Origin of the sequence: Pseudodesulfovibrio indicus, assembly GCF_001563225.1 — a bacterium.
In the GTDB taxonomy this organism is placed as follows: Bacteria; Desulfobacterota; Desulfovibrionia; order Desulfovibrionales; family Desulfovibrionaceae; genus Pseudodesulfovibrio; species Pseudodesulfovibrio indicus.
This window is the reverse complement of the sequence record NZ_CP014206.1, coordinates 1,706,542-1,821,884: the sequence shown is the minus strand read 5'-3', so window position 1 is coordinate 1,821,884 and position 115,343 is coordinate 1,706,542. Positions and strand designations below refer to the sequence as shown.

General features: G+C 61.0%; 87 protein-coding genes (2 of these 87 only partly in view). 30 read left to right on the top strand and 57 right to left on the bottom strand.

The window, feature by feature from the left end:
* Together AWY79_RS18550 and AWY79_RS08140 are read right to left on the bottom strand one after the other, a co-directional pair.
* Positions 1-136, bottom strand: the beginning of a protein-coding gene (locus tag AWY79_RS18550; RefSeq protein WP_066802349.1) for a 4Fe-4S ferredoxin. The gene continues 329 nt to the left of window position 1, outside the view; 136 of the gene's 465 nt are visible here — the first part of the coding sequence; it begins with the start codon at positions 134-136; its stop codon lies off the left edge, out of view.
* On the bottom strand, positions 126-1,208 hold the full coding sequence (locus AWY79_RS08140) for a 4Fe-4S dicluster domain-containing protein (protein WP_066802347.1): 1,083 nt from the start codon (positions 1,206-1,208) through the stop codon (positions 126-128). The genes AWY79_RS18550 and AWY79_RS08140 overlap by 11 nt, the downstream gene beginning before the upstream one ends.
* Positions 1,209-1,596: 388 nt before the next feature.
* Between AWY79_RS08140 and AWY79_RS08135 the strand changes: the two genes are divergently transcribed.
* From AWY79_RS08135 to AWY79_RS08120, 4 genes are all read left to right on the top strand, one after another.
* Complete coding sequence (locus AWY79_RS08135; protein ID WP_078063706.1) at positions 1,597-2,925, top strand: citrate synthase; 1,329 nt, start codon at positions 1,597-1,599, stop codon at positions 2,923-2,925.
* 60 nt (positions 2,926-2,985) lie between these two features.
* Positions 2,986-3,765, top strand: a complete 780-nt coding sequence (locus tag AWY79_RS08130) for an NAD kinase (RefSeq protein ID WP_066802343.1) — start codon at positions 2,986-2,988, stop codon at positions 3,763-3,765.
* A gap of 133 nt (positions 3,766-3,898) precedes the next feature.
* Entirely contained in the window at positions 3,899-5,764 is a 1,866-nt protein-coding gene (locus AWY79_RS08125; protein ID WP_066802341.1) for a DEAD/DEAH box helicase, read from the top strand.
* A gap of 3 nt (positions 5,765-5,767) precedes the next feature.
* Entirely contained in the window at positions 5,768-6,553 is a 786-nt protein-coding gene (locus AWY79_RS08120) for a hypothetical protein (RefSeq protein ID WP_066802340.1), read from the top strand.
* On the opposite strand, the gene AWY79_RS08115 is transcribed toward AWY79_RS08120, so the two are convergent.
* Complete coding sequence (locus AWY79_RS08115; protein ID WP_066802338.1) at positions 6,537-7,613, bottom strand: HD-GYP domain-containing protein; 1,077 nt, start codon at positions 7,611-7,613, stop codon at positions 6,537-6,539. The genes AWY79_RS08120 and AWY79_RS08115 overlap by 17 nt on opposite strands.
* A 243-nt stretch (positions 7,614-7,856) precedes the next feature.
* On the opposite strand from AWY79_RS08115, the gene AWY79_RS08110 reads away from it, so the two are divergent.
* Positions 7,857-11,174 carry a hybrid sensor histidine kinase/response regulator gene (locus tag AWY79_RS08110; RefSeq protein ID WP_133987083.1) on the top strand — a complete coding sequence of 1,106 codons (3,318 nt, stop codon included), beginning with the start codon at positions 7,857-7,859 and terminating at the stop codon, positions 11,172-11,174.
* Here the strand turns inward: AWY79_RS08110 and AWY79_RS08105 are convergent.
* The 9 genes from AWY79_RS08105 to AWY79_RS08065 all read right to left on the bottom strand — a co-directional run bounded on the left by AWY79_RS08105 (position 11,171) and on the right by AWY79_RS08065 (position 19,869).
* A complete protein-coding gene (locus tag AWY79_RS08105) occupies positions 11,171-12,076 on the bottom strand; it encodes an Lcl C-terminal domain-containing protein (protein WP_066802334.1) in 906 nt (301 codons plus the stop codon). The genes AWY79_RS08110 and AWY79_RS08105 overlap by 4 nt on opposite strands.
* A complete protein-coding gene (locus tag AWY79_RS08100) occupies positions 12,073-13,434 on the bottom strand; it encodes a dihydrolipoyl dehydrogenase family protein (RefSeq protein ID WP_066802332.1) in 1,362 nt (453 codons plus the stop codon). Before AWY79_RS08100 ends, AWY79_RS08105 begins: the two co-directional genes overlap by 4 nt.
* A 148-nt stretch (positions 13,435-13,582) precedes the next feature.
* Entirely contained in the window at positions 13,583-14,194 is a 612-nt protein-coding gene (locus tag AWY79_RS08095) for an SET domain-containing protein (RefSeq protein WP_066802330.1), read from the bottom strand.
* Positions 14,195-14,207: 13 nt separating this feature from the next.
* Complete coding sequence (locus AWY79_RS08090) at positions 14,208-16,202, bottom strand: GNAT family N-acetyltransferase (protein ID WP_066802328.1); 1,995 nt, start codon at positions 16,200-16,202, stop codon at positions 14,208-14,210.
* A 163-nt stretch (positions 16,203-16,365) separates the two neighbouring features.
* Positions 16,366-17,163 carry an energy-coupling factor ABC transporter ATP-binding protein gene (locus AWY79_RS08085; RefSeq protein WP_066802326.1) on the bottom strand — a complete coding sequence of 266 codons (798 nt, stop codon included), beginning with the start codon at positions 17,161-17,163 and terminating at the stop codon, positions 16,366-16,368.
* A gap of 1 nt (position 17,164) precedes the next feature.
* Positions 17,165-18,037: an energy-coupling factor ABC transporter ATP-binding protein gene (locus AWY79_RS08080; protein WP_066802324.1), complete on the bottom strand. Its 873-nt coding sequence runs from the start codon at positions 18,035-18,037 to the stop codon at positions 17,165-17,167.
* Complete coding sequence (locus AWY79_RS08075; RefSeq protein WP_066802322.1) at positions 18,028-18,834, bottom strand: energy-coupling factor transporter transmembrane component T family protein; 807 nt, start codon at positions 18,832-18,834, stop codon at positions 18,028-18,030. Before AWY79_RS08075 ends, AWY79_RS08080 begins: the two co-directional genes overlap by 10 nt.
* A gap of 18 nt (positions 18,835-18,852) precedes the next feature.
* On the bottom strand, positions 18,853-19,449 hold the full coding sequence (locus AWY79_RS08070) for an ECF transporter S component (RefSeq protein ID WP_066802320.1): 597 nt from the start codon (positions 19,447-19,449) through the stop codon (positions 18,853-18,855).
* 3 nt (positions 19,450-19,452) lie between these two features.
* Positions 19,453-19,869, bottom strand: a complete 417-nt coding sequence (locus AWY79_RS08065) for a PPC domain-containing DNA-binding protein (RefSeq protein WP_066807104.1) — start codon at positions 19,867-19,869, stop codon at positions 19,453-19,455.
* Positions 19,870-20,499: 630 nt separating this feature from the next.
* On the opposite strand from AWY79_RS08065, the gene AWY79_RS08060 reads away from it, so the two are divergent.
* A complete protein-coding gene (locus AWY79_RS08060) occupies positions 20,500-26,811 on the top strand; it encodes a VCBS domain-containing protein (protein ID WP_066802318.1) in 6,312 nt (2,103 codons plus the stop codon).
* A 139-nt stretch (positions 26,812-26,950) separates the two neighbouring features.
* Here the strand turns inward: AWY79_RS08060 and AWY79_RS08055 are convergent, their stop codons facing one another.
* The 5 genes from AWY79_RS08055 to AWY79_RS08035 all read right to left on the bottom strand — a co-directional run bounded on the left by AWY79_RS08055 (position 26,951) and on the right by AWY79_RS08035 (position 32,666).
* Entirely contained in the window at positions 26,951-28,564 is a 1,614-nt protein-coding gene (locus AWY79_RS08055; protein ID WP_066802316.1) for an NADP-dependent glyceraldehyde-3-phosphate dehydrogenase, read from the bottom strand.
* A 141-nt stretch (positions 28,565-28,705) separates the two neighbouring features.
* On the bottom strand, positions 28,706-29,170 hold the full coding sequence (gene ybaK / locus AWY79_RS08050) for a Cys-tRNA(Pro) deacylase (RefSeq protein ID WP_066802314.1): 465 nt from the start codon (positions 29,168-29,170) through the stop codon (positions 28,706-28,708).
* Between the two features lie 44 nt (positions 29,171-29,214).
* Positions 29,215-30,789 (bottom strand): DHA2 family efflux MFS transporter permease subunit, encoded by a 1,575-nt coding sequence (locus tag AWY79_RS08045; protein WP_066802312.1) that lies wholly within the window; start codon positions 30,787-30,789, stop codon positions 29,215-29,217.
* A gap of 1 nt (position 30,790) precedes the next feature.
* Complete coding sequence (locus AWY79_RS08040) at positions 30,791-32,023, bottom strand: HlyD family secretion protein (protein ID WP_078063705.1); 1,233 nt, start codon at positions 32,021-32,023, stop codon at positions 30,791-30,793.
* Positions 32,016-32,666, bottom strand: coding sequence for a TetR/AcrR family transcriptional regulator (locus AWY79_RS08035; RefSeq protein ID WP_066802306.1), 651 nt, complete (start codon positions 32,664-32,666; stop codon positions 32,016-32,018). Before AWY79_RS08035 ends, AWY79_RS08040 begins: the two co-directional genes overlap by 8 nt.
* A 211-nt stretch (positions 32,667-32,877) precedes the next feature.
* Here AWY79_RS08035 and AWY79_RS08030 point away from each other — a divergent pair, with 211 nt between their 5' ends.
* Both AWY79_RS08030 and AWY79_RS08025 read left to right on the top strand, forming a co-directional pair.
* On the top strand, positions 32,878-34,290 hold the full coding sequence (locus tag AWY79_RS08030) for a sensor histidine kinase (protein ID WP_078063704.1): 1,413 nt from the start codon (positions 32,878-32,880) through the stop codon (positions 34,288-34,290).
* Positions 34,287-35,618 (top strand): sigma-54-dependent transcriptional regulator, encoded by a 1,332-nt coding sequence (locus AWY79_RS08025; RefSeq protein ID WP_078063703.1) that lies wholly within the window; start codon positions 34,287-34,289, stop codon positions 35,616-35,618. The genes AWY79_RS08030 and AWY79_RS08025 overlap by 4 nt, the downstream gene beginning before the upstream one ends.
* Here the strand turns inward: AWY79_RS08025 and AWY79_RS08020 are convergent.
* Entirely contained in the window at positions 35,596-37,671 is a 2,076-nt protein-coding gene (locus AWY79_RS08020; protein WP_066802303.1) for a S16 family serine protease, read from the bottom strand. The two genes, AWY79_RS08025 and AWY79_RS08020, sit on opposite strands and share 23 nt — an antisense overlap.
* A gap of 716 nt (positions 37,672-38,387) precedes the next feature.
* Between AWY79_RS08020 and AWY79_RS08015 the strand changes: the two genes are divergently transcribed.
* The 3 genes from AWY79_RS08015 (at position 38,388) to nhaB (ending at position 42,475) form a co-directional block, all read left to right on the top strand.
* Positions 38,388-38,843 carry a universal stress protein gene (locus tag AWY79_RS08015; protein WP_066802301.1) on the top strand — a complete coding sequence of 152 codons (456 nt, stop codon included), beginning with the start codon at positions 38,388-38,390 and terminating at the stop codon, positions 38,841-38,843.
* 44 nt (positions 38,844-38,887) lie between these two features.
* Positions 38,888-40,687 carry an SLC13 family permease gene (locus tag AWY79_RS08010; protein WP_066802293.1) on the top strand — a complete coding sequence of 600 codons (1,800 nt, stop codon included), beginning with the start codon at positions 38,888-38,890 and terminating at the stop codon, positions 40,685-40,687.
* A gap of 165 nt (positions 40,688-40,852) precedes the next feature.
* Positions 40,853-42,475, top strand: coding sequence for a sodium/proton antiporter NhaB (gene nhaB / locus AWY79_RS08005; protein ID WP_066802291.1), 1,623 nt, complete (start codon positions 40,853-40,855; stop codon positions 42,473-42,475).
* 134 nt (positions 42,476-42,609) lie between these two features.
* Here the strand turns inward: nhaB and AWY79_RS08000 are convergent, their stop codons facing one another.
* Positions 42,610-43,077: a methylglyoxal synthase gene (locus tag AWY79_RS08000; protein ID WP_066802289.1), complete on the bottom strand. Its 468-nt coding sequence runs from the start codon at positions 43,075-43,077 to the stop codon at positions 42,610-42,612.
* Positions 43,078-43,360: 283 nt separating this feature from the next.
* Between AWY79_RS08000 and AWY79_RS07995 the strand changes: the two genes are divergently transcribed.
* Positions 43,361-43,894, top strand: coding sequence for a ferritin-like domain-containing protein (locus tag AWY79_RS07995; RefSeq protein ID WP_066802287.1), 534 nt, complete (start codon positions 43,361-43,363; stop codon positions 43,892-43,894).
* A gap of 81 nt (positions 43,895-43,975) precedes the next feature.
* On the opposite strand, the gene AWY79_RS07990 is transcribed toward AWY79_RS07995, so the two are convergent.
* Positions 43,976-45,340 carry an NAD-dependent succinate-semialdehyde dehydrogenase gene (locus AWY79_RS07990; RefSeq protein ID WP_078063702.1) on the bottom strand — a complete coding sequence of 455 codons (1,365 nt, stop codon included), beginning with the start codon at positions 45,338-45,340 and terminating at the stop codon, positions 43,976-43,978.
* 396 nt (positions 45,341-45,736) lie between these two features.
* On the opposite strand from AWY79_RS07990, the gene AWY79_RS07985 reads away from it, so the two are divergent.
* The 5 genes from AWY79_RS07985 (at position 45,737) to rfbC (ending at position 49,582) form a co-directional block, all read left to right on the top strand.
* Positions 45,737-46,621: a PHP domain-containing protein gene (locus AWY79_RS07985; RefSeq protein WP_066802279.1), complete on the top strand. Its 885-nt coding sequence runs from the start codon at positions 45,737-45,739 to the stop codon at positions 46,619-46,621.
* 11 nt (positions 46,622-46,632) lie between these two features.
* Complete coding sequence (locus AWY79_RS07980; RefSeq protein ID WP_066802277.1) at positions 46,633-47,265, top strand: CDP-alcohol phosphatidyltransferase family protein; 633 nt, start codon at positions 46,633-46,635, stop codon at positions 47,263-47,265.
* Positions 47,266-47,351: 86 nt separating this feature from the next.
* Positions 47,352-47,870, top strand: coding sequence for a thiol peroxidase (gene tpx, locus AWY79_RS07975; protein ID WP_066802275.1), 519 nt, complete (start codon positions 47,352-47,354; stop codon positions 47,868-47,870).
* Positions 47,871-48,014: 144 nt separating this feature from the next.
* Positions 48,015-48,857 (top strand): UDP-3-O-acyl-N-acetylglucosamine deacetylase, encoded by an 843-nt coding sequence (lpxC, locus tag AWY79_RS07970; protein WP_066802273.1) that lies wholly within the window; start codon positions 48,015-48,017, stop codon positions 48,855-48,857.
* 182 nt (positions 48,858-49,039) lie between these two features.
* Positions 49,040-49,582 carry a dTDP-4-dehydrorhamnose 3,5-epimerase gene (gene rfbC / locus AWY79_RS07965; protein ID WP_066802271.1) on the top strand — a complete coding sequence of 181 codons (543 nt, stop codon included), beginning with the start codon at positions 49,040-49,042 and terminating at the stop codon, positions 49,580-49,582.
* On the opposite strand, the gene AWY79_RS07960 is transcribed toward rfbC, so the two are convergent.
* From AWY79_RS07960 to AWY79_RS07840, 25 genes are all read right to left on the bottom strand, one after another.
* The gene (locus tag AWY79_RS07960; RefSeq protein WP_078063701.1) at positions 49,579-51,666 is read right to left on the bottom strand and encodes a glycosyltransferase family 2 protein; all 2,088 of its coding nucleotides are present in this window, start codon (positions 51,664-51,666) and stop codon (positions 49,579-49,581) included. The genes rfbC and AWY79_RS07960 overlap by 4 nt on opposite strands.
* On the bottom strand, positions 51,645-52,349 hold the full coding sequence (locus AWY79_RS07955; protein ID WP_066802267.1) for a WbqC family protein: 705 nt from the start codon (positions 52,347-52,349) through the stop codon (positions 51,645-51,647). The genes AWY79_RS07960 and AWY79_RS07955 overlap by 22 nt, the downstream gene beginning before the upstream one ends.
* Complete coding sequence (locus AWY79_RS07950) at positions 52,346-53,575, bottom strand: aminotransferase class I/II-fold pyridoxal phosphate-dependent enzyme (RefSeq protein ID WP_066802265.1); 1,230 nt, start codon at positions 53,573-53,575, stop codon at positions 52,346-52,348. Before AWY79_RS07950 ends, AWY79_RS07955 begins: the two co-directional genes overlap by 4 nt.
* Positions 53,572-54,765 (bottom strand): DegT/DnrJ/EryC1/StrS family aminotransferase, encoded by a 1,194-nt coding sequence (locus AWY79_RS07945; protein ID WP_066802263.1) that lies wholly within the window; start codon positions 54,763-54,765, stop codon positions 53,572-53,574. Before AWY79_RS07945 ends, AWY79_RS07950 begins: the two co-directional genes overlap by 4 nt.
* A gap of 5 nt (positions 54,766-54,770) precedes the next feature.
* Positions 54,771-55,448: a class I SAM-dependent methyltransferase gene (locus AWY79_RS07940; RefSeq protein WP_066802260.1), complete on the bottom strand. Its 678-nt coding sequence runs from the start codon at positions 55,446-55,448 to the stop codon at positions 54,771-54,773.
* Positions 55,449-55,530: 82 nt separating this feature from the next.
* Positions 55,531-57,810, bottom strand: coding sequence for a hypothetical protein (locus tag AWY79_RS19010; RefSeq protein ID WP_066802258.1), 2,280 nt, complete (start codon positions 57,808-57,810; stop codon positions 55,531-55,533).
* A gap of 11 nt (positions 57,811-57,821) precedes the next feature.
* Positions 57,822-58,979, bottom strand: a complete 1,158-nt coding sequence (locus AWY79_RS07930) for a hypothetical protein (RefSeq protein WP_066802256.1) — start codon at positions 58,977-58,979, stop codon at positions 57,822-57,824.
* 145 nt (positions 58,980-59,124) lie between these two features.
* Positions 59,125-60,639, bottom strand: a complete 1,515-nt coding sequence (locus tag AWY79_RS07925; protein ID WP_066802254.1) for a tetratricopeptide repeat protein — start codon at positions 60,637-60,639, stop codon at positions 59,125-59,127.
* A gap of 359 nt (positions 60,640-60,998) precedes the next feature.
* On the bottom strand, positions 60,999-62,111 hold the full coding sequence (locus AWY79_RS07920) for a class I SAM-dependent methyltransferase (protein ID WP_066802252.1): 1,113 nt from the start codon (positions 62,109-62,111) through the stop codon (positions 60,999-61,001).
* A 112-nt stretch (positions 62,112-62,223) separates the two neighbouring features.
* Complete coding sequence (locus AWY79_RS07915; protein ID WP_066802251.1) at positions 62,224-64,704, bottom strand: glycosyltransferase family 61 protein; 2,481 nt, start codon at positions 64,702-64,704, stop codon at positions 62,224-62,226.
* A gap of 67 nt (positions 64,705-64,771) precedes the next feature.
* On the bottom strand, positions 64,772-65,896 hold the full coding sequence (locus AWY79_RS07910; RefSeq protein WP_133987077.1) for a hypothetical protein: 1,125 nt from the start codon (positions 65,894-65,896) through the stop codon (positions 64,772-64,774).
* Positions 65,889-68,393 carry a glycosyltransferase gene (locus AWY79_RS07905; RefSeq protein WP_066802247.1) on the bottom strand — a complete coding sequence of 835 codons (2,505 nt, stop codon included), beginning with the start codon at positions 68,391-68,393 and terminating at the stop codon, positions 65,889-65,891. Before AWY79_RS07905 ends, AWY79_RS07910 begins: the two co-directional genes overlap by 8 nt.
* 168 nt (positions 68,394-68,561) lie before the next feature.
* Positions 68,562-68,945, bottom strand: a complete 384-nt coding sequence (locus AWY79_RS07900) for a DVU3141 family protein (RefSeq protein WP_066802245.1) — start codon at positions 68,943-68,945, stop codon at positions 68,562-68,564.
* 4 nt (positions 68,946-68,949) lie between these two features.
* The gene (locus tag AWY79_RS07895; RefSeq protein ID WP_078063699.1) at positions 68,950-70,971 is read right to left on the bottom strand and encodes a capsular polysaccharide biosynthesis protein; all 2,022 of its coding nucleotides are present in this window, start codon (positions 70,969-70,971) and stop codon (positions 68,950-68,952) included.
* Positions 70,968-72,035: a glycosyltransferase family 1 protein gene (locus AWY79_RS07890; RefSeq protein ID WP_133987075.1), complete on the bottom strand. Its 1,068-nt coding sequence runs from the start codon at positions 72,033-72,035 to the stop codon at positions 70,968-70,970. Before AWY79_RS07890 ends, AWY79_RS07895 begins: the two co-directional genes overlap by 4 nt.
* Positions 72,036-72,061: 26 nt before the next feature.
* Positions 72,062-73,828, bottom strand: coding sequence for a polysaccharide biosynthesis/export family protein (locus tag AWY79_RS07885; RefSeq protein WP_158509875.1), 1,767 nt, complete (start codon positions 73,826-73,828; stop codon positions 72,062-72,064).
* Positions 73,829-73,918: 90 nt separating this feature from the next.
* Positions 73,919-74,989 carry a KpsE/RkpR family capsule polysaccharide export protein gene (locus AWY79_RS07880; RefSeq protein WP_066802235.1) on the bottom strand — a complete coding sequence of 357 codons (1,071 nt, stop codon included), beginning with the start codon at positions 74,987-74,989 and terminating at the stop codon, positions 73,919-73,921.
* Between the two features lie 36 nt (positions 74,990-75,025).
* On the bottom strand, positions 75,026-75,613 hold the full coding sequence (locus tag AWY79_RS07875; protein ID WP_269465352.1) for an ABC transporter ATP-binding protein: 588 nt from the start codon (positions 75,611-75,613) through the stop codon (positions 75,026-75,028).
* 56 nt (positions 75,614-75,669) lie between these two features.
* Positions 75,670-76,476 (bottom strand): ABC transporter permease, encoded by an 807-nt coding sequence (locus tag AWY79_RS07870; protein WP_078063697.1) that lies wholly within the window; start codon positions 76,474-76,476, stop codon positions 75,670-75,672.
* Between the two features lie 9 nt (positions 76,477-76,485).
* Positions 76,486-78,039, bottom strand: a complete 1,554-nt coding sequence (locus tag AWY79_RS07865) for an LTA synthase family protein (protein WP_066802229.1) — start codon at positions 78,037-78,039, stop codon at positions 76,486-76,488.
* A 2-nt stretch (positions 78,040-78,041) separates the two neighbouring features.
* Complete coding sequence (locus AWY79_RS07860) at positions 78,042-78,842, bottom strand: SDR family NAD(P)-dependent oxidoreductase (RefSeq protein WP_066802227.1); 801 nt, start codon at positions 78,840-78,842, stop codon at positions 78,042-78,044.
* Complete coding sequence (locus AWY79_RS07855) at positions 78,839-79,429, bottom strand: GNAT family N-acetyltransferase (protein WP_066802225.1); 591 nt, start codon at positions 79,427-79,429, stop codon at positions 78,839-78,841. Before AWY79_RS07855 ends, AWY79_RS07860 begins: the two co-directional genes overlap by 4 nt.
* Before the next feature lie 8 nt (positions 79,430-79,437).
* Entirely contained in the window at positions 79,438-80,664 is a 1,227-nt protein-coding gene (locus AWY79_RS07850) for a capsule biosynthesis protein (protein ID WP_066802223.1), read from the bottom strand.
* Positions 80,665-80,674: 10 nt separating this feature from the next.
* A complete protein-coding gene (locus AWY79_RS07845) occupies positions 80,675-81,913 on the bottom strand; it encodes an aminotransferase class I/II-fold pyridoxal phosphate-dependent enzyme (protein ID WP_078063881.1) in 1,239 nt (412 codons plus the stop codon).
* 147 nt (positions 81,914-82,060) lie between these two features.
* The gene (locus AWY79_RS07840) at positions 82,061-89,677 is read right to left on the bottom strand and encodes a type I polyketide synthase (RefSeq protein WP_078063694.1); all 7,617 of its coding nucleotides are present in this window, start codon (positions 89,675-89,677) and stop codon (positions 82,061-82,063) included.
* 702 nt (positions 89,678-90,379) lie between these two features.
* Here AWY79_RS07840 and AWY79_RS07835 point away from each other — a divergent pair.
* Positions 90,380-91,813 carry a mannose-1-phosphate guanylyltransferase/mannose-6-phosphate isomerase gene (locus AWY79_RS07835; RefSeq protein WP_066802216.1) on the top strand — a complete coding sequence of 478 codons (1,434 nt, stop codon included), beginning with the start codon at positions 90,380-90,382 and terminating at the stop codon, positions 91,811-91,813.
* A gap of 112 nt (positions 91,814-91,925) precedes the next feature.
* On the opposite strand, the gene AWY79_RS07830 is transcribed toward AWY79_RS07835, so the two are convergent.
* Positions 91,926-92,279 (bottom strand): DHCW motif cupin fold protein, encoded by a 354-nt coding sequence (locus AWY79_RS07830; protein ID WP_066802215.1) that lies wholly within the window; start codon positions 92,277-92,279, stop codon positions 91,926-91,928.
* A gap of 534 nt (positions 92,280-92,813) precedes the next feature.
* On the opposite strand from AWY79_RS07830, the gene AWY79_RS07825 reads away from it, so the two are divergent.
* Positions 92,814-94,343, top strand: coding sequence for a tetratricopeptide repeat protein (locus AWY79_RS07825; protein WP_066802214.1), 1,530 nt, complete (start codon positions 92,814-92,816; stop codon positions 94,341-94,343).
* A gap of 223 nt (positions 94,344-94,566) precedes the next feature.
* Here AWY79_RS07825 and purT read toward each other — a convergent pair whose 3' ends face one another.
* The 5 genes from purT to AWY79_RS18310 form a co-directional block, all read right to left on the bottom strand.
* A complete protein-coding gene (gene purT / locus AWY79_RS07820) occupies positions 94,567-95,748 on the bottom strand; it encodes a formate-dependent phosphoribosylglycinamide formyltransferase (protein WP_066802213.1) in 1,182 nt (393 codons plus the stop codon).
* A 543-nt stretch (positions 95,749-96,291) separates the two neighbouring features.
* Positions 96,292-96,984 (bottom strand): hypothetical protein, encoded by a 693-nt coding sequence (locus tag AWY79_RS07815; protein ID WP_133987070.1) that lies wholly within the window; start codon positions 96,982-96,984, stop codon positions 96,292-96,294.
* Between the two features lie 417 nt (positions 96,985-97,401).
* The gene (locus AWY79_RS07810) at positions 97,402-98,190 is read right to left on the bottom strand and encodes a methyltransferase domain-containing protein (RefSeq protein WP_066802207.1); all 789 of its coding nucleotides are present in this window, start codon (positions 98,188-98,190) and stop codon (positions 97,402-97,404) included.
* Between the two features lie 317 nt (positions 98,191-98,507).
* The gene (locus AWY79_RS19625) at positions 98,508-98,753 is read right to left on the bottom strand and encodes a DUF6933 domain-containing protein (RefSeq protein ID WP_418055041.1); all 246 of its coding nucleotides are present in this window, start codon (positions 98,751-98,753) and stop codon (positions 98,508-98,510) included.
* Positions 98,754-98,897: 144 nt separating this feature from the next.
* Complete coding sequence (locus AWY79_RS18310; protein ID WP_078063693.1) at positions 98,898-99,971, bottom strand: AbiV family abortive infection protein; 1,074 nt, start codon at positions 99,969-99,971, stop codon at positions 98,898-98,900.
* A gap of 852 nt (positions 99,972-100,823) precedes the next feature.
* On the opposite strand from AWY79_RS18310, the gene AWY79_RS19000 reads away from it, so the two are divergent.
* A complete protein-coding gene (locus tag AWY79_RS19000) occupies positions 100,824-101,069 on the top strand; it encodes a DUF6471 domain-containing protein (RefSeq protein ID WP_158509873.1) in 246 nt (81 codons plus the stop codon).
* Complete coding sequence (locus AWY79_RS18305; RefSeq protein ID WP_078063692.1) at positions 101,066-101,836, top strand: 8-oxoguanine DNA glycosylase; 771 nt, start codon at positions 101,066-101,068, stop codon at positions 101,834-101,836. Before AWY79_RS19000 ends, AWY79_RS18305 begins: the two co-directional genes overlap by 4 nt.
* Before the next feature lie 9 nt (positions 101,837-101,845).
* Here the strand turns inward: AWY79_RS18305 and AWY79_RS18300 are convergent, their stop codons facing one another.
* The 3 genes from AWY79_RS18300 to AWY79_RS18760 are packed head-to-tail and all read right to left on the bottom strand — an operon-like array spanning position 101,846 to position 103,997.
* The gene (locus AWY79_RS18300) at positions 101,846-102,442 is read right to left on the bottom strand and encodes a 7-cyano-7-deazaguanine synthase (protein WP_078063691.1); all 597 of its coding nucleotides are present in this window, start codon (positions 102,440-102,442) and stop codon (positions 101,846-101,848) included.
* Positions 102,439-103,656, bottom strand: a complete 1,218-nt coding sequence (locus AWY79_RS07790; protein ID WP_066802202.1) for a PfkB family carbohydrate kinase — start codon at positions 103,654-103,656, stop codon at positions 102,439-102,441. Before AWY79_RS07790 ends, AWY79_RS18300 begins: the two co-directional genes overlap by 4 nt.
* On the bottom strand, positions 103,653-103,997 hold the full coding sequence (locus tag AWY79_RS18760; protein WP_133987068.1) for a hypothetical protein: 345 nt from the start codon (positions 103,995-103,997) through the stop codon (positions 103,653-103,655). Before AWY79_RS18760 ends, AWY79_RS07790 begins: the two co-directional genes overlap by 4 nt.
* 152 nt (positions 103,998-104,149) lie before the next feature.
* On the opposite strand from AWY79_RS18760, the gene queE reads away from it, so the two are divergent.
* Positions 104,150-104,785: a 7-carboxy-7-deazaguanine synthase gene (gene queE / locus AWY79_RS18295; RefSeq protein WP_078063690.1), complete on the top strand. Its 636-nt coding sequence runs from the start codon at positions 104,150-104,152 to the stop codon at positions 104,783-104,785.
* Positions 104,786-104,792: 7 nt separating this feature from the next.
* Complete coding sequence (gene queD / locus AWY79_RS18290; protein WP_078063689.1) at positions 104,793-105,152, top strand: 6-carboxytetrahydropterin synthase QueD; 360 nt, start codon at positions 104,793-104,795, stop codon at positions 105,150-105,152.
* A gap of 3 nt (positions 105,153-105,155) precedes the next feature.
* Here the strand turns inward: queD and AWY79_RS19620 are convergent, their stop codons facing one another.
* Complete coding sequence (locus AWY79_RS19620) at positions 105,156-105,833, bottom strand: nitroreductase family protein (RefSeq protein WP_133987066.1); 678 nt, start codon at positions 105,831-105,833, stop codon at positions 105,156-105,158.
* The gene (locus AWY79_RS18750) at positions 105,833-106,168 is read right to left on the bottom strand and encodes a hypothetical protein (RefSeq protein WP_133987064.1); all 336 of its coding nucleotides are present in this window, start codon (positions 106,166-106,168) and stop codon (positions 105,833-105,835) included. Before AWY79_RS18750 ends, AWY79_RS19620 begins: the two co-directional genes overlap by 1 nt.
* Before the next feature lie 183 nt (positions 106,169-106,351).
* Between AWY79_RS18750 and AWY79_RS18285 the strand changes: the two genes are divergently transcribed.
* Together AWY79_RS18285 and AWY79_RS18280 are read left to right on the top strand one after the other, a co-directional pair.
* Complete coding sequence (locus AWY79_RS18285) at positions 106,352-107,704, top strand: AAA family ATPase (RefSeq protein WP_078063688.1); 1,353 nt, start codon at positions 106,352-106,354, stop codon at positions 107,702-107,704.
* A gap of 26 nt (positions 107,705-107,730) precedes the next feature.
* Entirely contained in the window at positions 107,731-108,645 is a 915-nt protein-coding gene (locus tag AWY79_RS18280; RefSeq protein WP_078063687.1) for a DUF4435 domain-containing protein, read from the top strand.
* A 298-nt stretch (positions 108,646-108,943) separates the two neighbouring features.
* On the opposite strand, the gene AWY79_RS07780 is transcribed toward AWY79_RS18280, so the two are convergent.
* A complete protein-coding gene (locus tag AWY79_RS07780; RefSeq protein ID WP_066802198.1) occupies positions 108,944-110,473 on the bottom strand; it encodes a sigma-54 interaction domain-containing protein in 1,530 nt (509 codons plus the stop codon).
* A gap of 355 nt (positions 110,474-110,828) precedes the next feature.
* Between AWY79_RS07780 and AWY79_RS07775 the strand changes: the two genes are divergently transcribed.
* The 5 genes from AWY79_RS07775 to cobT form a co-directional block, all read left to right on the top strand.
* The gene (locus AWY79_RS07775; RefSeq protein ID WP_066802196.1) at positions 110,829-112,283 is read left to right on the top strand and encodes a reductive dehalogenase; all 1,455 of its coding nucleotides are present in this window, start codon (positions 110,829-110,831) and stop codon (positions 112,281-112,283) included.
* A 17-nt stretch (positions 112,284-112,300) separates the two neighbouring features.
* Entirely contained in the window at positions 112,301-112,531 is a 231-nt protein-coding gene (locus AWY79_RS18745) for a hypothetical protein (RefSeq protein ID WP_133987062.1), read from the top strand.
* 227 nt (positions 112,532-112,758) lie between these two features.
* The gene (locus AWY79_RS19615) at positions 112,759-113,445 is read left to right on the top strand and encodes a 4Fe-4S dicluster domain-containing protein (RefSeq protein ID WP_418055043.1); all 687 of its coding nucleotides are present in this window, start codon (positions 112,759-112,761) and stop codon (positions 113,443-113,445) included.
* Between the two features lie 4 nt (positions 113,446-113,449).
* Positions 113,450-114,265 (top strand): 4Fe-4S binding protein, encoded by an 816-nt coding sequence (locus AWY79_RS18740; RefSeq protein ID WP_133987060.1) that lies wholly within the window; start codon positions 113,450-113,452, stop codon positions 114,263-114,265.
* Between the two features lie 87 nt (positions 114,266-114,352).
* Positions 114,353-115,343, top strand: partial view of a nicotinate-nucleotide--dimethylbenzimidazole phosphoribosyltransferase gene (cobT, locus tag AWY79_RS07770; protein WP_066802189.1) — the 5' portion only. Its footprint extends 74 nt past the window's final position; only the first 991 of its 1,065 coding nucleotides appear in the window; it begins with the start codon at positions 114,353-114,355; its stop codon lies off the right edge, out of view.

Sequence of the window (115,343 nt, the reverse complement as noted above, 5' to 3'; positions counted from 1 at the left end):
TCCAGGCCATGCCCGGCACCGCGGTCAGGGCGTACCGCTTGGCCAGGGGCATCTGCATGAACCCGGTGAAGGTCAGGGCGGCCACGGTGAGAATGAACAGCCGGGAGAGCCAGCGGGGATAAGGTCTATTCCTCATGGCCGCCCTCCCCGGATTTCAGGAGCCTGGAGCCGAGGCCGAGGACGCCCGCCGCAATGCCCGCAAAGGGCGCGATGAGCGTGGCCGTGGCCAGGTTGGTCTCGTCGGCCATGACGTCCTTGACCGGACCCATGTGCGGCTTGCCGGGGCCGAGCCCCTTGCCTGCGGGCTTGCCCTTGCCTTGGCCCTTGGTCTGCGGTCCCTGGCCGGCTCCCTTGCCGGAGTCTTTGTCGATGGCCTTGTCGATGAGCTCGAACGGCACCGGGGAGACGTACAGGGTGTTGGTCCCGCCGTTTTCCTCCAGCCCGTAGATGAATCCGCTCATCCCCTTGGCCAGCTTTTTGGCCTGGGCCACAATCTCGTCGCGCGGCCCGATGGTCTGGACGTTCTCGGGGCAGACGGAAATGCAGGCCGGCACTTCGCCCTTGTCGAGCAGCTGGTAACAGCGGTCGCACTTGTACATGACCCCGTTGCCCGCCAGGCGGGGCATGAGGTGGCGATAGAGGCCCACGCCGGACTGCCGCTGGGGGATGTGCCAGGGGCAGACCGTGCGACACTTGGCTCCGCCCATGCAGAGGTTGTCGCTGATCCGGGTCAGCCCGTTGAGCTGCTTGTTGGCCGCGCCGAAGGGACACATGTTGGCGCAGGGCGGATTCTGGCAATGCATGCACCGCCGGGGGATGTTGATATCCCAGGATTCGCCGTCGTAGTCCACCTGGGCGTTCTGGAGGAACAGCCAGTTGTAGGGGGTCAGCCGATCGTCCCGGTCGCGCATCTCCGACCAGTCCTCGGTCTTGGCGCGCCGCGCCGGAATGAGCTCGGGGAACGGCTTGACCGGTTCCGGAAACTTGTGCGCGTTGGACTCGCGGCAGGCGGACACGCACTCGCCGCAGCCGATGCACTTGGACAGGTCGAGCAGGGTGGCCAGTTCGCCGCCGGACGGGGCGGGTACGCGCTCGCTCGCGGCCAGGGCGGTCCCGGCGGGCGCGAGCGCGGCCGCGCCGCCCACGCCCAGGGCCTTGAGGAACCCCCGTCGGCTGACCTTCCCAGCCTGGTGTTTCTTCTCCGACATGTCGGTTCGTGACCTCGTCTTGATGATGTTTGCGGACCGGACATCCTTTCCGTTGCCGCGTGAATATACCCTATAGGGGTATAATCCCGAAAGTCAACCCCGAGGGATGAAATCCCGTTTAAATGGGGGGAAACGCACGGCAAGGCGGCGCTTGTACGGACTATTTTCGCATTCAACTAATTTAAATAACTCAATTTCAAGTATAGGCCCCCAACAGGTGGTTTGACACTCCCGGCCCTTTTGGTGTAATTATTTTTTTCGGATTGTGAGTCCTATCTTGATCGGATGCTCCCATAGCATGGTGCGGCCAGACCTCCCAAGGCCGACCGAAACCAGGCCATACAACCGAATTTTCTTCTCGCCCGGCACAGGCCGCGAGGCTTGACCTATGATCTCCAGAGGTAACCAGATGCAGAACGACGACAAATCCCTTTCCGGCAAGACCGCACAACTCATTCTCGACGGCAAGACCTACGATCTGCCCGTCATCGTCGGCACCGAAAACGAGCATGCCATCGACATCCGCTGCCTGCGAACGGACACCGGCTACATCACCTATGATCCAGGCTACGGCAACACGGGCTCGTGCCAGAGCGACGTGACCTTCGTGGACGGCGAAAACGGCATCCTCCGCTACCGGGGCTACCCCATCGAGGACATCGCCGCCCAGGGCACGTTCATCGAGACCGCCTACCTGCTCATCTTCGGCGAGCTGCCCACCCGCGCCCAGCGCCAGGAATTCCGCGACATCCTCAGCGAGCAGGAGCTGCTGCACGAGGGGCTGCGCCATCATTTCGAAGGGTTCCCGTCCAGCGGCCATCCCATGGCCATCCTGTCCGCCGTGATCAACGCGCTGGGCTGCTACCACCCCGACCTGCTGGAGCTCTCCTCCCAGGAGGACTTTCTGCGGGCCGCGGCCAAGATCATCTCCAAGGTGCGCACCATCGCGGCCTGGTCCTACCGCAAGGCCCAGGGGCTGCCGTTCATGTACCCGGACCCCAAGCTCTCCTACTGCCGCAACTTCCTGCACATGATGCACTCCATCCCGCACCGGCAGTTCGAGCCGACCGACGCCCAGGTCCGCGCCCTTTCCCTGTTCTTCCTGCTCCACGCCGACCACGAGCAGAACTGCTCCTGCTCCACCGTGCGCATGGTCCAGTCCACCGAGGCCAACCTGTTCGCCTCGGTCTCGGCGGGCATCTGCGCCCTGTGGGGCCGATTGCACGGCGGGGCCAACGCGGGCGTCATCAAGATGCTGGAGCAGATCAACCAGGGCGAGGCGACCATCCCCGAATACATCGAACGGGTGAAGCGCAAGGAGTTCCGGCTTATGGGCTTCGGCCACCGCATCTACAAATCCTTCGACCCGCGCGCCAAGATACTGCGCGAGGCGGCCCACGACATGCTGGAGTCCACAGGATACGACGACCCGCTGCTGGACATCGCCCTGGAGCTGGCCGAGGTGGCGCTGAACGACGAATACTTCACCGAGCGCAAACTCTATCCCAACGTGGACTTCTATTCCGGCATCATCCTGCGCGCCCTGAACATCCCGGTGAACATGTTCCCGGTGATGTTCGCCATCGGCCGCATGCCGGGCTGGATCGCCCATTGGCACGAGGCGGCCAGGGACGGAGTCAACAAGATCCACCGCCCGCGCCAGATCTACACCGGCCTCAAGCCCAGGACCTACATCCCCCTGGACTCCAGGCTCTAAGACAGAGGACCAAGGCCCCGCACGGGGCCTTTCCCGTTTTTCCGCCCAAAGACAACGACCATGCACAGCGCCGCGTCCATAGAGAAGATAGCCTGCGTCGCGTCCGACACGCCCAAGGCGCGCGAAGGGCTCGACCGGCTCGCCAGGAGCTACCCCCTGGTCCCTGCGGACCGGGCCGACGCCCTGGTGGTCCTCGGGGGCGACGGGTTCATGCTCCAAACCGTGCACGAATACATGGACGCGGGCATCCCCTTCTACGGCATGAACCGGGGAACCATCGGCTTCCTGCTCAACCGGTTCGACCCGGACGGCCTGATGGAGCGGATCAACCTGGCCCGGCCCCAGCCCCTGAATCCGCTGGTCATGACCGCCGAGACCGTGGACGGACAAACCTTTTCGGCGCTGGCCTTCAACGAGGTGTCCCTGCACCGCTATTCGCAGCAGTCGGCCAACATCCGGCTGAGCATCAACAGCCGGGAGAAGCTGGAGCGGCTCGTCTGCGACGGCATCATGGTCGCCACCCCGGCGGGCAGCACGGCGTACAACCTCTCGGCCCAGGGGCCGATCATCCCGCTGGGGTCCAACGTCCTGGCCCTGACTCCGGTCAGCCCGTTTCGCCCCCGGCGCTGGAACGGCGCACTGCTGCCCCACTCCGCCGTGGTGGAGTTCGACATCCTCGACCCGGCCCGCCGCCCCGTGGGCGCCGCAGCCGACTCCTTCGAGGTCCGCGACGTGGTCAGGGTCCGCGTGGTGGAGGACCACTCCCGGCCCGCGCGACTGCTTTTCGACCCCGGACACTCCCTGGAGGAGCGCATATTCAATGAACAGTTCGTCCACTGACGGGGAGGGGCGACCGGCCACCTTGTGCAACGTGGGCAATCCGGTATAGTGTTCCCCGCGACGAACAAATTTCCCATTCCGGCCCCATGCACAATACTCGATGGCCGGAATTCACATCACACAGTAGGTACCAATGGAAAACGACACCCAGCATCCCGACAACGGGAACGAAACGACCCCGGTCGTAAACGGCCCCGAGCCGATCACCTTCGACACCCTGCCGGAGCCGCTCCGCCAGGCGTGCGACAGGGCCGGATGGGACAAGCTCATGCCGGTCCAGGAACGGGCCATCCCCTTCCTCCTCGAAAATCAGGACGTCATGGTCCAGGCCCGCACCGGCTCCGGCAAGACCGGCGCCTTCGTGCTGCCGCTGATGGAAAAACTCGACCCCGCCAGCCCCAAGTGCCAGGCCATGGTCATGGTTCCCACCCGCGAGCTGGCCAAGCAGGTCGCCCAGGAGGCGCGCATGCTGGCCGGAGACGACGCCCTCAAGGTGGTCGCGGTCTACGGCGGCGTGGGCTACAAGGAGCAGCTCGACGCCTTCCGCGACGGCGCGCACCTGGTGGTCGGCACCCCCGGCCGCATCCTCGACCATCTCATGCGCCGCAACCTGGTCCTGGACGACCTGCGCGTGCTCATCTTCGACGAGGCCGACCGTATGCTCTCCGTGGGCTTCTACCCCGACATGGTCGAGGTGAAGCGCTATCTGCCGCGCAACATCGACGGTGCTTTCATGTTCTCGGCCACCTTCCCGCCCAGCGTGCTGCGGCTGGCCGAGGAGTTCATGGACAAGCCGGAATTCCTGAGCCTCTCTTCCGACGAAACCAACGTCTCGGCCATCGCGCACCAGTTCGTGGAGGTCCAGGCCATGGGCAAGGAGCGCAAGCTCATCAAGCTCATCGAGCTGGAGAACCCCACCTCGGCCATCATCTTCTGCAACACCAAGCGCAACGTGGAATTCACCGCTGCCCTGCTCTCCCAGTTCGGGTTCGACGCCGAGGGACTGACCTCGGACCTGACCCAGAACAAGCGCGAGGCGCTCATGGCCCGCATCAAGGAAGGCAAGCTGCGCTTCCTGGTGGCCACGGACGTGGCCGCGCGCGGCATCGACATCCCGGAGCTGTCCCACGTCTTCATGATGGAGCCGCCCGAGGACCCGGAATCCTACGTGCACCGCGCGGGCCGCACCGGCCGCGCCGGAGCCACGGGCACGGCCATCACCCTGGTGGACGTGATCCAGCGCATGGAGCTGGAGCGCATCGCCACGCGGTTCAAGATCTCCTTCGACGAACTCAAGGACCCCACCGAAGAGGACGTGACCGCCATCATCGAGGAACGGCTTACCGCCATCCTGGAAAAGGACTTCCGCAAGCTGACCAACCTCCAGAGGGAGCGCGTCTCCCGCTTCCTGCCCCTGGCCCGGAAGTACGCCGGGGACGAGGACTCCCTGGCGCTCATCGCCATGCTCCTGGACGAAATCTACCAGCCCACCCTGCACGGCAGGCCCGCCGCTCCCGAGGCGGACCGCCAGCAGCCCCGGCCCCAGCGCGAAAAGCCCGCCCGCAAACGCGGCGCCCGCAAGGATGAGGGCCGAGGCGGCGGTCAGGAACAGTCCGCACGGCCCGAGCGGCCCGAGCGGTCCGAGCCTTCCGAGCGGCCCGAACGGTCCGAGCGGCCGGAGAAGTCCGAGCGGTCCGAGCGGCCCGAGCGGTCCGAGCGGCCCGAACGGTCGGAGCGGTCCGAGCGGCCTGCACGTTCGGAACAACCCGAACGGCCCGCGCAAGCCGAAGCGCCCGAAAAACCCGCCAGGCAGGAAAAACCCGTCCGCGAGGACGAACCGCAGGAACGGCCCGCCAAGCCCAAGAAGGCCGAACGGCCGCCCAGGGCCGAGAGCGAACCCGCGCCCGCCAGGGACGAAGCACCGTCCGGCGACAACGAGGACAAGCCCAAGGCCAAGCGGCGCAGGCGCAGGAGAAGGCGCAAGCCCTCCTCCAGCTAGGCCGTGGCCGCGACCGATCTGATTCTCGGCCTGGCGGCAGGCTATCATTACGGTGACGTTCGCCCGTTTCTCGCTTCCCTGGAAAGGGCGGCGTTTGCGGGCGAAACCGTTCTTTTCGTCTCGGAGACCACCCGCGACCTGGACCGCATGCGGGAACACGGCGCCGCCCTTGCCCCGGCCGCGCGCCGTCCGGGCCTGGAGGAGGTGCCGTACAACGCGCTGCGCTATTTCCTCTATCTGGACTGGTTGCAATCCTGCGGCAGGGAATACCGCCGCATCCTGATAACCGACGTGCGCGACGTGATCTTCCAGCTCGACCCCTTCGCCCATCCCTGGCCCGAAGGGGTCAACTGCGTGCTGGAGGACGAATCCGCGACCGTGGGGTCATGCCCGTTCAACGCCCGCTGGGTGCGGGAGCACCTTGGCCCGGAGCGGCTGGCCGCCATAGCCGACCGGCCCGTGTCCTGCTCCGGGACCACCGTGGCCGACCACCGGTCCATGATCGAATATCTGAAGTCGATGACCGAGCTGCTGGTTCCACCGACCGGCGGCGAGTGCATGGCGGGTTACGACCAGGGGGTGCACAACCACCTGATCCATACGGGGGCGATCCCCGGAGTCCGGTTGACGGGCGACGAAGGGCCGGTCCTGACCCTGGCGCAGACCAGGGGCGAACCGCGGACCGACGCGGACGGCAACGTCCTCACCGCCACGGGGAGGATCGCCCACGTGGTCCATCAGTACGACCGCAAGCCGGGGTTGTTCGGAATCGTCAGGAACCGGTTCTGACCAGGCAGGCCGGGCCTTCCCAGTTGAGGCTCCCCTCGTCGGCGACGCTCTCCCTGATCTCGCGCACGGCGTCCATGCAGCCTACGAAGAGGTCGGCCAGAGCGGGATCGAAATGCACCCCCCGCTGTTCCTTGATGTACGCCACGGCCCTGTCCTCGGGCCACGGGTCCTTGTAGGGCCGCTTGGAGGTCAGGGCGTCGAACACGTCGGCCAGGGCCACGATGCGCCCTTCCAGCGGGATGTTCTCGCCGGACAGCCCCGCCGGGTAGCCGGAACCGTCCCATTTCTCGTGGTGGGTCAGAGCGATGGACCGGGCAAGGACCAGCAGCTCGTGATCGTGCCTGCCGATGATCTGCGCCCCGATGGTGGTGTGGGTCTTCATGATCTCCCACTCGTCCGGGTCGAGCCTGCCCGGCTTGTTCAGGATATGGTCCGGAATGCCGATCTTGCCCACGTCGTGCATGGGCGCGGCGCTGTGGAGGATGTCCGCCGCGCTCTCGTCCATACCGGCCGCCAAGGCCAGGATGCGGCAATACGCGCTCATTCGGATGATATGCATGCCGGTCTCGTTGTCCTTGTATTCGGCGGCCACGCCGAGACGGCGGATGATTTCCTGGCGCGTCAGGTAGAGATCGCGGGAACGCGCGGCCACCTTGCGCTCCAGCAGCACGTTCTGGTTGTGCAGGGCCAGGTGGGTGCGGACGCGGGCCAGGACGATGGCCGGACTGACCGGCTTGGTGATGTAGTCCACGCCGCCGACCTCGAAGCCGCGCGCCTGGTCCTCCTCCTGGTCCCTGGCGGTGACGAAGATCACCGGGATGTCCCGGCTGCGCAGGTCCTCCTTCATGATCCGGCAGACCGTGTACCCGTCCATCTCCGGCATCATCACGTCCAGCAGCACGATATCCGGCGGGCTGGAGGAATTGACCAGGGCCAGGGCCTCCTTGCCGCTGAGCGCCGCCTGCACGCGGAACTCGTCCTTGAGCGTCTCCACGAGCAGGTCAAGGTTGGTCGTCACGTCGTCGACCACCAGCACCGTCTGTTTTTCGTTCTCGTTCATGAACCCTCCGCTTTGCGCATTAACGAAACAAAAGTTTACGCTGGCCGTGCGGGCCGACAATTATAATCCACTTTGGCCGGGAAATCGCTTATTCGATATATGTCATAAGGTCGATAAAACCTTGCCCGCCGCATGCCGCGGGCGCTTTTCCAGAATATTTATAATGCTCAGGCCTGAAGGACCGCGCTATCGTATGACCAAATCGGCAGTCCCCGACTCCCGGCGGAAGACCAAGGATTGGATGTGAGACGATTGAAACTTACCTCGATATGGGTACGCAGCTTTATCGGGACCATTTTGTTCCTGGGCGGAATCTCGGCCTTCGGACTGTACATGCTCTACAGCCAGGCGCGGTCTTCCATCGAGAAGACCATCCGGATGAACGAGCAGGTTCACAACAGGATGGTCACCCAGGAAATCGACCTCGACCTCAAGAACCTGTTCATGGACCTCTCCCTCGTGGCCAACCACGTGGAGACGAAGCGATTCCTTCTCGATCCCACGCCCGAGAACCGGGCCGACCTGGAATCGGAATTCCTGGCTCTGTGCACCATCAGCGAGGCCTACGACCAGGTCCGGCTTCTGAGCAACGAGGGCATGGAGCTGACCAGGGTCAACTATAACGGCGGCTCCCCGGCCGCTGTTCCGCCGGACAATCTCCAGGACAAGTCCGACCGCTACTATTTCACCGATTCCCTGCCGCTGAAGAACGGCGAGGTCTACGTCTCCAAGTTCGACCTGAACATCGAGAACAAGCAGATAGAACTGCCCCTGAAGCCCATGATCCGCGTCTCCACCCCGGTCTACGACGACGGCAAGCGGCTGGGCATCGCCATTCTCAACTACCTGGGCCAGCGGATCATCGACAAGTGCATGGATAGCCGGGACCTGCAGGGGAGCACCACCCTGCTTCTGAACAAGGACGGATACTGGCTCGCCTCGCCCGTTCCGGACCAGAACTGGGCGTTCATGTACCGGGGGCGCGAGAACATCCGGTTCAGCGCCCGGCATCCCGAGGCCTGGGAGCGGATACAGCAAACCGACTTCGGCCAGTTCACCACTCGGGAGGGCGTCTACACGGTGTCCACGGTGAGCGTCTCCCCCCAGACCGGAATCCGGACCAATGCCCGCCAGACCCACAGCTGGAAGGTGGTCTGCTTCACGCCCAACTCGGTGGTGGCAGCAACCATCAGACCCGCCCGGAACAACTACCTGGTCATCTTCGGGCTGCTCATGCTGATCATCATTTTCGGCGGGCTGACCCGGGCGCGGTTCATGGCCGCCGGGGAGAAGAACAGGCAGGCCCTGGAATCAGCCCGCAAGGAGGCCGAGGAGGCCAACCGGGCCAAGAGCGACTTCCTGGCCCGCATGAGCCACGAAATCCGCACCCCCATGAACGCCATCATCGGTTTGACCCACCTGGCCCTCAAGACCGGGCTGACCGCCAAGCAGGCCGACTACCTGTCCAAGGTTTCGCTTTCGGCCAATTCGCTGTTGGGGATCATCAACGATATCCTCGACTTCTCCAAGATCGAGGCGGGCAAGCTGACGGTCGAGGAGTCCGACTTCCTGCTCGACGACGTGCTCAACAACGTCATCAACATCCTCGGCCTGACCGCCGAGCAAAAGGGCATCGAATTCCTGCTCATGGTCAAGAGTTCGGTCCCCAACCGGCTGCGCGGCGATCCCCTGCGGCTCGGCCAGGTGCTGCTCAACCTGACCAACAACGCCATCAAGTTCACCAAAGAGGGCGAGGTCATGATCATGGCCGACCTGATCCGGGAGAACGACACCGATGCCGTCATCCGCTTCTCGGTGCGGGACACCGGCATCGGCATAGACCGCGAGCACATGGCCCGGCTGTTCCAACCCTTCAGCCAGGCGGACGGCTCCATCACCCGCCAGTTCGGCGGCACCGGACTGGGGCTGGTCATCTGCAAGCGGCTGGTGGAGCTGATGGGCGGCGAAATCACCGTGACCAGCGACCCCGGATTCGGCAGCGAATTCACCTTTGCCCTGCCCTTCAAACTCCAGCCGGAACACGCCAAGGACACCTTCGAGTACCCTTCCGAGATACGGGGCATGGCCGTGCTCGTCGTGGACGACTCCAAGATGTCCCGCAAGGTCATGTGCAAGGTGCTCGAATCCTTCACCTTCAGGGTGGAGATGGCGACCCGCGCCCGTGAGGCCCTGGACATCCTGGTCCGGCGCGACGGGAGCGACCCCATCATGCTGGTGGTCACCGACTGGAACATGCCCGACATGGACGGCATCCAGCTGACCAAGGCCATCCGCAAGAACCGGGACATCACCCAAAAGCCCAAGGTGATCATGCTCACGGCATACGGCCAGGACGCCATCCGCCACCAGGCCAGGGAAGCGGGGCTGGACGGGTTCATGCTCAAGCCGTTCAACCGCTCCATACTCTTCGACACCATCATGGACGCCTTAAGCGGCAACAGCGAGCGACGCACCGGCACGGTGGTGCAGGCCGCACAGGGCGGCGTGCCGGACAACCTGCGCGGCGCACACGTCCTGCTGGCCGAGGACAACGAGATCAACCAGCAGGTAGCACAGGAGATACTGGAGGGCGCGAACATCAGCGTGACCATCGCGACCAACGGCCGGGAGGCCGTGGAGCTGGCACTTTCCGAGGATTTCGACGCGGTGCTCATGGACATCCAGATGCCGATCATGGACGGATTCAAGGCGGTCAAGGCCATTCGGGAGGCGGGCAAGACCGACCTGCCGATCATCGCCATGACCGCACACGCCTTGGTGGGCGACAGGGAGAAAAGCCTGGGGTCCGGCATGAACGACCACGTGACCAAGCCCATCGACCCGGAAGTACTCATGGAAACCCTGTCCAAATGGCTACCCGGGAGCCGAGACCACGGGGAAGCGCAAAAGGCCGAACCGGCCACCGGTCCCGCGCCCGCCCCCAAGAACGGCGGGTTCCCGACCATCCCCGGCCTCGACGTGGACAACTCCCTGGTCAGGCTGCGCGGCAACGAAGCCCTCTACCGAAAGCTGCTCCTGGACTTCGCCAAGGACAGCGGCCCCATGCTGGACAAGTTGGCCGCCGGGGCCGAGGATGATGTAGAAGAGAGCCGTGCACTGGCCCACAACATCAAGGGCGTGGCGGGCAACATCGGCGCCGCCCGGCTACACGCCCTGTTCTCCGAGCTGGAGAACCGGCTGGGTCATGTGGACAGCCGCCCCCTCCTGAAACGGGCTGTGGAGGAATTGCGAGAGGTAAGCAAGAACATCCAGGCCGCCTTCCCCTCGGAGGAACGTGAAGAGGACGACCTGGGCGAGCTGGACGTGGAAGGAGTCATGGCCCTGCTGCCGAAGCTTGAACGGTTGCTGGCCCTGCTCCGGAAGCACGACGTGGACGCGCGGACCGTGTTCCGGGACGTGGAGAAGGACCTGCGGCACTCGGCCCCGGTGCAGACCACGCACATCTGCGACCAGATAGACCACTTCAACTTCGGCGAAGCGGGCAAGGAACTCACGAATCTCATCGAGCTGTGCCGCGAGGATGAAGACTCCCGCGCCTAGGCGTCGCGCACGGGCCAGACGTGAAACTCGGCGTGGTCCTTGAAGCCCACGCCCACCGCGCCCTTGTGCAGGTAGAGGCAATAGGCCCACCCCTGCTCGTAGCCGCTGTCCGTGGCCGACCAGTACTCCTCGCGCACGTCGCGAAAGGGGTGTCCGCCGGGCAGGGCCGGGTCCGCACGGGAGCAGTCCGTCAGCGACTCCAGCTCCATGATCTCCGGCAGCCGCCACGGCAGGCCGGTCTCGGCGGCCAGTCCGGCCACTGCTTCGCGGGCCGCCGCATGGTCCACCATCCCACCGGCCAGGTCGGTGCTCTCCATCCAGATCAGGCCGGTCATGCGGTCCAGCATGCCGCCCCCCTCGGCGGGAGCGAACCTCGGCTCGGGCCAGGGAAGCCCCATGCGCAGCGCCCCGTCCTGGCCGGTCCCGGCGCACTCCACGGGCTCGCCTCGGGCATCGAAGCAGGCCCGTTGCCCGGTGACGAAGAGGAAATCAGACTCCCCGCGCACGGGCCAGACCACGGCGTCGTCGGTCTTGCGTCCGAAGAACATGCGCCCGCCGCTGAACTGCACCCACCAGGCATAGGCGCGGTCCCGGGCCGAGCTGGTGGAGGTCCAGCACTTGCCGGACCAGACGTTCACGAAGGGGTGGTTCTCGGGCAGGGCCGGCTCGCGCCGGGCGTGGTCGATGAGCGAATACAGCTCGCGCCGGTTGGGCAGCCGCCAGTCGGCAAAGCCGTGCCGCGACTCGCGGTTCATGGCCGCCACCAGCTCCAGGGCCTCGGGCCAGGACAGCCCGGTCTCGGCGGCCTGGGCCGACCGGGGCCAGACCAGGCCGGTCAGGGTGTCGACAACGATCTCGCCCTCCACGGCGAACCGTTTCTCAGGCTGTTCGATCCGGGTCATCCGAGCATGTACCTCACCGTGTAGCCGAAGGACGGGTACGCCCAGGGATGGGCCAGGAGGTCCGCGCGAGTGAGGTTGTGGCGGATGGCCAAGCCGAAGATGTTGGCGATCTCCTCGGCGTGCTGGCCGAGATAATGGGCGCCCAGGATGCGGTCGGTTCCCCGCTCCACCAACACCCGATAGCCCGCGTGGGACAGCCCCAGCCTTTCATGCTCGGCCCAGCCCGCCGCGTCGCCCTCGAAGATGTCGAACTCGAATCCCTGCTCCCGGGCCTGTTCCTCAAGCCTGCCCACCGCCGACAGGGGCGGATGGGTAAAGACCACGGCCCCGGTCCCGGTCAGGTCGGCGGTTGCCGGTCCCTTGCCGGTCAGGGTGCGGACCACCGCGTCCGCCTGGAGCGCGGCCACCGGGGTCAGGGGCAGCCCCGTGGCGGCGCAGTCGCCCGCCGCGAACACGCGGGGGTTGGAGATCGAGCGCAGGTTGGCGTCCACCTCGATGCCGTGCGGTCCGGCCTGCACCCCGGCCCGGTCCAGGGCCAGCCCGTCCAGGTCGGGGACCCGGCCCGCGCCCTCCACGACCGCCGAGGCCACAAAGGTCCGCTCGCCGCCGTCCGCGTCCGCACAGCGCACCAGCACGCCGTCGCCGTGCCGCTCCACCGCCCGCACGGGCAGGTCGGTGTGCACGGCCACGCCCTGGGCCTCCATGGCCAGCACCAGCTTGCGGGACAGGGATTCGTCGAACCCCTTGAGGACCCGGCCGCTGCGGTGGAGGATGGTCGCCCTGGCCCCGGCCGCGGCCGCGACCCCGGCGAACTCGAAGGAGATGAACCCGCCGCCGATGAAGATCAGGGATTCGGGCAGGGGATCGAGGTCGAGGAAGTCGTCGCTGGTCAGCAGCAGCTCCTCGCCCGGAACGTCCAGCCGCCGGGGAACCGCCCCGGCCGCGACCACGATGCGGTCCGCGCCGATCGAACCATGCCCCTCCACCTCCAAGGTGTCCGGGCCGGTGAAACGCGCCGCGCCGTGGAAGGTCGCCGCGCCCCGGCGCTCGAAGGAGCGGAACACCGCGTCCGAGATGGGATCGATGGACGAATGCTTGAAGCGCATGAGCGCGGGCCAGTCCAGCCCCACGTCGCCGGTCACGCCGTGGGCGGCCATGTCCCTCGCCCGGACCACGGCATGGGCCGTGTCCGCCAGGATTTTCTTGGGTTCGCAGCCGCGCAGGGGGCAGACCCCGCCCCATCCGTTGCGTTCCACCACCGCCACGGACAGCCCCGCTTCGGCGCACTTCCGGGCCACGATGCCGCCTGCGGGGCCGGACCCGATCACGATCACGTCGAATTTCCTTTTTTCAGCCAACGTTAACTCCGATTGCGTTTCCGATCGGGCCGACGAAGCGGCCGGGGATCGTTTCCTCCATCCTCGCACAATCGTGGTGAAAGTAAAGGGCGGCCCGTTTCCGAAAGAAACGGGCCGCCCTGTCGCGCCGTGAAAATCCCGGCGGTCCCTATTCCGAGAACCGGCAGTCGGGGTCGGCCAGCCACTTCAGGTTGCGCACCGAGGAGTAGTCCGTCTGCCCGGAAACGAGGGCCTGGATGCGGTCGAGCTGGTCGCCCTGAAGCAGGTCGTAGAGCGGCTGCTCCACCCTGGGGATGCGCAGCAGGCTCTCGCGGATGAGCCGGTCCCAGGCCTCGGCGTGGACGTCGATGTCGTCCAGCCGCAGGTGCTCGCGGCAGCTCTCGCACCCGCAGCAGATGGCGTAGGGCTCCTGGATGTTGAGCAGCCCGTACTCGGTGGTGATCTCATCCCCGGCGCCGATGTCGCGGACCGCGATCTCCAACCCGTAGTCGGTCATCATGGTGTTGGGGTGGCAGTTGTGGTTCATGTACCGGGCGTGGTCCCAGCTCAGGACCAGGTTGCCGCACTTGTCGTGATAGAGATAGGTCTCCATGGTCTCCCGCTGGGGCGCGGGCAGCCGGGCGAACTCCTCCCGGCTGAGGCAGAGGTCGAACCGGTCGCGGACGACCACGATGGTCCCGCGCGGGATGGGATGGGTGGCGAACACGCCGACCCCGATGGCGGGATCGCCGGAGAGCACCCTGGTGTACGGATGGATCACGATTTGTCCCTCGCTAGTAGATGTAGCGTATCTGATGCCGTTCGGCTTCGATGCGGTTGTAGATGGAGCGCATGATGCGCTCGTAGAGTTCGTCGCCCAGGACCAGGTCCTCGATGCCCACGTCCACGTTGGGGTTGTCGTTGACCTCGATGACGTAGGCCTTGCCGCCGATGTCCTTGAGGTCCACCCCGTAAAAGCCGTTGCCGATGAGCGACGACGCCTGGATGGCGGCCTTGAGGATGTGCGCGGGCACCTGGTTGGCGGACACCGTCTCGGACGGGCCGCTGAACCCCTCGTCGCACTCCGGCTCCTGCCAGTTGTAGATCTGCCAGTGGTTGTTGGCCATGTAGTACTTGCAGGCGAACAGCGGGGTGTTGTCCATCAGCCCGATGCGCCAGTCGTACTGGGAGACCAGGAACTCCTGGGCGATGACCAGGTCCGTGCGCTCGAACATCTCGGCGAGCTTGGCCTTGAGCTCCTCCACGGAGGAGACGCGGAACACGCCCAGCGAGAACGAGCTTTCGGGCAGCTTCAGGACCAGGGGCAGGGGCAGGGAGCCAAGAAACCGGTCCGTGCAATCCTTGCGCGTCAGGTGCCAGCCGCGCGGCTGGTTCACGCCCGCGTTGGCCAGCCGCTCCTGGAGGTAGACCTTGTTGGAGCAGAGCATGATGGACCACGGGTCGTCCACCACCACCAGCCCTTCGGTGTAGGCGTGGCGCGACATGGCGTAGGTGTGGTTCTCGATGGCCGTGGTCTCGCGGATGAACAGGGCGTCGAACTCGCAGATGCGCCGGTGATCCGCCTTGGTGATGAACTCCACGAAGAAGCCGACGCGCTCGGCGGCCTTGCGGAACTTCTCCAGGGCCTGGGGACAGGACGGCGGCGTGGGCTCCTTGCCGTTGACCAGGATGGCCAGGTCGTACTGGTAGCTTTTGAGCCGGGGGCGGCTGTACCGCTTCTTGAGGCAGTATCCGGCCAGCGCCTCGCGCAGCAGCTCCGGGTACCGCTTGGCCACCTGCTTGAGGTGCAGGACCTTGACCTTGCGGAACTTCCACCCGTCCTGGCGCTCCATGGTGATGGTGAAGAACGGGATGGTGAACAGGGAAAAGAGTTTGCGGCCCAGCTCGGCGCGGCACGGGTCCTCGGTGCGGCCCAGGATGATGGTCAGCTCCAGGACCTCGCCCCGGGCTGGCAGCGGCTTGGGATGGATGGCGTCCTTGATCTCGTCGAGCAGGCTTTGGGCCACCGGGGGCGTGGTCACGTCCTTGACGGTCATCACCGACGGGGTCACGCGGTGGTTGCGGGCCGTGGCCAGCAGCGAGACGTAGTACCCCATGGAGTGGGTCCTGTAGGAGTTGCACAGGTTCAGGACGTGGAACCGGTTGGAGTTGGCGTAGTTGGTGTCGGACAGGTAGTCCGTGGCCGACACGAACTGCACGCCGGGGCAGCAACCCTTGACCCTGCCCGGCTCGTCCACCACGATGACCACGCTCTCGGGCGACCCCTCGCGGCTGGACGGCATGAGCACCATGCGCACGGCGGGCTCCCCCGGCCCGTAATAGTCGGAGAGGGTGCGGATGGGCTCGAACCCGAACTTGCGGTACCAGTTGACCAGCTTGGGGTTGTTCATGTCCGCTTCCAGCGACACGCGCTCGTAGCCGTGGCTGGCCGCGAACTCCACGATGTGGCGCAGCAGCGCTTCGCCCAGACCGAGCAGGCGGTGCTCCGTGAGGATGGCCAGGGAGTAGATGCGCAGGGACCGCTTGTACTGGAAGACCACGGCGGTGCCGGCCGGAGTCGGCTTCCTGCGCTTCTCCTTGCGCTCGATGACCAGGGCCAGCTGGCTGGGGCTGGTGATGCTGCGCTTCAGGCTGGCGCGCGAGCTCTGCCGGTTTTCACTGAACCCGGTCCGTTCGCAGGCCTCGAACACGGGCAGGTCGCCAAGGGTCGCCTGGCGGACGGAATGTGAAGGATATGAGACGTTGGGCGTCTCGCACGCAAGGCTCATGCAACAGCCTCCCGCAGATGGGCGAAAAAAGGGCCTCAGGTCATAATCCGCACGCCTGAGAATGAGCCTCCCATATACCTCGTTTCACCACAGGTAAACAGAAAAAGGAGGGGACCCCCGCCCTTTTTTGAAACAGGGCCGGGACGCCCGTGGTCCGGGAGTTTCAGCGCTGCAACGAAGCCAGGAAATCGGACGGTGCGAAGCGCTCGGGACGGACCCCGAAACGGGCGCACAACCGGGCCACCTGGCAGGGAAGCAGGCCGCAGGATTCGAGCAGGTCCCCGCGCTCGAACAGCCCGCCCACGGAGCCGTCGTAGCGCAGCCGCCCGGACTCCAGGCAGACGGCCCGCTCGCAGTTCTCGGCCACGAAGTCCATGTCGTGGCTGATCAGGATCACGCCCTTGCCCATTTCCCGCAGCTCGGCCAGGGCCGAGGCGAGCAGCCCGGTCTCGAAGGAGTCGAGCCCGGCAGTGGGTTCGTCCAGGACCAACAGGGGGGTGTTCATGGCCGCCACCGAGGCCAGGGCCAGCCGCTTGCGCTCGCCGAACCCCAGGTCGTAGGGGTTCTCGCCGCCGCGCCCGGCAAGGCCGAACAGGGAAAGCGCCCAGCCGGTCAGTTCCGCCACCCGCTCCGAGCCGAAGCCGAGGTTGCGCGGTCCGAAGGCCACTTCTTCCTCCACCCGGCTCTTGCAGATCTGGTCGTCCGGGTTCTGGAACATCAGGGCCGCCTTCCAGGCCAGGGACGCCACCGTGCACCCGGCCGTGGACCGCCCGTCGAGCAGCACCTCGCCGGATTCCGGGCGCAGCAGCCCGTTCAGGTGCCGGGCCAGGGTGGACTTGCCCGACCCGTTGTGCCCGGCCAGGGCGACGCACTCGCCCGGGGCCACGGATAGGGACACGCCCCGCAGGGCCGTGACCCCGCCGGGATAGGAAAAGGTGACGTTGCGCAGTTCGGCCAGCATGCTACCCCTCCCCGCCGGGCCGGATTCCCGCACCGGCCTCGAGCCCGGCCACGGCCTGCTCCAGGGTGACCGCGGGCGGCCGTCCGGCCTCCCACATCCCCTGCCCCGCCGCCAGCCGCGCCACCTCGGTGTAGCGATTGGGGCAGAGCCCGGCCTCGGCCAACGCGGGAGAAGCCAGGACCTCTCCCGGAGGACCGTCCAGGACCACCCGCCCGCCGTCCAGAACCAGCACCCGGTCCGCGAACCGGGCCACCCATTCCAGCCGGTGCTCGGCCATGACGATGGTCCGCCCTTCGCGCCGCAGGGAATCGAGGGTCTCGAAGAGCGCCAGCGCCGCGCGGGGATCGAGGAAGGTGGTCGGCTCGTCCAGAACCAGGACCCGAGGGTCGCAGGCCAGGACCGAGGCCAGGGCGACCTTCTGCTGCTGGCCGCCCGACAGGCTCGCGGGGGACCGGTCCGCGAGGTCCTCGACCCCGGCCAGGGCCAGGGCGAGCCCCACCCGGTCCGCCATCTCCTCTCTCGCCACGCCCCGGTTCTCCAGGCCGAAGGCGACCTCCTCGAACACGGTGAAGCGCGCGCCGGAGAACTGGGCCGTCGGGTTCTGCATGACCAGCCCAACGTTGAGGGCGATGTCCGCCACGTCCGAATCCCGCGTGTCCAGCCCGTCGACGGTCACCCGCCCGTCCATGGTCCCGCCGTAGAGATGGGGGATGACCCCGGCCAGGGCGTAGCACAGCGTGGTCTTGCCCGCGTTGTTGCGCCCGACCAGCGCCGTGAACGTGCCCGGCTCGATGGCCAGGTTCAGGCCGTTCAGGGCCGGGACGTCGGTCGCCGGATAGGCGTAGGAGAGCCCGTCAAGGGAGATCAGAGCCATGGCCGCCCCGCCGCCTTGTAGAGGATCAGGCCCAGGGAGCCGAGGAGCATCAGCCGCCTGGCCCAGCGCTGGGCGCCGCTGTCCCGGACCTCGCGCCAGGCCGAGCGGGCCGTGCGGGAGTTGAAGCCCCGCACCTCCAGGGCCACGGCGCGTTGCTCGATGTCCATGAGCGCGCCGAGCAGGAACGGCTTGACCAGGGGGAAGAGCCCCCGGACACGCCTGGTCAGCCCTCCCTCGGAGTCCAGCCCGCGCGCCCGCTGGGCCGCCTGGACCGAGGCCGCCCGCGCGCGCATGGCCGGAAGCATGAGCAGCGGGCTGCCCACCAGGTAGGCGATCTTGGGCGACAGCCCGGCCCGGGTCACGGAGGTGACGATGTCCGCCGGGTGGGTGCACAGGACAAAGAGCAGGGAGGCGGTGAGCACCACCGCCACCTGCAGCAGTACGGTCCCGGCAAAGAGGAGTCCCTCGCGGTACACCGCGACCCCGTGCCAGGCCGCGAGCGCGGTCCGGTTGTCCGGGTGGAGCAAGCCGTGGATGGGGACCATGAACAGGGCCAGCGGCAGCATGACCTTCCACAGCAGGGACCATGCCCTGGCCCCCGTCCCGGAGGAGGCCAGCAGCCCGCCGTTCACGGCCAGCAGTACGGCGCAGACGAGCCACGTCCCGGCCGTGGTCCGGACGGGAGGGGCATAGGCCAGCGCCGCCGCGAGCAGGATGTAGGCCAGCTTGGTCAGCGGGTTGAGCCCGTGAACGAGGGAGCGCCCCTCGACGAAGAGGGTCGCGGAGGTATCGGCCATGGCGGAACCGCCCGAGGACTAGGAAGTCACGGACTGCGCGCCGGGGAAGCGGGCCGTGGTCCGTCCGGGCAGCGCCTTGACCACGCCCCAGGCGAGGAGCGCAGTGACAACCTTGTCGAGCAGGTTGGCGGTGAACACCGTGACCACCACGGAGCCGAACAGGTCGCGGCCCAGAGCGAGCATGTAGGCGGTGACGAAGTCAGCGCCGCTGCCGGTGATGCCGCCGAACATGTAGAGGCGGATGGGTACGGCCACCACGGCGTTGAACACGGTGATGATCACGCCGCTGAGCAGGGCCAGCCACCAGGTGCGGAACAGGCCGTAGCGGGCGCACAGTCCCGCCGTGATGCCGATGACCATGGCCACGGGCGCAAAGGCGGCGGCCACGGGAGAGGTGATCACGCCCCAGATGAGGTTGGTCAGCAGGCCGGTCAGGCCGCCCGCCCAGGGACCGGCCAGGACGCCGACCAGCACCGTGCCGATGGAGTCGAGAAAGATCGGCAGCTTGAGCAGCGAAACCAGCTGCCCCACCGCGATGTTCAGGACGATGGCCACGGCGATCAGGACGAACGTGAACGTGGTGAACTCTTTCTTCAGTTGCTCGGAAATGCCCATACCCTACTCCTCATCCGGTTTGATGGTTTCCACTTTCAGCTCGGGGTAGCCGGTCTCGGTGTCCAGGGGCCGCGTGAAACGCATCCCCGGCAACAGGCCGACCACGATCTCGGCGGTGGTGTAGACCCGGCACCCTTCCATCAGGTGGCCCCCCAGGGTCCGCCCCTCGCCATCGGAAATCGACAGGTGGCAGTGCGCCCCGTCCGGCGAGAACACGCCGGTCAGGGAGACTATCTCGAAATGCCCCGTAAGGGTGGCGGATTCCGGACGGTTGGCGAAACGGATCACCGCCGTGGTCAGGCTGCCCACGCAGGTCAGGATGCAACCGGCCCCGGCCTTGGATTGCGCAAACAGCCGCTCCAACTCCACGAGCAGGTCCTGTCCCGGGTGCAGCCGCACCGCCACCGGCCTCGTCTCCATGCCTCCGTCCACTGCCGAACTCCCTGTCCCGAAAATTCATTTTTCCGCTTCGTCCCGCCGGAACGATCCTGCGGTTAACGGACACCTCCCTTCATATTTTATTTATGAATAGTGTCAATATGTTTGATCTATTTACGTGCCGACACTACCCGGCCCTCCATTGGGATGGCAGTAAAACCATCAATTTCGGGATGATACCACGCCAAGGCCCAAAAAATGCCGAAAATCGGCGAATTCGTGGGCACCTGTGATGGGGAAAATTACAGGTCACATGGATTGCAAAAAAAACCGAGAAATATACCTGATTGGGAAATAGTCAGAATTTTCAATATGATAATTATTACTATTCTCACGAGCCCACAGTTGATAACTCTTTTCAGGACAATTTCTTTTTCACAAGGAACAGTGCAAACCCCTGTTTAATCCATACCACCACACTCTGGAATGCCGCATGGCGTCCCTTTTGACAGGCCATCGAAACAGACCGAAAAATCCGACTTTTCCACATTTTAACATCCCGGTTTTACATAGTTTAATACTGTGCCTTCGGGGTGACCGCATCCGTATATCTAAGTGACAAGGAAATAAACCCGATTTTCCACATATTTCATACTTGCAAGGGAGGATATTATGACCGATACCACCATCACCCAAGCCCCGATCGTCCGGGTATTGCTGCCCGGTGCGGGACGGTCCACGTCGTATCGATTGACGTCGGACTCGCTGGTACGATTTGATTTCGATCTCTCGGAAGCGGAGTTCAAGGGCGTAGGCAACGACCTTGAAATCACGGTGGAAGGCGGCGGGAAGGTCGTCCTGTTGGACTATCTGCTCCTGGCCGACGCAAACACCCTGCCCCTCTTCGAGATGATGGACGGACAGCAGGTAGCCGGTGACGTCTACCTGTTCGCGTTCGACACCGACCAACCCCAGACCCAGGACGACCTGGAAACCGCAGCCGGGGCGGGAGCCACCGGTTCGGGCGCCGGAGAATACACCGACGACGCGGGCATGCTGTTCGATGGCCTGACGGCCCTCGGCGGCCAGGGCGATGCCTATGACCCGCACCTTTTCCCCGCCGTTGACCCCATCGTCGAGGAAATCATCGACGCCGAACCCCAGCCTGTACCGCCGGTCGCAGTGGATGATTTCAACGCGCTCGTCGAGAGCGGCTGGAATCGAGGCGAAGGCGATAACGGCCAGTACGAAGGCGGCGAATTCGTCAACTCCGTGACCGGCAACCTGCTGCTCAACGATTTTGACGACGACAACATCGACTACCCCGAAACGAACGGCGTGGAGACCGAACTCTCGATCCGCACCATCGACTTCGCGGGCAACGACTTCACCGGCACGAACCCCGGCGCGGTCGAGGTCTCGGATACCGGCACCCAGGTCAACGGGCTTTACGGCACGCTGACCATCTTCGCCGACGGCTCCTATGAATATGTATTGGACGAGAACCTGGCCGACCCGCTGCGCCAAGGCGAGGAGGCGGTCGAGCGTTTCGACTACACGGCCATCGACCCGGACGGCAACGTGAGCAACACGGCCACCCTGTCCATCACCATCACCGGCTCCAACGACGGCCCGGACGCCTTTGACGACCTGTCCGCCGAAGTCATCGAGCAGGGAACCGTCGTGGCCGGCGTCGCCGCCGTTTCCGGCAACGTCCTGCACAACGACTCGGACATCGACAACGTCGGCTACGAGGATCTGGACCCCGGCTACCGCAACCTGGCCCCCACCGATCCCGACGGGCTCATCGAACTCGGCGTGACCAGCATCTACAGCTCCGGCACCTACCAGTACGACTCCGCGCCCGACGGTTCCGGCAACCTGACGGTGGACGGCGTCTACGGCACGCTGACCATCAACGCGGACGGCTCCTACGAATACGTGCTCGACCAGAACGCGGCGGACCCGCTGAACATCGGCGACAACCCGGTGGAGACCTTCTACTACTCCATGTGGGACGGGGACAAGTTCGGTTACGCGGCCCTGCGTATCCCGGTCATCGGCTCCAATGACGCCCCTGTGGCGGATGCGGACGGGAACGCCTTCACCGAGGCCGTTGACGAAGGAACGCCCGCCGACGTGTCCGGCAACATCCTGACCAACGACACCGACATCGACAACGCGCATGTCGAGCTGTCCGTAGACTCCATCGTCTACTCCGGCTCGGCCACCCCGCCCGTGCGGGTCAGCGACGCCTACACCGCCGACCACGTCATCGAAGGCGAGTTCGGCACCCTGTACCTGAACGACGACGGCTCGTACCACTACGTCGAGGACAAGAGCGCGACCGATCCGCTGAACACGGACGACGCGCCGGTCACCGACGTCTTCACCTACGCGGTGAGCGACAACCAGACCGGCGGCCCGCTGACCGATTCGGCCACTCTGACCATCACCATCACCCCGGCCAACGACTCGCCGGTGGCCACCGTGGACGTCAACTCCTTCACCGAAGCGGTCGACGACGGCATGCCCGCCGACGTGTCCGGCAACATCCTGACCAACGACACCGACATCGACAACGCGCACGTGGAGCTGTCCGTAGACTCCATCGTCTACTCCGGCTCGGCCACCCCGCCCGTGCGGGTCAGCGACGCCTACACCGCCGACCACGTCATCGAGGGCGAATTCGGCACCCTGTACCTGAACGACGACGGCTCGTACCATTACGTTGAGGACAAGAGCGCGACCGATCCGCTGAACACGGACGACGCGCCGGTAACGGACGTCTTCACCTACTCGGTGAGCGACAACCAAACCGGCGGCTCCCTGAGCGACTCCGCGACCCTGACCATCACCATCACCCCGGCCAACGACTCCCCGGTGGCGACGGTTGACGTCAACAGCTTCACCGAAGCCATCGACGAAGGAACGCCCGCCGACGTGTCCGGCAACATCCTGACCAACGACACCGACATCGACAACGCGCATGTCGAGCTGTCCGTAGACTCCATCGTCTACTCCGGCTCGGCCACCCCGCCCGTGCGGGTCAGCGACGCCTACACCGCCGACCACATCATCGAGGGCGAGTTCGGCACCCTGTACCTGAACGACGACGGCTCGTACCACTACGTCGAGGACAAGAGCGCGACCGATCCGCTGAACACGGACGACGCGCCGGTCACCGACGTCTTCACCTACGCGGTGAGCGACAACCAGACCGGCGGCTCCCTGAGCGACTCGGCCACCCTGACCATCACCATCACCGGGGCCAACGACTCCCCGGTGGCCACCGTGGACGTCAACAGCTTCACCGAAGCCATCGACGACGGGCTGGCCGGTGATGTGTCCGGCAACATCCTGACCAACGACACCGACATCGACAACGCGCACGTCGAGCTCTCCGTAGACTCCATCGTCTACTCCGGCTCGGCCACCCCGCCCGTGCGGGTCAGCGACGCCTACACCGCCGACCACGTCATCGAGGGCGAGTTCGGCACCCTGTACCTGAACGACGACGGCTCGTACCACTACGTCGAGGACAAGAGCGCGACCGATCCGCTGAACACGGACGACGCGCCGGTCACGGACGTCTTCACCTACGCGGTGAGCGACAACCAGACCGGCGGCCCGCTGACCGATTCGGCCACTTTGACCATCACCATCACCGGCGCGAACGACTCCCCGGTGGCGACGGTTGACGTCAACAGCTTCACCGAAGCCATCGACGAAGGAACGCCCGCCGACGTGTCCGGCAACATCCTGACCAACGACACCGACATCGACAACGCGCATGTCGAGCTGTCCGTAGACTCCATCGTCTACTCCGGCTCGGCCACCCCGCCCGTGCGGGTCAGCGACGCCTACACCGCCGACCACGTCATCGAGGGCGAATTCGGCACACTGTACCTGAACGACGACGGCTCGTACCACTACGTCGAGGATAAGAGCGCGACCGATCCGCTGAACACGGACGACGCGCCGGTCACCGACGTCTTCACCTACGCGGTGAGCGACAACCAGACCGGCGGCCCGCTGACCGATTCGGCCACTCTGACCATCACCATCACCCCGGCCAACGACTCGCCGGTGGCCACCGTGGACGTCAACAGCTTCACCGAAGCGGTCGACGACGGCATGCCCGCCGACGTGTCCGGGAACATCCTGAGCAACGACACCGACATCGACAATCCCGGCCTGGAACTGTCCGTGTCCTCCATCGTCTACTCCGGCTCCGCCCCCCCCCCCGCGCGGGTGAGCGACGCCTACACCGCCGACCACGTCATCGAGGGCGAGTTCGGCACCCTGTACCTGAACGACGACGGCTCGTACCACTACGTTGAGGACAAGAGCGCGACCGATCCGCTGAACAGCGACGACGCGCCGGTCACCGACGTCTTCACCTACGAGGTGAGCGACAACCAGGGCGGCGGCTCCCTGAGCGACTCGGCCACCCTGACCATCACCATCACCGGGGCCAACGACTCCCCGGTGGCCACCGTGGACGTCAACAGCTTCACCGAAGCGGTGGACGACGCCCCGTTCCATGCCGTGTCCGGCAACGTGCTGGATAACGACACCGACATCGACAACGTGGACCTCGGCGACGGCGGGACCCCGGAACTGACCGTCAGCTCCATCCTGTACTCCGGCGACGCCACTCCGCCCGTGCGGGTCAGCGACCTCTACCTCGCCGACCACATCATCGAAGGCGAGTTCGGCACCCTGTACCTGAACGACGACGGTTCTTACGTCTACGTCGAGGACAAGAACGCCACCGATCCGCTGAACACGGACGACGCGCCGGTCACCGACGAGTTCACCTATGTGGTCAGCGACAACCAGACCGGCGGCGCGCTGGCCGATACGGCCACCCTGACCATCACCATCACCGGCGCGAACGATTCCCCGGTGGCGACCGTGGACGTCAACAGCTTCACCGAAGCGATCGACGACGGGCTGGCCGCCGACGTGTCCGGCAACATCCTGACCAACGACACCGACATCGACAACGACCACGGTGAACTGTCCGTCAGCTCCATCCTGTACTCTGGCTCGGCCACCCCGCCCGTGCGGGTGAGCGACGCCTACACCGCCGACCACGTCATCGAGGGCGAGTTCGGCACCCTGTACCTGAACGACGACGGCTCGTACCATTACGTCGAGGACAAGAGCGCGACCGATCCGCTGAACAGCGACGACGCGCCGGTCACCGACGTCTTCACCTACGAGGTGAGCGACGGCGGGCTGACCGATTCCGCGACTCTGACCATCACCATCACCGGAGCCAACGACTCCCCGGTGGCAACCGTGGACGTCAACTCCTTCACCGAAGCGATCGACGACGCGGCTGCCGGTGACGTGTCCGGCAACATCCTGACCAACGACACCGACATCGACAACGCGCACGTCGAGCTGTCCGTCAGCTCCATCCTGTACTCCGGCGATGCCACCCCGCCCGTGCGGGTCAGTGACGCCTACACCGCCGACCACGTCATCGAAGGCGAGTTCGGCACCCTGTACCTGAACGACGACGGCTCGTACCACTACGTGGAAGACAAGTCCGCAACCGACCCGCTGAACATCGGCGACGACCCGGTGACCGACGAGTTCACCTATGTGGTCAGCGACAACCAGACCGGCGGCGAACTGACCGACACGGCCACCCTGACCGTGACCATCAACCCGGCCAACGATTCGCCCATCGCGGTCCACGACGGCTCGCACGAGATCTTCATCACGCACACCGTCGAAACCGTGATCGACGACTGGAGCGGCGTGTCCGGCTCGGTCATCTACGGCCCGGGCTACACCGTGACCGCCGAATCCTTCGACGCGAACAACCAGCCCATCCAGAACGTGGCCTTCACCACCTGGGGCAACGACCAGCACCTGGGCATCTACACCAACGGCTCCGGCGACGACCAGAAGGTCGATGACCAGGGCGGCCAGGAGCAGATCACCTTCGAGTTCGACGAACCGCAGAGCTCCTTCAGCATCGAGTTCATCGCCCAGGGCAACAACCACGTGAACGCCTACGTCTACCCGATCGGCGGCGGCTCGCCGACGCTGTACACCAACGTGGGCAACTCCGTGTTCATCACTCCGGGCTTCGAGTTCGACACCATCGTGTTCATCCCGGACGGCGCCTTCGGCATGGAGAGCCTGACCACGGTCACCGGCGGCGATGACCTCATCACCGGCCTGGCCGCAGGCAACGTGCTGGCCAACGACTTCGACATCGACAACATCGACTACGACGACGCGGCCACGGCCGGCGACCCGAGCCTGATGCAGCTCTCGGTGTCCGACATCGATTCCGCCAACCTGCCCGCCAGCAACCCGACCTCAGGGTCCGACATCGGCGGCGACTACCACATGATCGACGGCGAGTTCGGCGCGCTGAAGATCTACGAGACCGGCGAGTGGTCCTACACCCCGTTCGAGGAAGTCGACGGCGAAGGCGGCTGGCAGAACCTCGACCACAGCTCCACCGAGGTCTTCGAGTACACCGTGTCCGACGGCCTCGGCGGGACCGACACCGCGTTCATCGAGATCTCGCTGAACGTCAACACCAACAGCGTGGCGAGCGGGGCCGATCCCCTGCTGGGCACCGCCGGCAACGATGTCCTCTTCCCCGCGGACGGCGACACCGTGACCTCCGGCGCGGGCCACGACACCATCGTTATCGATCCTCTGTACCTCGGTGGCGACTCCGGCACCGTCAACATAACGGACTTCAGCGACAGTGATCGGCTGGTGCTGGGGAACATGGAGGGAGCGACCGTTGAAATCACTTCCGACAGCAGCGATGTCAGCCTGGTGTTCTCCGACATCGACGGGACCGACGACATCACCGTGAACCTGCTTGGGGTCAACCCGGTGAACGACGCGGTGCACCAGACCGTGGAAATCACCACGAGCGACGATCTCAATGCGCTCATCCAGTCCATCATCGACTCCGGCAACAACGGCACGCTCTAGAGCAAGGCGCGCCGTGGCCGGGAAGACGTCCTCCCTGATCGAGGATGGCGGATGACCCGCCGATGAACGAAGAACCCTCAAAAAGGAGGCCCGGAAGGAACACCTTCCGGGCCTCCCCTTATTTGCGGGCTGCCCCGGCCTACATGATGAAGTCGGTGCTCAGGAAGTTGGACGCATGGTCGCGGGTGATCTCGGCCAGCAGGGTCTTGTTGCGCGGGGTCCCCTTGGCCGCCACCAGGGTGCGGATGGAGAAGCAGCGCAGGGCGTCGTCCACCGACAGAGTGCCCTCGGCGGAGTCCTTGCGCCCGGTGAACGGGAAGCTGTCCGGACCGCGCTGGCACAGGCAGTTGACGTTCACCCGGCAGACCTGGTTGACCATGGGGTCGATCAGGGAGGCGACCTCGCCCGCGTCGTCGCTGAAGATGGACATCTGCTGCCCGTAGCGGGACTCGATGAGGTAGCGGATGGGGGTTTCGATATCCCGGAACGGGACAATGGGCACCACCGGGCCGAACTGCTCCTCGTGGTAGACGCGCATGGCGCCGTTCACCGGGTAGAGCACGGCAGGATGGAACAGGCTGCGATCCACGGCCCCGCCCCCGGGGTTGACGACCTTGGCCCCGTGGGCTTCGGCGTCCTCAAGCAGCTCGGTCAGATAGCGGATCTTGCCCGGCTCCGGCATGGGGGTGATGCGCACGCCCTCGTCCCACGGCATGCCGATGGGCATGGACTTGATGCCCTCGTTGAACCGGCGGATGAATTCCTCCGCCAGGCTCTCGTGGACGAACAGGATCTTGAGCGCCGTGCAGCGCTGGCCGCTGAAGGAAAGGCTGCCGGACACGGCCTCGGACGCGGCCAGGTCCAGATCGGCGGATTCCATGATCACGGCGGCGTTCTTTGCCCCCAGGCCGAGGATGCACCGCAGCCGGTTGGGGCTGGGATGGGAGAGGCGCATGGCATTGGCCGCCTCGCTGGAGCCGATGAAGGCCAGGACGCTGATCGCCCCGGATTCCAGGATCGGCTTGATCAGTTGCCGGTTGCCGAAGACGAGGTTGACCACGCCCTCCGGGAAGCAGTCCCGGAACGGCTCCATGAGCGGGACAAAGAGCAGCTTGCCGTGGCGCGGCGGCTTGATGATCACCGGGTTGCCCATGAGCAGGGCCGGGATCAGGGTGGCGAAGGTCTCGTTCAGCGGATAGTTGTAGGGCCCCATGCACAGGGTCGGGCCGAGCGGCGCGCGCCGTATCTGGGCATAGATGCCGGACTGGATGACGAAGCGCGAGGAGGCGCGGTCCAGCCCCTTGAGGGCGTCGATGGTGTCGCGGATGTATTCCACGGTGCGGTCGAACTCGACGCAGGATTCCTTGTACGGCTTGCCGATCTCCCAGAGCATCAACCGGACGATCTCCTCGCGGCGCTCGATCATGCGGTGGGTGAATTCCTCCACGTGCGCGATGCGGTCGGCCACGCTCATGGTCGGCCAGACGCCCATGCCGTGGTCCCACGCCTTTTGGACCGAAGCCACGGCCTCGGCTCCGGCGGCTCCGTCCATGAGCGGGCAGGAGCCGATGCGCTTGGGAGCGTAGACCCCGTCCACGCCGGTTTCGATGGCCGAGTCCACGATCTGCATCTCGCCCTTCCAGTCGAGCAGACGACCGTCAACCAGGTATCGGGTTTCGTCGAGGGGGGCGTCGAGGCGGAATTGTTCGGGGATGGAGGAATCTTCGGGGAACAGGGTGCCGAGTGCTTTCATGTCGTGCGTCCGCGTGTTTGGCGGGTCATTTGATTATGCCCAAGCTGGCATAATATTGGACGGCCAAACGGAAGACAACCGCTTTTTCGGGCAAAAAAAAGGCCCGCGTCAGGGCGGGCCGGGTCGGGATGCCGGAAGAAATCAGCGGGCGACGGGCGCGAAACCGGCGCGGGTCAGGGCAGCGAGATCGGCGGGCGCAAGCTCGATGTCCAGCCCCCTTCTGCCGCCGCTGACGAACACGGTCGGGCAGTGGCGGGCGGATTCGTCGAGGATCGTGGGCAGCCGCTTCTTCTGGCCCAGAGGGGAGACCCCGCCGAGCACGTAGCCGGTGGTCCGCTCGACCGCCTTGGCCTCGGCCATGGCCGCCTTCTTGGCACCCAGCGCCTTGGCCGCCGCCTTCAGGTCCAGCTTGAGCAGGACCGGGACCACGGCCACGGCCAGAGTCCCGCCCGCGTCCACCACCAGGGTCTTGAAGACCCTTTCCGGCGGCACGCCGAGCTTCTCGGCAGCCTCGATCCCGAAGGACGGGGCCGCCGGGTCGTGTTCGTATTCGTGGACCGTAAACGTGATCTTGGCCTTTTTGGCCGCATTGATTGCCGGTGTCATGGACGCAACCTAGCCCAAGGCCTTGCGGGCCGCAAGAGCGCGGATCACTTCGTCTTCCGGCCCATCAGCGCGCGGATCGCCGTCCTGCCGGGCAGGAAGAAGACCATGGGCACCAGCACGAAGAAGAGGCAGCCGAAGACGAAGGAGATGTCGTTGTAGGCCAGCATGGTGGCCTGGCGCATGACGTTCTTCTCCAGCAGCCCCAGGGCCACGTTCATGGCCTGGGCGGCGCCCACGCCCTTGGCCAGCAGGGCCTGGACCATGCCCGCCAGCCAGTCCCGGGTGGCCGGGCTCATCTCGCTGACGTGGTCCGTGAGATAGGCGCGGTGGATGGCCTCGCCCCGGTCGAGCAGCACGGCGGCCAGGCTGTAGCCGATGTTGCCGCCCACCCGCCGGGTCAGGGTGTAGAAACTCGACGCGTCCGTGATCAGGGAGCGGTCCACGGAGATGAGGGAGACCGTGGACAGCGGCACGAACATGAACGGCATGCCGATGCCCATGACCACCAGGGGCGGGATGAGGTCCGGGAAACCGGCCGTGGTGCTGAGCTGCATCAGCAGGTAGTAGGAATAGACGATGACCCCGATGCCCGCCAGCAGGAGCGGCTTGGCCCCGGCCCGCTGGAAGGCCCAGCCCGCCACGGGCATCATGACCATCAGCACCAGTGCGCGGGGGGCGAGCACCAGCCCGGACTCGAAGGCCGGGTAGCCGAGGATCTTCTGGGTGAACTGAGGCAGGACAAAGGTGGTCCCGAACAGGGACACGCCGAAGACCAGCCCCATGACCGAGCCGAAGACCAGGTTGCGATCCTTGAGCACCCGCAGGTTGACCACCGGGTCCTTGCAGCGCAGCTCCCAGAAGATGAGCGCGCCGAGCGAAATCAGCGTGGCCCCGGTCCACCAGACGATCATCGGGGAGTCGAACCACTGCTCGTCGTTGCCGCGCTCCAGGACCACCTGCATGCCGGTCAGGCAGACGGTCAGGAGCCCGATGCCGAGCCAGTCCACGGCCTGGATGCCGCGCCGCAGGTACGGCGGGTCGTGCACGAAGCGCATGGTCAGGAGCATGCCCAGGGCGCAGACCGGGACGTTGATGTAGAAAATCCACGGCCAGCCCCAGGCGTCGGTCAGCCAGCCGCCGCAGATGGGCCCCAGCGCCGGGGCCAGGACCACGCCCATGCCGTAGAGCGCCATGGCCATGCCCTGCTGGGCCGGGGGAAAGGTCTCGCGCAGGATGGCCTGGGAGATGGGGATGAGCGCCCCGCCGCCGATGCCCTGGATGATCCGGTAAACGATCATCTGCGGGAAGGTGGTGGCCGTGCCGCAGAGGATGGAGCCCACGGTGAACAGGGCGAAGGACGCCAGGTAGAAGTTCTTGCGGCCCATGAGCGCGCTCCACCAGCCGGACATGGTGACCATGATGATCTCGGCGATGGAGTAGCTGGTGGCCACCCAGGTGATGGCCGAGAGGTCCGTGCCGAAGCCGCCCATCATGTGCGGCATGGACACGTTGACCACGCTGGTGTCCATGACGGCCATGAACGCGCCGAAGACCACCGTGAACGCGATGGTCCAGCGCTCGGCCGGAGACATCTCCTCCGGATCCTTGAACAGAGACATGCTAGTTCGCGGCCTCTCCGTCGGTCCCGGCAAGCCTTTCGGGAGGACTCGCGGCCAGGGCGCTGCCCGAAGCCCGGCCCACGTTCACCGTGGGCACCGCGGACATGCCGGGCGCGAGCAGGTGGCCGTCGCCCCTGCGCTCGTCGAGGACGATCTTCACCGGCACCCGCTGGACCACCTTGATGAAGTTGCCGGTGGCGTTCTCCGGCGGAAGCAGGGTAAAGCGCGAGCCCGTGCCGCGCTGGATGGAGTCCACATGCCCCGTGAACACGGTTCCGGGGTAGGCGTCCACCTCGATCTCCACGGGCTGCCCGGCCCGCATGGAGGCAATCTGCGTTTCCTTGAAGTTGGCCACCACCCAGACGTCGGCCCCGACCACGGACAGCAGCTTCTGGCCCACCTGGACGTACGAGCCCGGCTCCACGGACTTTTTGGTCACGTACCCGGCGCACGGCGCGGTGATGCGACAGTAGGAGAGATCGAGCCGGGCCTGGGCCACCTCGGCCTCGGCCTGGCGGGCCTCGGCGCGCCGTTTCTCGGCCACGGCCTGCGCCTGGAGCAGACCGTCCGCAGCGGCCTGGGCCGAGGCGCGGGCCTGGCGGATCTGGGCCGAATGGGTGTCCACCCGCCTGCGGGCGGAGTCGAGCTTGGCGCGGCTCATGGCCGCCTGGGCCACGGCATGGTCGTACTCCTGGCGGCTCACCGCCCCGGCCTCGACCATCTCGTCCATGCGCTTGAAATCGTTCTGGTCACGGCTGTGCTCGGCGTCGTATTCGGCCACCCCCGCCTTGACCTCGGCCAGCCCGGCCACCACCGAGGACAGGGCCGCGCCCTGCTGGTCCACCACGCTGCGGGCCGCGCCGACCTCCGCCTCGGCCTCTTCCAGGGCCGCGTTGGCGGATTCCAGGCTCGCCTGGGCGATGTCCAGGGCCACCTCGAAGGGGCGCGGGTCTACCTCGACCATCAGCTCGCCCTGCTCCACCCACTGGTTGTCGGTCACCAACACCCGGGCCACGTGTCCGGCCACGCGCGGGCTCATGGAGACCACGTGGGCCTCCACAAAGGCATCGTCCGTGGATTCGTGGGACATGATCCGCAGGTACGCGGGGTAGCCGACCAGCACCGCCGCCAGAAACGCGGCAGCGCCCGCGAGCAGCAAGGTCTTGCGCTTGCCCATGCCCTTCAACCCCTGCATCTTGGAACCCAATCCGCCTTTACCCTTCTCTTCAATCATCTGTTTCCCTCTGAATGATATCTCTATCGCGGCCGCGCAAGTCCCGGTCCCGCCGGTGCGCCGACCGCATCGCAAACGCTCTAGGCCTCAAGTCCCGCAGGATGAATCTCTGGGCGTGGAGGCACAGGGTCTCCTCGTCCATGCCTTCCGGGGCGAACAGGCAGGCCGACCGGACCAGGCCGGTGACGAACCGGGCCGTCAGCTTGGGGTCCTCGTCCCGGAACACGCCCTGGTCCAGGCCGCGCCGGATGATGCCTTCCATCAGGTCCCACAGTTCCCTGCGCTTGGCCCGCCATTCCTCGGTGATCGGACAACCGACCACGAAGCTCAGGAGCTCGGCCTTGTACGCCTTGGCGAAGAGGTGGTCGGCCAGGATGCGGACCACGCCATTCATCTGTTCCGCCGGGGGATGCCCACCCGTGTCCAGATAGCCGCGCATGCGGTCCACCAGGATGGAGAACTCGCGGAACAGGACCGCGAAGTAGAGGGCCTCCTTGCTCTTGAAATAGAGATAGAGGGTCCCCTTGCCCACCGCGGCCACGCGCGCCACGTCGCTCAGGAGCACCTTGTGGAACGGCTGGCGGGCGAACAGGTCCGCGGCCGTGTCCAGTATGCGCTGTTCCTTGTCGCCATATTCCTTCATCTTGGTCGCCTCCCATTCGGACGGATCGAGCCGGACGTAAAACTGACCGGTCAGTTCTGGAAGGAGGTGAAGTACTCCTCGATTAGTTGCACTGTCAACTACTGACCCCGGGTACTGGCCCAGGCCCCGGCTCCGCCCTGCCCTTGCCTTTTCCCTTGGCCGGGCATAGTGTCGAAAACACATGCAAATCATGCGCATGAGGACAGCGGACATGTTCAGACCCAATCTCAGACAAACCATCGTCATCGGCATCGCGATCTTCACCCTGGCCTTCGGGTGCATCGCGCTGTTGTCCCTGTCCAACATCAACCGGCTGCAACAGGCGGTCCTCCTGGTGGAGCGCGCCGACGACCTGCGCAACCTGATCCTGGAGATCCGGCGCGAGGAAAAGAACTTCTTCCTCTACCGCGACCATGCCCTGTTCTCGGTGGGCCGCGAAAACCTGGTCCGGGCCGAAGAGGCCGTGGCCGAGCTGTCCGGCGAGATCGCCAAGCTCCACGGCGAGCCGCACGGCTCGGAGCTGGTCCAGGGCATCGCCCGGTACGGCGAGCTGCTCCAGGAGATCAGCGGCCAGCCCGGCGAGGCGGGCGAAAGTTCCCCGGCGGCCCACGCCCTGCGCGAGACGGGCCAGAGCCTGGTGGAGCACTCGCGGGCCATCGCCGAACTGGAGCGCGACAACATCCTGAACATCAACCAGCGGCTGCGCATGACTCTGATCATCTCCATGGCGGTGGTGGCCTCGGTGGTCCTGGCCCTGGTCTTCTTCGTGTCCAAGTCCATCCTCGGCCCGCTCCGGCAGGTGCAGGAGGCCACCCGGCGCATCGCCCAGGGGACCTTCGTTCCCCTGGCCGTGAAGAACGACGGCGACGAGATCCAGCAGGTCTTCGTGGCCCTGAACTCCATGGTCGAGGAGCTCAAGAAGCGCCAGACCCAGCTGGTCCAGGCCCAGAAGCTCTCGTCCATCGGCACGCTGGCCTCGGGCATCGCCCACCAGCTCAACAACCCGCTGAACAACATCTCCACCTCGGCCCAGATCCTGGAGGAGGAGACCGCCGGACAGAACGAGTTCGCGGACAAGATGATGCACAACATCACCCAGGAGACCCTGCGCGCCCGCGACATCGTCAAGGGGCTGCTGGAGTTCTCCCGGCACAAGGATTTCTCGCCCGCGCCGTGCAACCTCAAGGAAGTGCTGAGCAGCGCGGTGCGCCTGGTTTCCGGCCAGCTCGGGCCGCGCATCAAGGTCGAGATCGAGGTCCCGGACGAGGTCACCCTGTACCTGGACCGCCAGCGGTTCCAGGAGGCGCTCCTCAACCTGGTCATCAACTCCATCCAGGCCATCGGCGACAAGGAGGGGATCATCCGCATCGCCACCTCGCGCGAGACGGACCACAAGGTCCTGACCATCTCCGACAACGGGCCGGGCATGACCCCGGACACCCTGCAGCGCATCTTCGACCCGTTCTTCTCCACCAAGGAGGTGGGCCAGGGAACCGGGCTCGGGCTGTACATCGTCTACGGCATCATCGAGGAGCACCAGGGCACCATCCGGGCCGACTCCGCGCCGGGCGAAGGGACCACCTTCACCATCAAGCTCCCGCTGGAGCCGGAGGAAGCCGCATGATCACCGCCGCCATCCTGGTCATCGAGGACGAGCGCATCGCCCGCGAGAACCTGACCCACGTGCTGACCAACACCGGCTATGAAGTCACTGCCCTGGCCTCGGCCGAGGAAGGGGTGCGCGAACTGGAAAAGCGGGAGTTCGACCTGGTCATCACCGACCTGATGCTTCCCGGCATGGACGGCATCGAGCTGCTGGAGCACGTCCGCGCCCACCACCCCCTGACCATCGTCATCGTGGTCACGGGCCACGCCACCGTGGCCAACGCGGTCAAGGCCATGCAAAAGGGCGCGCACTCCTACATCGCCAAGCCGCTCAAGCTCGACGAACTGCGCCTCCAGGTGGAGCGGGCCCTGGAACAGCACGCCCTGTCCGTGGAGGTCCTGCGGCTGCGGGAGATCATCGCCCAGGGCAAGAGCGACCTGCCCCTGGTGGGCCAGAGCGACGTCATGGTCCAGCTCAAGAAGGACGTCCGCCAGCTGGGCCAGATGAACTGCAACGTGCTCATCCAGGGCGAGACCGGCACCGGCAAGGAGCTGGTGGCCCAGGGCATCCACATGGTTTCGCCGCGCGCGGGCGAGCGGTTCATGGCCATCAACTGCGGCACGTTCACCGCCGAGCTCATGGACAAGGAGCTGTTCGGCCACGAGAAGGAGGCGTTCACCGGCGCCAACCGGGGCCAGAAGGGTATCCTGGAGGCCGCGGACGGCGGCACGGTATTTTTCGACGAGATCGGCGAGCTGCCTCTGAACATGCAGGTCAAGCTGCTTCGGGTGCTTCAGGAGCGCAACTTCCTGCGCGTGGGCGGAACCAAGGAGATTCCGGTGGACATCCGGGTCATCGCGGCCACCAACTGCGATCTCCAGGAGCTGGTCCAGAAAGGCGAGTTCCGCCAGGACCTCTACTACCGGCTGAACGTGGTCACCCTGCACGCCCCGCCCTTGCGCGAGCACCGCGAGGACATCCCGATCCTCATCGGCCATTTCCTGGAAAAGCACCGCCAGCCGGGACAGTCCATCAACTCCATCGACCAGGACACCCTGGACATTTTGATGAGCTATCCCTTCCCCGGCAACGTGCGCGAGCTGGAGAACATCGTGCAGCGCGCCCTGGCCATGGGCCAGGGAACGTCCTTCACTCCGGACCTGCTGCCCGCCGAGATCGCGCGCACCGAGACCAAGGCCGCCCTGCCCACCCTGGAGGACCTGGAGCGGTCGCACATAAAGCGGGTCCTGGCCGCATCGGCGGGGAACAAGACCCAGGCCGCGCGCATCCTCGGCATCGATCGGGTGTCGCTGTGGCGGAAGATCAAGCGCTACGATCTGGAGTAGCCGCGTCGCAGAGCGCGACTCCGGCGGCCTCCTCCATGGTGGAAACGAACCGGATGTCCAGCCCCTCCAGCACCTCGTCCTCCACGGACCGGACCATTCCCTCGCACCCTTTGGGGAGCACCACCACCGTTATGCCCGCCGCCCGCGCGGCCATGAGCTTCTCGCGCACCCCGCCCACGGACAGGACCTCGCCCAGCAGGGAGAGCTCGCCCGTGGAGGCCACGTCCTGGCGCACGGGCCGCCCGGTGAGCAGCGAGAGCAGCGCGATGGTGATGGCCACGCCCGCGGACGGCCCCTCCTTGGGGACCGCGCCCGCCGGAATGTGCACGTGGATGTCGGACACCGCGTAGAAGTCCGGGTCGATACCGAACAGGTCGGCGTGGCTGCGGCAGTAGCTGAGCGCGGTCTGGGCGGACTCCCGCAGGACCTCGCCCAGGGAGCCGGTCAGGATGAGCTGCTTGCTGCCCTGCATGCGGGCGGCCTCCACAAAGATGATCTCGCCGCCGTTGTCCGTCCAGACCAGGCTGGTGGCCAGCCCGACCTTGGGCCGGGTCTGGGCCGGTGTGGAGGCGAAGGGCGGCGCGCCGAGCAGTTCGTGGAGCATGGGGACGTCCACGGTCACCGCGCCCAGGTCCTCGGCCAGCACGAGCTTGGCCAGCTTGCGGCACAATGAGGCCACCTGCTGGCGCAGGCCGCGCAGCCCGGCCTCGCGGGTATAGCCCGCGATGAGCGCACCGGCGGTCTCCTCGGGCACGGACACCAGCCGGTCGTCCAGCCCGTGCTGCCGGAGCAGGTCGGGGATGAGGTACTGCGTGGCGATGCTGCGCTTCTCCGCCGGGGTGTAGCTGGGGAACTCGATGACCTCCAGCCGGTCGCGCAACGGCGCGGGCAGACGCTCCACCCCGTTGGCCGTGCAGATGAACAGGACGTTGGAAAGATCGAAGGGCAGCCCCAGGTAGTGGTCCACGAAGGCGTGGTTCTGCTCGGCGTCGAGCATCTCCAGAAGGACCGCCGTGGCGTCGCCCTGGAAGTCCTGGACCGCCTTGTCCACCTCGTCGAGCATGATCACGGGGTTGCGGGTGCCCGCCTTGCGGATGCCCTGGATGATCCGGCCCGGCATGGCCCCCACGTAGGTCCGCCGGTGGCCGCGCAGCTCGGCCTCGTCGCGCAGCCCGGCCAGGGACAGGCGCATGAACTTGCGGCCCAGGGCCTCGGCGATGGCCCGGCCGATGGACGTCTTGCCCATGCCCGGAGGGCCGGTGAAGCAGAGCACGAACCCGCGCAGGTGCTGCGCCCGCAGGCTCTGCTCCCACAGCTCGGCCACCAGGGAGCGCAGCTTGGTCAGGTTGACCGGCTTGCCCAGATACTGGTCCGCGCCCTGGCGCATGGCGTCCACGGCGGTCTTCACCGTGGCGTAGCCGGTGATCATGATGACCTTGGTGTCCGGCCACCGCTTGCGCAGGACCTGGAGCAGCTCCATGCCGTCCATGCCCTCCATCTTGAGGTCCGAGACGACGATGTTGGCCGGTTCGCGCTCCATGGCCGCCACGGCCTCCAGCCCGTTGCCCACGGCCTCCACCTCGAAGCCGTCGGCCTCGAACACGATGGTCAGGTTCTCGCGGGCGATGAGCTCGTCGTCCACCAGCAGGATGCGCGGATTGCGCCGGGCGCACAGGCTCTTGACCGCCAGAAACTCCAGGACCCGGTCCTTGACCTTGCGCAGCCCGTGGTGCCGCGCGCCGAGAACCTGCTCGGCGCGGTTGATGTCCAGGTTGTCCCTGGTCACGTTGTTCCACGGCAGGGAGAGGATGACTTCGAGGAAATTCAGGCTGATGGCGTATTCCGGCGAGGCCGGGTCAACGGACTCCAGCCGGTCGCACTCGCCCCTGGCCGCGTCCAGGATCTCCGGCGGCAGCCCGGCGGACTCCACCTGCTCGCGCAGGGGATCGTGCGGTTTGGGCGCGGGTTTCGCGGGAGCGGAAACGGGAACCGCGTCCCTGGAAGGGGGTTCCTCAACCGGGCGGGATGAACCGCGTTTGCCGAACCAACCCATATCCGTCGCCTCCTGGATGCGTCGTTGTCCGCCGTGTCGGTGCGGGAAGGGCGGCCGCCATCTGGAACGGCGGCCGCAGTGCCTTATAATCCTTATCTAACATGGGCAAAACAAGTTGTTAAGGTTGCAATGTGCAACAAGGCCGCTCCCTTGGCCGGAAGAGGCCGAATCAGGGCGGAAAACCGTTGGCGCCGAAGCCCGCGCCGATGGCAACACCCCGCCGTTCAAGGATTTCGAGGTACCATTCATTTTCATCCATCGAAAATAATCTGCACATTTATTCAACCTTGAACGCCAAACCTGTTCACGCTCCGAAAATCGGTCCGACCAGCGTTGCGTTCTGCATCACCCGGAAAAAACACCACCCCCCGTCGTTTGCGGACAATCGCCCTTTATCCGACTCCCCGCTGTTGCAGATCGCAGCGTTTTTTCGGTTCCTGAGTGGTCACTCATAATGATAATTCCATTATTCCAACCGGTTGCAGTGAGGAGAAATGTTGGCATGTGTTTTGATTCACAAGCTCGGATACAGCGACGAACAAGGCAATCTCCAACCCGAACCAAAGGAGTGAGACATGGCCCTCTTCAGCTCTTTCAAGCAAGTGGTGGACAAACATTATGCGGCACAGGCCGCGGCGAACTGCAATACCTGCAGCGTCGGCACCTGGGTCGTCTGTCATGAGAATCATTTACTGGAGAAATCTGGAGGCTCTTCGATGAAGGCATTCTTCAAGCGCATCGCCGGCACCCGCCGCGAAACCGTGACCCCCGCCCCTTCCACCGTGGAACCGACCTGTCGCGACCGGCAGGAATGCAAGATCCTCTGCGTCTGCAAGGGGCAGGAATTTTCCCGCTCAATCGCCGACTACGCCGTGGACATGGCCAAGCGCACCCGCAGCTCGCTGGTCGCCCTGAACATCGACGAGTCCGGAAGGGACTTCGAAGGGTTCACCACCATGGCCCGGCAGAACATCGAATACTTCAACTGCAAGGCCGCCGACGCGGGCCTCTCCTTCTGCCACGAGATTCGGCAGGGTGACGAGAGCTCCGTGGTCAAGCACATGCACGAGAAGGACCCCAGCTTCCGGTACGTCATGGACGATTCCGCGTCCGTGAGCAGGGGCAGGAGCAGCATTCCGGTTTACACCCGAGCCACGTTGCGGGCGAAATAGCCCTTTCCGCAGCGCGGCACTCATACATCCCCTAAGGACTACACATGACCCCTGAGATCATAACGGTAATGGCCGTTCTCGTATTCGCCGTCCTCCTCTTCATCTTCGAATGGGTCCGGGTGGACGTTGTCGGCATCATCATGATGGTGCTGCTTCCCCTGCTGGGACTGGTCACGCCGAAACAGGCCATCAGCGGCCTGAGCAGCAACGCCGTGGTTTCCATCATCGCCGTGATCATCATCGGCGCCGGCCTGGACAAGACCGGCGTCATGAATTCCATGGCCCGAGTCATCCTGCGCTTCGCCGGAAAGAGCGAATCGCGCATCATGACCCTGATCGCCGGAACCGTGGCCATCATCTCCGGCTTCATGCAGAACATCGGGGCCGCGGCCCTGTTCCTGCCCGCGGCCAAGCGCATCGGCAACCAGACCGGCGTGCCCGTGGGCCGGCTGCTCATGCCCATGGGCTTCTGCGCCATCATCGGCGGCTGCCTGACCCTGGTCGGCTCCAGCCCGCTCATCCTGCTCAACGACCTGATGGTCGTGGGCGGCAAGAAATACGACGCCTTCGGCCTGTTCAGCGTGACCCCGGTCGGTCTGCTGCTGGTGGCCGCCGCGCTGGTCTACTTCATCCTGCTCGGGCGGTTCATCCTGCCCAACCGGTCCGAGGACGAAAGCTCCGGCCCCATGTCCTCCGTGCTGACCGGGACCTACAACAACATCGGCTCCCTGTTCGAGCTTTCGGTCCCCTCGGACTGGCTCAACACCGAGCAGCTCAAGTCCCTGGACCTCCGGCCCACGTACTTCTGCACCCTGGTGGCCATCGCCCGCGACGGCGGCAAGACCCACATCTTCGCCCCCCTGCCGGAGGAGACCATCCGCCCCGGCGACCAGATCGTGGTCGTGGCCCCGCAGGAGTTCGTCCAGCACCTGGCGGACGACATGGGCTGGGAGCTGAAGACCGAACTGTCCACCTTTGCCGAGGAGCTCTCGCCCAACAACGCGGGCATCATGGAGGGCATCGTCACCCCCAGGTCCGAGTTCATGGGCAAGACCATCGCCGAGCTGCGCATCCGCGAGCGGTTCCAGGTCTCTCCCCTGGCCATCTTCCGGGGCGACAAGATCTTCGTCAGCGGCCTGTCCGACTTCATCATCGAGTCCGGCGACGCCCTGCTCCTGCACGGCCGCTGGGAGATGTTCCACATGCTCAAGGGGCTGCCCGACCTGGTCTTCACCGAGAGCGTCAAGGGCGAGCTGCTGCGCACGGAAAAGGCCAAGGTCGCGCTCATGTGGCTGGCCGTCTCCCTGGTCATGATCCTCGGCTTCCACGTCCAGCTGTCCATCGCCCTGCTGACCGGCGCGCTGGGCATGATCCTGACCAAGGTCCTGACCATCGACGAGGCCTACCAGTCCGTGGACTGGATGACCGTGTTCCTGCTCGGCGGCCTGATCCCCCTGGGCATGGCCTTCGAAAACACCGGCGCGGCCAAGTACATCGCGGACACCATCATGGCCGCGCTCGGCACGCCCACGCCGCTGGTCCTGCTCACGGTCATCGGCATCCTGACCTCGTTCTTCACCCTGGTGGCCTCCAACGTGGGCGCCACGGTCCTCCTGGTCCCGCTGTCCATGAACATGGCGCTGAACGCGGGCGTGGACCCCAGGGTGGCGGCCCTTACCGTGGCCGTGGCCGCGTCCAACACCTTTGTCCTGCCCACCCATCAGGTCAACGCATTGATCATGCGCCCGGGCGGGTACAGGACCATCGACTACGTCCGAAGCGGGGCGGGCATGACCGTGCTCTATATGGTTGTGATGATCTCCGCTCTCATGCTATTCTACTAGCCGCGTTGAGGGTGCCGTCGATTGTCGACGGCACCCCTTTTACCTGAAAAGGAATCACCCCTAACCCGATCCCGTTACCGGACAGTCAGCGACGCAACGCCTCGGCTCGGACATCGCCCGCCCGCAGCCACTTGGGGCGTTTTCGCCGTGTTGAAGGAGAAACTGATGAAAACACCGCTGTCAAAAACCTTTGTCCAGACCTTCCTGGGAAACGCGCCAGGCTGGTACAAACTGGTCATCATGGGCTTTCTCGTTCTCAATCCCGTGCTCATGCTCACCGTCGGCCCCTTTGTGGCCGGGTGGGCGCTGATCGCGGAATTCATCTTCACCCTGGCCATGGCGCTCAAGTGCTACCCGCTGCCCGCCGGCGGCCTGCTGGCGCTGGAAGCCGTGATCATGGGCATGACCTCCCCGGAGACCGTGTACCATGAGGCGCTGAAGAACTTCGAAGTGATCCTGCTCCTGATCTTCATGGTCGCAGGCATCTACTTCATGAAGGATTTCCTGCAGTTCACCTTCACCCGCATCCTGGTGCGCGTCCGCTCCAAAAAGGTCATCTCCCTGCTCTTCTGCCTGGCGGGTGCGTTCCTCTCCGCCTTCCTGGACGCCCTGACCGTCACCGCCGTGATCATGGCCGTGGCCTACGGGTTCTACAACGTCTACCACCGCTTCGCCTCGGGCACGAACGCGAGCGACAGCCACGACCTGATCTCCGACGACAGCGTCAAGGAGGCCAACCGCGCGGAGCTGCTCCAGTTCCGGGGCTTTCTGCGCAACCTGATGATGCACGGCGCGGTCGGCACGGCGCTGGGCGGCGTGTGCACCCTGGTGGGCGAGCCGCAGAACCTGCTCGTGGGCGGCGAAATGGGCTGGCACTTCATCCCGTTCTTCCTGCACGCCATGCCCGTGACCATGCCCGTCCTGGTGGTCGGCCTGATCACCTGCCTGGCCGTGGAGCAGTTCCAGGTCTTCGGCTACGGCTACCAGCTTCCGGGCAACATCCGCTCCTTCCTGCTCGAAACCGCCATCCAGATGGAGGAGAAGCAGGGCGACAAGGGCAAGCTGAAGCTGATCATCCAGGCCCTCGTCGGCCTGTGGCTCATCGCCGCCCTGGCCTTCCATCTGGGAGCCGTCGGCCTCATCGGCCTGTCGGTCATCATCCTGCTGACCGCCTTCACCGGGATCACCGAGGAGCACCAGCTGGGCCACGCCTTCGAGGAGGCCCTGCCGTTCACCGCGCTGCTGGTGGTCTTCTTCTCCGTGGTCGCGGTCATCCACTCCCAGGAGCTGTTCGCCCCGATCATCAACTTCGTCCTGAGCCTGAAGGGGCAGAACCAGCTGATGGCCTACTATGCCGCCAACGGCCTGCTCTCCTCCATCTCGGACAACGTCTTCGTGGCCACGGTCTACATCTCCGAGACCAAGCTGCACTTCATTCACGTACTGGACACCATCCCGAACATCGGCATGACCGGCCAGGAGCTCATGGCCAAGATGACGGACGCCCACCTGGAGCGGGCCGACGTGCTCGCGACTCTCCCGCAGGCAACGGCAGTCCTCGTCAAGGAAACCATGGAGCACTTCGACAAGCTGGCCGTGGCCATCAACACCGGGACCAACATCCCCTCGGTGGCCACCCCCAACGGCCAGGCCGCGTTCCTGTTCCTGCTGACCAGCGCGCTCGCGCCGGTCATCCGGCTGTCCTACGGCAGGATGGTCCTGCTGGCGCTGCCCTACACCATCACCATGTCCCTGACCGGGCTGGCGGCGGTGTACATGTTCCTCTAGGAACCGCGCCTTCGTCCAACGCGCAAGGGCTCCCGGAACCTGGTTCCGGGAGCCCTTTACGTTCGCCCTCCGCCGACCCGTCGGGGCCGGAAGTCCCGGATGCGCTCGCGCAGCCGGGCGGTGCGCCGCTGCGGTCAGTCGAGCTTGCGGTCCGCGTACTCGAAGAACCGGTTCGGCTTGATGCTGAACTCGTGGTCGAAAAAGGCCGAGGAGATGAGGAACTCGGCGGACGAGCGGTTGCTGGCCGTGGGGATGTTGTAGAGCACGGCCAGGCGGAGCAGGGCCTTGACGTCCACGTCGTGGGGCTGCGGCTCCATGGGGTCCCAGAAGAAAAACAGGACGTCCACCTTGCCCTCGCTGATCATGGCCCCCAGCTGCTGATCGCCGCCCAGGGGGCCGGACATCAGCCGCCGGACCCGCTTGGGTTCGCCGCCCTCGGACGGTCCGGTCTCGGCCAGCAGGGACTCCACCAGCCTGCCCGTGGTGCCCGTGGCGATCAGGTTGTGGGCCAGGATGGCCTCCCTGTTGCACGCCACGAAGTCCAGCAGCTCTTCCTTGCAATTGTCGTGGGCCACCACCGCGATATTCTTGATCCTGTCCATTTCGGCTCCCGTCTTTCACTGGTCCGCGCCCTTGCGGCGCCTAGGACCGGGTAGCACGACCGCCCTCTTTTGTATATCCCGCCGGCACTTTCCCCTGACGGACAATTCAGTTGTTCATACAACCGTCTTGACGACACATTTCTCGGAAGCTACCATTCCCGTCGTCGATACCAATGATGCTCGTTACCAATGTTCACAACAACGACGGCCGGGGAGACCCGACGCCGCATACCCCGGGCGAGGCATCGTCTCCCCGGGAGGAATCGACTCAAAGGAGAGACTCATGGCTACCAAGGAAGAACGTCGCGCAAAGGTGATCGAGGTCCTGAACAAGGCCCGGTCCATGGAGCTGCAGGCCATTCACCAGTACATGAACCAGCACTACAATCTGGACGACATGGACTACGGCGAGCTGGCCGCCAAGATGAAACTCATCGCCATCGACGAGATGCGCCACGCCGAGGCTTTTGCCGAACGGGTCAAGGAACTGGGCGGCGAGCCCACCGACCAGCTGTCCAAGCCGGTGGTCAAGGGCCAGGAGATCGGCGTGATCTACGGCTATGACGCGGGCGAAGAGGACGACACCCTGGACATCTACAACCAGTTCCTGCTGACCTGCCGCGACAACGGCGACTCCATCAGCGTCAAGATCTTCGAGCAGATCATCGACGACGAGCAGGCGCACTTCAACTACTTCGACAACGTCAAGGAACACATCGCCTCCATGGGCGACGCCTACCTGTCGCGCATTGCGGGCACTCCCGCCTCCACCGGCCTGGCCCCCCAGGGGTTCGTCATCACCGGCCAGGGAGAATAGGCGAACCGCCGCACTCCGGCACAAACACAAAGGCCCGGCCAGTCTGACTGGCCGGGCCTTTTCTTGTTCTCGATCGAAAGCCTAGTCCACGATCACGGACTTGATGTTCACGAACTCGCGGATGCCGAAGGAGGAGAGCTCGCGACCGAAGCCGGAGTTCTTGATCCCGCCGAACGGCATGTTCGGGTCGCTGCGGACCAACCCGTTGACCACGGCCACGCCGGTCTCGATGCGCCGGGCCAGGGCCAGGCCCCGGTCCTTGTCGCCGGTCCAGACCGAGCCGCCCAGCCCGAACGGGGTGTCGTTGGCCATGCGGATCGCCTCGTCGTCGTCCTTGGCCCGGAAGACCAGTGCCGCCGGGCCGAACAGCTCCTCGCGGCAGACCTCGGCCTCGAAGGGCGCGTCGGCGATGATGGTCGGGGGGTAGAACGCGCCCGGTCCCTCGGGCAGCTCGCCGCCCCGGAGGATGCGCCCGCCCGCCGCCACGCAGCGGCCCACCTGGTCGTGCAGCTCGGCGCGCAGCGCGGTGGAGGCCATGGGGCCGACGATGGTGCCGTCCGCCGTGGGATCGCCCACCTTGAGCTCGCCCATCTCCCGGTCCAGGGCCGCCAGGAAATCGTCGTACACTTCGTCGCGGACGATGAACCGCTTGGCCGCGATGCAGGTCTGGCCCGCGTTCACGCAGCGCGAAGAGGCCCCGACCTTTGCGGCATGGGCGATGTCCGCGTCCTCCAGTACCACGAACGGGTCGCTGCCGCCCAGTTCCATGACGCTCTTCTTGAGGCGCGCGCCCGCGGCGGCGGCCACCTTGCGCCCGGCGCCCTCGCTGCCGGTCAGGCTGACGCCGATGACCGAGGGGTGGTCCAGGACCGACTCCACCTGGCGCGCCCCGATGAGCAGGGTGCGGAAAACGTCGTCCGGGAAGGCGCTCTCGCGGAAGGCGTCCTCGATGGCCAGAGCGCACTGGGGCACGTTGGAGGCGTGCTTGAGGACCATGGTGTTGCCCGCCATGAGGGTCGGCGCGGCCACGCGCAGGGCCTGCCAGAACGGAAAGTTCCACGGCATGACCGCCAGGACCACGCCCAGGGGCGCGAAGTCCACGTAGGCGCGCTCGCCGCAGCCGGACACCGGCTCGGACGCGAGCATGGCCTCGCCCTTTTCCGCGTAGAATTCACAGGCCGCAGCGCACTTGAGGACCTCGGCCCGGCCAAAGGCGAGGGGCTTGCCCATCTCCCCGGCCATGAGGCCCGCGAACTCGTCCGCGCGCGCCTTGAGCACCCCGGCCAGGCTGACCAGGCACTCCGCCCGGCGGGCAAAGGAGGTCTCCTTCCAGGACGCGTACGCCCCGGCCGCCGCGTCCACGGCCTCCAGGGTCTGCTCCGGGGTCCATTCGTCAAATATCTTCCACGCCTCGCCGGTGGCGGGGTTCACGCTCTTGAGGGTCATGATTCTCTCCAGGGGAAACGGTTGGGTGACGCTCCGACGGACGGAACGGCTTGAATATCGGCATCCTGCTGTAGATTGCGAAACGGGGTCCTTGCTGCATTATGTCCAGCGAGGCCACAATATGCACTCCGTCCGGCGGGCTTGTCCAGCCTGAATAGGGCCTTTCCCGGCCCGTATCCCCTTGACCCCGGCCGCCGGGGATTTATATTTTTCAGGCTTGTCCCGCGCCATGCCGCGACGCGCCCGCCGGGAACACGGAAAAGGCAATATCCACGGATGATTATATTCACCCTGCCGATATTTGCACACCGATGGACAGGATGGATTGAAAGGGGTATGGATGGTTTCGCCGATTGGGGCCTCATTGTTAATGAAGGACGGGTTCACCCGGTTTCAATGCTGACTTTCGACCTCCACTTTCACGCCAACATCCACCGCATGCCCGAGCGGAGCAAGGCCCTGCGCCTGCAAAAGCTCCGCTGGCACATGGAGCGTTCCGGCATCGACTACATCGCTTCCACCGAGCACGCCTACAAGCGGCCCCTGGAAGCGTACCAACGGCTTTCGGAAGCCGCCGATGGCCTCAAGACCGAAATTCTCCCCGGCGTGGAGGCCGTGTCCGCCGAGGGCATCGACGTCATCTACCTGTACCCGACCGAGGACGACCTGAAGCGCGGTCTCGAAGACCTCCAGACCTTCCGCTGGTCCGTGCTCGACCTGGGCCGCATCGCCGCCGACACCGGGGCGCTGACCATCGTCCCCCACCCCTTCCACATCGGCAAATCCTCGGCCGGAAACATCCTCTCCCGCCGGGCCTACAAGCAGCTCCTCCGGATGACCGACTACATCGAGATCCACAACGGCTCCGCGCTGAACGTGGAACGCCGCCTCTCCCGGAGCAGGGCCAAATTTTTCTTCAAGAAAGCCAGGGTCAAGCTGGACAAGACCCTCAACCTGCCCCTGAATGACAGAGGGGAAGGGTTGGGCTGGGCCGTGAGCAGCGACGCCCACTATCCGGGCGAGCAGTACCTCGTCGGGCGCACCGACCGCGAGATCGCGCCGGGCGACGACGTCTTCGACTTCCTGAAGCAGCGCATCCGCTTCGACTACCAGGAAGTCTCGACCCTGGCCGAAAACCCCCTGATGAGCAACACGCACCTGCTGCGGAGCTTCCAGGGCGTCATGAAGGAAGCATTGGTCAAGGAATACGTCAAGACCAAGGGCAGGGCCGGAACCCTGGCGACCCTGGGCCTGTACTACGGATTGTTCCAGGTATCCTAGCGGATGGGCGCATGGACTATTTCAACACCGACGAGCGGGACAAGCAACGATCCTTCTCCAAGGTGCGCGACACTGTTTTCTCCCCCCTCGTCTCCCTGCTGATCAAAGTCGGGGCGACGCCCAACCAGGTTTCCCTGGCCGGGGTTCTCTTTCTCATCCTGACCAGCCTGCTCCCCGCCTCCTGGCCGGTGGCAGCCACGGTGGGCATGGCCTTCTACGTGCTCTGCGACGGCATCGACGGCCCGCTGGCGCGGCGCGCGGGCAAGGTCCACGCGGGCGGCGCGCTCATCGACATCGTGGCCGACCAGGCGGGCGTGGTCTTCCTGTCCGCGGCGGCCATCTACCACTTCGGCGCGTGGGGACCGGCCATGGTCCTGTTCGCCAGCTCCTACATGATCTTCATCGGCCTGGCGCTGTACGCCAACGGCCTGGGCGTCAAGCTGCGCCGGTTCCTGCGCTGCAAGTACGTCTTCTTCCTGCTCTACCTCGGCTCCCTGTACCTGGCCCTGGACCTGGTCACCTGGTTCTGCGGCGCATTCGCGGCCTATTACGTGGCCGAGACCATCGAGGCCCTGCGCCGCATTCACCGGTTCCACACCCGGGAACACCGCGAGAGGACGACCGGCGGGACTCCCGCTCCCTGACCGTCTTTTTCGATTTCCGGTTGCACCTTCGCCCCTGTTCATGGATACTATGCATGTTCATCCCTCATCCGTGAAAGGAGATACCCATGATTGAAAGAACCGGAATCATCACCTTCAAGGGCGGTCCGCTGACCCTCATAGGCCCCGAAGTCAAAGTCGGCGAGGTCGCTCCCGACTTCACCGTCACCGCCAACGACCTCTCGCCCGTGACCATGGGCGACGTCATCGGCAAGGTCCTGATCATCGCGGCCGTGCCTTCCCTGGACACCCCTGTCTGCGACATGGAGACCCGCCGCTTCAACAACAAGGCCGCCGCCCTGGGCGACGACGTCAAGGTCCTGACCATCAGCATGGACCTGCCCTTTGCCCAGGCCCGCTGGTGCGGCGCTGCGGGCATCGAGGCCGTGCAGACCCTGTCCGACCACGCCCACGCCTCCTTCGGCGAGAACTGGGGCGTGCTCATCAAGGAGCTGCGCCTCCTGAGCCGCGCCGTGTTCGTGGTCGGCAAGAACGGCAAGGTCGAATACGTCCAGTACCTCAAGGAGATCACCGAGGAACCGGACTACGACGCCGCCCTGGCAGTGGCCAAGAAACTCGCCGGCTAGAACGGACGCAACAAAGACAAAAGGCCCGGAGGGATATCCCTCCGGGCCTTTGCGTTGCCCCCGGGCGGCTTCTCCTCGACATCATCCCCCATACCCCGTACCATCCGATCCCGAAACGCGTCCCCGAACCACACAACAGCGCCCATGAACGACGACCGCCAACACACCTTCGCCCGCACCACCGGCTTTTCGGGCCGGGGGCTGCACACGGGCCGCCGCTGCGCCGTGACCCTGCGCCCGGCCGAGCCGGGCACCGGGATCGTCTTCCGGCGCCTGGACAGGGACGGAGCGCTGGTCCCGGCCCACATCCGCCATGCCCAAAAGCTCATCCGCTGCTCCGGGCTGGAGAAGGACGGGGTGACCATCCGCACCTGCGAGCACCTCCTGGCCGCCCTCTATGCCTGCGGCATCGACAACGCCCTGGTGGAAATGGATGCGGAGGAAGTCCCGATCTTCGACGGCAGCGCGGCCCCGCTGATGATCGAGACGGCCAAGGGCGGACGGATCGCCCAGGATGCCCCGCGCAAGGTCATTCGGATCACCGAACCGCTGGAGAGCCGCGACGGGGACCGGTTCGTCAGGATCGATCCCGCCGACGAACTCTCCATCGAGCTTTCCCTGACCCTCCGCCGCTTCGGCACCATGGGCTGGTCCGGCCCCCTCGACCGCGAGACCTTCGGACGCGAGATCGCCCCGGCCAGGACCTTCTCGCCCCTGCGCCACGCCCTGCCCATGAAGCTCATCAGCCTGATCACCTTCCAGCCCATCGCCAGGGGGCTGCGCCTGGACAACGTGCTTCTCTTCGCCAGGGGGAGGGTCTGGAACCCAGGCGGGTTGCGCTTCCCGGACGAACTGCCCCGCCACCGCGTGCTGGACGTCATGGGCGACCTGCGCCTTGCCGGAGTCGACGTGATCGGAAAGATCACCGCCTTCCGCTCCAGCCACGCCCTGAACCAGGATTTGGTCAGGATGATCGCCCGGGCGTAATGCCGCGCGCAACTAGGGTCCGGCCTTGACACGCCGTTATTCGATATGCGATTCACTCCGGACCGACTTTTCAAATGGCTTCAAGGGGATACCCACAACCGGAATTCCGCCGCGCCTTGCCGTGAACCGTCCGCCCGAAGGGGCGGAGGCAGTTCGACGGGCCGACGGATAAAAGAGAGATCATGATCTTCAAAGAGACGCCCATAGCAGGACTGCTCGTCCTGGAGCCCAAGGTCTTCGGGGACGAGCGCGGCTTTTTCCTGGAATCCTTCCGCCAGGACCTGATCGAGGAACAGGGATTGGACCTTCCTTTTGTCCAGGCCAACACCTCGCGCTCCTCGCGTGGGGTCCTGCGCGGACTCCACTACCAGACGCGCAGGCCGCAGGGGAAACTCGTCCGTGTCTCCAGGGGCAGCGTCTACGACGTGGCCGTTGACCTGCGCGAGGACTCGCCCACCTACGGGCGCCATTTCGGGATAATCCTGGACGACAAGGACCACCGGCAGCTCTGGGTGCCGCCGGGATTCGCCCATGGATTCTGCGTGCTTTCGGAGATCGCCGATTTCCACTACCGGTGCACGGACTACTACGATCCCACCGGCGAGGGCGGTATCATCTGGAACGACCCCCGCCTGGGCATCGAGTGGCCCATCGCCGAGCCGGTCGTTTCCGGCAAGGACGCGCTGCTGCCGCCCTTCGGCGAACACGCGCCCATGCTAGGCTAAGCTTTCCGCCCGCGCGGAGGAAACAACGCCAGCCCGCCGTCCTCGGTCTCGTGGGACAGGTTGGGGTTGTAGAAGGGGTCTCGGCCCAGCGCCGCACCCCAGCGGTCGAGCATGAACCGCTTCTCCGCCCGAAACCCGCGCTTCTTGGCCTGGGTGTCCAGCCTGCCCCTGGTCACGGATTCATGGTGCACGAGCACCGCCTCCGGGGTCCACACGTTGGCAAGCCCCGCCTTCCCGGCGCGCAGGCAGAGATCCACGTCGTTGAAGGACACGGCCAGGCTCTCGTCGAACCCGTCCAGGGAATCGAACACTTCCTTGCGCATCACCAGGCAGGCTGCGGTATTCGCCGTGACGGTCTTACGGTGTCCCAAATAAATGTCCAGCCGGGAATCGGCGGGGTCGGCCCCCTTCCAGGGATGCCCGGCCAGCCCGATGCCCACGGCCACGCCCGCGTGCTGGATGCGCCCGTTGGGATACAGGAGCTTTGCGCCCACCGTGCCCACGGTGCCTTGCAGGGCCAGGGAGACCATGGCCGCCATCCACCCCGCTTCCACCACCTCGATGTCGTTGTTCAGGAAGGCCAGGACGGAGCCCTTGGCCTCGGCTGCGGCCAGGTTGTTGAGCCGCGAATAGTTGAACGGCATGTCCGCCCGCAGGACGCGGGCCGCGCCGTCGCGCTCCAGTCCGGAAAGATAGTCCAGGGTATCCGGCTCGCGGCTGCCGTTGTCCACGATCAGGATCTCGTAGTCCGCGTAGTCGGTCTTCGCGCGCAGGGAATCGATGCAGGTCTGCACCAGCTCCCGCCGGTCGCGGGTGGGGATGATGACCGAAACCTTGGGGGGCGGGGACGGCAGCGAGACGGGCTTGCGGCCCGAGAAGGAGGAAAGGGCCGCCCGCCGGACCGTTGTCCGGGGAACGTGGACCACCGCCCCGCTATCCGCGTCGCCGTCAAGGACCGCCCGGTGCAGCGCGGACGGAGACGCGCCCGCAAGCAGCGCCGCCCGAGCCGGCCCGGTGCGCACCAGACACCCCGCTCCGACGTAGTCCGCGTCCGCCTGGAGCACAGGGTCGAAATCGGGTTTGAACACGGGATAGACGGCTCCGTCGCCGTCCAGCCGTTCCTCGTCGCCGTAGACGCAAACCGCGCCGGGTGAACCTTCGGCGCCTTCCGCCAGGCGAGCCAACGCACCGGACAGCAGCTCGTCCCCGGCCTCAAGGGCGCAGACGAAATCACCGCCCAGGTCCTCGGCCAGCAGCATCAGTTCCTCCGGGGAATCGGGCAGCGAGCGCACCACCGGACAACGGCCCAGCCGGACCGCCGGATCGCCGTGCGCTTCCCCGCCGATGACCAGACACTGCACGGGGAGCAATTTCTGGCTCCCGACCGAAGCCAGGGTACGTTCCAACGCGGACTTATCGCCCCCTGCAATCAGCAGGGTCACGCCCCTGGTGCCGTCGGCATGCCCGGAGGCGAGACGATCGATCTCGGCCTCAAGGAACGGCTCCCGGCACCGCTGCCAGAGAGGGTAGTCCTCCAGGGGCAGGCTGCGCCGGACCATGCGTTGTTTGACCAGACCGTAGGTCTTCTCCAGCCATCCGCGCGGCTCGCGAAGCCCGGTCTCGGAAGCACCGAAACCGCGCTCCAGGGCACGCAGCTCGGCCATAGACCCTTCGCGGCGCAGGTAGTGGACCACCCGCCCGGCCATGAACAGGAACGCCATCGGCGTTGACGCGCGCACGGCGCGAAGGGTCACCTCGCCGACCGGGACACCGTCCTCGGCGGCGATCAGGCAGGGGGTGGTCGGAGCAAAGGGAAAATACGTGAAGTGGTCTATCTCGCCGTTGAGCCCCACGGGCAGGAAAAGCGAGTCCGTTCCCCGGCCGGTGCCGAAGCGCAGCTCCAGAAGGGCGGATTGGTCGTGCCGGTCGAGCCGCGCCAGGATGCGGTACCAGCCCGGCCCCCCTTCCGGCCCCGTGCGCTCCAGTCCCCAGGCGTATCGGCCCTGGCCCGCTTTCGGCGGCACCGGGCGGCGCGTGGCGTCCGGCAACGTCCAGACGATGGTCATGCCCTGCTCTCCAGCCATTGCCTGACGGTAGCGGGCTCGCACCACATCAGGACGTCGAGGATGGACAGCCCCGGCTCGAAATCCCACCCCCGGCAGGAATACACCAGGTCCGCGGGCTCGGTGATGGTCAGGCGGATGTTCTTCGCGCCAAAGGCTTCGGGATCGAACAATTCGCGGCCGCCCGGCGGGTTTACGTACTCCTCGGCGCCCATTGCCGCGCTGATCTCCAGCGCCCATTGGCCGGGGTGGGTGATCTCCGGGAGATCAAGGTCCATCTCCGAGAACAGGCTGCAATGAAAAGGGATGTCCAGCAGGGCGCAGACCTCGGTCAGCCCCCGGACGTTCAGTTCGGTGAGGGTGTCGTTTTCGCACCCCTCAAAGACCCGGCGCACCAGGTCGGCCACCGTCCCGTAATGGGGGGCGCGCCTGCGGTAGTGCTCCAGCTGGCCGAGGATGCGGCGCAACGTTTCGTCCGGGTCGCGGAGGCGGATGGCGCTGATAGGCGCGAACCGCTCGAACGAGGCCACCGGGGCGGTCACATACTGCCACCCCTTGTCCGGATGCAGGATGCGGTTGCGGTTCATCCACGACCTGGCCCGGTACTGGGCCGTGTCGAAGACGACCCATTGGTCCGTGCGTTGGATGAGCTCGAAATACCCCACGTAGGGAAAGAAATAGGGCTGCATGATGCCGAGCTTCATGCCTTCGCCTCCCGGTGCCCCCCTTCCAGGCGCGGACGGATGGCCGCCGCGTTCTCGACAAAGAAACGGATCAGGGCGCAAATGCCCTCCACGTCGGCGGCGGTGATCCCCTCGCCCAGGGGAAGCTGGAGCAGCCGCTCGGACAGCCGGTCGGTGACCGGAAGCGCGTCCAGGTATTGCGGGAAATCGTCTCTGTAGGGCGGGCAGCGGTGCGCGCCGGGGGTGAAGTAGCGGCGCGCCAAAACGCGCTCTCCCTCCAGCAGCAGAACGATGTCGTTACGCGAAAGCCCGGCCCCGTCGGCATCCACGTCCACGATGAGATACTGGTGGTTGTTGGCCTCACGCTCGTCAAAGGCGACCACGTCGAAGCCCGGCAGGCAGCAGAGCCGCTCGCGGTACAGTGCGTGCAACTCGGCATTGCGGCGGCAGTTGCGCGGCAGGTCCTCCAGGCTCAGCAGCCCCATGACCGCCTGGGCCTCGGACATCTTGGCGTTGATCCTGAGCGGAGCCGTGATGAAGGTCTCGGTGGAGTGGAAGTTGCGCACGGTCCGCAGGGCGTCGGCCAGCCCGTCGTCGTCGGTGGTGGCGAACCCGCCCTCGGCGCTGTTCAGCACCTTGGTGGCGTGCATGGAAAAGACCTCGACGTCGCCGAACCCGCCGATCATCCGCCCGTTCAGGGAGCAGCCCACGGCGTGGGCCGCGTCGAAAAACAGGCGCAGGCCGCGCTCGGAGGCCAGGGCCGACAGTTCGTCCACAGGGCACGGCCTGCCCCACAGATGCACCCCCAAAATAGCCGAGACGTCGTCGGTCATGGCCTCACGCACGGTGCGCGCTGAGATGTTGTGCGTGTCCGGGTCCACGTCGCAGAAGACAGGGTCCAGCCCGGCCCATGACAGGGCCTGGGCCGTGGCGATGAAGGTGAAGGCCGGAACCGCCACCGCCCCGGTGAGTTCAAGAGCCCGCGCCGCGACCATCAGGGCGAGGGTCCCGTTGGCCATGCACACGGCATGGCGCACGCCGAGATGGTCCGCCAGGCGCTCCTCCAGCTCCCTGACCTTGGGGCCGTGGTTGGTGAAGAACCTGCGGTCGAAGATGCCCTGCATGCCCGCCCGGAAGCGGTCCCACTCCGGGAAATTCAGCTGCCCCACATGCCGGGGCGAGTCAAAGAACGGTTCGCCGTCGAACCGGCCGAGATCGTCGATGCGTCGCTTCGCCCGTGCCGTCATGACGCCAACCTCCCTGCGATCTCTTCCTGATTGTCGTGCACGAAGGCCACCAGCCCGGCCAGCCGCCTGATGGTATCCTCGTCCACCAGTTCGCCCACGGGCATCTGTATGAATTTTACCGCCTCCTGCTCCGTCACTGGCAGAGACGGCACCGGTTGCCCTTCCGGCATGTGTGGAGAAAGGTGCAACGGCGGCGAATAGTACGGTCTCGCCAGGGCATTCTCTCTCCGCATCACGTCCACCACATCATCCCTCGACATTTTCCAATCAGGAAACAGCTCCAGCAGCACAAACTCGTAATTCCATTCCGAATCTTCCGCATACCGAAGGAAGGAACAATTCGGGACCGACCGGAAATGTCGCAAGTATTGCTCGTAGCGTATCCTGTTTCCCCGCATCACGTCCCCGACGCTCTCCAGCGACGCGAGCGCTAGCGCCGCATGCAGCTCATTGAGTTTCCCGTTGAACCCGCACTGGCTGACGGCATCCTGGCCGGCAAAACCGAAATTCCGGGCAAGACGCAATTTCTCGGCCAACTTGGCGTCGTTAGTGGTGACGTACCCGCCCTCGAAACCATTCACGATCTTGGTCGCATGGAGGCTGAACACTTCAGCGACGCCATGCCCGCCGACGCGTTTCCCGTCATGAACGCAACCGACGCCATGAACCGAGTCATAAAGGACTGGAATATCATATTCTCCAGCCACTTCTTTCAACCCGGCTACGTCGCAGAGGCTGTTGACCTGATGCACGGCGAGAACCACCGCCGTGTCCCGGGACGCCACTTCGGCAACGCTTGCCGGGTCGAGCGTATGCCGCATGGGGAGAATATCCGCAAACCGCGGCGTTAGCCCCGCCCAACGGGCCAAATGGGGAAGGCCCGGATACGTGAACGCGGGCATGATGACTTCGGTTCGCCCCTTCTCCGCCAGCAACCTCAACAAAGCCATGATGGCCAGCGAAGCGCTGCAGAAGGAGACGCATTCTGAGACCTGGTGCAGATCGGACAGGCGGGCTTCCAAATCCCGAACCAAGGGCCCGTTGTTCGTCAAACGACGCCCTTCGAATATCCGTTTGGCCTGTTGAAAGAAGATTTCCTCGGGTCCGATGGCAAGCTGTCCGATGGGACGGACGGATGCGAATTCCGCCTGACCGCCGAACAGCGCAAGATCATCAACGCGCTTCTTCATGGGACTTATTGGCCTCTGCTCAGAACGGCGTCATAGCGGTAATGGGAAGCGTAATACCCCTCCGGCAGGGTCCTGAATTCCGCTCTCCAGCCTGCGGCTGCGGCGAGCTCGGAAAATTCCTTCCGCGTGCGCCAGATACCGATGGCGGAGTCATGTTGGTCTTCGATGCCCTCTACGTACGCACCTTCACGAAAAAAGACATTCATCCGCTCCTTGTCCGGCACATTCCCTATGCAGACGCGACTCACCGATACAAACCGCCGGTTGAGTTCAACCAGGAATTCTTCGGCCATGGCCTGGGGAAGGTATTGAAAGGAGCCGTAGCAAAACGCCTTCGTGAATCGACCGCTTTCGGAACTGGTCTTCAGGAACTCCACCACGTCGGCCAATTCGTAGGTCTCGCGCGGTGCATCCTCGAAATGCTCCCGTGCGACCTTGATGAGCTGCTCGGAAAAATCCACGCCGTGTCCTTGGGCGCAATGGGCAAAGACCCGGGTGGAGAGCGCGCCGTTGCCGCAGCACAGGTCGAGCATGCGGTCCTCCGGCTTCAGATCCGTGGCCTCCACCACCGCCGACACGATCATCTCGATCTGTTCCTCGGAGACCGGTTTGCCGCCCACGGTGCGCTTGACCTGGCCCCAGAAGTCGTCCGGCGCACAGTTGCGCACCAGTTCGTCGTACATTTGATTCAAGGGCTTTGCCATCATTCTACCTCTGCGGTTGGTTTCGTGAAACAATAACGGATGCGGCAGTCGTTCACAGGACTCATTCCCCTTCGTACTCGGTCGTCCATTCAAGCCAGTGGTCATAGTGCGGCCCGCAGGCCTCCCTGTAAAGGGATTCCAAGCCAAGATTGACGACCATGCACTTACGGAAAAGGCGCGTCCATGGATACATGGACGAAAACGCTTCATCAAGGCACCAGGCGTCCAGGGCCTGGCCCATGTCCAGATAGATGCAGTCCGGGAACTCCCGTTCCAGCCGGGTCATGAGCCAGGCGGCGATGGTTCCGCCGCACTGGAACAGGAAGACCGGCAGCGGACCGCCCCCCGGCAACTCGCGCAGGGCGGACCGGCAACGCTCCAGCAGCGAGTGCCGCAGGGCCGCCGCGCCGCTCCAGGGAATGGACAGGTGCCGGAATCGCGGCAGCTCCCACCGCTGCCCGATGCAGGCGCACCAGGGCGGGCCAAGCAGCAGGACGGGATGATCCCGGCACGCCTCCGGCAGTTGCGCAAAACCGCCGCTGACCACGCCCCGCTTCATGTAGGTGGCGTCGAGCAGGGGCTCGGAGGCATCGGGGAAAAAGTCGGCGAAATTGTCGAGCACGGCGGGGATGTTCGGGTCCGTCGCGGGATCGGCGCCTGGGAACACGAAAAGCCGCTCTTCCAGGGTGGGATATCCCTTGAACGCCACGGCGGTAGCCAGGTTGGTGCCGGGATTCCCGGCCCGCATGTCCGCCATGGACTCCATCCAGAAATTTTCGACGAACACCTGGTTCCAATGGCGGAACAGCTCGCCCCACCGCCCGCCGCAAAGGGTGGCCCGCTGCGCGGCCCTGACGGCGCAGCGCAGCCGCTCGGTCCCGGAGAGGACATCGCCGCTGCGGGCGCGGATGTCCTCGGCCATCCTGGCGATGGTCGCCAGGAAATCCCAGCTTCCCTCGGGTCGCCGGAGAAACCCGAAGGGCCGGTTCTCCCGGATGATGTCCAGCAGGAACTCGGACGGCGGGCTCTCCAGGGTGTACCGTTTCCCGCCCGCTTCGAAGGAGACCGAGGACGGCCCGGCAAAGACCTCGGCCTGTTCCGGCGTCACCCGGTTGCACTCCAGCAGGTCGATGCCCGCCGGGTCGTTCGGACGGATGAGCGAAAAACCGACCCCGTCCAGGCAGGGGGAATGGTTCCCGGCGGACAGAAACTCCGACCCGGCGCGGGCGGCGTGGGCCAGGGGATTGTCCGCCTCCCGCGCCGACGGAACGTTGAGCTTGTAGATGCAGGGGTCGAACCGGGGCGAGGCCAGACACCCCTCCCGTCCGCCGATACGCAGGAAATGGTCGAGCGGGTCCTGCCCGTCGCGCAGGTAGTCGGCGTAGGCGTCCCGATAGAACTCGGCATCGAACAGGCCGGACCCCTCCACGGCCTCGCGGTCCGTGCGTCCGTCGCCCGCTGCGGCTTCCCCGAAAAGCGGCCTGCCGCCGAAGAAGCGGTCCGCGACTACGAGGTTCCCGGCTGCGTAGCGTTCCATGACTTCCGCTTTCCAGGCCGGGGTTCCGCCGCCGGCGCTCCTTCCGCCCAGAAACCGGGCCGAGCCCTTGATGAACCGCTTGTGGAAACGGCGCTTGGCCGTGACCGGGATGGGCAGCCAGTTGATGGCCCGCTGCACGGCCAGGAATCCGGGGCTGAGGCGGCTGTTTACGCGGGGGGCGTCCAGGTCGAATCCTTCGGCGGCAATGCCCAGCATATCCAGGAAATGGCTCCGGATGTCCCACCCCGTCCCGCTGCTGTAGATTGCGGGCAGGATGTTGGACGCGCAGAAGACGTCGGCCCACTCGGACAGGCGGAGACCGTAATCCCACAGGTCCAGGTTGCGCTCAATGCACCGGCGCAGGGAATGGGTCGCCCCCTGCGCCTTGATGGTCTGGTTGTACCAGGCCTCGTGAGCCTCGTCCTGCCGTCGCAGGAAGACCACGATCACGGCCCGGCGCGCCTTCAAGGATGGGACGGAATCCAGCAGCCGCCGCACTTGGTCCGGGGTGTTGAGGAGGTAGAAATTCTCGCTGCTCAGGACGACGTCGCCGTCGAATCCCGCGCACTCGGCTTCCAGGCGGCCGGTCAGTTCGTCCAGGGTCGCGTCCTGCCCGATGGCCCAGTCGGGATAGGCGTCGTTGAGCAGGAAGGAAAGATCGTGGTGGCCGCCCGCCCGCGCAGCGGCCGCCGGGTAGAGGTACCCCTCGCCCCGCAGCCGGTCCCTGTTCCGGTCAAGGAAGCATTGCAGGGCGGTGCTTCCGGTCTTGGGAGCGCCGATGTGGACGTAGACGGTACCTTCCATGCCGTTCCCCGTCACTTGCCCATGAACGGGGCCAGCAATGCCTTCAGCGCAGCCCCGGGATCGGACAGGAGATTGTTGAGCCCCTTGCCCACTCGCGCCATCCAGCCTGCAAAACCGTTTCCGGTTTGTCCGCTTTCCCCCTGGGGCTTGTCGGGATACGGTTCCAGCTCCATCGTTTCGAGGCCCGGGGTCAGCTGTTTCACGACATCGAGGGTCTGCAACAGCACGGTCCGCTGCGCGCCCTCGCGCTCCTCCGCCCGTTGCACGAGATAGCGATGGATGCAGACCTGAATGTTGCGCGGCACCCTGGGGAAGCAATAAACAATGTCCTTGCAAAAATCCCCATCATACACAATGGGATGGATGTCCGGGTTCCATTCGGATTGGGTGTAATCGATGCCGAAGGCGGATTTCAGCCACTCGATGTCCTGCCGGATGGCCTCGTCGTCCTCGGGGGTCCGGGGGAGGCGCGTCACGAACTTCTTCCCGCGTATGCCTTGCAGCACGCCGGTGTCGTTGAACGTCCGGAACGGGCTTTTGCGCCAACCGTCTCTGGAGGGAATCTGGTCGTTGATGTATGCGAGCAGATCCACGGCCTTGTCCGACGCGGCTTCATTCACCCGCAAGAGGGGAATGCCCGAGGTTTCCAACCCCAGGGTCTCCAGGAAAAACCCGACCGGACCGTCCCTGTGCGCGCACGCCTCCTCGAAGGAGTAAACCAGAATGTTCTTCTTCCCGAAGTTCTTGATGAATTTCTCCAGCCCCCAGCGGTAGATATCGGTCCGCAGCCTGATGGAGGCCTTTTCCCCGCCCTTGATCCTCTGCTGGATGAGGGACGACCTGAACGAATCGTACTCCCGTGTGCAGAAAAGAATCTTGATGTCGAAATCGGGAAAACTCTTGACGAGGAAATGTCGCAATCCCGGCACCTGGTCCTCGGCCATGGTGGACATGGACTCCCCGGATATGAGCAGGTTGGTAAAGGAGCTGCCGGCGACCTCGTCGACCAGGGCCTGCTTCAGCTTCCGCCCCTGCTCGGCATGTCCCTTGTGGGACAGGGGAACGTCGATGTCCACGCGGTAGACCTTGGTCATCGGCTTGAACGCGATATCGATGAACCGGGAATGATCCTGCCCCAGGCAGGCCGGATACAGCACCCCCTGCCGCAACAGCTCTTCCCGAGAGTTATGGCAGGTAGCCTGTATGCTTGAAGTCGCGGTCTTGTGAAGACCGGCGTGAAGATAAATTGTTCCTTTCGACATAAAACTCACATTCCATTTCACAGTGGCTCAATCCATCTGCTTTCGCTCAATGCTACCCTAGCTTCATCAACCTGGCGAGATGCGCCCGATACACCGAATCATCTCCCTTTATGGCCAAGGCCGTCCGAATCTCGCTCAACGCTCTCTCAAGATCGCCACGTTTCTCATGTATCCGGCTCAACTGAAAATGCGCGTCCGCAGCTTCGGGATCAAGCTCCAAGGAGCGATTCTGTGCTCTTTCGGCTTCATCCAGGTTACCCATTTGGAACAGAAGATTCCCACGGCGATGGTGATAGCCTGAATGGTCTTCCTTGATGGCGATCGCCGCTTCGACCGCACTCAGCCCGGCCGCGACGTTGCCGAGGCCTCCATGGATGTGGCTGAGAAACATATGATGCGCCGATACGCCGGGGGCGAGACGCACGGCATCGGCCAAAGCGGATGCGGCCTTTTTCAACATCTTCGCCTTGGAAAGCCGCGCACCGTATTGGGCGTGGTAATAGGTGTTGTCACCGGCCAGCTTCAAGGCCTTTTCAATGGCCGCTATGGCCAGCGAGGAATCGGCGGCCAGCGTCGCGGCTATGTAAAGCGATTCAGGGGCATCCACTTTATCAAGCTGGTTGTTGAGCACCAACTTCACGTTGCGCAAGGACTCCCGGTAGCGCTTCACCCACTGTTTGTCGGGCGACGCTCCGCGCTCGTACTCGATGTCGTCGGGCACGGGGTCGCGCACGAGAAGGCCGACCAGGTCGAACGTGCCGGGAGCGTCCTCGGGCGGCTCGACCTGATGGATATCGTTTTCGCACAGAGGCGCTCCCGGAATGTTTCTCGCGCAAAGCTTCACCTCGCCTTCGACCTCGAAGACCGGGCGGACGGAACGGCAAAAGAAGCCCCGCTGCTCCTGATAGGCGACAACCTTCGAGAGCGCCTTCCCGTTGCTTTCGAAGCTCAAGTAGCCATTCAGCCTGGAAGCCCGGAAGAAAACGCTGTCGATCACAACACGCCCGAGCGGCAGCGAGGCCGCGTTGTCGCCCTCCAGATGGAGGCTCTCGTGGGTAATGTAGGACGTTCCCCGCCGCACCTTGGGCAGACCGGGAAATTCCGCAGCCAGGCTGACGCCCCTGAACACCCGCGGCGAGGGGGCATTCGGCCTGCGCTCCCGTTCATCCATCGTCAACGATTTCAAGTAATCCCTGACGAGCACGGCGACATGCTTCGAAAAATGCGGGCCAAGGTGGGCAGGATCCTGGAAAAAGGTGTTCGGATTGTGGTCGGTTTTCAGATGGTTGACAATGCTGAAGAGGTCGATCACTTCAACGCCGAAATGACGGCAGATGTCGATGTGCATGTCCCGGACGGGGAAGGAGTCCTTGTCGATGTACTTCTGGTTGAAAAAAAGAACGCTTACCGGCTTGACCCCGGATTCGCAAATCCGCTTGACCAGATTGTAGTAATACGACTCGACCTCGCCGTATTCGAGAATCCCCGCGTCGCAGAATCCCTGATCGTTCAGCGTGAAATCAATGACCAGCGAATCAACTGAATCAAGTATCTTGAAATGATCCAAGGCATAGAGTCCGTACGCAGAACAATTCGCGCCGCACGAATAATTGAGAACGGAATCTTCTGGAGCCGAAATCGCCTCCAGGGCGGGAACCCATCCCTCTTTCAATATTGAGTTGGACGTCCCGAGCACACCTATATTCAAAATCCAATCCCCTTTTTGTAACAACGAAATGGCCGCCGGACCGGTTGCCCATGGGCTGGCGTCGCAAAGTCCTCCACTCCCCCTGAACAAAACACCTCAAGGGAAAAGGACAACTCCCACCTCATAAAGAAAATGATACGACAATAACGGAGTAGCCGACATTGTCGGCTACTCCGACCATCACACCCTCATCAGACGTTTTCGATATTCTCGCCAATTCAACGTTTCTTGCGGGCCACGACGACATCTTGGCCGGTGGTACCGGTTTCCCCTCGCCAGGTACCCTTGTGGATCGACTCGATCTCGAAACCGATTTCTTCGTACGTCGCTTTAAGCCACTCGGCGTCATAGGCGATAGCGATCTCGATGATCTCCTCGGTGTCCGACCAAAAATGATCATGCTTGAAGGAGAACGACCTGTTCGTCTTCTTTTCCGAGATCATGCGCTTAGAGTGCTCGTCAATCAGGAAATAGGTGATCATGCACAAGCCACCAGGCCTCAGCACCCGATGCATCTGCCGCAGGTAATTCGTTACGTCCTGGGTCACCATATGGGTGAACACAGACTGCAGGAACACCATGTCGAAGGAATCGTTTTCGAACGGAAAAACGTATTCAGAGGCCTTTACATTGCAGTCCGGGTTATAGAGGTCATTGAACACCTCCACCCTCTTGACCGTGAAATTGGGGAAACGCGTGACAAAGTTGTCCTCAAGATACTTCACCGATGGCGGCATCAACTCAAGCCCGGCGTAGCTCCCTTCCTCCCCCACATACCGGATGAAAGGAAGGGAAAACCGCCCCATTCCGCACCCGACATCCAAAATATCCGACTTCTTCGGGAGGTCGCACATATCCATGAATGCGTTGAACATCCGCGCACCCGACCGCTTTGCGGAATCGGCGACATGACCGATGGGGAGCATGGCGTTTTCCAAATACTTGAATTGATATTCCCCCGCAGGCTTACGCTTAAGGGTGTACCATGCAGGCTGGACAATTTTGGTCTTGCCCACTGAAACCTCGGCGCCATTGCATAGGACCCTTACCTCAACTTCATGGGTCCCTTTATCAAGGTTCCCAACCTTGATATTCCCAAAAAAACCAGACTCGTATGCCGACTCCGATCCGAACTCCTTGAAGACGTCGTAGCGTGCAGCACCCCATTTGCAGGAACCGGAAGGCTTGCCGTCAATATAGACATTCACCTTCAATTCTTCGCCGTCCGGCATAAATGCCCAACCGCCGACAAGCATGGTCTTCCCTTCGATCCGTGTTCCCTCAAACGGGTATTCCAACCTGGACTTCAAACCGGAAACAGCATTCTGCATAACGACATCTCCCTCATTAAATCAAAATCAATGCAATTTCATATCAGCTTACACAATGCAAAAACTACCTGACACACCAACTCAAAGCTGAACCTCTACAAGGACACTCATCTCACCAATTTCGGACACGGTTCCTCAGCATTCCATATCCTCGCAGGGCAAAGACAAGCGCCGACCTGCACCATCTGCCCAATACCGACTCCCCGCGCAGTTTCACTTGCCGTATTGTTCCCGGCGCCGTCAGGGCGTACCGGCAGGCGCCGCGAACATCCCCCTTTGCCAGGCGGCCGTAAAATTCGCCGTTCACGGGATCTTCCGTTTCGTTGAAGAACGAAGCCACCATGGGCATGAGCCGGGCCTTGTCGTAGACATTGTCTTCGGGGTCGCGCAAATCGCCCGGCCGCCCGCTGCTCAACGTCTGGCGGACCGCCTCCAAATCCGTGACCACAGGCACTTTCCGGATCAGGCAACCCTCGATCTCGAAGGCTGGGTGCGTCCGTACGACGGTCGTGCCCAGGTGCATCCCGAGGCAAATGCTCAGTTGCTGGCGGTGCCAGATCATGGGATCGGGGTGATGCACGTTCAGAATTGTCAGATGGCGGCACCGTCCGGCCAGCAGTGAATTATGAATCGCCGAGCCTTCCACCCCGGCCATGGCCCGGACCCGGCCGTAAAGGCCGATCTGCTCCGCGAATCCCAATTCCTGGGGATGGATGATCTCGTAGCCGTGATCGGCGAAAATCTTCTCCACCTCGGCTTCGTTGATCAGGTAACGCTGCGTCTTCCCAAGCTTTCTCCGCGAGAGGTAAATCTTGTCCGCCTTGACCGTGTGCTCGGCGAGGGGGGCAAGCAGCCGCTGGAGCACCCCGGCGTATGCGGGGTGGCAGTAGCCGCAAACCTCGACAAACATGGGGGTCGGCACCACAAGCCGGGAAAAATGAAAGCAGGTGCAGCCGATGGGCAGCATGTGCACGGGGGCGATCCCCTCCATCAGCTTCAGCACCGCATCCACGGCGGCCCGGCGTTTGGCCGAGGTGAGAAACACCAGCTCCACCCGCGTCCCCCGCACTTTTCGGACATAATCCAGAATCCATGTCCGTGCGCAACTTTCCAGGAGCATATGCCCATAATGCATGAGCATTTCTCCCAAAAAAACATAGGTGACGCCCGGCTCTTCAAGCCTGTGGCAGGGCTGTAGATTCCCGTCGTAGTCGTCGGCGACGGTAATCAGGCTGTTCTCGACCAATCGCCTGTCCCCGCCGAAGATGCAAAACCTCTTCCGGACGTGCTCGGCAAGCGGCCTCGACCGGAACTGAATGCGCGCGTTTTCGAGCAGCTCGGCCTTGATGGGAGGGATGTCGTTGGGCGGGTATTCAAGCCGCTGCGTCTTCCCGCCGATGGTCACATCCTCTACGCGCAAAGGACGCGTTCGCTGCGCCTCGAAGGCCACGGCCGAATCCCCGTCCCGGCCCCGAAGCAACGACTGGAATTCGTCGAAAAAGGTCTTGCTCCGCCTGTATCCGCAGGCGCTTTCAAGGTCGAAGCCATCGAATTGCCTGGGCTTCCCGGCTGATATCCACTCGTTGACCTGCCTTCTGACAGCCGCCTTGTCCATCACCTCGAAATCCATGTGTTCCACTTCCGCCGGCGGGGAAAACAGGTCGTCGGCCCTGCCGAAGTACCGCTCGGCCAGCAACCTGTTCGGCTCCTGAAAGTCGGCATGAATTCGAGACAATAGCGAATACGGGAAAAGACCGCGCTTACCCTCCACCGTCAGGGACTTGTCCCAGCCCATGAGCGCCACGGTCATGTTGAAATAGTCCGGTCGGGAGACCTTGTGGGCCTTCAGCACCTCGTTGGCCACCCTCTGGTAGCGCAGGACTTCCCAGTTGAAACTCTCATTGGCGGACTCGAGCGGGGTGAATTTCATGCCGCCGCGGCCGATGGTTTCCAGGAAATCGGCGAACAAGGGGTCCTTGAGCTTATTCCGCTCAAACACCCTGGGCCTGACGTTCTCCCGGCCGAAGGCTTCCGCGAGCAGGGTCAGCAAGCGCTCATAGTCCAGCCAATTGGGGTCCAGATCCCGGTACCACTCGTCAAAGGGCGCGCAATTGCCGCCCCGCATGTTCCATTTGTACCAGGACTCCGCCCAACTGTGCTGCGGGCGGAGATAGACCACCGGGACGATGGTGAACCCGTCGAACAACCGCTTCAATTCCCCAAGCGCCTCGGGGAACGTCACCTGGCCGCAGAACGGCTCGCAGATCACCTCTGACGACAGGATCATCTCATGCAGGCCGCGCGACTCCATCTCGGCGACGGCCTCTCTCGCGGCTTCCTCAAGCAGGGTTTTGCGGCCCTTTTCGCGGATGAGTCGGTCAAGCTCCTCGGGCATGCGCACAGGATCGAAGCCTATCAGCGCAAACCCGAAATTGTGGTGGTTAAAGCGATGGGACTCGCTTATGTCCTGCAAAATGGAAGGATACAGGACTCCCGCCTTGGCGAGATTATCCGCATTGGCGTGCAAATGCTTCTGAATGGTGGTGGACCCGGTTTTGTGCGTCCCCAAATGCAAATAGAGCGTCCTGCTCATGCCCTGTCTCCCGTCCCCGGCCAAATACGGCGCTTTCCCCCGGCCATCCGTCTGCACATCCGCCGCATCATTTGCCTTTCAGGAGCCGCCGATACAGCAGCACGAACAGGTACCGGATCTGCTGACCGGTGTATCCCAGGTGTTCGATGATGGACTCCTTGCGCTTTCCCCCCAGGAACCCCATGGCCGCGCAGTGTTCCCTGTATTTTCCGGAATAGGGGTCGGGGAAGTCCTTCCGCGCCTTCTCGTTGTCGCGGTAGTGACGGCGGCATTCGGGCGTGATCTTGTGCCCGTCCGCGAACCAGTCGTACTTCCAATGCTTGAGCTTCTCGTCGTTCTGGCCGTTCTCCTCAAGGGCGCTGGCGTACTCGTCCCACAGCTCCTTGGCCGCCGGGAACTGCTCGGCGTGCTTGAGCAGGAGGTGCTGGTAGTTCCACTGGGCGTCGTAGCCGGTGAAGTGATAAAAGCGCAGCGGTACGTCGCCCGCCCGGTACCGGCCGTCCTCGCCGCGCGTGATCGGACGCTTGTCGATGTTCCAGGTGGCCACGTTGTAGCCCGGATCGCGAACGATCTTGTATCCCGGGAAGAAGGACGGCACCAGGTCGCACCACCGCTGGTCGGTGAACAGCCCGCGCGGGACGTCGTCGTAGCAGAACTCCAGGAGCCTGCGGTTCCACCAGCGGGCGAACGCCTTGCCCTCATCGCAGGCGCGCACGCCCGCGAACCCGAGGTTGAAGGTACCGTGCGCCAGCGTGGCCCGGACCTCGTTGCCCTCGATCAGCCAGCTCTCCTCCTCCGGTTCGAGCATGTGCGGGGTGAGCAGGATCGACGCGTCCTCAAGCATGTCCACCAAGGGGGCCATGGAATTCAGGATCATGATGTCGGGGTCGATGTAGAACACGCAGTCGGTGTCCGGCAGGGACAGGAGGTGCTGCAACGCCGCGCCCTTGACCGCTGTGCACAGCTCCACCACCGTGTGCCGGAAGGCCCAGCGCTCCGAGTCCTCGATGCCGATGTCGGCCATGCCGAGCATCTCGTCGAAGGGCTCCGCGTCCAGATCGAAATCTTCGGGCAGGGAGTCGGAGAACACCGCGTGGAAGACCCAGTCTGGGTGCAGCGCCTTGAGGGATTTCGCCAAGGTCCGCGCCTTGGGGAGATATGCCTTGGTAAACGAGGAATAGACTCTAATCATCAGTATCCACCGAGGAGATAACCTTCTCCATAAGTTCTTTCGCCGTATCTTCCGAAAAATACCGCTTCATGTATTGCCGGATGCCCGCCTGCACAGCGCGGTATCCGGCGTCATCCATACCCAGGTAATGGGAGACGCGGTCGGCGAACTGCTCGGGCGAATCCACCGGGACGATCATCTCGCCCGCGGGGATGCCCTCGAAGGCGATGGTCGTGCCTACCACGGGGCAGTTCATGGCCATGCTTTCGATGACCTTGCCCTTGACGCCCGCGCCGAAAAGCAGGGGGGCGATGGCCACCTTGCTCTTCCTGTACGCCTGTTCGAGTTCTTCCTCGGACACGCGGCCCAACAGGCGCACATGCTCTCCGAGGTCCCAATTCTCCGGGGGTTTGCTGCCGATGATGCTCAGGACCGCGTCGCCATGCCGCTCGACGATCAGCGGGAGCACCTTTTCCACGAACCAGACCAGCGCCGCCCTGTTGGGCGCATGCTCGAAGGAGCCCACGAACAGCAGGCTGCCTGGTTCCTTCTCTCCTTCATGCCCGGCGAGCATCTCGTCGTCGTAGAAGAAGACCGGGATGGCCGTGGCCTCCTGCTTGCCGAAGTGCTCGGCCACGTACTGCACTTCAAAGGTGCTGGGGGTGAGCATGTGGCTGCACCTGCGGATGAGCTTGTCCTCGGCGATCCGGCACCGGGAAATCTCCCCCTCGCAGACGTCGCCGGCCTGCTCCTGCTGGCGGCCCAGACGCAGGAAATGCAGGTCGTGGGCGAAATAGATGAGCGGGACCCGCATCAGGTCCCGTATCAGGCTAAGGTACTTGACCGAGGGGAACGGGCGGCTCGCGACCACGAAATCGATCTCCTCGCGGCACATGTACAGCCAGTTGCCCCAGGACGCGCCCCTGAAGAAGGCGCGGTCCGGGACGTGGACCCCGATGCCTTCCAGGTGCTTGATGTAGGGCTTGCCCTCATTGCCCTGAGCCAGGAAGGTCACGGCGAACCCGAGGTCCGCCAGGAGCTTGACGTACAGCCAGGAGTGCCTTCCCCCGGCATGGGCGTCGAACTCCGGAAAATCGTAGTCCATGAAGACCACATGGCGCCCGCGCCGCGATTGTTCGCGCAGCGTGGCCACGGTCCGGATCTCCTCGCGGCCCGCCGCGTCCACGGTGCTGCTCAGGGCATGGGAGACCTTGGCCCGCTTGTAGGCCCGCTGCCGCTCCACCCGTTCCACGCCCTTGCGCAGATTCTTTCCGGCCTTGCCCACGATTCCAGCGCCAACGCCGAACCTGGCCAGGAACTGGAGGAAGCGCCACGCCTTGGACCGCTTGATCTCCAACAGCCTCTGCTGCTCCAAACGGATGGTCTCTTCGCGCTCGGCAATGACCAGGTGGGCGTCCTGCAGGGCGTCCTGGCTGTCGAGCAGCGCCTGCCGAAGCTCGTCCATGGCCCGCCGGTTCTCATCCAGGGCCTGCTGCCGCTGTTCCAGGGCCATGGCGGCGTCCTCGTAGAGCCCCTGGAACTTCTCGTAGCCTTCTTTATAAAATTCATGGGCCTTGACGTTTTCCGCCAGGGCGGCGGAGCAGTCTTCGAAGGCGCTGACGTACTTCTTGAGCGTCAGGCTGTTCTCGTGCATCTCCGCACGCAGGTAATCCGGCGCGCCGCCCGCAATTGAGGCGGCCAGGGTCGTGAAGGATTCGCGGTGGAGGTCGAGGAGTTCGCGGATGGTTTCCGGCGCAACGGTCCCCTCGGCACAGAACCCCATCAGCGCGGCGTAGAAATCCGGGATGGACTCCATCCCCCGGCAGTGGGCCGCGAGCTGCGCTGCATCGTCGCGGTTGCGGTAGAGACCGGCGTCGAGGAATTCGCCCTCGAAGGCGTCGAGGGATTCGGTGTGCGCCGAGCAGTCCTCGCCGAGGAACCGGCCCACGCGCTCCATGACCCCGCGCACGTCGTCGAAGAGATCCTTGAACGCGACGAAGCAGGACGGGGCTTCGGCCGCGTATTCCAGGGCGGAAAACATGTACAGGAACCAGGCGGCCAGCCCGAACTCGATGGGCCGACCTTCCCGTTTCTGCAGGGATTGGGCAACCTCCAGCGGGTTGCGCACCGGAACGAGGAAGGAGTGGGATACACCGAGTTCCCGCAGGACGCCCTTCCAGCTGCGGAAGGTCAGGCAGAGCCGGGGGTCCTTGAATCCCCACAGGAGGCTCTCCCCGTAGGCGGATTCCAGATAGGCCCTGAGCTCCGTGCGGAAGGTCTCTTCGTCATAGAACTCGGCCCCGAGGGACAAAAGCCCGTAGCGGCCGTTCTCCGCCACCGAGCCCAGCAGCCCGGAATTCAGCTCCATCAGCGCGCGGTCTTCGAAGAACCCCTTGGGGTTGTCCTCCTGAGGCTCGATGAGATTGTCCCCCAGGTACACGCCAAAAGCGGCCAGCAAACGCATGAAGGCGCTCGTGCCGGACCGATGCATCCCGAGGACGAAAACCGCCCTCGACATCTTATTGTCTTCCTTTGAAATCGGCAAAATGAAACACTACAGAGGCAATCGGCTCTCGTCCGGTTTCGGGTGTGCGCGTACGGAATGACCGGACGCAGGGAATACTGTTCTCGACACAACGACTCCCCCTCCGGAGACCGAAGGGGGCGCGGCGCGTCGTGATGCAGGTCACGGAAGTGTTTGCTCTTGGGAGCCGGGGATGACCAGTGAATCGTCGCAACCGTGAAGCAGGGGCACTTCTTCCCAGGCGTCCCCGCCCAGCCGGCGGAAAACGAGCTCGAAGGTGCACGAATTCTGGGTAACCAGGAGCATCCTGCACCATTCACCGGCTGCCGAATAATAATAATTTCCAGCAATGACGGTAATTTCGCCGTACTTTTCGTCCTTGATCACATCACTCGCGTTGACCTTCGCGGTGGCCGCGAACTGAGCCAGAGGGCGCACCGGTTTCGATGCCTGCACCTGCTCCTCGGGCAACGCGGGGTCGCTGGAATGCGAAGAACACGCGGGCAGTACGAAGAATAAAAGTAACAAGAGAAGACCGCGATACACTAATTTACTCCAATGCGCTGGATAAGTTAATCATTTTTTGAATAAAAACGCAACATTTTCTACGCAGTTTCCCCTGGCGGGGCTCCCCGCCCGCAGCAAGCCGCATGAGCACCGTTTCCGGGCCGCAAAACAACTCCGTTCCCCAATCGTAATACGATGGATACAGGATCAACGCGCCCGCCACAAGTTCTTCCATGGTCAATGACCGACCCCGCCTCGGGAAGCGGTGCCTGTCCGTGGTCAAACCCCACCCGGCATAGAACGGGCCGCCGTAGGTGTGAACCGGAACGTCCCGCATCAGGGCCTCGAAACCGGACAGCGAGGTCAGGGTGTGCAGCTCGTCGATCACGCCAAACAGGGCCGACAGCGACACGGCCGACTCCATGCGGTCGTACAGCCCGGCGTCCTGTTCCGAGAACGCGCCGCCCCGCCTGTTGCCGCTGACCACGTCCGGGTGCGGCTTGTAGACGATGAACGCATCCGGACGGTTGCGCCGGACCTCGGCCAGGAGCTCCCTGTCGGAATGGATGCCCATGCCCCCGGCCAGGACGGACTTGTCGTCCTCCACCTGGCCCACGACGAGGACCACGGTCCGCCCTCCGGCGTCCATGGCGGGCAGGGTTTCCCTGCGCCCGACGTTGTACTTGGTGACCCCCTTGGCGACAATGGCCTCGCGCAGGGCGCGGGCACGCGCCAGCAACCGCTCGTCGAACTCCGTGCGGGCCAGCAGGGTCTCCAGGTCATTGGGGGTGTTGGGATCGAAGTACGGTCCGCCGCTGTCCAGACACAGTGAATACGGGTAGTGGAAATCGGACCCCAGGCCGGAGGAACGGAGAAAGCCGTCCTCCACAAAGGTCACGGGCACGCCCAAATTCCGCGCCGCCTCATGGGTGCCTTGAGGCGTCTTGGCAGCCCAGGCCACGACCCGGCCGCCCACGTCCCTGGCCCGCGCGGCCGCCCCCGGACCGGTGCGCCTGTATTCTATGCGCCCGTCCAAGGACCGGAAAAGATGTCGCGCGATCCCCTTGCGCCACCAGGAAAAGCCCGCGCAGACCAGGTTCCCCCGGTTGCGTTCCTCGTGCCGGATCTGGTCCGTCAGGGTATCCAACGTGTCGAGGATGGAGCAGCGCTCGCCGGTGTAGGGGCTGACGTAGCGCGCATAACGAACGTACGCGGCCGCGAACACCTCTTCCAGGGTCCGGGTCGCCGTTCGCCGTGTGAGCTCCACGCCGTCCTCGGTCAGCCCCCAGCCCGAATAGAAGGGAGCGCCGTAGCAGTGGACCCGCTTGCCCAGGAGCAGCGCCTCGAAACCAAGCTGCGAACTGACCGTGTACACGTGGTCCATCCGTTCCAGCACGCACAGCGGGTTCAGGTCGCGCCCCAGGACCTCGGCACCCGGCACGTCCTCACTGGACAGGTACCCCTGCTTCTTGCCCGCCACCACGTCGGGGTGGGTCTTGATGTAGAACCGCGCACCGGGATGGGCCTCGACCGCCTCCCGGCACATTCTCGAAAAGGCTTCGGGGCCCGCCAGCCCCAATTCGACCGAGGCATCGCCCCTGGTCTGGTCCACCAGCAGGATGCGCAACCCGCCCTCCCCGCCGAACAACCCGGGTTCCGGTTTGGGCGCGTGGTTGTACTTGCTCAGCCGTTCCCTGCGAATGATCTCCATGGCCTGACGCGCCAGGTCGAGGTCCTCTTCCGGGCACCCTTCGGCGATGAGCTGCTCCAGGCGCGACGGCCCGGTGGCGTCGTAATAAATGCCCAGGTCGTCCACGACCACGGACAGCGGGGCGCAGCCGGACACGCCGAGCCCCAGGGAGCGCAGGAACCCGTCCTCCACCGCGAGGTAAGGCTTGCCCCACTCCCTAGCCATGTTGCGGGCCTTGGCCGCAGTGGGCTTGTGGCCCCAACCGGCCACGGCGTCGATGCCCTTGCCCGACGCGGGCCGGGCGAGGACGCCGTCCCCGAGGAACGCTTCGAGGTGCGGGATGGCGAGCATCCCAGAGGAAAAAACGCCGATCATGCGCGGCCCCCAGCCAACTCGGCCATGGTAGAGGACACGCCGCGGCGCAGACGATCGCGCAGGGCCGGATCCTCGGCAAGGGCGCACACCGCATCCACCCAGCCGTCCTCGCCACCGGACTCCAGGACGCCGTTCTCGCCGTCCCGCACGATGCGCCGGAAAACCGGGGTGTCGGAATACACCCCCACCCCTCCGGCCCTGGCGATGTCGAAGAACTTCACGTGGCTGCGACAGCTGTTGAACGGCGTATCCGCCAGGGGCGCAAGCCCGATGTCCAGGCAGGATTCCAGGGCGTGGCGGCGGTACGCTTCCCACCCCAGTGGGCGGCGCACCGTGGTCCTCGGCAGGTCGGCGTAGAGCCGCCTCACCTTCTCCGGGCCGAAAATCTCGAAATGGACGTTCGGGTTCCTGCCCAGCACCCGCCGCATAACGTTCCTGAGCCAGGCGATTTCCCGGATGTGGGACGTGGTCCCGTGATAGAAGACCCGCACCTGGCCGTCATCAGCGCACGGGCGCGTCCCGTCGCGGAAGTCGGAAGGGAGCGGAGGAAGCACGGCGGCGTCGTCCAGACCATACTTGGCCGCCAGCCCCGGCGTGGAGACCAGCAGGACCGCGCCGAGCCGGTTGAGCCGTCCGGAGGTCGCGGCGAACCTGCGGGAGGTCCGCAAGGCATACCCCAGGGGCAGGGAGGGGTCGTCGAGGATGGACGGCAAGTCGTCGTCCATGAACAGGATCACGGGGCGGGCATCACCCCGCAGCCCGGCAAGCAGATCCAGCCAGTCCTTGCGGGCATGACGGACCACGACCACGGCACTCGCCCCGTCGAAAACCGCAGGATCGGGGGCCGTTGTCGAGGTGTCCACGCAGCGCGCGGCCGGAAACCGGCTTTGCAGGTAGTAGTGCACCGTCGGGAAAGCCCGGAAGTGCAACACGGCCGGGTTCTCGCCCAAGGATCCGGCGTCCCCGCCCGGAGGCACGGTTCGCCTGCCGGTGGGCCAGCAACGGGCTGCGGCCAGGCGCACCCCTTGAGCCAGCCTGCCGCCGGGTTTTGTGTCGCACCCCATCACCATATCAAGAACGGCCCTAGCAGCTAGAATGCCGTCTGGAGAATCGCCCTCGTGCCGACGGCGATCTGGTAGAAGATCTGGGTGAGCGCCTTGGCGAACTCGAGGTTCTTGCTGCGGTAGACCGGGAGCGCCATGATGGTGTCGCCCGGCTCGATGGAGGCATCAGCCACCTGCTCGACAAAACCGTTGGACTTGAAGATGAGGATATGATTTTCGTCGCTGCTCAGTTCCAGTCCACCGGCCAGCTTCAGGTAGTCCTCCAGCTGGTAGTCCTTGTTGTAGACGACCGTGTTGGGCGCAAGGACCTGGCCGGTGATGAGCACCACGTCGGTCACGCGCGGGATGACCACGATGTCGCCATCCTGGAGGAATACGTCCTCCACCTTGCCCTTGTTGGCGATGGCGACGACGCCCTTCTGCTCGGCGTTCGCCGCGCGCTTGACGAAGTCGTCGATCAACGCCGCTTCCTTGATGCGGATCTCGGCCTCGCCCGCGGTCTGCGAATTGGCGATCAGCGAATTCTGCTGCAACCGGAACAGGGAGTCGGCAAGGGCCGCCGCCTGCTGTTCCGCAACGCTTATCCGCTTGAGGTAAATGGAATCGAGCTTGGCGTAGGTCTTGTCTACCGCAATGTAGTTCAACAGGGCGTGCAGACGGGTGCCCCGCTTGACGAAGAACTGGGACCGGCCCGCGATGGCGCCCTCCACATAGACCACGATCATTTCCGCGGGGCTGTCGGAGAGAAATTCGACGGTGTCTTCATCCATGACCTTGGCGTACTTGAACTCGTCCAGGGTCAGATACTTCTTGAACGGCTCGCGGTTCCGATAACCCTGAAGGCTCACGTGGGTGACCCCGGCCATTGGCAGCGAGCAGTCCATGATGTCCGAGCCCATTGCATATCTGTCGTTGAACTCGAACCAGGCCTGGAAGCGCACCTGGCCATTGACGCCAACCTTGATGCCCCGCTCCTTGACCACGATGACGTCGCCCTCCTCGAGCTTGACCGGCGAAAGCTTTCCGTCCCGGATGAAGTCGTAGAGGTCGATGTTGGCCACTTCCTTGCCCTTGCGCATGATGGAAATGTCCCGGTAGGATCCGCGGAACGAGTCGATGCCGCCCGCCAAGTCCAGAAAATACAGAATCGAGTCGGTAGAACCGCCCGCGTACCGTCCGGGCCTCAACACCTGGCCGGACACGAATACCGACAGCGGATTGGGAGTCAGGAGGTCGATGTAGCTCTTGATGTACTCCCTTTGATAGACGTTCTCCACGGCCTTCATGACCACCTTGGCAAGGCTGCCGTTGGGGACGCCCATGACCTTGATGGGGCCGACAGTCGGGATGAAGATGTTGCCGAGCAGATCGACGGTCAGCTCCTGCTCAAAGTTGAACGCGCCCCAGATGCGCACGCCGATCCGGTCCCCGTACCGGATGAGGTAGCTCGGGTTCCGCTCGTCATAATAGGTGCTGGAAAAATGGCCGGAAAAAAGGGACTGGCCGTAAACCGGGAGTTCGGGGAACGGCACGGTCTCGAACGGGTGCCTGGCATCCGTGTTCCCATAGGCCGGGTCCTGTCCGGTGGGCATCATCACATTGAACCGCTGATGCAGGGTGCGGTGGCTTTTCTCCGCTTCTATTCCGCCCATGGTCGTCTTGGTTTCGACCCCGGAAAAGGGTTTGGGCGGGGTATACGTCGGATAGTTTGGTTCGGCATCGCCCCCTTCCGCATTCCCATCCTGCTGTCCCATGGTCATGTTGTTGATCTGGAGGGAATCGGAATTGGGCAAAAACAGCCCCTGATGCGTATCCTGCGCCAACCCGTTTACGGGAAGAAGCAGAACAAGAAGTAGGGCCAGGAGGGAAAAACAACGCATCAATTATACTCCTATGTGCTCTTTGACGGCCGCTACGATGAACAGAATCAATGCATACCCCAGAGCCACGACGACAACGCTCAAAATGGCAAAGGAAATACGTTCAGGATACAACGCCTCATCGGGCAACTGCGGTTTCTGGATCGCCTCCAGGTAGATGGTCTTGCTCTCGCTCATGATTCGGGCGGATTCCAACGCATTCAAGGCAGTCGTATAATAATTCCTGGCGAATTCATTTTCAAGGAGCAACGCCTCGTACTCCTCCAGCTGCGACAGCATGATGGGGTTCGAGGACCCGGTCAGCCGCTCCCTCTCCTTGGCGAGCTGGGACGTCAGCTTGGCGATGTTTTCCTTCAGGGAAGACACTTCGAAGCTCTTCGAGCTCATGAACTGTTCTTTGGTTTCCAAATCAACGCTCAACATCGAGATCTGGGACTCCAGGCTGGCGATGATGCCGATGCGTGAATTGGCGGTGGCCGACGGATCAAGCTCGAGGTTCTTGGACCGAAACGCCGAAAGCGCCGTCTTGGAATTGGAATAGCGCTGCTCTGCCAACTTCACTTCATTCAAGGCCAGCTTCAAACTGTCCTCACGAACACGATCGTTCAGATGGTTCATGAGGTTTTCACTTTTGTCGAGGACCTCTTCCGTAATGGCTTTAGCCATTTCGGGGGTGAACGCTCTCACGTCGACGGTCAGGATACTGGTCTGCGAATCGAAGACGGCCTGCGCCACCGACAACCAGTAGGCGAGCTGATTTTCACTGGAGGCGTTGGGCGCCATTCTGGAAATGAAATCAGCCGAATCCGAAGAATAATGGCCCTTGAGGTCGAGTTTGGCGTCAATGGCCTTATACATGTCATAGGACTGTATATACTCCTGCACGAGATAGCAATCCGGGGTGTTCGACCCTCCCGCGCCCAGAATGGAGGCAAGGCCGCCCAAAGCCATGTCCTTTTGACCTCTTACCGCAAACTTGACCGTGGACACGTACATGTCGGATGCAATGAAGAGAAAGTACACGACAGGCAGCAGAGACAATGAGAGGAGCAGGATCTGTACTTTTTTCTTCACGACGTCTCTCTTTTATTTTCCAAAAAATAAAACATATCAAAGAGATTCATATAACTCTAGCCCTTTATCCACGTCATCGAACTTAATGATCTTCCCTTTGTCGAAAACAAACACCCGATCGCAGTAGCTGCTTATGGTTTGCGGGTTGTGTGAGACTATGATCAGTGTCGCGTATTTTTTCATTTTAGCGAATTCGTACTTGCACTTGTACTTGAACTTGGCATCGCCGACAGCCGTGATCTCGTCGATCAGGTAGAAATTGAATTTGATGGCCATGCTCAGCCCGAACGCCAGCTTGGCACGCATACCCGAGGAGTAGGAGGACACCGGCATGTACAAGTAGTCGCCAAGCTCGCTGAACTCAAGGACAAAATCCATGACTTCCCGGTAGTCCACGGCATAGACCCGGCAGACGAAACGCAAGTTCTCAAACCCGGTCATACTTCCCTGGAAGCTGCCGGCAAAACCGATGGGCCAGGAAACCGTGCCGACGCGGGTCACAGTCCCGCTGGTCGGCAGTTCCGCCCCACCGAGAATACGCAACAAAGTCGATTTCCCGGCGCCGTTTCGACCAAGAAAACCGACGTTCACACCCGGTTCCAAGACAAAGGAAACATCATCCAAGACGGTATTGTAACCTTTTCGAGTCTTGTACCGTTTGACGACATTCTTTCCAATAATCACAGCTTATCCGTCTTTGTTCGAGTTACGACTTCCAATGCCATACCTCCCAGCAGCGTGACGATAACGACGAGCGACACGAAACCGGGACGAAGGGACTCGCCGCCTGTGTAAGAATAGGAGAAACTGGTTCTGGAGTACTCCACCAATTGAAGTATTGGATTCCAATCAATCAGGAATTTCATGCTGGAAGGCAAGTGCGACAGGGAGAACATCACGCCTGAAATGAACACGCCGATGCGCATGATCATCGAAATCAAAACGCCTACGCTTTCCGTGTACCGCCTGACGGCACAGCAAATCAATCCAATCCCAAGGCCGAGCAGCAGGAGCAGCGTGATCGAATACAAAAGGGGCCACAGGGATGGGATCGGATACGAATACCCCAGCAGGTAGGCTATGGTCATCAGGATGACGAACACCACCAGATTGGTCGCGGTGATGAGCAACCCCCTTGCCAAGGCCAGGTCGAAATATCGGACCTTGGAAAAATACAGCAGCGCATTGTTGGCCTCAACGGCCATCATGACCTTGGTGACGGTATCCGAGAAGATGCGCCATGCGGTAAAACCGCAGATCAAAAAGACCGGCAACGGCAGGCCCGGAATAGTGCCGGAGTGCACAACCGCCCGGATAACCCAGATTACCACCACGTTGAAGGCGGTCTGAATGACGACCCAAAGATAGCCGAACTTGCTGCGCCCGAAGACGGACTTGGTCTCGCGCAGCATGAGGGCGTAGATGACCCGTATCTGGACCATCAACGCCTCTTTGAAATTTTGAGCTACCTTGACGTGACTAAACATATTTCAAGATTACCTTTTATTCTTCGCGTAGACTTCAAGCACCACCCGACCGATCTCCTCCGCCTTGATCTCTCGGCGCGAGGTTCCCGCCTCGGAGTCGGACCAGACGAGGTAGTCCGTGTCGGGCTCGGGGCAGCGGTTCTCCGGGACGCAGCCCACATGGTCGCCGTACATGGCCACAACCCGAGGGCGGCTGTCTCCCGTCCTATCGGCCGCAAGGCGACCCAGCATGAGGTCCGTATTCCTCAAATGCGCCAAATAGGCGGCAAAACCGTCATCCGCCCAGTGAGGGACGCCCAGCGATTGGCGGTCGACCCCGGTGCTCTCGAAACGCTCCTTGTCCCAGGGACCGTGCGCCTCGATGGTCACGGCGAACACGAACACCGGGACTTCGGACTTGTCAAGCAGGTCGAGGATGTGCCCGGCCAACGCGTCGTCGCTTATGTAAGGACCAAACCGCCTGGTCGAATCAAATACCCCTTCACCATGCAATTCGTCAAATCCGAGATTCGGGATCACCTTGTCCCGCCGGAAAAAGCGCAGATCGTAGGGATGCACGCAAATGCAGCGGTATCCTTGACTTTTGAAATGGGAGGCCAGGCTCCAGACGCGCCGGCGGGAGGCCGTAAGATACGGGTTCATGCCGTCGCTGCCAAGGGCGTTGTTGGGGATGCCGGTGAGCACCGAAAATTCCGTGCGCATGGTGTACGCCCCGTGGGCCGAGACGTGCATACGGCCGGAGACGCCCTCCCCTGCCAGCCGGTCGTAGTTGGCGAACAGGTTCCGGTCAATGGCCGGGTCCACCCTGCGGATATCGAAGAACGACTCGGCCTGGACCAGGACAACGTGGGGCTTGGGGGCCGGGATGTCGCCAAGGACTTTTTCGGGCCACACGCAGTGCGCCGACCGCTCGTCCGCCGGGATGGGACCGGCGTCGCCGTCGCGCCCTTCGCGGTGCACGTAGGCCAGGAAATGGAGCAGCAGGGAGCCGGTCAGGCCGAAGCGCGCGAAGTCCTTGTTCGGGTCAAAGGACGGCTTGCGGCGCGCGACCCACGCCCGAACCCGTCGCCGTCCCTCGCCGGTAAAGCAGAAGCCCACGAATCCGGCGACGGCCAGGGACAGGACAAGGAGGGTCTTGGGGAACCACTCCCCCTCCGCACCGAGCGGCGGCTGCGCCCAGTAGAGCAGCGCCATGAGCGCGGCCAGGCCGGACACGGCCAGGACCACGGGGAGCGGGAAAATATACGGAAAATAGAACCGGGGATGGCGGAGCATCTGGGCGAACAGGCCGAAGTCCACGAAGACCAGCGGCTCCTTGAACTGGGAGAGCTTGAGACGGTTCACGGCAAAGAGCAGCAGCTCGCCGCCGATGACCAGCAGCCCGGAGAACAGGGACCGGCCGGTCATGAGCAGGAAGGTCGAATAAAGCAGGGTCACGAGCAGCAGGGGCGTGCCGTCCACCAGGACGTCGAAGGATTTGCCCCGGCAGCCGGAGGCGTCCAGTCGGTTCAGCCACAGGGCCAGCCCGGCCACCGCGAGATAGGAGAGAATCGCCGCGGCCACGCCTACTCCTTGCCCAGGGGGGAATCCCCGTCGGGCCGCACGCTGCATTTGAAGAAGGTTCGCAACACCCAGTTCGCCACCGGCTCGACGAGCAGGTTCAGGCTCCACACCCCCACGGCGAGGAGGCGCGGGAAAATGATCTCCGCCTTGTTGCGTTCCAGACCGCTGCGGATTCGTCGGGCCGCCTCGGCCGAGCTGCAGCTGAACGGCTTGCCGCCCACGTACCGGCGGCTCATGGGCGAATCCACGAACCCCATGGTGACCACGCTGACCTTCACCCCCGAGCCGGAGAGCCAGGCGCGGAGGGCCTTGCCGTAGATTCGGACGGCTCCCTTGGACGCGCTGTAGGCCGGGGTGTCCGGGAAACCGCGCAGCCCGCTGATGGAGCCGATGATGGCAAGCTGGCCAGCGCCGCGCTCGCGCATGCGCTCGGCCAGGGGATGCACCGTGGCCACCACCCCGAGGGTGTTGACCTGAAACAACCGCTCCACGTCGGCGTAGGGTTCGCCCGACCCGTCGGGCTTGATGGCCGAGGAGACCCCCGCGTTGGCGAAGGCCAGGTCCACGGCACGGGCGCGGTCCACGGCCAGGACCCAGTCCCGCAGGGCGTGCGCCTCGCGGACATCAAGGACCTGCGTGTCGACTTCGGCGCCCTTCTCGCGGCACTGGGCCGCGATCGTATCGAGCCGCTCGCCGGACCTGCCGGTCAGGGACAGCAGCACGCCCGGCGCGGCATACTCCAGCGCCAGGGCCTGCCCCACCCCGCCGGTGGCGCCGGTGATGAGCACGTGGGTCGGGGTCACGCCAGCTCCTTGCACATCTGCAGCTTGCCGGTCTTGTAGGGCAGCAGCTTGTGGTCGGGAAAGGAAAAGGTCCGGGTCTGGACGAATCCGTGGCGGGTGTAGAAGCGCACGGCCCGCTCGTTGCCCTTCCAGACGTGCAGGCTGAGCCTGGTCAGCCCCTCCTTGCGCGCCCACTCGGCGGCCACGTCCATGAGCACGTCGGCCAGCCCATCGCCCCGGTATTTTTCGGACACCCAGAAGGTGTTGATGAACAAGGAGTTCTCTTCGGCCGAGTTGAGCAGCTCCTCGACCACCTGGTATTTCTCTTTGGAGAGATAGCGCCGGGTCATGTCCGAAGCCACCTGCTGGTTCCAGGGATAGGCCAGGATCAGGCCGATGATCTCGCCCTCCTCCTCGCACACGACCATGTTCCGGTAGCTGTACAGGGAATCCTCGGTGACCACCTGGGAATGGAGGATGAGATGGGGCTTGGTGAAGGGGATCACCCCGGTCAGGATGTAGTCCACCAGACCGCCGGAGGTCTCCTGGACAATGGAGGTCAGGCGGTTTGATTCCTCTGCCTCGGCCGGTCGAAATTCAATAGTCATGGTTCCTCTTACGTCGCCGCAGGGCGCAAGGCAAGGCGCTCGAAAACGCCCGCGATCGCCGCGTCGATCCCTTCGTCTGTGTAATAGTTGCCGCGCACCAGCGCGCGGTGGGACAGGACCCTGACGAACCGTTCGAGCAGTTCGCGGTCCGCATGGACCGGGTCTTTCCAAAAATCTTCCAGGGGCAGCTCCTCCGGGGTCGCCGCCAGGCCGGGGAAGCCGTAAATCGACCGCCCCAGGCAATACACGGGACGATCGGCCAGCAGCCCTTCCAGCCCCATGGTGGAGTTGACCACGACCATGCCCCGGCAGCGGGCCATGAGCAGCTTGCCGTCCCCGCCGTCCAGATAGACCACGCGGTCGCCCAGCCCCAGGCGGTCGGCGGCCTCGGCCACCACCTCGCCGTACGGGATCAGCCCGTTGTCCAGGGGGTGGTTCTTGACCACCAGCCGGGTTCCCTCCGGCGCTCCGTGGGCAAAGGAGGCGAGCACGTTGCGGATGGCGTCCGGCACATCCGCGAAATCGGAGTTGAGCCGGATCTGGAAATCCGAGTTCAACTGCAACGGATAGAGAAAGAACGGCCCGGGATCGGCCAGCAGCCGGTCCTGCGTCCGCGCCGCCCTCTCGGCCCGCCCTTTGCGATCCAGGTAGCGCGGCAGCCAGCCCACCAGCTCGCGCCCGATGACGTAGGGCCGGTGGGTGCGGTAGAAGGGAAACACGCTCCACAAAAGCACGTTGCCCACGTGGTGCCGGACGGTGTCCATGACCCTGATGCGCAGGGAATTGGGGATCACCGGCAGGTCCTGGACCGGGTCCAGGCCCTCGGCGGCCCGCCCGACCTCCTCCGCGCTCCGGGGGAGCGTGGACCGGGCGTTCACCCCCTCCGGCTCGAAGGTGATGTAGCTGGGCTGGAGGTACCCCTCCTCAAAGACCCAGACGCGCACGTTGCGCTCGCGGGCCGTACCGATGGCCGCGCGGTGGATCTCCCGGCGGTCGCCGAACAGCAGCAGGTCCGTGACGGAAAGCTCGTCCATGAGGCGGCCTGCCCGCCCGGGCCAGCGGGACCTCGGGCCGTTGAAGATGCGCGTGTTCTCCCCCCGCCAGAACAGGACGTCCCCGCCGCAGAAGTTGACCTTGGCCACCCCGTGTCCCTGCGCCGCCAGGGCCTCGCCGAGCCGCTTGAAAAAACGGCTCTGCGGCCCTTGCAGCAGAAGGAAGGAGCGTTGCCGCGTCATCCTGCCTCCGTTAGTTGGATGCGGATTCGTCCGAGAAGGAGGTGGCCAGCTTGCGGACCTTGGGCAGTTCCTCGGCCACGATGGCCAGCGCCTGGGCGATCTGCTCCTTGGAGTGGGAATAGGAAAGGAAGAACCGCAGCCGCGCCGCGCTGTCCTCCACCGCCGGGTAGATGATCGGCAGGACGTTGACCTTGCGCTTGTGCATGGCCGTGGACAGCAGCCCGGCGACCAGCGAGTTGCCCACGATCAGCGGGGCCACGGCAAAGCCCTGTCCGTGCCCGGTATCCAGGCCGAGCCGCTTGGCCTCCTGAATGAAGAAACCGCCCAGCTCCTGGATGCGCTTGGCCCGTTCCGGCTCCTCCACCAGGATGCGCAGGGCCTCGGCCGAGGTGGCGGCCATGGCCGGGGGCATGCCCACGCTGTAGACGAACCCCGGGGCGGAATACTTGAGATATTCGGTCAGCGGTTTACGCCCGGCGATGTAGCCGCCGCAGCCGCACATGGACTTGCTCAGGGTCCCCATCCAGATGTCCACGTCGCCAGAGTCCACGCCGAAATGCTCGGCCACGCCGTGTCCGGTCTCGCCGACGACGCCCAGGGCGTGGGCCTCGTCCACCATGAGGAAGCACTTGAAGCGCTTCTTCAGCTCGATGAGGCGCGGCAGGTCGGGCAGGTCGCCGTCCATGCTGAACAGCCCCTCGGTGGCGATGAGGCACCGCTTGTGCGAGGCACGGCTGTCGGAAAGCAGCCGCTCCAGGGCGTCGTAGTCATTGTGGGGGTAGGAGAACCGGGCGGCCCCGGACATCTTGGCCCCGTGGATGATGGAGTTGTGGCTCAGGGCGTCGTAGACGATCATGTCGTTGCGGTTGAGCAACTGGGAGATGGTCCAGATGTTGGTGGCATGCCCGCTGACGAAGGCCAGGCAATCCTCGGTCCCGTAGAAGTCGGCCAGTCCGCGCTCCAGCTCCCGGTGCGGCGGACGTTCGCCGGACACCAGCCTGCTGGCCGATGCCGAGGTGCCGTACTTCCTCACGGCCTCGCACGCGGCGTTGTTCAACCGCTCCGTGCCGTTGAGGCCGAGGTAGTCGTAGGTGGAGAAGTTCAGGTACTCCTCGCCGTTGATCCGGGTCGTGTCCTTGGCCAGTCCGTCGTGGCACAGAAAGTACGGCTCCATGATGCCCGTCTGGACGGCGATGGTCTGATGGATCTTCAGCTCCTTGTACCCGGGCAGCTGACTGAAGTCGCACATGGAATCGGGGATGCCCGCCACCACGGACCGTCTGGCCGGCGCGCGCGCGGGAAACGCCGGCTCCCGAACCGGACTTGGACATCTGGGCTATCAGGCTGTCCTTGGCGTTTGCCGTCAGTCTGGAGAATTTCTTGGAATCGCTCACTGTTACTCCGTTTTTTCCAATTCGCTGTTCACGGAGTCCAAGGTCTTGGACACCGTCTCGGACGAGACGGCGATGCCGTGCTTCTCGCGCATGATGGCGGCGACCTCTTCGGCTTCGTCCCGGTTCTCGGCGCCGCCGGAGAGCAGCGCCTCGTAAATCCGCTCGGAAAGGGCGGTCAGGTCGGAAGAGACGTTCATGGAGAAGGAGGAGACCTTTACTCCGTAGCGCTCCTCGATGAGCAGGCCCAGCTCCACGGCCATCAGCGAATCAAGCCCCAGTTCGGCGATGGACAGGGTGGTGTCCATGGACTCGAACGGTATCTTGAGCATGGCCGCCACCTCGATGCCGATGGATTCGACCAGGGCCGCGATGGCCTCGTCGCGCTCCAGGGCGAGGATGGACTTGGCCGAGTCGCCGCACAGGGTGCGCTGGGTCGCGCCGCCCTTGAGCTCCTCGATCCAGTTGAACATGGTCGAGCCGATGAACTTGAGGTCGCGGACCCGGTTCCAGTCAAGGTTGAAGTAGAAGAGGTTGGCGTAGCTGTCGTCCGGGGAAAGCTCCATGTAGTCGAGGGCCTGCTTGGACGGCAGCTCGGACACGCCCATGACCCGCTTGAGGGACTCCATGACCTCGGGCGCGGCGGTCAGCATGCCGGTGTCCGAGATGGGTCCCCAGCCGTAGGTCACGGCGGGGAGCCCGATGGCGCGGCGATGCTGGGCCAGGGCCTCCAGGACCATGTTGGCGGCCACGTAGTTCACCTGGCCCGGATTGCCGAGCACCGTGGTGGCCGAGGAATACATGATGAAATGGTCGAGATCCATGTCCCGCGTGTATTCGTGGAGGCACCAGCCGCCGACCGCCTTGGCGTGCAGCGAGATCTCCACCTGTTCGCGGGTGATGTTGGCCACCATGCTGTCGCGCAACACGGCCGCGGAGTGAATCACGCCCTTGAGGGGCGGCATCTCCTTGAGCACCTCGTCCATGGCGGCCTTGAGGGAACCCATGTCCGCCACGTCCGCCTTGGGCGTGGCCACCACGGCTCCCGCCGCCTCCAGCTCCCTGACGCCCGCCCGGGCCGCCTCGGAGACGGCCCCGCTGCGGCTGAGCAGGATGATGTTGCGCGCCCCGTTGGCCACCAGCCGCTTGGCCGTGGCCAGCCCCAGGCCGCCCAGGCCGCCGGAGACCAGGTAGCTGCCGGAGCTGTCCAGGCTGTCCTTGTAGCGGTGCTTGGGCAGGGTCCGGACCCCGTGGTTGAGCTCGTCGAAGGACACGACCATCTTGCCGATGTGCTTGCCGCGCTGCATGGCCTTGAAGGCGTCAACGGCCCCGGCCCTGCTGAACACGCTGTACACCAGCGGCTTGAATTCGCCCGATTTGAACAAGGCGATCAGCTCGGAGAAGATGGCCCTCGCCTCCTTGGGCTTGCAGGCCATGTATTCGTCCAGGTCGATGCCGAAGAAGGAGATGTTCTTGCGGAGCATGCGCATGCGCAGCGGCGTGTTGCCGTAGAAGTCGCGCTTGCCGAGCTCCAGGAACCGGCCGAAGGGCTTGAGCAGCTTGAGGCTCTTGAAGAGCGCCTCGCCCGCCAGGGAGTTCAGGACCACGTCCACTCCCTCGCCGCCGGTCAGCTCCCGGCATTTGTCGTAAAAGTCCAGCGATCGCGAATCCATGACGTGCTTGACGCCGAGCAGCTTCAGAAACTCGCGCTTCTCCTCGGAACCGGAGGTGGCGAAGACCTCGGCCCCCAGCCAGTTGGCCACCTGGAGGGCGGCCAGCCCCACGCCGCCCGCGGCGCTGTGGATCAGCACCCGGTCCCCCTCCTTCACGTTGCCGAGAAGCTTGAGGGAGTAGTAGGCGGTGGAGAAGGCCACCGGGATGGTCGCCGCCTCCTCGAAGGACAAGTTGTCGGGCTTGGCGAAGACGTAGTTGGCGTCCACGCAGGTATGGGAGTCGAAGCAGGGACCGGCCATGCACATGACCTCGTCGCCCACCTGGAATTCGGTCACGCCCGCGCCGACGCCCATGACCTCGCCGGAGCACTCGAGCCCCAGCACCGGTCCGGACAGGCCGTCCTCCAGCGCCTCCACCGGGAGCATGCCCATGGAGAACATGACGTCGCGGAAGTTGAGACCGGTGGCCCTGACCTTGATCAGCACCTGCCCGGCCTCGGGCGCCAGGTCCATCTCCTGTTTCCAGTAGAGGTTGTCCAGCTTGCCCGGCTGGTCGAACATCAGCGAGATACGCGAAATGTCGTGGGCGTGGGGGTCGTTCTCGAAGAGCAGGCGGTCGAGCGGCACCAGCCGGGGGATCAACCGCTCCTTGCCGGTGAGCACGATCTCCATGGCCACGGCGGGCTCCATGAGCTCGAAGGCCAGGTCGTTGAGGATGCCGTCGTCGGGCAGGTCGCAATGCAGGTCGATGAGCTTGAGGCCCATGTCCGGCATTTCGTTGACCAGCACGCGGGCCGCGCCCCAGGCCGCGGCCTGGGCGGGGACGGCGTTCAGGCCGCGCGACTCGCAGCCCATCGCCCCGCCGCACACGACCCACAGCTCGGGGACGTTCTTGATGTCGCGGCACGCCTGGCCGAACATGATCACGCTCATGGCGCGGGTGGTCATGCGGGTCTTGAATTCGCCGCTCCGGCAGATGCGGGTGTCCATGCCCGCCAGGTTGACGACCTTCAGGGACCGGCGGCCCTTGCGCAGGGGCCTGAGCTGCATCCGCCAGGCCTCGGAGTCGCCGAGGTCGAAGACCTCGCCTCCGGCCTCGCCCAAGTCGCCGCGGAGGACGACAACTTCCTGATCGGCGGCCTCGAACCGCGTCAGCAGTCCGTCGCGCACGGCGCGGGCCGCCTCGGAGGGGACGGCGTCCTCGACCACGACCCACAGGCACTTGTCGTCGCAGACGGGCTGGGACTCACCGGCCTCGCGCTCATCGGGAGCGTTCTTGGCCAGCAGGATGTAGCTCTCGGGATAATCGGTGTTCTTCTCGCTGACCACGCGGAAATCCGCGTATCCGGCGCGCTCGAACAGCTCGCGCCAGGAGTCCATGGGCAGGAGCCTCGAAACCGGCTCGTTCTGGCTCGGCGAATGCTTCCACCAGTTCGGGTCCGCACCGAGGAAAATGTCGATGAGCGGATCGGGGTTGCGCTCGACCACGATGATCATGCCGTTCGGAGCAAGCAGTTTCCGGCAGTTGTCCAGCGCGGTTCCCAAATCATCCAGCTCGTGCAGCACATGGCTGACCAGGACAACGTCATAATCACCCGGGGAGAGGCTCTCCGGCAGCTCGATCTCGATGTCCGCCTCCACGAAGCTGACATGCTGGTTGTCGCTGTTGGCGGCCTTGAGCCGCTGGAGCACGTCGTCGCTCTTGTCCAGGCAGGTGTATTTGAGCTGCTCGCTGGGCATGGACGACAGGATGTCCTGGAGCGGACCGCCGAAACCGGCGCCCACGTCCAGGATGCGCAGCGGCCTGCCCGCGGGCAGTCTCCGGCGCAGCCGCTCGACGAGTCTGGCCACCTGGGTGTTCTGGAACCGCGCCGAGGGGCTGCGGGTGTAGAACGCCTCCAGCAGGCCGCCCGGCTCGTAGGACAGGATCTCTTCCACGTTCCGCCTGCCGCGCAGCAGATTGACCAGGTGCATGCCCAGCCGTCCCAGGACCACTGTCTCCGGCAGGTAGCCCGGATAGTCGTCGACGATGGACCGCCAGACGGTCTCGGCGTCCGGAAGCTCGAAATCGGGAGACAGGGCCCAGGTGCCGTCCTTGCAGCAGGCCGCACCCATGTTCTCCAGGAAGCGGAGCAGGTAGACCACGAAGTGGAACAGGCTCTCGTCCAGCACGCCGAAGCGGCGCAGGTCGTCGATGGAGAAGGAGAAGCCGGGCGGGAGAACGCCCTTGAGCAGGGCGTACAGATGGGAGAGCACCGCCGCCTTGCACAGCGGGCGCAGCTCCTCGTAGTACTGCAGCCGCCGGTACTGTTCGGCGAGCTCGTCCAGATCCTTCTCCACCTCGCCGAACAGCTCTTCGGTGGACGGGAAATTCAAACCGGACAGACGGCCGGGGTGCTCGATGGGGACCAGGTCCACGGAGAACGCCCGCTGGCCGCGCAGCCCTTCGCCGCGCCCGCGCAGCCGGATGAACCGGCACTCCTGAAGGTGACCGAGTACCTCGCCCTGCTCGTCGAGCAGCTTGAACTCCGCCATGGCCGAATGGTCGGTCAGCCGGGTCAAGGTGGCCAGGGCGTAGCAAATGGCGCCCGGCCGATACATGGACACCCGCCCGAACCAGGCGGGCAGAAATGCGTCGTGCAGCTCGCCCCCGGCCACGGACGGAATCAGGGCCAGCAGGGTGTGAAAGCAGCCGTCCAGCAGACAGGGGTCGAAGACCACACCGCCGTGATCGATGCGCGGCTTGCCGTCGAGCATGGCCAGCGCCCGGTCGTCGTCGATCCAGGCATTCTTCAGGGGCTTGAAGAGCGGGCCGAACTCCAGCCCGGCCTCGCGGGCCTCGGCATAGAGCCGCCCCACGTCCACCTTGTCGCCGAAGGAGTCGGGATTGGTCACGTCCACCGGTGGCAGCACCTGGGGCACGTCCACCTTGAGGGCGAGGCGTCCCGCGGCGTTCAGGGTCCACTGCTCCTCGCTGAGCAGCGGCTTGCTCTCCAGCCGGAAGGTGCCGTCCTCGGGCGAAACCGTGCAGCGCACGTCCATGGCCGGGGATACCGGCACCGGCAGCGGGCGCATCAGGGCCAGGTCGATGACCTCCTGCCCCACCTGGTCAAAGACCTCCGTGGCGGCGGCCAGGGCCATCTCGATGATCGCCGCGCCGGGCAGGATCACGTCCCCGTAGATGACGTGGTCGCCCAGGATGGGCACGAGCACGGAATCAAGGGTGTTTTCCCAGGCGTAGAGGTCGCCGTCCTTGCGGAAGCCGATCAGCGGATGAGCCATGGCCCGTTTGAGCAGTCCCGTGGACTTGATCGTGGGCGGCAGGGAAACGTCCACCTTGTCCCAATTGTAGAGCGGCAGCTTGACGGACGTCCGCCCCTCGGACACGTGCCGGGTGAAGTCCACGGGCGCGCCTTGGACGAACGCCTGTTTCCAGACGGTGTTGAAATGCTTGTCGCCGTCCTTGTTGGCCCGCATGGTCGGGAGCACCTTGGCCGGGCGGCCAGCGCCCTTGACGGTCCCGGTCAGGAAACGGCCGAGCACGGCGTTGGGGCCGACTTCCAGAAACAGCCCCGCCCCCATGTCCAGGGCGCGGAGGGTGGCCTCGTGGAAATGCACCCGGTCGCGGATGTTCATCCACCAGTAATGCGCATCGAGCCCGTCGCCGTCGACGACATCACCGTTGTGCGCGGAGATGAACGGGATGGTCCCCTTGGAGGGAGCCAGCCCGTCGAGACGGGAAAGCAGGTCGTCCTTGAACGGCTCCATGTGGCGGCTGTGGAACGGATAGTCGAGCTTGAGCATGCGGAACACGCCGCCCTCGCGCTTGATCCGCTCCTGGACGGCCAGCAGCCCCTTCTCGGAACCGGACAGGGTCACGAACTCAGGCGCGTTGGACGCGGCCACCTCGATCTCCCCTCCTTCCACCTCCGGCAGGGCCAGGGCGTCCTCCAGGGAGTACTTGACCACGGCCATGCGGCCGGTGCCCAGGCTCTTCGCCTGGACGATGCTGCGGTGGTAGATGACCTCGCACGCCTGGCGCAGGTCGAGCGCTCCCGCCGCATAGGCGGCGGTGACCTCGCCCACGGAATGGCCGTACACCATGTCCGGGACGATGCCCTTGGATTCCAATGCCTTGAGCATGCCTATCTGATAGGCCAGCAGCATGGGCTGGGAGACCTCGGTGAGGTTGACCTCCTGCCCTTCCTCGCGCTGCATCCGCTCGGCCAGGGACCAGCCCAGCAGGGGCGAGATGATGGCGTCCATCTCGTCCACGGTCTGGCGGAAAATTTCGTTGGTGGCGTAGAAAGCGCCGCCCATGCCGTCCCATTGCGCGCCGTTGCCGGAGAAGGCGAAGGCCAGCTTCGGGCTGCCCGAACCGGCCGCCCCGGACACGATCTCCGCGTCGCTTTCGCCCTCGGCGAATTTCCGGAGCGACTCGGCCACGGCGTCGCCGTCCGCGCCCTCGGCAACCAGCCGGTGAGCCATGAGCTCGCGCGCCAGGACCGCGCCCCCGGCCAGAGCGGCGTAGTCCCCGCCCTCCTCGATGGCGTCCGCATAGGCGCCCGCCAGCCCGCGAAGGCTGCCCTCGCTCTTGGCCGACAGGAACAGGGGCGGGCACGCCTCCCCTTCCAGGACCGACTGCGTCTCGCCGGGACCGAACTCCCTGAGCAGGGCGTGGGCGTTGGTGCCGCCGAAACCGAAGGAGTTGACGCCCACCAGGACCGGGCCGCCCGTATCGGGCAGCGGGGTTGCGCCGACAACGGGCTCGATGTTCAGCCCCTTGAAATCGATGGTGTCCAGCGGCTTCTTTAAATGGATATTGGGCGGGACGACCTTGTTCTTGATGATCAGGATGCTGCGCAGCATGCCGGTCACGCCGGAGGCGGGCTCCAGGTGGCCCACCGAGCTCTTGGCCGAGCCGATGAGCAGCGGCTTGGCGCGCTTCTGGCCGACCACCGCCCCGATGGAGCCGACCTCGGTGGGGTCGCCCGCCGCGGTGCCGGTGCCGTGGGCCTCCATGTAGGCCACGGAATCCGGATCGACCTTGCCCTCGCCGTAGATCTCGGACAGAAGCTTCTTCTGCCCCTCGATGTTGGGGAAGGACATGCCGGGAACGGTCATGCCGTCGGAGTTGCTGCCCGAGGCATTGATGACCGCGTGGATGACGTTGCCGTCGCGCACCGCGTCGTCAAGACGCTTGAGCAGGTACAGCACACCGCCCTCGGAGCGCACGTAGCCGTTGCCGTCCTGATCGAAAACCTTGCACCGGCCGTGCTCGGCGAGCATCTGCGCCTTGGAGAAACCGATGTACGGGAACGGGCTGTACAGGCTGTTCACGCCGCCCGCGATGGCGGTGTCGCCGCCGTCCTGCTCCAAAAACTTGCACGCCTCGTACACCGCCACCAGCGAGGACGAACAGGCCGTGTCCAGGGTCAGGCTGGGGCCGTGCAGGTCGTAGACGAAGGAGAGACGGTTCGAGACGATGGACAGGGAGTTGCCGGTCATGGAGAACGGGCCGAGGTTCCACGGGTCGTCCGAGGCGGACAACGCCGCATCCATGGAGCTTGCGCCCATGAAAACGCCGGTGTTGGAACCGGCGATGGACGAAGGCTTTATGTTTCCGTTTTCGAACATCTCCCAGGCGATTTCCAGGGCGAGCCGCTGCTGCGGGTCCATGGACTGGGCCTCCCGCTCGGAGATGCCGAAAAATTTGCAGTCGAAGAAGTCGATGTCGTCCACGACACCGGCGGAGAAGGTGATGCTCCTGCCGGGAGCGGACCTCAAGCCGTGAAGAAACCGGTCCCTGCACCAGCGGTTGGCCGGGATCTCGGTCACCCCGTCCACGCCGTTGATCAGAAGATTCCAGAAATCCTCACAATTCCGAACTCCACCCGGAAGACGGACGCCAATCCCGACAATGGCAACGTTGCATGAAATGGAAGACATAAACCTGCGTTCTGGATGTTATTTATTTGGAAAACGAAGATATATCATTGCCGCAATGAAAATCGAACTGTGACATACAACTTATCGTACTGTCCAACAAGTGTTTTTTGGCTCCCTGTTCCTTGCCCGTCCGCAGCTATTCCGGATCGAGTAACAACCGATATCACAACGTTTTTTGCATCTCACGTCCCCCACGCACGTTATGGACCAAACGTCAATCGGTTTATAATCGGCAAGGAATCGTCACCGCCGCGTCCAACGGCGGCGGGAGCGACGTCTTTGGCTCCGGAATCTCCTCCGCCGACTCCTCCGACCCCGGCGCGGGCTTCTTCCCGCTATGGACAGGATCGATGGTAACTTCCCTCGCTTCCCCGTACCTGTCAACAGTTCTTCGCAAGCGCCTGCGCTCCTCGCCCCTCGTTCTTGACCGGCCGTACCGGGGCGTGAAGGGAAACACGTGGAGCCGCAATCCTTTACAAGGTCCGGCAGATACTTTACAGTTTTTCTCTAGACAATAGAATCGCCATGCATCTCAAGCTGTTGTATGGACATTCCAGCAACAGCCGCCCCATGGATACCCGGAGATGCATCCCGGCGAGCCTCCCTGCGGGGCCACGGACGCCCGGGGCGATCCCCGGCGACCGGCCCGGCAGCGCATGACCCTCCTCCCTATAAAAGAGGATTACAGGAACAAGGTGTAACATGATCATACCAGTGATCCTTGCAGGTGGTTCCGGCACCAGGCTGTGGCCCCTTTCCCGGCAGCTCTATCCCAAACAGTTCCTGCCGCTGGTCGGCGAACGGACGCTGTTTCAGGAGACCGCCCTGCGGCTGAGCAGCGACGAGCTGCTGGCCTCGCCGATCATCGTGTGCAACGAGGACCACCGGTTCATCGTGGCCGAACAGATGCGCGAAAGCGGGCTCACGGCCTCGAAGATCATCCTCGAACCGACAGGCAGGAACACTGCCCCCGCCGTGTACATCGCCGCGCGGGTGGCCAGGACCCTGAACCCCGAGGCGTTGCTGCTGGTCCTGCCCGCCGACCACCACATCAAGAACATCGCGACCCTGCTCGACACGGTGCGAACCAGCGCCTCCATCGCCCAGGACGGCAACTTGGTCACCTTCGGGATCAAGCCCGAATATGCCGAGACCGGGTACGGATATATCGAACAGGGGACGAAAATCGACTGCGCGGAACCGGCCTTCCGCATCAGCCGGTTCGTGGAAAAGCCGGACAAGGCCACCGCAGAGCAGTATCTGGCCTCCGGAGACCATCTCTGGAACAGCGGCATGTTCCTGTTCAGGGCCGAAGACTACATGGCCGAGCTCGAAGAGCACAATCCGCGCATGGCCGAGGCCTGCCGGGAGGCGGTGGACAAGGGGCGGGCCGACCTCGACTTCTATCGCCTGGACCGGGAGAGCTTCGAAGCCTGCCCGAGCGACTCCATCGACTACGCGGTCATGGAGCACGTCCGCAACGGGGCCGTGGTCCCGCTGGACGCGGGCTGGAGCGACGTGGGCTCCTGGGGCGCGCTGTGGGACATCAAGGACAAGGACGACGGCGGCAACGTGACCATCGGCGACGTGGTCACCCACGACGTGCACGGGTCCTACCTGCACTCCACCGGGCGGCTGCTGGCCGTGGTGGGCCTCAAGGACCACGTGGTGGTCGAGACCTCGGACGCGGTCATGGTCTCGCCCAAGGACCGCGTCCAGGACGTGAAGAAGATCGTGGACACCCTCAAGGGCGGGGACCGGCTGGAAGCGTTTTCGCACAAGAAGGTCTATCGCCCCTGGGGCGCTTACGAGACCATCAACATCGAGAAGCGGTTCCAGGTCAAGCGCATCACGGTCAAGCCTGGCGCCATCCTCTCGCTCCAGAAGCACTACCACCGCGCCGAGCACTGGATCGTGGTCAAGGGAACGGCCGTAGTCACCCGCGGCGACGAGGAGATCGTGCTCAAGGAAGACGAGTCCACCTACATTCCGCTGGGCTATGTCCATCGGTTGGAGAACCCCGGCAAGATCGACCTGGAGCTCATCGAGATCCAGACCGGCAGCTATCTGGGCGAAGACGACATCGTCCGCCTGGACGACATGTACGGAAGACAGGGCGACATCCCCACGAAATAGCGCCCTCGAATCGACCACGAGGCAAAAAAAAGGCTTGGAAGCGAACTTCCAAGCCTTTTGCTTTTTGTTGGCGGAGCTTGAGGCAATGGAACGGGCTTTGCCGACAGTTGCCTCAGCGTTTCAATTTCAAGAAATCGCCATCTATGATCAGCAGTTTCACGCCGCCTTCCGACACCGATCGGTGGGAGCTCAACTCGTCCGAGACAACGTAGGACATTCCCGGCTTCAGGACGGAACGGGCTGCCCCTTGCTGTTCATTGATCACCTCGCCCTCCAGGCAATAGACGATGTGTCCCTTTTCGCACCAGTGATCGGCTTTGTATCCTTTCGAATACTCGACGACCCGGATTCTCAGGCCGTCGAATTGGATGGTCTGCCAATACGCGATTCCCGTCTCTCCCCTGTGCTCGGTTTTCGGAACCGACGACCAGTCAATGAGTTGAAATGGAATGTTCTTTGTGCTCATCGCTCCTCCTGATCAGCCATTCTATTGCCGGATTCCGCAAGCAAGCGGCGTCCTTCCGAAGCTTTCTTTAATCCACCGACTTGCCATTGTATATGCTTTTCCCATCCGCAGCAGACGGCTTGGGAGGAGAACCTCCCAAGCCTTTCTTTCCAGTATTGGCATTGAAGGGAATTACCGCAACCGCCCCGATACCATTCGAGCCCAGCCCGCATTACCGACCGGAGTTCATCCAGTCAGTTGCAGGCACTGCATCATCGGTGCGGCTTGCCCTGCGTCGGAGGATCGGATTTGCCATGAGGCCGACTCAGGTACAATATGATGAGTATTGAACAAAACGATATATCGTGATAATTCGGAAACATTAGCGCAAAATAGTCCATATTCGCTACATGGTAGCAACATCTGAACAGTTATCCATATGTCGTCCATTCACTGTTGACGATACGTGCCCATCCACTGAGCAACTGCAGGCTGTCTAGAGCGCAGCCTCATTCTTCTAACGAACAGCATGTGAGTACATGGCGGATCAACGCAATGAGCACCGACATACGATTTGAGACGGTCCATCCGGCGACGCCATTCAGCGCGAAAAAGGCGCAATTGCTCTACAGGGCCGGAGAGGCATTATTCAAAAAGGCGCTGCTGAATGCCTCAAGGCAGGTTATTGATACCCTTCGGGATGACCCTTCCTTGGCCGATCTCCAATCCCAGCTCACCAACGAGCGCGACCCCTTGGGGAATATTGAAAGACTCCTTGACGAAACCCCGGAAGACATCGCCCTTCACGAAGACTATGCCTTTTTCTTCTTCTTCAATCGCCTCAGAAGAGCCCTCTACAGGGAAGGCGCGCTGTACGAATGCATCGGGATTCTCAAGGAAGCGATCTCCGAATGCGGACAGCATCCCGAATCCTTGTACTATCTCAGCCTGGCACACGAAAGATCAGGGGATATTCAAAAAGCCCTGGCCGCAAGCCTCAGGGCGCAGACCCTACGCGGAGACGACCCCAAGTACCGCAGTTTGGTCTTACGCCTACTCTTGAAGAACGGTGACGCCGCCGGAGCGCATGAAGCGGCGCAAAAGGCCCTTTCGCTCGATCCGCGCAACGCGGATTTTCATTTCCGCTTCAGCTTGTCCTGCGAAAGGATGGGACAGCTTCTGGAGGCGACGGAGGAACTGCGGGAGGCGATAGCCCTCGAGGGGGACAACCCCCACTACCACCACAGGCTTGGAAACCTCTTGCTCAAACAGCGCAACCTGAAGGATGGCGCAAAGCATCTGCACTCGGCGGCGGAGCTGGCCCCTCACACCTATCGGATTACAAAGGACGAACTCAGGTTGAGGAGCTTGATTCTTGGTGGGCGGATAGCCGTCATCGCGGGCGGCTTTAGATGCCACACAATACAAAAGCTATCTTCCGCCCTCAAATTCAATCAACCATCCATGCCATTTGACTGGGGATTTTTCCCTCCCCACTCCATCGTGAGCATTCTGAACAATCCGACGATCAATTTGAGTCATGCCGACGCCACCCTGTCCTCTCCGTGCATCAAGTCCGAGCAGTATCTGGATCAAAACGGGGAGAAAGGGATCAGGTTCCAAAGCTCTTCCTATGCCGACCTGGCGCGCCTGATCAAAGACAGGGGGCAAAGGGACCTCAACAGATACCTGGACGGCAGTTGCGCCTATTACACGTTGGACGCCACTCACCAATATGTACTCGCACACTATAACTGGCATGAATTCGCGAACGTGGCCGAATCCGGGGGAGTGCACTCGCCGGAAGAAAACATCCGACGCATCAACGACAAGATCAACAAAAGAATCAGGCGGATGTTCGATCTCTGCGAATGCGCCGAGCATGTCTTCTTCATCACCTATGAACATCAAGACTACCAGTACATGATGATCGACGACACCAAGTACGATCTTCACAATTTCGCCGATCTGTCGGCAACGCTGGAGTCCACATTCCAAGCACAGTCCCGCGTCGTTCGGTTCTCCGATGCGGACAGCGCGGGAAAGCTGTTGTCCATGCTCCAGCCGCGCTCCACCCGTCCGTAAAGGCCCATGGCATCCGATCAGCCCTCGTCGACCCTTACAGCCATCAAGGCCCTCCGACGCAGGGCTGGCCCCGGCCAAGCAATGGAGATAAGACAGAAAAAGCCGAGCGCGTTCAGACGCACCCGGCTTCCTTCCCTGGAATCATCGAGTCGAATGGAAGGGTGACCAACGCCCACCCCGCCCGGCGAGCTCTCTCCCGCCTTGGCACCGGCTCGACGCGCCCCTAATACGAGATGGTTACGGCGGAAGAGACTCTTTTCGCCTTGTCCACGGCACCCTCGACGTCGTCGGCAAGGGCCAGGGCGACGCCGAGACGGCGGACTCCGGCGCACTCGCCTTTTCCGAAAATCAGGATCTTCGTATCCGGTTCGCGAAGCGCGGTGTCCACGCCGGCAAAGGCGGGCTTGTCCGAGGTGCCGTTGGACAGAATCACGCTCGAAGCCGCGGCTCCGTATTGACGGATGGCCGGAATCGGCAAGCCCAGGACGGCCCTCACATGCAGGGCGAATTCACTCAAATCCTGCGAGATGACGGTCACCAGGCCCGTATCGTGGGGGCGAGGGGAAACTTCGCTGAAGATGACATCGTCATCCTTGACGAACAGCTCCACCCCGAAAAGACCGCGCCCGCCCAGGGCGTCCGTGATCTTGCGCGCATATTCCCGAGCCTTTGCAAGGGCCGCCTCACTCATGGGTTGCGGCTGCCAGGATTCACGGTAATCCCCGTTTTCCTGCCGGTGCCCGATCGGCTCGCAAAAGGATGTTCCATCAACGTGACGCACGGTCAGCAGGGTAATTTCGTAATCGAAGGGGACAAACTTTTCGATAATGACGCGCCCTTCACCGGTACGACCGCCGGACTGGGAATACTCCCAGGCCTTTTGGATATCCGCCTCGCTCTTCACGGTGGACTGCCCCTTGCCGGAAGAGCTCATGACGGGCTTGACCACGCAGGGGATACCGATTTCGGCCACTGCCGCCCGGTAGTCCGCTTCCGTATCGGCAAAGCGGTACGTCGACGTGGTCAGGCCGATCTCCTCGGCGGCAAGACGCCGGATGCCCTCGCGATCCATGGTCAGTTTGGTCGCGTTGGCGGTGGGGACGACATTGAATCCCTCCTTTTCAAGCTCGACCAGGGTCGCCGTGGCAATGGCCTCGATCTCGGGCACGATATAGTCCGGCTTCTCTTCCGTAATGACGCGGCGGAGCGCCTCGCCGTCCAACATGGACATGGTGTAAGAACGGTGCGCCACCTGCATGGCGGGAGTGTCGTCATAGCGATCGACCACGATGACCTCAACGCCGAGACGCTGCGCTTCGATCACCACTTCCTTACCCAATTCGCCACCGCCAAGCAGCATCATCTTCTTTGCCGAAGCGGTCTTGGCTGTCCCTAATAGAGTCATATTACATCCCTTTGAAGTACTTGAAATCCTGCGTTGCGCAGGGAAGCTCTATGCCAAATTTCCCCCCGAATTGAAAGGATTACTCTTTCCGATTTCCGGATGAACCCGCCCCCTGCCGAACCGGGCCGCCTTCGTGAGCGAAGTGAGCCCACTGCCGGACGGTACAGTGTGTACTGCGGATCGTTTTTCGTCACCCCATTTCATCTGTCTACGCCACAAAAAAGGCTTAGAAGGAAAACCTTCTAAGCCTTTAAATTCATTGGTGGAGCTGGAGAGAATTGAACCCACGACCTCTTGAATGCCATGCATAAGGTTGCATGCATAACATATGAAATAATTCGACTTTTCATTTTTAAGTCAACAGAAAATCAGTGGTGTTGGAGGGGTTTTGAATGCGTTTGGTTAACCGAATGGTTGACCATTTTTTTATCGAGAACGGTGAAGACCAACTTGCACTAGATTGCCTGCAAAAAACTCAATTCGCCATTATTTCCTAAAAAAGTAGGGCTTCCTTAAACTCGTGTGGTGTTACCTATTGCCACTTTAAATCTGGTCTATCATTTTCTGCACAACATCTTCATCCATATCTCCATCAACTAAACTCCATAATGCAAACATCGTAAACAAAAAATTCGATAGGGCTCTGACGTGATCGTAGTGACAATCGTTATAATTCAGCAGCCTGAAAATATTCTCTTGCAAATCAACAAACAATGAGTGTGATTTTTTATTGGCAAATCTTATATTGTTGAGAACATATGACACATCATTATATAAGAGTTCCAAGTCATTGTGGACATCTTTAATATGTCTTTCATTTTCATCTAGTCCATTTAGTACATCATCCCACCTTTGTTTATTTTGCCCACTAAAATATTCTCTGAATTTCTTATGGTCTAGAAGCTCATCTACCAATTCGTAGTCAACCCCAACGTCACCAGAAGCATACAACATATTGAATATTGTACTCTTCTTGAATGATATGTACCTCTGACTCATATTGTCTCTGATTATTCCTCTTTGATTTGATTCTGGAATCTCCACAAGCAAATACCAAAAGAATACCGAAATTGTATAGCCGCAAGACAGATTGAATAAGATCGAATTTGAACTACTCAATGAATAAAGAGCTTTCTCCAAGCACGTACCAGAGAAAAGAGACACGACTGGGTCGTTACTACCCAAAATCATCCCTAGTATTGGAATTGGAAGAAAGAACAAAAGTATTTTTTTCATACAATACAAACTCAAAATATAACAACCATACCAATTATTAAGTCGCAAGGAATCTAGCCGACATTTTTCGGATATCATTAGTAAGTTCTTTTGTATATTTCACATACTACGGACAACATACTTTTACCACCAACCCTAAGCACTGGCAAAAACCAATCTCACCCCATACACCCTCAAACACATTCCATACACACCTTTAATCAGTCATCTCAAGCACTTTAGCCAACAATCGGTTGACCAGATGGTTCACCACCAAAAGGAAAAGGACCGTATAGCCTATCAAGCTAACCGGTCCTTTTTCTTCGGAAATTTTAGTGGTGGAGCTGGAGGGAATTGAACCCACGACCTCTTGAATGCCACTAAAACCCTTGCGAGGGTACTCCTGTTCAGCGGTAGGCATCTCACAGTGGCCCCATATTACCGGGACGTTGTCGTTGACTCCGAGCCGCAAGCGCGTGACTCCACTTTACGGCCCACAAAGGTATACAGATTAATACTGAAGAAAAATTCGTTGTTCCTGACGGCGTTCTCCACATCGGCGGAAAAGGCTTCATATTCTTGGGGCGCAATGGCTCCATGCTTGACGAGGTCTCTTAACTCTTCCTTCACGAAGGAGTAGCCCTTTGCCCCTTCCCGGTATTCGGTTTCGTGCAACACGAAGGACTTCATCTCCCCGACAAACAGCCCAGGAACTCTGTTGAGAATTCCCCACAGCTTCCTCCCGGTCCAGGGATCACATTCTCCCATCCAAGGCTGCTTCCAATCACTGTAGGCGTGCAATATCTTTCTGTAACCATCCCGATTTGTTACGTTGAAGACGATGGTGTCGTAATCAAAGTGCGAAATAACGACCTTTCCCGCAGCGTTGAGCACCCTATGCATCTCGCGTAGAAGATATTCCTTCCTCTTAATGCACTCCAACACGTTGCAACACAGAATGTAGTCAAACGCGCCGTCTGGACAAGGCAGCCCTTCATCGACATCATGAATAACGAAGCTTAGCCGACTCTCTCCACGAGACAACGATTCAGCCCTTTGTATCGGAGCAGGCATCATATCAATGCCGAAGAACGATGAACTTCCAAACACGTTACTCGCGGCAAACAGCATCTGGCCATCGCCACATCCGACATCCAACAGGGCTCCGGACGGCTGAAGGTCGACAAGAGTCAAGAGATGATCAATAAGTGCTGTTTTATCGTACATACGGAGATCCTTAAGGACAATTCAGCATGAGGGAAAGTAACGACGTTGACCACTGGCGGCGTCGCAATTCCTAGTTTAGTAAACGAGCCTAGTGAGTTGCATATGTTATGTAAAGAGTAATGGCGGGTTTAATTGAGAACCGGTTCAGGCGGATCAGACAAGCGTAATGAGTCCATTTTGTTAGACCACTGGACAGTGCTTGTTTGATGAACAGATTGGGATACCCAGCCGAGTGCCCCGAATACCCACCCGATATCATCCGTATCTTTTTTGTATATCCCATGAAAAAAGGCTTAGAAGGAAAACCTTCTAAGCCTTTAATATTCATGGTGGAGCTGGATAGAATTGAACACATGGCCGAAATCAATGAAGACCTTCCTGACCAATCCGGACATAAATACGGCAAACCGAGTTTCATCGTTGACCAACAAAACGGATTTTCTACGGAAGAATCTGAAGATGTTCCCATGCCAGCCTTGTAGCCCACGTTGGCTGGTAGGCTCTAGAATTTGTGCTGGCTTGATCTCAGTTAAAAGCTTTTGAGTACATCCGATGTAAGGCATTGCTGATCTCATCTCGTTGGGATGGTGAAGGAGTCCTCACTCAGATAGCCATAATCGGACTCAGGATCAACTCAGATGGATCTTCTAGGATGGTGTGGTGGGTTATTCATTATATTGGTATGGTGTTCCCCTAATTCCAGTGTCCTAAGAGTTATACTCAGATATAATTTTCTTGCAGGCATCAAGAATCTTCGAAGACTTTAAGCCCAGATCAAGAAGTTGTTTTTCCATCTGTTTGATCCCGTCGTACTTTTCAAGGAATAAGCAAAATAATTTTTTTTGCTCTTTATCGAACGACTCAGGCTCCCACCCTTTCCAGCTAGTAAGTATCTCATACGGGTTTTCTTCACGCCTCACAGGAAAATCTTGAGACTCAAAAATAGACATACGGAAATCCAACCCTGCCTTATATTTGATTGTAGTCACTCCTGGCTGTTGCACCAATAAAGTCTCGGCCCTAAGCAAAGGATGATCATCGTCAATATTACCGAACAATGCATCTACCCATGCCTTGAAACGAATTGTTTCATTTATTGCATCTGCCGCCTCTTTTGCTGAAATAGATGAAGGAGTTCTATTTGCGACTCCTGTCTTACCAATAAAAACAAACTGAGCATCTTGCTTGAGCTTATCGAGCGTCCCATTGCTAATATACTTCTTAGACACATCACTTTTAACTTGTTCCACTCTCTCATTAAGTGGAAAAGGTTGAATAGGTAGAAATGAACGCATTGCTTGACGCATGTGTCTCACAAGATCAACTGCAACCTCTCCCACACCACGAGAAATAGCTTGTTTGTACCCATGTGATCTCAATGGGGAATACAATTCAGCATCCCAACGCTTATTTAAAACTGCAATCTTTAGAATCAACGCCTTGGAAAATTCTTCTTCAGCTAATATGGCAAGTGAGACAGCCCGAGCGTACCTCATATTGTCGTACAAAAAACTTGCATCATCCAAAAGCGCCACGCCGTTGTCGTAAACGACAGAACAACTACGCAATAGGTTTTTTTCAATAATTGAATCAAACGGTTGTATTTTCATTGGTGGCATAAAAATTTTCGAGAGAGCATCCTTAGCTTTGTCTTTCCATTTAATGATTTCACACTCATCGAAGCCGCTCTCCTTTGCCAAACTTTTAGTATTCACCTCAGAACAAAGAGCTTTCATTGTTACGTCTAACATATTATTTTTTTGTTTATTCTCTGTATCCATTTTGCTTCCTCAAAATTCACAGTTCTCGCTCGCCACACCCAAAAAAACGCTTCATTCAAAATGATGCACTTCAATTCTTGGAATTAGGGGGACACCATACCTAATTCCCCATCCCCAAAACAAATCACCATCCACCCGATATCATTTGTATATTCTTTTGTATATTCCACGAAAAAAGGCTTAGAAGGAAAACCTTCTAAGCCTTTAAATTCATTGGTGGAGCTGGAGGGAATCGAACCCACGACCTCTTGAATGCCATTCTTGTTGGCACTTAACCCAATTAACACACCAACCAACTAATTAAACGGGACTTATTTGCCGCCAAGTCTCTTCAAAGCGCGCTGTAGCATGGTGTGCGGAAAGCGCGGAATGTCGTTGTTCTCGCATGGCGTCGGAGAAAGAGCGGACACATAGCGGACACGTGAAGCGTTCCGCTACCTCAAGCCAAACTCCTATGGCCACCCCGGCAGAGCCGGGGGGTCTCTCAATGGGAGTTAGGTAATTACGGAAAAGACGTGCAGTTGCACTTACAGGGTCCCAGGCCTACCCCTTTCCTCAAGCATCTCTGCACCCGCTTTCAATTGTGGGTCTTTCTTAGCCCCACTTCTGTGCGCTCCTTCAAAACGAACAGGGGCGCTGATGACTTTAGAACGGCACGAAGATACGTGCCTCTCTCCACGCCCCTTCAGGCAAGTCCCTTAAACAATTAGATATATCACCTATCGCATCGAAAACACTGCGACCACTCATAAGTTTTATATATGAAATTTTAATTTTATTTATAGAAAAAATTTTGTATATACAAAACTTATTCTCTGTGAGATTCTAGTCAGAACTATGGGAAAACGGCCAATGGAAATAGAAGCCTTGCGTATTGTAAAATCAGAATTGGCGCGCCGAGGGGTTAGCCACAAAGCGCTGGCGGGGATGCTAACTGAGGCAGGCTATTCAGAGACCATCAGCGGAATAAGAGGCAAAATGCACCGAGGCACATTCTCTTTCGCATGGGTGCTTCAATGCTGTGAAGTCTTACAAATCGACGTGCTCGTGCTCACGCAACCGTCAATGCAGCCTAAAAGGGCAGGAGATGAGATATGAGCCAAACGGTGTACAAGGTCATAGATGGCAAGGTGTTGGAACTTGATCTGCCTTCCCCTAAACGAACTGTGGCTTCTGGCATATTGTGGGGACGATGCGATGAACTGTTCACACCAGCCTTTTGGGCTTCACAAGTGTGGTTCAAGGCCGACCTAGATCAAAAAGGGTACAGGTTGGGCTCTACATTCAAAGAAGAAGTCGCCGCGTGCCTACTTGGTGGGCACGGAATTCCAGCTGAGGTCGGCATTGCTGCTTTTTCAAGGCTCAAACGAACGGGCTTATTAAATGCAGACGTATTTTCTAAAGAAGAAATCTACGGAGTACTTTCTTCTCCGCTTCCAATTAATGGGAAAAAAGTACGCTACCGTTTTGCAAGACAGAAGGCAGAGTACCTCTATGATGCTCTCACCAAACTCAGTCAAGAAGAGTCGCCTCAAGAAAGCCCAGCCAAGCTGCGATCATGGCTTCTGGGTGTAAGAGGGGTTGGCCTTAAAACGGCCTCGTGGATCGTGAGGAACTGGCTCGGAAGTGATGCGGTCGCCATTTTAGACATCCATATTCATCGAGCAGGAATATTGGCAGGATTCTTTAGCTCAGCCCACCAAATCCCAAAACACTACCTGGAAATGGAATGCCTGTTCATAAACTTTGCCAAAGCAATCAATGTAAAGCCATCGTTGCTGGACGCAATAATATGGGAAAATATGAAACGCCTAAACACAAAAGCAATATCAAGGCTCCAACCACTTACAGTCGTAACCCAATAAGAATTCTTATCAGTAGTTTCCGTAGCCAATGGCGATCATCGTTTCCCGGTGTTTGTTGCACCCTCTACAAACCCCACAAGCATGATTCCCGGTGTGGCAAGAATGGGCCCAGCACAATATGTCTGGGGTGATGCCCGAAACCTTGACAAGCTCTGGGGTTGTCATCCCAATCGCGGGAGCGACTATACGCATCCCCCCCTCCTGCATTCCCATAACTCGATCCATGGCTTCAATAAACTCTGGTCGTCCATCGACATGGCTGTCATCTGATTTAACCGACCCAATCATCAACTCATCGACACCAAGAGCGATACCACGCATGGCAGCCAAAGTGATCAACATTTGATTACGGTAAGGCCACCATTCACTAGACGGTGCATTTAAATCCTGAGGGGTTCCTGCCAAATCTCCCGATCCAAGTTTGCTGCAATCTACCTTAATCACCTCATGTGAAATGGACAGTTCTTTGCAGATCTTTGCAGCAGTCCTAACCTCCGTCGAAGCACTTCGCTGACCATAATCAAGTGTCAACGCAACATCCGGCTTTTTCCAGTATGCGATGGAAATCGAATCCATCCCACCAGATAGCAGCAATCCCAGACTCATAACTTATTTGCAACCCACATCGTTTTGTATATTGCCTTAACTAGATCATTTTCAACAAAACAGCCTGAGCCTTCAATCATTTTTAAATCTTCTTCCTTTTCGTTCTGACTGAGCACAATCACCGGAATCCCTTTGGCCCTTGCATAGCCAATCTCATAGACAGTTCCAGGATCAAGACCATTTAGTATTGCAAACATTAACTGGCTATCATCCACCCCTTTAAGGTCTTTTACAGCAACGTCGTCAGCTTTCCCCGGTCCCACATCGTGCAAGGGTGAGAACACCTTCAATCCACTCCTCTGCAGCTCGTTTCGCACTTCTTCGATCAACCATCTTTCGGCGACATTAAAAAAAGGCCCTGCCAAGTAAACCTGTAATGGGGCCTCACCCTCTCTGCTCACATAGCTCTCCGGGATACAATCCGAATCAATAAACTTGTCGATATCAAAAGGAATCGGCAACGTAGAGGTATTACAATAATATGCTGTAGCCTTTGATGCTTGCATCGCGGCAATCTCGGCAGATTCGTTTTTTTCGGCCCAATAATGAGAAAAGATGGCCGCAAAGACATCCCCGGATCCCAACGGCCAGACATTGTCCGTTTCAAGACAGGGAACCAGCATAAGCTTCCCACCATCACTAATCAGGGCTCCTCGCGGGCCCATCTTCAACACAACCACATCAGCCTGGTGCTCTTTATGTAAATATTTGCAAATTTCTGTGGGATTGCGACTCCCACAAAACAAACTACCTTCATGCTTGTTTAACACATAGGCCAAAACATCAGCCTCGGATCCGTTGTCCCGATAGGGCTGCGGAGATGAAGCAGACTGCGGATCATAAACCACTCTGCCCCCTTTGACGATGGCATCACCCTCCATAAAGCCAAATCGCAAAGCACATTCAGCCTCACCAATAATTGGAGGCTGCTGAACTATCTTGGATGGAGCAGGTGCTATGTGCGGGACAGATAAGCCATGAAAATAATCAAACGCTATACCAGTATCAACTTCGACGACTTCAAAGTGAAAACGGTACACTGCGGCCACGGACTTAAAAGCGATCATATCTTTAGCGGCAAGATATGTACAAAGCCTCACGTTATCCGAAAGTTTAGATAACGCTGCGGCAGCCCTACCACCTGACCCATAAATCTGATGCCAAGGAGGCACAAGACACCTTTCAGTGTAAACACCACCAAATATTGTGATCATAAATCGCTTTCCAACCTTATTTGAACCCGACAATGCCCCCCGTCCACGCTTACGACTACAGCCACATAATCGTACCCGTCTTCAAGACACTCAATCAATTGGGCCAAGGAACCAATAGTTATCGACCCTGCGGAATTTCCATCACCGTCAACAGCGAGCACTGTAGAGTGTCCCCCCTCATCGTTCAAATACACCGAAAGCAAATCACCTTCTTCAAGATTGGCTAATACAATATGGTTTGGAGAATTCAATACTGTCTCTTCAAAAAAATCTGGGCACTCTCTATGGGCACCCCCACCGCCCCCGCTTCCGCCGCCATTGCCGCCACCGGTTCCTGACATAACATGACTCCTTATCGTTTTTTTCGCATGAAAACCGTGAACTCCCTTAAATTACGACAACGGATATCAGTTTTTTAGTTGGATGTCTCGCTGTAACCATGTAAAATGGGTTCTCAATCATCAAGGCTAACGCGAAGTGAGATTAACAACTTTTGAGCTTCTTCATTAAAGAAATATTCTACACTCTCCAGGGAGAAGGACACCACTCAGGACGCCCTGCCGTGTTATGCAGATTCTCCAACTGTAATCTCTGGTCCGGCAAAGAAAAAGATCGCCAAACAGCAATTTGTAAATTTTGCGATACTGATTTTCTTGGGACTGATGGCCCAGGCGGTGGATATTATACTGCAGAAGAAGAAGTAATCGCTACAATCAATTCCATGGTCGGATCCTGCCTCACTCCAAAACCCTATATTGTCTTCACTGGAGGAGAGCCAGCCCTCCAATTGACCAACAAAATGATTTTGGAAGCAAAAGCAAATGGATATGAAACAGCCATAGAAACAAATGGAACAACAGACATACCCAATGGAATTGACTGGATCACGGTAAGTCCAAAGGCAGGGACAAGACTTGTTGTGACGTCTGGCAATGAACTCAAACTCGTATGGCCACAACCCGGTATATCAATTCACCATTTTGAGCAATACAGCTTTGATCATTATTATTTGCAACCGAAGGACGGGCTAACCGCCAAAGAATCAACTCGAGAAGTGATCGACTTCTGCTTACGGAATCCGCTTTGGAAACTCAGCATTCAAACTCACAAATACATTGGTATACGATAGGTGTATCATGGATATCTACGTCACAATGACGTTTGATGCGGCCCACAAGCTCCCAAACGTCCCAGATGGTCACAAATGCTCAAGACTACATGGCCACTCATTTGGGGTTGATATCCATGTATCAGGAGACATTTCTGATGCCACAGGATGGGTCGTAGACTTCTCAGACCTCAAAGCAATCGCTGCACCGGTAATTGGAACTTTGGATCATAATTATCTAAATGACATCCCGGGGCTGGACAATCCCACGAGTGAGAATATCGCCATATGGATATGGGACAAGCTGAAAGACAACCTGCCCGGCTTGTCAAAAGTCGTCGTCAAAGAGACCCCATCGTCTGGAGCCATCTATTCAGGAAAGAAATAGGAATTAAGGCACCTGCTCGCCGATAACGGCCCCTCCAACTCCAACTAGCCCAGTTGATGACAACAACTCTGAGACCATAGGCTCACCAGTAATTCCTAAAGGACAATAGGAAAGAGAGAGAGCTTCTGCGACAAGCGCCATGTGTCCAATCAACACTCCCGCATCCCGCCATACTAAGCTATCAGCATTGTGATACTTCGCCCTTGTTTTCTCAAAGTTGGCTGCGAGCCATAAAATGGTTCCATTCTGAATCGGTATCACATCTTCCACGTCATACACGAATGAGCTAACCTTCGCATCGTCAACTCCAATCTGGCAAAGGCAATGAGCTTTGGGATCGTAGACATAAGGGAGCCAGCCAGAATCGTCTGGCCTCACAACTAATATCTCTATCGGGTGCAGCCCACCGGCAGACGGGGGTGGGCGGAATTGGGTTTCGAATCCTTGCTCGTCCTTTCGAACCTTCCGGGGGTGAGCAGAATACCACAAAAGACTTGCGAGAAAATCAATTGAAATTGATTCAAACTCGCGACGTGTTCGCCTATTCTCAACCACACTCCAAAAACTTTCCCCACAACTAACATTAGGGCGAGGGAGATATCTCTTTTTAACAACGTTAAACTTTTGCTTACCAAAGGCTCGCTGGCTATGTCTTGGTCGAGGGCTATCGAGATTAGGCATTACTCATAATCGCTTTCTGGCTGCACAGTTACTACGCACCTCCCGCCATCGAGATCTTCGACAATCGCAATGAAATCTACGCCCATTTCAATACAGCCAATAAGTACAGCAAGACTTCCGGTTGTGATTGATCCTGCGTAAGCACCATCGTCATCAACCGCATAAACAGTATTACCATCAAACTCTATATCTAAAATCTCAGATTCTGATATATTCTCAAGGACATCCGGATCGGGCGAGTTGAGTATTGTACTTTCATAATAGTCATAGCAATCGCCGTCGCCCCCACCAACAAGGGCAAAAAGCCCTGATCGCATACCACTTGATCCAGACATAGACTTCCTTAATTGGTTCCGTATACGAAAAGAAACGAAGCACCCATAGACATATTTGGTCAAACCTCCGTCCATTCAACGGATCCCATACCGCCCTAAAGGGGGAATTCCCCAGTTTGAATACGCTGACATACTCTGTTATCAGATGTCTAGTATCCCCACAATCGAACAATCGAGAAGACGATGGAAGAATCTTTAGCAACCTCACTCCGAGCTATGAAGGACAAAAACCCGGTTGCTTCAATAAGCATAGACGGTCTCTTCGGGACCAAGAGTTACGAACTCCCCATGGAGGATGGAATTCATATTTTTGTCGGGGAAAATGGCTCTGGGAAAACTACCGTTGTTCGGCTCATTCGTGCTTTAATAAGTGGAGACCGAAAAGAACTACTAAAATTTCGATTTAACAAAGCAGTAATCACGTTTAAAGATGGAACAATCTTTGAGACCAGGCAATCGGATCTTATAGATAAACCAGTTGACCACACCCAAAGGCTCGATTTGTTGCATGCCCTCAAAGAAAGGATGAGTGCTAAGGACTATACCAGAACACGCTCATATTTAATGTACAGGACAGCAAAAGAATTTAAAGCCACGACTAAATATAAAAAACTAATAGATAAATATTCCTCATGGCTAAGCGTATTTGTTGATGAATATTACTCCACCATAGGATCAACGGACATCTATCGAAGTAAAGCAGGAAAAAAGGTAATTCGGGAGTTAAACGAAAGCCTCCTCCCTCTGCCGACCTCCCGAATTATTGAGCCTTGGGGAACAAGGTTCGACAGCACTCCCAGAATGATAATGGAAAAGGAACTTGATGAAGAAAAGACAACGGGCATGGGGAAAGTCCAGAAATACATAGACGACTGCTTAGGGATGATGAAATCTCATGCCGTAGAGGGACTATCCAATGTTGCAAGTAGGATGATCAACAACCTCACTTCCCAATCAGCACCAAGTGAAGAAAAACCGGAGTTGCTACAAGCCAACGTGAAATATCTTCTAGAACGAGTTGGCAGAGGCGTTAGCGATGAAGTAAAAACAACAATCCTGAACAAAGTAAAAACGGGCGATCTATACGAAAGTCAAAACGACTCCAACCTATTAGAATTGCTTAATGCATTAATGGATGCCTACAAAAATAGCATAGATGGACATATAAAGATGAAAAAGTATGCATCCATATGCAGTTCCTACCTATTTGAAAAGGAAGCCATTTATGACGACAAGGAATTAGAATTCTATGTCAAACATAAGGATGGAGACAGAATTCACCTTGTGGATTTATCGTCAGGAGAAAAACAAATATTATATCTTTTCTCTGAACTGCTGTTGGGACACAGAAGCAACAATATACTTCTTTTCGACGAACCTGATCTTTCACTTTCAATCGAATGGCAGAGTAGGTATCTAGAAGACATAATTATGACGGACAGCTGCTCGCTTATTATCGCCGCGACCCACTCACCGTTTATTTTTGACAATTCTCTTGTTGAGTATACCAACAATATATCTTCATTTGCCAAGTAACTATTGTGAGGGACACTAAAAAAAATATGTTGCGTGAAACCGATTACGGGAAAGCGCTTCGGCAATTCATAGACAAAAAAGACAATCAAACTTTACATTGCTTTTATGAAGGGAAAAATGACGATCTATACTACGATGTTAGAGTTATTTTCTCTACAGGGTACAAAGAAATATCTACGTATTCATGTGGAAATCGCGATGGTGTCTTAAAAGCTTTAGAACGTCTTGCCGTAAATTCTGTAAACAATAAAAGGCTACTCCTATTTTTCGTAGACCATGACTTTATTGCCCCGGCAACAAAACACGACCTCCTCTTCGTCACCCCCTGCTATTCGATAGAAAACTTATACATCTCACCAGATGTTATTTCGAGAGTGCTAAACAAATCCCAACTGCCATCTAAAGCAACAGCCAAGGCGATACGTTTATACAAAGATATGCTTGCTAAATTTTGTGAAGCTGCTCGCGAATGGAATGCTTGGCTTAAGGCCATGCGACTGTTCGAACACAACGAGGATATTAAAAAATTCACCGTTCGAGACTCACTGATAAAAAGCAGTCTTAAAATCCAACATGGAACCATTTGTTTTCACAGCCCCATTCAATCTCCCCCGAAACAAACAGTCCAGGTAGCTCCGGCAATAGCAGATTCTATTGAGGAATGCCTGGATGAACTGGAAGAAATTGATGAATGCCGGTGGGGACGAGGTAAGCTCTTTCATATCTTCATCGCTCAATTCTTCCAAATACTCAAATCAGACCTTTGCAAAAAACAAGGCATTTTTAAGCATGACAACGAGGGCACAATTGATCCGCCAAGTTTTGATACTGTAATACGAAAATGGTCTATCTTCGCAGATACTCCCAAGGAACTGAAACAATTTTTAGATATGGCTAACGAAAAACTACGGGAAATCAGTTCTGCGCGTAACACGTTATAAAGTTGGGCTCCACTGGACCTCATTAATCTTTCAAAAATGGGCGGTAAATTGAACACAGGCTCCGTACATAAGCAACCATTGTCTGAAATCATCCCTATTGAACATTAACCATTTCTTCCTTAATTCATGTATAGGATAACGATACGGAGAAAATCGATATTTGCTCAATTGAGAAAAAATTTCGATTCTTCCTGCAAATGATTATTGATGTTCTCCGGGCAACCTCCACATTTTCCACACGTAAAAGCTATGCGCACCAGACAAGGAAGGGCCCGGGTTTTCTCGGAATAACTATTGCTCAGCGCCTTTTCTTGTAACAAATACCAATCTTGTCCATGCGTTTTCGCAGAGTATTCGGATGAACGCCTAAAAGCTCGGCTGCGCCTCCTGGACCGCTGATTTTCCCGCGTGCCACTTTCAAAACGCTCAAGATGTGCTGCCGCACAACGACATCGAGAGGCTTGATCTCGTCGATTGTTGTGCAAACGCAAGAGGACATGGAGGGGAGGAGAAAATCGAACCGGATGGGGGTGGCACGGTAAAGAATAATCGCGCGTTCAATGATGTTTTCAAGTTCCCGTACATTCCCCGGCCAATCATACGCCAAGAGCGGGTCTACCGCCCCCGGAGCAAGGCTCGGGACTACGGGGAGGTTCATAGTGTTCGCCTTCTTGTGTATGAAATGATGCACGAGCGCCGGGATATCTTGCTTGTGGTAGCGGAGAGGCGGCACGTTGATCGGAAAGACATTAAGTCGGAAATACAGATCTTCCCGAAAGGTTTCTGCCTGAATCATCTTTGGCAGATCCCGGTGTGTCGCTGCAATGACACGGGTATCTATAGGAATGGACTCCACGCCACCAACCCGCTCAACATTCTGATTTTGAAGGACACGGAGCAACCTTGTCTGCGCCTGGAGCGGGAGTTCCCCTATTTCATCCAAAAAAATTGTTCCCCCATCTGCACGCTCAAATCGTCCGATCTTGCGGGCTACGGCACCGGTAAACGCTCCTCTTTCATGACCGAATAGTTCACTGTCAATAAGAGAATCGGGGATCGCCCCGCAATTCACTTTAACGAAAGGCCCTTGTCGACGGGATGATGTTTTCTGAATAAGGTTGGCAATAAGCTCCTTTCCAACACCGGTTTCGCCCGTTATAAGTATCGGCGTATCCACATTAGCAAGGTGCTCGACCATCTGAATAACATCTTTTAATCCAGAATCAGCGCCAATAATATCTTCTCCCGCAACGCTGCGGAGTTCATTGCTCAGGAATCGATTCTCCTCAATAACGGATTTTGTCATTTTTATCTGTTTCTGAAGTGATAGGTAAAGATGCGTAACTATCGCTATGGGGTTCGCCAGCATTTTAACAATCTCCACATGCCCATCCGTATAACGGGACAAGCCGTCAGCCATGAGGCAAATGTTCCCTGTCACCGTTTGTTCGGCATGCAGTTGAACAATGAGGCATGATTTATCGCTGGCGCCGATTTTCATGCCGAGAGTTTCAAGCAGCCTGACCATGAACAGATCTTTCGACGCCTGGTCAATGCGGCGCACACTGCCTTCACGCAGCCAAGTCTTCCAATCCCCAAGTTCATTCGCGTGAAGGGGGACGACCTTATCCATTTTGAAGATATCGGACTGAGTTCGCACCCTGAGGATGCGCATGGTGCTGAGCCCGGGATCATATATCTGCAACAGCACTGTATCTAAAGGAATTTTCTGCTGTAACAATCTGAAGAGATGCCCGATGCCGACTTCCGGATTTTGGCTGGAAGTGAGTTGAAAGATTGCTTCTTGGAAAAAAGCTAGCTGGTTCATTCGACTCTCCACTGATGGCATGTTTGGGTCCACTCTATAATGCAGACAACCCAAGCCTTGCTTATTTCATCAAAAATAAGCTGAAGCGTTTCAAAAATCAAACAGCACTACCCATAAGAAGAATTGGCCTCGGGCTCGAAAACACTCTCCGTCCATTTTTGCAATGACGAAATGGTGTGAAAAGGGGCTAATCACTCTATTGCGTGAACAAATTTACACCATGGTGTCAAACTTCAGAAAATTAATATTTAACATCCTGAATTTATTATATTCATTTCGTGGCATGCTTTGTGTTTAAGTAACTTGGAGATTGTGAACCAACTCATTCCAATTACAAGCGCAGAGGATAAAATCGATGAGCGACAACACTCGGCATGGTGATGTGAAGAGGAGAGACTTTGTCAAAATGCTTGGCGGCCTTGGCGCGGGATTTGGCGTTTCTGGTTTTACCATGTTGGCTAACCGGGAAAAGGCGTTTGCGTCCGACGGGAACGACGAGCCGGACATTAGGTCCAAGCTGAATACTATCGACAGCCCCATCCAAGTGGACGAAAAACGCTATGAACGGTTCAACCAAAAAAATTTAGCCTACAATTTGCTCTCCCGTGAAACCAACCAGAACTGTGTCATGAAAATGTTTCAGAAGGGAGTCACATACTGGAAGTCAGGCCAAACTGGTTATGAAATTCCGGAAATGGACCCCGAAGACGCCCGTACCATGATGGCCTTCATGTGGGGAGCAAACAGCATGAATGTAATAACCGGAGCCTTTGGCGAGGGCGAGGAGAACAAGGGCGCTCTCAGTTGGACCGGCGAAATAGACTTTGTCGACGAGCATTTCAACCACCATTTTCCTCCCCCAACCATGACGGACCCTGCCAAGTTGACTCGTCTCGTCAAACAAATGGCCCGACTGTCCGGAGCTGATCTGGTCGGTATCTGCCGCTTCAACAAAAAGTGGATTTATTCTGAAGTGCAAAGGAATCCAATGGTTCCCGACCAGCCGATCACCAAAAAAATTACCTTTGAAGATGTGGATCAGCCCAAGGAGTTGGCTGACAGACTGATTATACCCAGCGATGTCTCGCATGCTGTTGTAATGGGGTATGAACAAGCGAGACTTTTAGGGCAGACGTCTCCGTCGATACTCAACATGGCGGCATCGGGGTTGGGTTATTCGCGAATGGGGTTCTCGTCGGTGACACTTGCCAATTATATTCGCGCCCAAGGCTACTGGGCTATCCCATGCAAGAATGGTGTCGGTCCGTCGGTTCCTTTCGCCATAGAGGCCGGACTGGGCCAAGACGGCCGCAGTGGGCTTCTCATTACTCCTGAATTCGGTCCGAATGTGCGTCTGGATAAGGTCCTGACCAACATGCCGCTTGTACCGGACAAGCCTATCGACCTGGGTGTGTATGAATTCTGCAATTACTGCAAAAAATGCGCACGCGAGTGCCCCTCAAAGGCCATTTCAATGGCGGACAGGACGTGGGAAGGACCGACGCCAATGAGTATGGTCGGTGTGTACAAGTGGTATAACGACCATAGAAAATGTTTGTCCTTCTGGATGGAAAATGGAAACAATTGCGGCAATTGCGTTGCCGTATGTCCTTTCACTAAAGGAGATTTCTGGACGCACAAGCTGACGGAGTGGACCATCAAAAACATCCCTGTTGCCGATGGCCTTTGGCTCACGCTAGACGATGCTTTTCATTATGGGGAGAGGCGAGATGCCAACGAGGTCCTGCGCGATGTCGACATTACCCCATATGGCATTGAGAAAGACAAGTTTGCCAAATCCAAATTATAACCTCTGGGGAATATACCATGAAAATCTCCATTGAAATCACAAAAAAAAACATTACGCCAATTAGCGTCTGGTTTGCTTGGTCCGCGATACTGCTCTTTTGCGTCTCGCTGATCATTGGAAGCTACAATGAACATGAACCATATGCTGGAAATATGTTTGGCCTTATAGCGCTGGCGTGGGCCTGCTTAGCCATCCCTATCTGGCTGTGGCAGCGCAACCGTCTCCCCCGGCAAACGCGGACAGAGTAGTTCAAGCTGCTCCCCTTAGGAGGCTTGCGCCCTGTTCTTTTGAGTTTACGGGTATTCGATGAGCCCCATTGCCAGAGCTATCCGGCCCTGGCGGGGAAGTTGTCGAAGGAAATAAACTCGTTTCAAATGGCGAACAGCCCGACAGGTATGCCTTGTGGTATCTCCTGGCGTTTTCGCAGGGCAGGGCCACTCCATCGCTTCGAGAAAAAACTCTGATCAATGCCGCGATGGTAACTGAACCCAACAGTAAAAACCCTTCTCTCAAGGAAGGGAGGAAATTCCCGATGTCCGAAGGGAAAAAATTTGCATGTAGTCGAAGAAATTTTTTGAAATATTCGCTCGAAGCGTCACTCGCCTTCTCTATTGTCGGGGCTGTCTCGGTGGTCTCGGCCCGGGCGGATTATGTCAGACCCCCAGGAGCAATCCGCCCGGAGGAATTTACTTCGAAGTGCATCCGGTGTGGAGCTTGCCAAGAAGTCTGCCCGACTAAAGCTATCAGGCTGGTGGGGCTTACCCGCGATATGACCAACATGGACACCCCCTATATCGACCCTTCTTTCGGGGGATGCATAGCATGGAAAACAACATGCCTTGATTGTGTTCAGGTTTGCCCTACCCGGGCTTTGAGTCCACAGACTCCCCTTACCCAAGCTCTGGGATATGCGCACGTACGTGAAAAAGAATGCGTAAATTGCATGGTTTGCTTCCGCTGGTGCCCCATTGAAGGTGCTGTCCATTTCCCGAATCCAGATGGTGGAAGTTACGAACGGGAACAGGACATCCCTTTAAAAATAAAAATGAAGGACTCCCCGTATAAACCTTGGATCGACAAGGACAAATGTGTCGGTTGCGGACTATGTGCCCACTATTGCATCGTACCCTGTATCGACCTTCTCCCACATCCATCGAAGTAAAGTCATGCGCTACTCCAAAATCCGCTCGTTTGTCGGGACAGCCATTTTGCTCGGCATCTTTGCCGCGGCCTTCTTCGGATATCCCCTTTCCGGCTGCAACTATTTGCCTGTCAGTTATATCCGGCTCTTCTGCCCTGTCGGATTTATCGAGAACTCGCTGTCCTCGCACTCCATCGCCTGGAAGCTTTTACCCGGCTTCCTGATTGTTTGCACTTTGGTGCTTCTTTGGGGAAGAGCTTACTGCTCATGGTTTTGTCCGGCCACCCATGCGAAGTCCAAGTCCCTCGGATTTATCGCGGCGTTCCTGCCAAATTCCCTTAAAAGAAGGGTTGGGCCGAAATGGCGCGCCGCCAGGCAAAAGATCGTGAGCAAGACGCGGCTTGAAGCCAAGGACGGGATAGCCCTGGTGCTCGGTGGAGCAGTGGGAATCGCTATTTTCCATTATCCGTTTTTTTGTTTGTGGTGTCCAATCGGCATCATCTCCCGAAGTCTTGTCGAGCTGGCCACACACTATACCTTGCGCAGCGAACTCGTCTTGCTCGTTGTTCCCTTGGGCTTGGGGCTCCTGTTCAAATCCGGGTGGAAGTGCCTTTGCCCTGTTGGCCTCTTCAGGGGAGTCGTCGCCCTCGGAAATCGATCTGTTGTCCCATCGGTGGCCCCGGACACCTGTAAGGCTTGCGGCAAATGTGAAAAGGTTTGCCCCAGTGAAATCGCGGTGACGAAAACAATAAACACAATGGAATGCATAAAATGTTTCAAGTGCGTTGATACTTGTCCGTATCATGCCGCGTCCGTTCGTTTGTTCCGAACCAGACGCTAGGGCAATCCCCTCCATGCAAACCGGTCCATTGCCCTGTCTGCGGACATTGCTTTTCTGAAAATTCTCCAAACCAATGCGAGAGCACCCATGCAGGAACGCTTCGAAACCACTATCGGCTTAATCCGGCCGGTGAACCGGCATATGGCCCCGATCGGTCAAGCTCACATCGACAATCTCACCAAGCCTCGGGGAAGCCTTGGCCGCCTGGAGGACTTGGCCCTGCAACTGTATCTGATCCAGGAGGCTCCCCCTGAAGCCGATCCCATGCGCATTTACACCGTGGCGGGCGATCACGGGGTGTGCGACGAAAACGTCAGCCTCTTTCCCCAGGAAGTAACTCGCCAAATGGTATTAAATTTCCTGACTGGAGGTGCTGGCATCAATGTTATGGCTGCCACGGCCGGAGTCCAACTCCGTGTGGTGGATGCCGGCGTCCGTGGCGGCACTTTCGCTGAACATCCGCAACTAATCCAGGCAAAGGTGGCTCCAGGGACAGCCAATTTGGCCGAGGGCCCCGCAATGTCTCTCGAGCAGTGCATGCAGGCTCTCCTGCTGGGCCTCTCTCTGGCCGACAAGGCTGCCAGGGAAGGTGTCAAGGTGCTCGGTACTGGAGATATGGGGATTGGCAACACCACTCCTTCCACCGCCCTCTATTGCGCCTATCTGGGACTTGACCCTGTAGAGGTCGCAGGCCCAGGCACGGGATTGAACAAACAGGAGGTTGCCTCCAAAGCGGAGGTAGTGGCCAGGGGACTGGCCTCCAATCACGATGCACTGGAGTCCGGTGACCCCATAAACATGCTTGCCGCCTTGGGTGGTTTCGAGATTGCGACTTTAGCAGGGCTCATTTTGGGTGGAGCACGGAATCACCAGTTGGTCTGTGTGGATGGATTTATTTCGACTGCCGCATATACCGCCGCCTGGAAAATCTGTCCCTCGGTGCGGGACTACTGCGTGATCAGCCATGTATCCGCCGAGCCAGGGCATAAGAAAGCGCTAAACAAACTGGGACTCGCCCCGCTGTTTGATCTCGGTTTTCGCCTGGGTGAAGGCACGGGAGCGGCCTGCGCCATGTATT

Excerpts from the sequence above, each read along its gene's own strand:
- AWY79_RS08010 (WP_066802293.1), top strand. The coding sequence starts at position 38,888 with ATGACCCCTGAGATCATAACGGTAATGGCCGTTCTCGTATTCGCCGTC.
- AWY79_RS07810 (WP_066802207.1), bottom strand. The coding sequence starts at position 98,190 with ATGTACGATAAAACAGCACTTATTGATCATCTCTTGACTCTTGTCGAC.
- rfbC (WP_066802271.1), top strand. The coding sequence starts at position 49,040 with ATGATCTTCAAAGAGACGCCCATAGCAGGACTGCTCGTCCTGGAGCCC.
- AWY79_RS07950 (WP_066802265.1), bottom strand. The coding sequence starts at position 53,575 with ATGACGGCACGGGCGAAGCGACGCATCGACGATCTCGGCCGGTTCGAC.
- AWY79_RS18310 (WP_078063693.1), bottom strand. The coding sequence starts at position 99,971 with ATGGATACAGAGAATAAACAAAAAAATAATATGTTAGACGTAACAATG.
- AWY79_RS08020 (WP_066802303.1), bottom strand. The coding sequence starts at position 37,671 with ATGGGTTGGTTCGGCAAACGCGGTTCATCCCGCCCGGTTGAGGAACCC.
- AWY79_RS08090 (WP_066802328.1), bottom strand. The coding sequence starts at position 16,202 with ATGAGCCTTGCGTGCGAGACGCCCAACGTCTCATATCCTTCACATTCC.
- AWY79_RS19615 (WP_418055043.1), top strand. The coding sequence starts at position 112,759 with ATGGTAACTGAACCCAACAGTAAAAACCCTTCTCTCAAGGAAGGGAGG.
- AWY79_RS07915 (WP_066802251.1), bottom strand. The coding sequence starts at position 64,704 with ATGAGCAGGACGCTCTATTTGCATTTGGGGACGCACAAAACCGGGTCC.
- AWY79_RS18285 (WP_078063688.1), top strand. The coding sequence starts at position 106,352 with ATGGAAGAATCTTTAGCAACCTCACTCCGAGCTATGAAGGACAAAAAC.
- AWY79_RS07990 (WP_078063702.1), bottom strand. The coding sequence starts at position 45,340 with ATGACCCTCAAGAGCGTGAACCCCGCCACCGGCGAGGCGTGGAAGATA.
- AWY79_RS18305 (WP_078063692.1), top strand. The coding sequence starts at position 101,066 with ATGAGCCAAACGGTGTACAAGGTCATAGATGGCAAGGTGTTGGAACTT.
- AWY79_RS19625 (WP_418055041.1), bottom strand. The coding sequence starts at position 98,753 with ATGCCTTACATCGGATGTACTCAAAAGCTTTTAACTGAGATCAAGCCA.
- AWY79_RS07945 (WP_066802263.1), bottom strand. The coding sequence starts at position 54,765 with ATGAAGAAGCGCGTTGATGATCTTGCGCTGTTCGGCGGTCAGGCGGAA.
- AWY79_RS07780 (WP_066802198.1), bottom strand. The coding sequence starts at position 110,473 with ATGAACCAGCTAGCTTTTTTCCAAGAAGCAATCTTTCAACTCACTTCC.
- AWY79_RS07910 (WP_133987077.1), bottom strand. The coding sequence starts at position 65,896 with ATGATTAGAGTCTATTCCTCGTTTACCAAGGCATATCTCCCCAAGGCG.
- AWY79_RS08125 (WP_066802341.1), top strand. The coding sequence starts at position 3,899 with ATGGAAAACGACACCCAGCATCCCGACAACGGGAACGAAACGACCCCG.
- AWY79_RS07840 (WP_078063694.1), bottom strand. The coding sequence starts at position 89,677 with ATGTCTTCCATTTCATGCAACGTTGCCATTGTCGGGATTGGCGTCCGT.
- AWY79_RS19010 (WP_066802258.1), bottom strand. The coding sequence starts at position 57,810 with ATGGAAGGTACCGTCTACGTCCACATCGGCGCTCCCAAGACCGGAAGC.
- AWY79_RS08140 (WP_066802347.1), bottom strand. The coding sequence starts at position 1,208 with ATGTCGGAGAAGAAACACCAGGCTGGGAAGGTCAGCCGACGGGGGTTC.
- AWY79_RS07870 (WP_078063697.1), bottom strand. The coding sequence starts at position 76,476 with ATGTTTAGTCACGTCAAGGTAGCTCAAAATTTCAAAGAGGCGTTGATG.
- AWY79_RS08000 (WP_066802289.1), bottom strand. The coding sequence starts at position 43,077 with ATGGACAGGATCAAGAATATCGCGGTGGTGGCCCACGACAATTGCAAG.
- AWY79_RS08115 (WP_066802338.1), bottom strand. The coding sequence starts at position 7,613 with ATGAACGAGAACGAAAAACAGACGGTGCTGGTGGTCGACGACGTGACG.
- AWY79_RS18760 (WP_133987068.1), bottom strand. The coding sequence starts at position 103,997 with ATGTCAGGAACCGGTGGCGGCAATGGCGGCGGAAGCGGGGGCGGTGGG.
- AWY79_RS08105 (WP_066802334.1), bottom strand. The coding sequence starts at position 12,076 with ATGACCCGGATCGAACAGCCTGAGAAACGGTTCGCCGTGGAGGGCGAG.
- AWY79_RS18300 (WP_078063691.1), bottom strand. The coding sequence starts at position 102,442 with ATGAGTCTGGGATTGCTGCTATCTGGTGGGATGGATTCGATTTCCATC.
- AWY79_RS07905 (WP_066802247.1), bottom strand. The coding sequence starts at position 68,393 with ATGTCGAGGGCGGTTTTCGTCCTCGGGATGCATCGGTCCGGCACGAGC.
- AWY79_RS07960 (WP_078063701.1), bottom strand. The coding sequence starts at position 51,666 with ATGGCTGGAGAGCAGGGCATGACCATCGTCTGGACGTTGCCGGACGCC.
- AWY79_RS08060 (WP_066802318.1), top strand. The coding sequence starts at position 20,500 with ATGACCGATACCACCATCACCCAAGCCCCGATCGTCCGGGTATTGCTG.
- AWY79_RS19000 (WP_158509873.1), top strand. The coding sequence starts at position 100,824 with ATGGAAATAGAAGCCTTGCGTATTGTAAAATCAGAATTGGCGCGCCGA.
- AWY79_RS18750 (WP_133987064.1), bottom strand. The coding sequence starts at position 106,168 with ATGTCTGGATCAAGTGGTATGCGATCAGGGCTTTTTGCCCTTGTTGGT.
- AWY79_RS07830 (WP_066802215.1), bottom strand. The coding sequence starts at position 92,279 with ATGAGCACAAAGAACATTCCATTTCAACTCATTGACTGGTCGTCGGTT.
- AWY79_RS07920 (WP_066802252.1), bottom strand. The coding sequence starts at position 62,111 with ATGCAGAATGCTGTTTCCGGTTTGAAGTCCAGGTTGGAATACCCGTTT.
- AWY79_RS08040 (WP_078063705.1), bottom strand. The coding sequence starts at position 32,023 with ATGATTGAAGAGAAGGGTAAAGGCGGATTGGGTTCCAAGATGCAGGGG.
- AWY79_RS08075 (WP_066802322.1), bottom strand. The coding sequence starts at position 18,834 with ATGGCCGATACCTCCGCGACCCTCTTCGTCGAGGGGCGCTCCCTCGTT.
- AWY79_RS08035 (WP_066802306.1), bottom strand. The coding sequence starts at position 32,666 with ATGAAGGAATATGGCGACAAGGAACAGCGCATACTGGACACGGCCGCG.
- AWY79_RS08045 (WP_066802312.1), bottom strand. The coding sequence starts at position 30,789 with ATGTCTCTGTTCAAGGATCCGGAGGAGATGTCTCCGGCCGAGCGCTGG.
- ybaK (WP_066802314.1), bottom strand. The coding sequence starts at position 29,170 with ATGACACCGGCAATCAATGCGGCCAAAAAGGCCAAGATCACGTTTACG.
- AWY79_RS08030 (WP_078063704.1), top strand. The coding sequence starts at position 32,878 with ATGTTCAGACCCAATCTCAGACAAACCATCGTCATCGGCATCGCGATC.
- AWY79_RS07940 (WP_066802260.1), bottom strand. The coding sequence starts at position 55,448 with ATGTACGACGAACTGGTGCGCAACTGTGCGCCGGACGACTTCTGGGGC.
- AWY79_RS07775 (WP_066802196.1), top strand. The coding sequence starts at position 110,829 with ATGAGCGACAACACTCGGCATGGTGATGTGAAGAGGAGAGACTTTGTC.
- AWY79_RS07985 (WP_066802279.1), top strand. The coding sequence starts at position 45,737 with ATGCTGACTTTCGACCTCCACTTTCACGCCAACATCCACCGCATGCCC.
- AWY79_RS07845 (WP_078063881.1), bottom strand. The coding sequence starts at position 81,913 with ATGTGCGACTTCAGTCAGCTGCCCGGGTACAAGGAGCTGAAGATCCAT.
- AWY79_RS07835 (WP_066802216.1), top strand. The coding sequence starts at position 90,380 with ATGATCATACCAGTGATCCTTGCAGGTGGTTCCGGCACCAGGCTGTGG.
- AWY79_RS07955 (WP_066802267.1), bottom strand. The coding sequence starts at position 52,349 with ATGAAGCTCGGCATCATGCAGCCCTATTTCTTTCCCTACGTGGGGTAT.
- purT (WP_066802213.1), bottom strand. The coding sequence starts at position 95,748 with ATGACTCTATTAGGGACAGCCAAGACCGCTTCGGCAAAGAAGATGATG.
- AWY79_RS07850 (WP_066802223.1), bottom strand. The coding sequence starts at position 80,664 with ATGACGCGGCAACGCTCCTTCCTTCTGCTGCAAGGGCCGCAGAGCCGT.
- AWY79_RS07980 (WP_066802277.1), top strand. The coding sequence starts at position 46,633 with ATGGACTATTTCAACACCGACGAGCGGGACAAGCAACGATCCTTCTCC.
- AWY79_RS18745 (WP_133987062.1), top strand. The coding sequence starts at position 112,301 with ATGAAAATCTCCATTGAAATCACAAAAAAAAACATTACGCCAATTAGC.
- nhaB (WP_066802291.1), top strand. The coding sequence starts at position 40,853 with ATGAAAACACCGCTGTCAAAAACCTTTGTCCAGACCTTCCTGGGAAAC.
- AWY79_RS08080 (WP_066802324.1), bottom strand. The coding sequence starts at position 18,037 with ATGGCTCTGATCTCCCTTGACGGGCTCTCCTACGCCTATCCGGCGACC.
- AWY79_RS07855 (WP_066802225.1), bottom strand. The coding sequence starts at position 79,429 with ATGACTATTGAATTTCGACCGGCCGAGGCAGAGGAATCAAACCGCCTG.
- AWY79_RS18740 (WP_133987060.1), top strand. The coding sequence starts at position 113,450 with ATGCGCTACTCCAAAATCCGCTCGTTTGTCGGGACAGCCATTTTGCTC.
- tpx (WP_066802275.1), top strand. The coding sequence starts at position 47,352 with ATGATTGAAAGAACCGGAATCATCACCTTCAAGGGCGGTCCGCTGACC.
- AWY79_RS08015 (WP_066802301.1), top strand. The coding sequence starts at position 38,388 with ATGAAGGCATTCTTCAAGCGCATCGCCGGCACCCGCCGCGAAACCGTG.
- AWY79_RS08130 (WP_066802343.1), top strand. The coding sequence starts at position 2,986 with ATGCACAGCGCCGCGTCCATAGAGAAGATAGCCTGCGTCGCGTCCGAC.
- AWY79_RS07895 (WP_078063699.1), bottom strand. The coding sequence starts at position 70,971 with ATGATCGGCGTTTTTTCCTCTGGGATGCTCGCCATCCCGCACCTCGAA.
- AWY79_RS08085 (WP_066802326.1), bottom strand. The coding sequence starts at position 17,163 with ATGCTGGCCGAACTGCGCAACGTCACCTTTTCCTATCCCGGCGGGGTC.
- AWY79_RS08135 (WP_078063706.1), top strand. The coding sequence starts at position 1,597 with ATGATCTCCAGAGGTAACCAGATGCAGAACGACGACAAATCCCTTTCC.
- AWY79_RS08055 (WP_066802316.1), bottom strand. The coding sequence starts at position 28,564 with ATGAAAGCACTCGGCACCCTGTTCCCCGAAGATTCCTCCATCCCCGAA.
- AWY79_RS07995 (WP_066802287.1), top strand. The coding sequence starts at position 43,361 with ATGGCTACCAAGGAAGAACGTCGCGCAAAGGTGATCGAGGTCCTGAAC.
- AWY79_RS08025 (WP_078063703.1), top strand. The coding sequence starts at position 34,287 with ATGATCACCGCCGCCATCCTGGTCATCGAGGACGAGCGCATCGCCCGC.
- AWY79_RS07890 (WP_133987075.1), bottom strand. The coding sequence starts at position 72,035 with ATGGGGTGCGACACAAAACCCGGCGGCAGGCTGGCTCAAGGGGTGCGC.
- AWY79_RS18280 (WP_078063687.1), top strand. The coding sequence starts at position 107,731 with ATGTTGCGTGAAACCGATTACGGGAAAGCGCTTCGGCAATTCATAGAC.
- AWY79_RS08065 (WP_066807104.1), bottom strand. The coding sequence starts at position 19,869 with ATGGAGACGAGGCCGGTGGCGGTGCGGCTGCACCCGGGACAGGACCTG.
- AWY79_RS19620 (WP_133987066.1), bottom strand. The coding sequence starts at position 105,833 with ATGCCTAATCTCGATAGCCCTCGACCAAGACATAGCCAGCGAGCCTTT.
- AWY79_RS08070 (WP_066802320.1), bottom strand. The coding sequence starts at position 19,449 with ATGGGCATTTCCGAGCAACTGAAGAAAGAGTTCACCACGTTCACGTTC.
- lpxC (WP_066802273.1), top strand. The coding sequence starts at position 48,015 with ATGAACGACGACCGCCAACACACCTTCGCCCGCACCACCGGCTTTTCG.
- AWY79_RS07825 (WP_066802214.1), top strand. The coding sequence starts at position 92,814 with ATGAGCACCGACATACGATTTGAGACGGTCCATCCGGCGACGCCATTC.
- queD (WP_078063689.1), top strand. The coding sequence starts at position 104,793 with ATGGATATCTACGTCACAATGACGTTTGATGCGGCCCACAAGCTCCCA.
- AWY79_RS07790 (WP_066802202.1), bottom strand. The coding sequence starts at position 103,656 with ATGATCACAATATTTGGTGGTGTTTACACTGAAAGGTGTCTTGTGCCT.
- AWY79_RS07815 (WP_133987070.1), bottom strand. The coding sequence starts at position 96,984 with ATGAAAAAAATACTTTTGTTCTTTCTTCCAATTCCAATACTAGGGATG.